Below are 112,889 nucleotides of genomic sequence, written 5' to 3'. Positions count from 1 at the left end.
TGACTTGCCAGCACGCCGGCCTTCGCGCAGATCCGCCGGCTGGTGACGGGCATGCCGGTCGTGTTTGCGTCGCGCTGTTCGTCACGCAGAACGCGTATCCGCGCGAGGCGCTGGCCGAGGCGATCATGCGCTTTGTGGAGGAGGACCTGGCCGCGACTGCGCGATAATGGCAGCCTCGCTATCAACATGAAGGGCAGAAGGGGTAATGGATCAGCATTTCACCGCGCAGCTCGAAACCGCCCAGCGCCACTTCGACGCTGGCCAGCTGGACGCGGCAGCGCAATGGCTTCAGGAAGTCATCGACGCGGACCCGCATCACGGCGATGCCCTGGAAGGGCTCGCCTACATCGCTGCACGCAAGCAAAGCCCCGCGGCCGCGGCCGGATACTTCGACCGCGCCCTGGCTGTCCTCCCGGCCCAGCCGGAGCGCTGCCATGCCGCCGGCCTGGTGCACCAGGCCGCGGGCAACCATGCGCGCGCCGTTGCCCTGCTGGAGCAGGCCATCGGGCTGGCCCCGCGCCAACTGCCGTCCCTGCACGCGGCGGCGATGTCGCTGTCCGCGCTGGGCGAGCACGGGCGTACGCTGGAACTGCTCAAGCGCGCCGCTGCCCTCAGCCCGGGTTCCTGGGAGATCCACTACAACATGGGCCGTGCCCTGGGCCTGCTGGACCAGTACGATGCCGAGATGGCAGCGTACCGGCGCGCGATCGAGCTCAAGCCAGATTGCGCCGACGCCTACACCAACCTCGGTGTCGCGCTGGGCGAGTCGCATCGCTTCGATGAAGCGCTGCGCATGTTCAAGAAGGCCATACAGATCGCCCCGAACAATCCCGGCGCGCGCGCCAACCGGGCCGGCACCAACCTGCTGCTGGGCGAGTTCGAGCACGGGTGGCGCGAATACGAGTGCCGCTGGCACATCGGGATCCAGCGGCCGCACGGCCTTGGGGAGAACCTCTGGCTCGGCGAGCCGCCGCTTGCCGGCAAGACGCTGCTGCTGCATTGCGAGCAAGGCTTTGGCGATACGCTGCAGTTCGTGCGCTACATCCCGTTGCTGGCGGACACCGGCGCGCGGATCGTGCTGCGCGTGCAGGAACCGCTGCGTGCCTTGCTGGCGGATTTCCCAGGGGTCAGTGCAGTGATCGGCCAGAACGAGGCGGTGCCGGCGTTCGACTATCACTGCCCCTTGATGAGCCTGCCGTACGCACTTTGGAGGGTGAGCACCGCCATTCCCGCAGCCACGCCGTACCTGCACGCGGATGCCGCGCGGCGCGCCAGGTGGGCAGCCTGGCTCGGCGAGGACACGCGCCGCCCGCGTGTCGGCATGGTGTGGAGCGGCAGCCCCACGCACCTCAACGACCGCAAGCGGTCGATACCCCTGCGTGACCTGGCCCCGTTGTTCGAGGCCGATGCCACGTTCGTCTCGCTGCAGAAGGACGTCAGGGCATCCGATCTCGACGCCTTGCGCGCGCTGAGCGCGATGCGCGATCCGTCGGCGCAGCTGGAAACGTTCTGGGACACCGCCGCCCTGATCGCCGAGCTCGACCTGGTGATCTGCGTCGACACGGCGATTGCGCACCTGGCCGGCGCACTGGGCAAACCGGTGTGGATCCTGGTGCCGTTCACCCCGGACTGGCGCTGGCAGCTTGCCCGCACGGACAGCCCCTGGTATCCGACCGCGCGGCTGTTCCGCCAGCCGGCCAGGGATGACTGGCGCACGGCCATCATGGCGGTGAGGACGGCGCTCCAGGACTTCACCGGCACGATCTGATTATCGGGTTCTTTGTCAAACGGAGTGAGGTAACATGGGCCATGGAACGCCGTCGCTGAACATGCGCCTTGCGCATCTGCTGGCGGACAAATCCGTCACCGGCGCCTGCCTGGCGCACGTGCGCGAGGACTCGGTCGAGGTGGCCGCCGCCGGCGTGAGGAACCAGGACACCGCCGAGCCGGTGGATGCCGGCACCGTGTTCGGCGCGGCATCGCTCACCAAGCCGATTGTCTCGTACGCCTTGCTGCAGCTTGTCGACGCCGGCGTGCTGGATCTTGACGAGCCGCTATCGCGCTCGGCCCAGCCGATCGTGCCGGACGATGCGGCCTCGGCGCGCATCACCATGCGCCACGTGCTAACGCATACGTGTGGGCTGCAGAACCTGCGCGACAAGAATCCGCTGCGGCTGCACTTTGCTCCTGGCGCGTGGTTCAGCTACTCCAGCCTGGGGTTCATTTTTCTGCAGTCTGCCGTTGAGGCAAAAACAGGGGAAACCCTGGAAGCGATCCTGCGGCGCCTGGTGTTCGAGCCACTCGGGATGCGCTCGTCGAGCCTGGAGTGGCAGGATCGGTTCCTCGCGAATGCGGCCAACCCGCATGAGGCGGCGCAGCGGCTAGACGTGCATCGCGCGCCCGCGGCGAGCGCCTCCTATTCGCTGCAAACCACGGCCGGCGACTACGGCGCTTTTGTTGCCGCCGTGCTTCGGGGCGATGGGCTCAGTGCCTCGACCTGGCAACAATGGCTGACGGCGAGCGTCATGGTGCCAAAAGGAGAAATCGTCTACCTCGATGGCGCGCCGGCCGCCACGGAGCCGGACATCGGCTGGGGGCTGGGGTGGGGCGTCGAGCCCAGCCGGGGCACGTTTTTCCAGTGGGGCAAGATGCAAGGCGTGAGGGCATTCGTGATGGGCAGCACCGAGCAGCGCGCGGGCGTCGTGCTGCTCACCAACAGCAACACAGGCTTGCGGCTGATGGAGGATGCCACCCGCGCGGCGCTGCCCGGAGAACACCCTGCGGTTCGTTGGCTAGCGCACGGGGTCAGCGAGTAGACACAGGCCGTGGCGCGGCGCAGTGGCGCCGGCGCAGGTTCTCCGTGGTCTCGCCAGTGCCGTCCGCGCGCCAGCCGGGCGGCAGCATCACGTAACGGATGGCGGTCCATGCATTGCCCGCCGACGCGATATCCCGCGCGAGGCTGACCCAGTGCTCGAACTGATTGACGAGCGGGTTGCGCGTGCGCGTCGGGGTTACCAGGCCGTAACGGCACGGTTCGTCGGCGCGTTCCTCGACGTAGGTGCCGAACAGGCGATCGAAGACGATCAGCACGCCGCCGTAGTTGGCATCCAGGTAATCGGCATTCGACGCGTGGTGCACGCGATGCGCCGACGGCGTGTTGAACACGTATTCGAGCCAGCCGAGCTTGGGCATCCACGTGTTGTGCAGCCAGAACTGATACAGCAGGTTGAACATCAGCGTGGCGAGCACGACCTCAGGGCGCACGCCAAGCCAGACGAGCGGCGCGAAGAACATCGCCGAGCCGCTCAGCTTGCTGGTCCAGCCAAGCCGATAGGCAGACGACAGCGTCAACTGGTTCGGCGAGTGATGCACCGCATGCGTGGCCCAGAAAAAACGGATGCGATGCGACGCGCGGTGATACCAGTAGTAGCAGAACTCCTGGCCGACAAACAGCAGCAGCGCCATCAGCGCGCTGTTGATCGTGACGGTAAAGAGGCGATGATCCCAGGCGAAGGCGAAGATCGGCGTTGCCAGCGAGAGCGGCAGCAGCGCGAACAGCTTGCCGCCCACCAGGTCGGCCAGCGACAGCCATGTTTCATTCCAGTCAAACGGCGCGGCGCTGTGGCGCAGCGTTCGGGTGAGCACGAACGCCTCGATCAGCGAGACGGCGACGATGAACGACGTGGCTAGCGCGACATAGAGCGCGATGTTTCCAGTGGTATGCATGATGGGCGTGGGACAGGTTGGGGTGGGGCGCGTCGTCTGCGGCAGTGACCGCCGTCGCGTCGGGTGAGGCCACTGTAGTGGGCGGCCGCCGCCAGAACCAGACGGAAACTATGTCGCCCGATGTCAGCCGATCCGTCTGCCCGGCCGGTGTAACACCGCGACATGTTTTCCATGGCGAATGTTTCGCACCCTCGTCCTATAGTTCGTCCCGTTGCCAGGCCGCAGTGCGTGACCTGACCCGAACCCGAACCTGAAGGACATCCCATGAAACGCCATCACGTTGTCACAGCGGCCGCCTCGCTGATCCTCCTCGCCAGCACCCCGGCCTTCGCTGGCTGGTCGGGCCACGGCACGGCCTACACGCCGCACGGCGTCTACAACGGCGCGCATGCCGGTTCATGCGCAGGCGCAAGCTGTTCGCACGCCGATGGCGTCGCCGGCCCCTACGGCGGGATCGCGACGAATACCGGCACGGTGACCCGTACCGCGCCGGGGCAGTTCTCCAACTCGGGCACGGCGACCGGGCCCAACGGCCGCTCGGTACAGCACGCTGGCGACACCAGTTGCGCCGGCGGCACCTGCTCGCACACGGGCAACCTCACCGGGCCAAATGGCCAGACCGCCTCCACGGCGGGCAGCGTGACGCGTGACGCGCCGGGCCAGTATTCATCGTCGGGCACGATCACCGGCTCGAACGGCAACACGGTCAGCCACGCGGCATCGACCACCTGCGCCGGCGCGACGTGCGCCCGTTCGGGGACGGTGACCGGCGCGGAAGGCGGCACCGTCACCCACGCTGGCACCGCGACGCGCGTGGCGCCGGGTGTCGTGACGACGGGCGGCGGCACCACGGTGGTACACGGCGGCACGGTGACGACCGCAGGCACGGTCACGACCGGCGGCACGGTGACCACCGTGGGCGCCACCGTGGCGGTTGGCACCGCGCCGGTGGTCGTCACCCCCGCGCCGGTGGCGTATGTGCCGCCGCCTCCGGTGGCCTATGTGCAGCCCACGCCTGTCTACCTGCCGCCCGCGCAGCCCCCGAAGGCGGTCTACGTCGCCCCGCCGGCGCCCAAGGTGGTGGTGGTTGCGCCGCCGCCCCCGCCGCGGGTTGTGTATGTCGCGCCGCGTGCCGTCTACGTGGCACGGGCGCCGCGTGCGGCGGTCATGGTGCCCGGACATTGGGTGGGCCGCGTCTGGGTGCCTGCGCACTGGGCCTGACGGCCATCAGCCCTATCGGATCGACTACCCCGGCCGGCATCGAATGTCGGCTACACCACGGAGAACACCATGAAGCAGATGATCGCGGTTTTGATTTTGTGTATTGTTTCTGCAGGCGCATCGGCGCAGAGCGTCGCGCCGCCTGCGGGCGGCAGCGCGCGGGTGGAACGTGCGATGCAGCAATTGCAGATGCGCTTCGCCAATGCCAACACGACGCGCGACGGCAAGCTGACCCGGGAACAAGCGGCGGCGGGCATGCCGATGGTCGCCAGCCATTTCGACGAGATCGACACGCAGCAGGCCGGATACGTCACGTTGGCGCAGATCGAGGGGTTCATGAGACAGAAGGCAATGGCCCGCTGATCACCGCTGATCTCAGGCGATTCGCGATCCTTGCCGGAGACGCGCCATGGAGCAGGTGAACAGGATTATCGTGCTCGATGATGAGGCCGAGCTGCGCAACATGCTGCAACGGTTCTTGACCGGGCATGGTTTCCAGGTGCGCGCGGTCGCCGATGGCAAGCGGCTTGACCGCTACCTGCAGCGCGAGCCGTACGACCTGCTCGTGCTGGACCTGATGATGGAACCGGAAGATGGCCTGGCCATTTGCCGCCGGCTGCGTGCCGAAGGGCAGACGCTGCCCATCCTGATGCTGACCGCCAAGGGCGATCCGGTCGACAGGGTGGTCGGGCTTGAGACCGGCGCCGACGACTATCTCGCCAAGCCATTCCTCCCGGACGAACTGGTGGCGCGGATCCGCGCGCTGCTGCGCCGGCAGAAGATGGCGGCTGGAGATCCGACCGTGACCTCGCAGACCTTGCGCTTCGGCGATTTCGCATTCGATGTTGGCAAGCAGACGCTGGAGCGCGGCGGTGAGCCGGTCGAAGTGCACTCCGCGCAGATGCTGCTGCTGCACGCGCTAGGGTCGTCGCCAAACCGCCCGGTGAGCCGCGAGAACCTGCTGGCGCGCGCCCGCGGCCGCGACCATGACGCCCTTGACCGCAGCATCGACGTACAGATCCTGCGGCTGCGCCAGATCGTCGAAGACGATCCGTCCAAGCCGCGCTTCATCAAGACCGTGTGGGGCGTCGGCTACATGCTGGTCGCCGGCGTCGGGCCGTGATGCGGCTCGCGCTGCCCCGCTCGCTGCTCGCGCGCAACATCGCCCTGCTGGTGGTGCTCGTGGCGCTGACCCAGGTCAGCGCGCTCACCGTGTTGCTGCATTTCGTGCAGCGCCCACACATCGAGCGTGCGGCGATCATCTTTTCCGACTACGTGAAGACGCTCGACCGCGTCTTTGCCGCCATGCCGCCCGAGCAGGGCCGCGCGGCGGCCGCACGGCTCGGGGGGCAGGCGCAGCCGCCGGAGCAAGGCGTAGAGGCGCCGCATGCCAGTGCGCTCCACTTCTTTCGCACTTACCAGCGCGACGTCTTCATGGAGGCATTGCAGCGCTATCTGCCGCCGGACATGGCGGTGCGATGGCAGACGGGCAAAGGCGGGAGGGAGGGGGAAGGGGAGCAACTCTGGATTCGCGTACACGTGGATGGCGCGCCCCAATGGATCGCCTTGCCGATGACCGAAGACGCGCAGGCGAGCGGCGTCACCACCGCGCTGGCGCTGTCGGCGGCCTTCGCGTTGCTCGCGGCGCTCACGGGTTACCTGATCCAGCTGCACATCAACCGTCCGCTGCAGGATCTGGCGCGCGCGGCACGCCACGTCAGCGCCGGTGAAGCCCCCGTGCCTCTGCCCGCCAGCGGGCCGACGGAAATCGCCCAGGTGAGCAGCGCGTTCAACCAGATGACGCAGGCATTGCAGCAGGCGGAGGCCACACGCGCGCTGATGCTGGCCGGCGTGTCGCATGATATCCGCACGCCGCTCACCAAGCTGCGTCTGGCGATGGCCATGGCAATGCCACGCGGAGCCGCCGATCAGTTCGTGGCATCGGCGGAGGGCTATCTCGATCAGATCGACACGATCCTCCAGCAGTTCATGGACTACGCGGGCAGTGGCGAACGCGAGGTGCCGCAGCCTGGCGACCTCAATGCGCTCGTTAGCCAGCTCGCCGCGGATTATGCCGGGCTCGGGCACGAGTTCGAGCTTTCGCTCGGCAGCGTGCCGGCGCTTTCGTTCCGGCCGGTGAGCCTGATGCGGCTGCTGATGAACCTGATGCACAACGCGGTCGTCTACGGACGAACCGGCTTGTTCGTGCGCACCTGGGCCGAGGGCGATATGGCCTACGCCGCCGTGTGCGACCGGGGCAGCGGCATCAGCGCGCAGGAGCTGGAGCAGCTCAAGGCGCCCTTTAGCCGCGGCAGCAACGCGCGCGGCCATTCGGGCGGCACCGGCCTGGGCCTGGCGATCGTGGAGCGCATTGCGCGCCTGCACGGCGGCTCCCTGCAGTTCCGCGCCCGCGAGGGCGGGGGGCTGGAAGCGGTGGTGGCGTTGCCGCTGCACCGGCCATCGGCCTCAGGCGAAGCCGCGCATTCCGTACGCCCGGGCCCGGCGCAAGCATGACATCGCGCGACATATTTCCTGCATGGCTCGCGCAGCCAGTTCCTCCCATACTTGCGTCTGCGGGTTGCGGCTCACACCGATTGCAGATGCGCCGCACGCAAGCAGGCGTGATCTCCGATGGTTTCTGATCCTGTGGATCGCATGATTGTCGGCGACATCTTCTCGGCAGATTTTCGGCAATCGGCGGCAATTTTTCGGCAATCGGCGCCGCGATGGTGCCGATGACAGGAACAACATGCGGAATTCATACCCACTCCTAAAGCACAACGCCACGCGTCTGGCGATGACGGCATTGGCGGCAGGATCGCTCTTGATGGCGGGCTGCGCCTGGGGCGTCACCGGCGTGACTCAGGCCAGCGCCATGCCTCAGGCACAGGTGCAGGCGGACATCATTTATGTGCAAGCCTTCGATGCCAGCCCGGATCAGGTGAAACTGGACAGCGGCATGGCGCAGAAGCTCAAGACGATGGTCACCGGCAGGTCCGCGGCCAGCGAGCAGAGCCAGGCGGCGTGCGAAGCGAGCGAGCAGGTGTCCGATGAAATCGTGCGCCAGCTGCAGTCCCAGGGACTGCGCGCGGTACGCGCGGACGGCCCCGCGCCCGCGCAAAGCAACGCGCTGATCGTCGAGGGAAGCATCCAGAAGATCGACGAGGGCAAGCGTCGGCGCCGCTTGCTGATCGGCCTTGGCGCAGGCAAGAGCGAGGTCGGCGCGTCGGTCCAGATCCTGTACAAGCCGGCGGACGGTGCGCCCATGCCGCTGCAGAGTTTCGCGGCCGAGGCCAACAGCGGCCACATGCCGGGCGTGGCTGAAACCGCCGGCGTCGGTGCCGCCGCCGGCCATCTCGCGATGTCCGCCGCGGCCGGCGCGGGCTTGCATGGCGTGTCCGAGGTCAAGCGCGACAGTATCTCCGCGGATGCCAGGCGCCTGGGCGATTCGATCGCGAAAAAGGTCGTGGCGGCGAATGCCGCAAACGGGTGGATGTCGGCGGTGCCGGTGGAGTGACGGGGCGAGAAGGGGCGAGAGGTGGTGAGAGGGCCAGTGCCTTGAACGGATTCCTACCGGATTCCTACCTCAATCCCGCCGCGCGCCAGGGCGCATGGCGCTGTAGCCTTGCCTGTTCGCGCTGTAGCAGCGGGGCATAGCTGTGCAATTCCTGCGGCGCGATGTCGTAGGCGCGGCGAAAGGCGCGCGTAAAGCTCGATGCATTGTTGAAACCGAGCCCTGAGGCAATGTCCTGCACCGCCATGTCAGGAAAGCGCACCAGTTCATCGGCCGCCGCCCGCAGCCTGCGGCTGCGGATATAAGCGGCCAGGCCACCTTCATGCATGAATAGGCGGTACACGCTGGCGCGCGACAGATGCAGCGATTGCAGCACGCTGTCAGGGCTCAGGTCGGGGTCATGCAGATTGGCCTCGACATAGCGCCGCACCTGTCCGTACACCGCCGCCCGCACCGCTGCGCGGGCGTTGCCGGAGAGCCCCGCGTGCCGGCTGAACGCGGCGGCCAGCAGTTCGATCGCGGTGCGAAATGCCCGGTCTGCTTCCTCTTTGCACAGGCCTACGATTTGTCGATTCAGTGCCACCAGATGCGAGATCAGCACCCGCATCAGCGGTGTGGTGGCCTCAACCAGGCGGCCATGCAGCGAGGCGGCATCGGGGAAGGCCATTTCCACCAAGGCGCGCGGCACGAAAAACAGCAGCATGCGGCCATGAAAACTCCGGATGGTGCACGGCTGGTCCATGTCCAGCGCGAGAATGCTTGGCACGCCGTGCCACTGCGGCGCGTTCAGCCCTGGCTTGCCGCCCAGGAATTGGGCGGGCGCGCCTTCCAGGAACACGCTGAAGGTAATGTCGCGAATGTTCTCTGTCGACACGCGCCCCAACGAGCGCTCGGCCAGATTGGGGCTGGTGCGGATGTCGAAGAAGCTCAGATCGTCGATGGAGTAGCGAGACAGCGAGGCTTCGAAGGTCTGCTCGCCTTGCGCCGTGGCAGGCCGGATATCGTAGACCGGGCTCATCCGCTCCTGCCAGGCCAGCAAGCTCTGGCGGGCGTCGCCTTGCACGCTGAAACTGCTGTGCGCGATGCCGGGCGCTAGCGCGGGCGGCTCTGGAGGCAACAACAACCGGCTTAGCGGCATGCGCGCGGGCAAGAGATTGTTCGTGCAGGGGTGCGCATGGCTGATTTCCTTCCAGATATGCCCGCCCGGTGCCGGGGGATTGTCGATTGAGCGCTAGCCCACCCCGTGCGGGCTAATATGCGGCCAAGAGCATAACTTGTCCGGGCCGCCCAGGCTAGGGGGGGCCGCCGATGGGGAAAACCCGGATGCGAGAGCTTGACCAGAACCGGCCGATGGTCTTCAATGGCGCCTTGCCTACCAATCCCGCACCCGGCCCGTATCCGCATGCACGAACTGCTCCTGCGGATAGAAGCCCACGCCGCCAGCGCGCAGCGAGAGCGCGGCGTCGCGCAGGTCGGACAGCGCAACGCCGGGCAGGCGGATATCGATGGCTTTGCCGTCCATATGCAGGCTATGGCTGGCCACGCCGCCACCGCGCGTCTTGCGCAGCCGCGCATTGGTGGCGGGGCTGCGATAGCCGGAGATGACCTGGAAGGGGGCCGCGCAGCACAGCGTTTGCCTCAGGCGGTAAAGCAGCGCGAACAGTTGCGGATCGATCACGCCGACCTGGCCCGAGTAGTGATCGCGCAGGAAGCGATTGAGCGCGGCCAGTGACTCGGGCACGAACTGATCGCCGACGGCGTAGACCAAGGCGATGCGCTCGCCGGTGTGGGTGTGCTCGAAGGACAAGCTGCGGGCATCGGGCAAGCTCGCCAGCGCGGACCGGGCCGGCAACGGCAGCAGCGTGCCAGCCAGCACAAGCCCGCCGGCGTGCCGCAGGAACAGGCGGCGAGGATCGCTGGGCGGTTTGGTCATCGAAAGCACTCCCCTTTGGTGCAATTGCCCTATCTTGCCTGCGTGCTGGCCAAGGCGGAAGCCCGCAGGCGGGCGGACCGTTGCCGCAGCGCCTCGTCAAGCACGCGGTCCAGCCCATAGATATCCGGGAAGAAGTAGACGCGAGCGTCAGCCTTGACGATGGCCGTGCCGTAGGCAAGCACCACCGGCAAGGGCTGGCGCAGCCGCAGCGTGCTGGATTCTCCCTTCTCCATGGCCTCGCGGATGCGCGCCTCGGTCCAGCCTGGCGTGTCCTGCAGCACGAAGCCAGCCAGCGCCTCCGGCGCCTCGACACGGATGCAGCCGTGGCTCAGGTCGCGCCGGTCCCGCGCGAACAGTTGCGGGGTGGGCGTGTGATGCAGGTAGATGTTCTCGTTGTTGGGGAAGACGAACTTGATGTCGCCAAGCGCATTCATCGGCCCCGGGCGTTGCCGTATGCGCAGTTGGCCGCGCTGGACGGCATCCAGGCTGGCGGCCGACAGGGTGGTGATCACCTTGCCCTCGCCACTGACGAACTCGAAGCCTTGCCGCTCGAAATAGCCGGGATCGCGGCGCAGCCGGGGCACGGTTTCCGCGCGCGCGATGGACGGCGGCACGTTCCAGTAAGGACTGAACTCGATGAAGCGCATGTCCTCCTTGAACAGCGGCGTGCGCGTATCGAGCGCCTTGCCCACGATCACCTTCATTTCCGCCTTGACCTGGATGGCGCCGCCGTGGATTTCGTAGGCGCGCAACACGAACTCCGGCACGTTGACCACGATCATGCGCGGGCCCTCCAGCAGGGGCGTCCAGCGCAGGCGCTCCAGCGTCAGTTCGATCTGCCGTATGCGGCCGGCGAGCGGCGCGTTCAGTTGCGCGAACGTGCCCGCGCCGATGGCGCCATCCGCCTCCAGCCCGTGGCGGACCTGGAACGCCTTGATGCCCTCCACCAGTTCGCCTTGGTAGCGTTCCGGGAGCGGCGTGGCGGCGGGCAGGTCACCTAGCGCGATCAGGCGCTGCGCCAGCACCGGCAGCCCGGCGTAGGCCTGCCCGGGCACCAGCTTCCTGCCGGGCAGCGGCGGCAGCGGTGCCTGCCAGGCCGGGTGGCCTGCCAGCGCGCGGTAGCGTGAAAGCGCCGCGCGCAAGCTTGCGTAGAGCGGGAACGACGGCGCCGCCTGCCGGACTGCCTCGGGCAGGTCCTGCCCGGCGATGGCTGCGCGCAGGAGGCGCGACGGATCGAACTGCCGGTCCGGCGCCGGGGCAAATTTCTCGTGGATCGTGCCGGGATCGACCCGGCCGCCGTGCAGGTCGGCAAGATAGCGCTGCATCGCCGCTGTCAGCCTCTCGTCAAGCGAGGCGGCGGCTTCGGGCGCCAACGGCGGCCCGTCCGCGGCCTGGCCCAGCGCGCGGCGCAGGCCGTCGGCATCATAATCGCGGGGTTCCAGCCCGTCGGCCGTGGCGCCGTCGAGGATGCCGGCGGCTTGCCAGGCCTGGGCATTGGGATGGCCCTGAGAAAACCAGAGCGCTGCTGGCGCTGCCTGTGCGGCCAGCGCGAGCCCATGGCAACTCAAGGCCCATGCGGCCAGCAGGCCGGCCAGGACCCGGGGCGCGGCCACGCCGTTGCGTCGGATCCGGGAAGCGCCTCGCATCAATCCGCCCGCCGCCGGCATGATTCCCGTCGTTCAGCCCGTCGTTCAGCGCATCGTTCAGCGCATCGTTCAGCGCGTCGTTCCCGGGGCGTCCTCATTCCTCGATCTCGCTGCGCACCATCAGCACCGGCTTGTTGCTCTTGTGCACCACGCCTTCGGACACGCTGCCCATGACCAGGCGCCGGAAGCCGCGGCGGCCGTGCGTGCCGATCACGATCAGGTCCGCATTCCAGCGGTCGGCTTGCTCCACGATCGTGGTGGAGATCTGCCCGGGGGAAACGGGCTTCTCGAGGATCAGCGTCGAATGCGGGATGCCGGCATCCGCCAGGCGCGTGGCGGCCGCTGCCAGCGCATCGCGTCCCGCGGCCAGGATGCCTTCCATCAGTTTGCGCGGGTCGTAGCTGCCCGCAGTGAAGAAGATATCGTTGTCGTCCGCCACGAAGAGCACCTTTACCTCGCTGCCGGTCGCCTTGGCCACCGTGATGGCCTGGCTCAGCGCAAGGTCCGAAGAGCGGCTGCCGTCCACCGCGAGCAATATTCTCTGGTACATGGTCCGTGCCTCCTGGCTGGATGTCGCCATGTTGCAATGTCGATAGGAAAGCGCGCATGGGAGCGGCCTCCATTAGCAGCTTAGAGGGCTGGGCACGGGGCGTATTGATGCACGTCAAGCGGCCTGGCGATGCGCGCAAGGCGCAGAAACGACCCGTTGCCCGGGAAAGCAGCGAATGCCATGATCTACATCAACACCGCGCTTGCCCGGGCGTACAAACTGGAAGCGTCGGCTGCAAGCTGCGGCGCCTGTCTTTTTTATCGGGAGGTACAAGATGTACAGCAAGATCCTGGTTGCCGTGGATGGCAGCGAGTCCGCCGATCGGGCGCTGGAGGAGGCTCTGCGCCTGGCCGCGGCGATGCACTCGGAACTCACCGTGGTGCATGTGATCGATAACAGCTACCTCAGGTACGAGGTCGGCTACATCGACCTGACAGACCTGCGTGCCGGCCTGCTCGAAGGCGGGCAGATCCTGCTGGACGAAGCCAAGGCCAAGGCGGCGGCAGCGCAGGTGTCATGCAAGACGCTGATGGTGGATGAAGCCCTGGCGCTGGGCGACGTGGCCAATGCGATCGAGCAGGTGGCGCAGCAGACCGGGGCGGAGTTGCTGGTGCTGGGCACGCACGGTCGGCGCGGCGTGCGGCGCCTGCTGATGGGCAGCGTCGCCGAAGCGCTGGTCCGGCAATGCCGCCAGCCGGTACTGCTGGTGCACGCGCCACAGGCTGAGCCGAGCGCCGGCGCAAAGCCGGCATCAGGCGCGCCGGTGAGGCCATGACCTCCACGTTGCCGGCTGCCGCCAGGCGGCGGCGCCTGGCATGCCGGGCGCTCGCCGCGGCTGCCGTGCTGTGCTGCACAGCAGGCTTGCCGGCGGCCGCGTGGGCGGGTTCAGCCGCCGACAAGCGCGTGCTGGATGCCGACGAGCTCGATGCACGCTGCGAAGCCGTGCTGGCGCGCCTGACTGCGCGCAACCCCGGCGCGCGGGCCCTGCTGGACAAGGCCAGCGGCGTGCTGGTCTTTCCCGATGTGCTCGCTGGCGGCGCGGTGGCGGGCGTGGAGCAGGGCGACGGCATGATGCATGGCGCAGGCGGGGACAAGGCCTACTACCGGCTGATTGGCGCCTCGCTCGGGGCGCAGGCGGGCATGGCATCCAGGGCCGTGGTGCTGGTGTTCCTGACCGGGCAGGCGCTGGAACGCTTCCGTGCCAGCCAGGGCTGGACCGTGGGCGTGGACGGGTCGGTGTCCGTCCTGAGCCTGGGCATCGGTGCCAGCGTGGATAGCAATACCGTGCGGGGCGATATTGTGGGCTTCGTGCTGACCAACGGCGGCATCATGATCAGCCTGTCGCTGGTCGGCACGCGGATAACCCGGATCGAGAGCTGAGGAGCCATCGATGGAAAAGATCCTGATCGTTTATTACTCGCGCACCGGCACGGCGCGCCAGGCCGCGGAAGAACTGGCGGCGCAATCCGGCTGGCCGCTGGCGGAAGTCGGCGACCAGGCCAGCCGCGCCGGCTTGCTGGGCGATGCGCGCTGCGTGCTGGATATCTTGTTGCAGCGGCATGTAGGCTACCGCTACGCCGGCCCGGCGCTGGACGATTGCCAGCGGCTTGTCATCGTCGCGCCCATCTGGGTCGGCCACCTGGCTGCGCCCATGCGCAGCTTCCTGCGCGACCACATGCCGCTGGCCTGCAAGACGTCGGTGATCTGCGTGATGGCCCGGCAAGGCGCTTTCAGGGCGGCAGAGGAGATCGCCCGCCTGGCCACGGAGCCGCCGTCGCCGGTACTGGCGCTGCGCCAGGCCGATGTGGCCAGCGGGGCGGCAATGCAGGCCCTGCGCGCGTTTGCCGAGCAGGTGGAAGCCGCCAACGGCCGCAGCGGCGCCGCGCAGCGGCCAGCATGGCTATCGCCCAAGGAAGCCTGAGGGGGCAAGTTTCCACGAACCGCCATCAGCCGGACAGGACGGTCTCGCCTATGCGCACCACATGGCGCCATTCATCGCTGCCCAATGGCTCCTGCGCGCGCCGCTGCCACTCCAGCACCTGGAGGTCCGCCTCTGAAGGATCGCCGCCCTGGCGCGCGCGTGTGACGATCCGTTCGCGCAGGGTGGCCAGGCCGGCATGGCAGTCGACGATGGAAAAGGCAGCGCCCCGGCGCGCGGCCAGCGACGCGAAGCGCCGCCGCTCGGCGCGCGCGAGGAAGGTCGCATCGGCAATCATGGGGAATCCGGCGCCACTGCCTAGCCGGCAGATTGCCAGCAGCCGCCGGTAGACGCGGGCAGTGCGTTGCGCCGTGTAAAGGTCGCCGTGCGCGGCCGGATCGCCATGTGCATCGGCAAACTGATCGCCCAGTTGATCGCCCAGCTGATCACCACGTTTATCGCCACGTTGATGGCCATGTGCAAGCGCAAGACGTTTGCGCTCCACATCGGCGCGCACGCGCACCATGGCCGCGGCCAGCGCGAGCTGGTGGGCAACGGTGCTTTTGCCGCTGCCCGAGAGGCCATGCATGATAGTGATCGCGCCCGGATTGCGCGTCAGCGCGGCGCTGGCCAGCGCGAGCAGATCGTTGCAGCGCATCTGCGCCGCCGCCATTTCCGCGGCGGTGCCGGTTCCCGCCGCGCTGCGCTGGTGGGCCCGCTCGAGCAGCACGCGGGCGCGCACCACGGCGCGCAGCGCCGTGTAGAACGGCAATATCGCCAGGCCGGCATAGTCGCCGCTGCACTCCAGATAGGTATTGATCAGCCAGTAGGCCAGGTCTTGCCGGCTGGCATGGAGCAGATCCATGAAAACAAAGGCGGTATCGCTGATGGTGTCGATCCAGCGTAGCCCGGCATCGAACTCCAGGCAATCGAATGGCGTGGGCTCGCCGTCGATCAAGGCGATGTTGCCAAGGTGCAGGTCGCCGTGGCACTCCCTGACATGGCCGCTTGCCAGCCGCTTGGCAAATGCCGGTTGCAGCGCCACGGCCCGCTCGCGCAGCAGCGCCGCCACGTGTGCCGCCGCGCCGGTGCCCGAGGCGAGGGCGGCAACGCCCGCCATGGCTTGTTGCGCCACCGCTGCGATCCGTGCCGGTGTGCCATGCCCCGTGCCGCCGCTGGCGACCGGCGCGGCCAGGTGGATCGCGGCAAGCCGGCGGGCCAGCGTCTCGACATGGGTGCCGGTTAGCCGGTTCGTCTGTGCCATCGCGCAGAACAGGTCTTGCTGGCGGAAGCGGCGCATCTTTACCGCGTACTCCAGCGCTTGGCCAGTACCCCCTACCCGGACCTCCCCGGGGCCGGGTCCCCCCACGATCGGCACCACGCCGAGGTAGAGCGCCGCCGCCATCCTGCGATTCAGTTCGAGTTCGGCCTGGCAATCCGCCTTGCGGGCGGCCAGCGTGCCGAAGTCGACGAAGTCCAGGCGCACGGGCTTGCGCACCTTGTAGGCAAAGGGCCCGGCAAGGAAGACTTGCGAGATGTGCGTCTCGATGAGGCTGACCTTGCCCACCGGATGCCGGTAAGCCGCGGGTCGCATCAACGCTTGCGTGAGTGCCGCCGGTTCCATGCCGCGCTCTCCCAGGTGCCTGTCTCCCCGATCGGGCAGGTCATGTACCCATGCTATGCGCGTGCCCGGAAGTTAGCTTGATGCGGATCAAGCCGAGTGGCAACCACGCGCCTATATTGAAGCGGAACGAGGATTCGGCGCGGCAGGCCACGGGCGTGACAAGCCGGTGCCCGCAAGCGCCGGCAACCGGAGGCGGCGATGAAGATGACAGTTCCCCACCAAGGTGCCACGGGCGGCTGCGTGCGCCGGCGCGGCCTTGCGGCTTGCCTGGCGGCCATGCTTTGCGCTGGCTGCGCGCCGGGACCGGAGTGGTGGCGGCCGCCCAGGCCCAAGGCCGACTCGGTCGCGCCTGCCGCCTCGATGCATGCCTGGAATGCCATGCGCCTGTCCGATCCGTTGCTGGCAATCGGTGCCGTTGCCATCGAGGCGCCGCGCCAGCCGGCGCCCAGCCAGGTCTAGAGCGCGAAACGGAAATGACCGCTGTGCAGCACGATGTGGTGAGCCGCGGTCATTTCAAACAGCTGCTGCGCCACGCATTCGATATCCTCGCGGTGCCCTTCGAAGGCTTGGATGAGGTCGTCCGGCCGGTACGAACGCGCACCGAAGTGGTCTTCCAGTGCCTCCGCCGTGATCGCGTAGCTGGCCGGGATGCCGTCGACGCTGGCAGCGCACTCGAGACAGAGATCGGCCGGGCGATACGAGGGGATGGTTTTTGCAAAGACGATCTTGATGGTCATGGCATCGACCCCCGGGAAGAGAAACAAGGAAGGTGCAAACAGGACAGCGCAAAAAGGCAGGCGCAATGAAGTGCAAGGCGGAGCACGGAAAAGGTGAGCGCCGCGGGCACGCCGCGGCAGCTTTCTGCCAGTCTAGGCACTACGTTTGCAGCCGCAAGCCGAACCGTGCGCGTTTCCTGATCAACGTCAAGCCAACGTCAACCAGGCGCGCAAGATGGCGGGCCACGCGCTCACTGCTTCCACAAGGCTGGCAGGGGCGGCTTGCGCAACGGCGCCCGCCTAGATGCGGTCCAGCGCGTCAAGATCCAGCAAGGTCACGCGTTTGCCCTTGACCTCGATGAGGCCGTCGCGCTGGAAGCGCGACAAGGTGCGGCTGACGGTCTCGAGCTTCATGCCCAGGTAGCTGCCGATTTCTTCGCGCGTCATGCGCAGCGCGAGGTCGCGCCGGGAGTAGCCGCGCGCATGCTGGCGCGCCGAGATATTGAGCAGGAATGCCGCCACGCGCTGCTCCGCGCACAAGCTGGCGAGCAGCAGCATCACGCCCGATTCGCGCACGATCTCGCTGCTTAGCATGCGGTGCACGTGCTGCTGCAGCGAGCGCATTTCGCGGCAGAGCGCTTCTAGCAGATGGAAGGGAATGACGCACACCGCGCTGTCTTCCAGGGCGATGGCGTCGCAGGCGTGGTGCTCCGTGCAGATGCCATCCAGCCCGAGCGTCTCGCCGGTGAGGAAGAAGCCGCTGACCTGCTCGCAGCCGTTCTGGTGCGCCAACACCGTCTTGAACGATCCGGAACGCAGCGCGTAGATGCTCTGAAAGGCGTCGCCGGCCCGGTAGAGCGCTTCGCCGCGCCGGACCATGCGCCAGTTGTGGATCACGGTATCGAGCCTGGAGCGATCCGCATCGTTCAGGTTGCCGCCCATGCAGATGGCGCGCATGGCGCAGCTTGAGCAATTTGCCTTATGGGACACCGTGGCCGGCGGGGTGGGTTCCAGGGGCAGGAAATCCAGCAATTGGGGGCTGTGAAAGGCCTGGGGCATCGCCGCAGGCGCTTTCGCTTGCTGTTGCAGGTACGCTGACATGGCTGATTCCTTTGTCTCTGGTCTCTGGTCTCTTATCTCTTGCCCCTGGCTGCCCGGACTGGCCCCTGCTGTCGGCCGTGTTTGCCGCCGATGCCGGGCAAAGCGCTGCGCGCACTATGCCGCGGTGTGTTCCGGTGCCGCCGCCCGAGCGGTTAGCTTCTGCGCCGCAAGGCGCAGCAGGGTGCTGCGCAACGCGTCGAATTCCATGGTCTTGTCGAAGAAGTACGACGCGCCGGCCCGCAGGCAAGCACTGCGCATTGGCGGCGCCGGGCAGTTGCTCAGGACGACCACGGTCGCCTGGCGGCGCATTCTTCGCAGGCCCTGCAGTGCGCTCAGCCCCGATCGGCCATACCTGCTCAGGCTGAGGATGACAATGTCGGGCAGCAGGATCTGCGCGGCCAGCAGTGCGGCACGCGGCTCGCGGGCCAGCGCGAGCAGTTCCACTTCCTTGATCGATCTCAGCATCCTGGCCTGCCGCGCGCCGATCAGGACGGAGTCCTCGAGTAGCAGGACGGTCAGGCGTTCAGGAAGCGTCATGGAATCCATGCAATCAAGTATGGCTTGCGCCGTGATGGGCAGAAAGCAGCGGTGGCTGAGAGTGGTGTCGGAAAAAGGCGGGTCCCTGTCAGGCAATCCTGACAAAGGCCATCGGCTATTCGGACGATGGTACCTGCTACGCCCACCTCGCTATATTGCGAACACATCACAGAGGGCGTGTGCATTTCACTCAAATCGCCTACCTTTACAAGAGAGCCTCCGGCGATCCTCGCGGGATCCACGCAGGACTTGCCACCCTTCGGGAGCACTTCGCGACCAGCCATGGCGACCAACGAGCCTCCTTCACCGAATTTGCCCTCCACGCCGAAGACATCGCTTCACGCCACGCTTGGCGAACTGGCAGCAGGCGGCGCCGTGCTCGTGCTCCTGCTGCTGCTGGCACTGTGGTTCATTACCGTGCTTGCCCCCCGGCCAGGCGGCCTGGCCGCGCCGATGCTCGGCGCCTGGGGCCTGGCGGTGGCCGTGATGCTCTCCCTGATGCTGGTGCGGCTGCGGCGGCTGCGGCGCGCGGGGGAAGACAACCTGGCGCGCATCCAGGACAGCGAGGCTCGCCTGGCAGGGATCATCCGTTCGTCGATGGAAGCGATCATCACGGTGGACGAAGCGCAGTGCATCGTGTTGTTCAATCCCACGGCGGAGCGTCTTTTTGGGTACACCGCCGCGCAGGTAACCGGCCACCCCCTGGCGGACCTGATTCCGGCGCGCTTTCGTGTGGCGCATGAGGCGCACGTGCGCCGGTTCGGCGTCACCGGGGTCACGGATCGGCAGATGGGCCAGCAGCGGGTACTGCATGCGCTACGCCAGGACGGCACGGAGTTCCCCATCGAGGCCTCCATCTCCCAGACGCAGGACGGCGCCGGCAAGCTGTTTACCGTCATCCTGCGGGACACCACGGAGCGGGTGAGGGTGGAGACGGCCTTGCGGCAGTCGCGCGAGGAGCTCCAGCAACTCTCCGACCGGGTCCAGGCGTCGCGGGAAGAGGAGCGCCGCCGTATCGCCCGCGAGTTGCACGACGACCTGGGCCAGCGCCTGAGCGCGCTGAAAATGGACCTGGCTATCCTCGCCAGCGACCTCAAGGACGCGGGAACGGCGCCTGCCTTGCTGGACCAGGCCGCCGCCATGCACCTGGTCATCGACGAAACCGTGGCTTCGGTGCGGCGCATCGCCGCCGACCTGCGCCCGGCATTGCTGGACGAGCTTGGCCTGATCCCGGCGATCGAATGGCTGGCAAAGGAGTTCTCCGCCCGCTATGGCGTCAATGTCATCACCCATGCCGCCGAGGAGGAAGACGTCGGCGAGCACGCGGCCACCGCGGTATTCCGTATCGTGCAGGAAGCGCTCAGCAATGTCGTGCAGCATGCCCAGGCCGACCGGGTCGATATCGAGCTGGTTCGCCAGGACGACCATTTTGAGCTGACCGTACGGGACAATGGCCGCGGCAATGCCGCCGCGCAGCCTCCCGGTGGCGAGCGGGTATCGCTGGGGCTGGTGGGGATCCGGGAGCGCGCACGGCTGCTTGGCGGCACCGTAGCGACAAGCCAAGCGCCTGGCGAGGGCTTCTGCCTGACCGTGCGCTTTCCGTTGGCCACGGCCATAAACACCGCCCCAACCACGAGCGAGGAGGCAAGCCCGTGATTCCTGTGATGATTGCCGACGACCACGCCGTGATGCGCGACGGGCTGCGCCACATCCTGAGCCGCGCGGGCGGCTTCGAGGTGGTGGGTGAGGCGGTGGATGGCGCCGCCGTGCTGCAGATGGCGCGCGACTGCAAGGCCCGGGTCATCCTGCTGGACCTCTCCATGCCCGGGCGCAGCGGGCTGGAGCTGATCAGGCAATTGCGCGTGGAGCAGCCCGAGCTGCGTATTCTGGTGCTGACCATGCACGCCGAGGAGCAGTACGTGGTGCGTGCGTTCCGGGCCGGGGCGGCGGGCTACCTGACCAAGGAAAGCGCGGCCACGGAGCTGGTCAGCGCCATCGGCAAGGTCGCCGCGGGCGGCACCTACGTGAGCGCCGCGATGGGCGAGAAGCTGGCCAACAGCCTGCAGGACGAGCACCGGGAGGATCCCCACCTGCGCCTGTCGGACCGCGAGATGGAAGTCTACCGCCGCCTGGTGCTAGGCGAGCCGCTGACCGGGATCGCCGCCGCCTTGTGCGTCAGCGCCAAGACCGTGAGCACCTACAAGATGCGGCTGATGGAAAAGCTGCGGTTGCCCAGCGAGGCGGCGCTGGTGCGCTATGCGATCCAGCATCGCCTGTTTGGCGAAGGCGATATCTAGCCCCTGCGCTTCCTGCGCTTCCTGCGCTTCCCGTGCTTCCTGCGCTTCCTGCGCTTCCTGCGCTTGATCTGGGACAAAGTGCGGCAGGCGCGCTGTGCCACCATGAACTGGACCGGGTCTGCCAGCAGGCATGCTCGCCAATACATGGAGCACATCATGGACTACCGGACCGTGCTGGTCGCGCTCGGAGCGGATCCCGACTGCGCATCCCGCGTCAGGATGGCTGCCGACCTGGCCGCCTCTTTTGGCGCGCATGTCACCGGCGTCAGCGCCACCGGCCTGCGCCTGGACCCGGTCCGGGGCGCGGGCGATGACGTTGCGCGGCATATGGCGGCGTCGCGCGGCAGGCTGCTGTCGCAGGCCACGCTGCAGGGCGAGATACTGAGCGGCACCATGGCGGCGCACGCGCCGGGCGTGCCGTTCTCGCATCGCGTGGTCGAGGAGGAGACCGGCTGGGTCCTGGCCCAGGAGGCCCGCGTAGCCGATCTGGCGGTGATGGCTCGGCCGGAGGCAACGCAGGAAGTGCCTTCCCTGGGCGCCGGGGCCGCCGAGTACGTGCTGCTCAACGCCGGGCGCCCGGTATTGCTGGTGCCGCAGGCGTTTCGCCGGCTGCATGGCGGGCACGTGGCGATCGCATGGGACGGGCAGCGCGAAGCGGCCCGGGCCGTGGCCGATGCCATGCCTTTGCTGCTGCGCGCCAGCCACGTCACCATCATCGGCGTCTGGGACGATCGCGGCGAACCGCGGGCAGACTCGGAGCCGGTGGCCGGCTTGCGGCATTACCTGCAGCGCCATGGCATCGTGGCCGGCGTGCGCAACGTGCAGAAGGCGGGGCCCGTCGCAGCCAGTCTGCTCGACGCGGTTGGCGCGCTGGGGGCCGACATGCTGGTGGCCGGGGGCTACGGGCACTCGCGCATGCGCGAACTGATCATGGGCGGCACCACGCGCACGTTGATGCATCACACGCCGGTGCCTCTGCTGTTGTCGCATTGACGGAGCGCGCCATGCAGCTGCAATTTCTCGGCGCCACCGACACGGTCACGGGATCCAAGTATGTGCTCGACACCGGCCGCAGCCGTGTGATGGTGGACTGCGGGCTGTTCCAGGGCTACAAGGCGCTGCGCCTGCGCAACTGGGACCGCTTGCCGGTCGATCCGTCCACACTGGACGCGGTAGTGCTCACGCATGCGCATATCGACCATAGCGGATACCTGCCGCTGCTGGTGCGCAACGGTTTTCGGGGGCGGGTGTTCTGCACCATGGGCACCGCGCAGCTGTGCCAGATCCTGCTGCCCGACAGCGCCCACCTGGCGCAGGAGGACGCGCACTACGCCAACCGCAAGGGCTACTCGCGGCATCAGCCGGCGTTGCCGCTCTACGACGGCGCGGACGCCGTGCGCGCCTTGCGCCGGCTCGACCCGTTTCACTACGACACGCGGGTGCGGGTGACGTCCGACGTGGAGGCGGAGTTTCATCGCGCCGGACATATCATCGGCTCGGCCATCGTGACGCTGCATGTGGATGGCAAGCGGATCGTGTTTTCCGGCGACCTGGGACGCCAGCAGGACATCGTGATGCGCGCCCCGGAAGTCCTTCGCGAAGCGGATCACTTGCTGGTCGAGTCCACTTACGGCGACCGCGCCCATCCCGCGCATGATCCGCTCGACACGCTGGGCGAGGTCGTCAGCCGCACCATCGGCCGCGGCGGCAGCGTGGTGATTCCCGCGTTTGCCGTCGGGCGCACCCAGGCGCTGCTGTACTGCCTCTACAAGCTGCGCGAGCAAAACCGCATTCCCCAGGTGCCGGTCTACCTCAACAGCCCAATGGCGATCGACGCCACCACGATCTTCGCCCTGCACCCGGACGAACTGCGGATCGACCGCGCGGCCTGCACGGCGGCCTGCCATATCGCCATCCTGATCCAGAGCATGCAGCAGTCCATGTGGCTCAACCGTGACCGCGCGCCCAAGATCATCCTGGCCGGCAGCGGTATGGCAACCGGCGGGCGGGTGGTGCATCACCTGGAGACCTATGGCCAGGATGCGCGCAATACGATCTTGCTCTCGGGCTTCCAGGCCGCCGGCACCCGCGGCGCGGCGCTGGCCTCGGGCATGCGTGAACTGCGCATCCATGGCAAGCAGGTTGCGATCCAGGCCTCGGTGGAGCAGATCACTTCGCTCTCGGCCCATGCCGATGCCGATGAGCTGATGACGTGGCTTGGCGGCTTCGGCAGCCCGCCCCGGCAGACCTTTGTGGTGCATGGCGAGCCGTGCGCGAGCGACGCCCTGCGCCTGCGGATCGAGCGGGAGCTGCGCTGGGCGGTCACGATGCCGGAGTATCTTCGTTCGTACGCGCTGGATTAGGCGGGCATGGCAAGCGGTGGCCGGCGGCATCCCCGCCGGCGTCTCAGCAATATCTCAGCCGGCATGAGCGGCGCGCTTGTGCGTAGCAGCACCGGTGCTGGTGGCGGTCCCGTCCAGGGTGGCCGCCGCCTGGCTGAATTTTTCGAACATAGCCTGCACTTGCGTGGGCAGCGAGGCGGTGCTCCCGGCCTGCTGCAGCGCCGCGGCCTGGCAGCGCTGCCAGGTCTCTGCGGCTTCCCGCAGTTGTTCCACCATGGCGGTCTGGTTGTGAATGGCGAGATTCATCCAGGCTTGCATCCGCTGTGCATAATGCTCGGCCTGGTTGCGCAGGAAGGTCGCCGGCAGGGTGGCGAGCGTGGCGAAGTCGCCGGCATTCGCCAGCTGCGCGCCTGCGTCGTGCAAGGTCTTGATATCCTTGCGTACCGCATCGAGCTGGAGTTCGAGAAAGCGCTGCCGGCTCTCCTGCATCAGGGTCAGCGCGCGCAGGCCCGCCTCGCAATTGGCGGTGAAGCATGCGAGGGGGACGTCGGTCTGGTCTGTCATGGTGAATCTCCTGGATGCGCGCGGTAACGCGATAGTGCGGTAATGCGCGTGGATTGCTGCTGAGCCGCTCACTGTTGTCAACGGTCAGGGCGAGACTGTCTTACCGGGCCTGTCTCACGCAAGTCGCGCGACCACGGCAAATCACGGTTTCGCCCATCAGATGATTCTAGAAGCGTGCCGCCGGCGCTTGTTGATCCGCATCAAGCTTGCGGCACATCAAGCCGGTTGCGCAAGCATGGGCCAGACTGAATGCCATGGTGCCGGTAAGCTGGACCGTTTCCGGGGGGATAGCATGGATCACACGGTCGTGGCATTTAGCGTCGCGCTCGGGATCGGTCTTGCGATCGGGCTGGAGCGGGAGCGCAGCCAGGCGGCGGAAGGTGCCGAGGCGCCGGCTGGCTTGCGCACGTTTGCCATTGCCAGCGTCGGCGGCGCGCTGGGCGCGTTCTTGCCCAACGCCGGGTTGTTGCCGGCGGTCCTGCTGGCGATCGCCGGCCTGGCCGCCCTGGGCTACCGCCACACCGCGGCCAGGGATCCCGGCATGACCACGGAGATGGCGTTGCTGTGCACGGTCTTGCTCGGCGCGCTGGCGGTCACGCATCCGGCGCTTGCCGCCGGGATTGCCACTGTCCTTGCGATCCTGCTGCACGGCAAGGCAACCCTGCACGGCCTGGTGCGCAACGCGCTGAGCCGGCAGGAGCTGAGCGATGCCTTGATGCTGGCGGTGGCGGCGCTGGTGATCTGGCCTTTGCTGCCCGACCGCTACATGGGCCCGTTCGACGCCTGGAACCCGCGCACGCTCTGGCTGGTGGCGATGCTGGTGATGCTGATGGGCGCTGCCGGGCATATCGCCACGCGGCTGTTCGGCGAGCGGGTGGGCCTGCCGGTGACCGGCCTGTTTGGTGGCTTCGTCTCCAGCGCGGCGACCATCGGCTCGATGGCGGCGATGGTGCGCAAGGCGCCCGGCCTACGCGATGCGGCCGTGGCGGCCGCGCTGCTTTCCAGCGTGGCCACGTTCGTGCAGATGCTGCTGTTGCTGGCGGCGACCAGCGCGGCAGCGCTCAGGGCATTAGCATTGCCCCTCGCGGCCGGACTGACGGCAATGGGCCTCTATGCCGGCTTCTGGCTCTGGCTGGCAGCGCGCAGGCCAGCCGCGCAGGATGGTGCGCAAGAAGGCGCACAGGACGGCGCACAACTGGCGGGCCCCTCGCTGGACTGGCGCGTAGCGGCAGGGTTCGTGCTGCTCATGGCCTTGCTCTTGCTGGCCAATGGCGCCACGCGAGCATGGTCCGGGCCCGGGATGCTGATGATGGTGGCCGTGGCCGGCGGGTTTGCCGATGCGCATGCTGCAACCGTGTCGGTTGCCGCGCAGGTGGCGGCGGGACGCATGTCGGCAGAGGCGGCGGTGTGGCCGGTGCTGGCGGCCTTTTCCGCCAATACCGCTACCAAGATCGTGCTGGCTGCCGCGGGCGGGCGTGCCTTTGCGTTGCGTGTCGGTGCGGGGCTTGTGCTGGCTGCCGCAGTGACCTGGGCCGCAGCGCTCGCGCTGGTGTCGTTGCGCTGATGCCGGCCCGGGCACGCTATGCAGCGCGTGCAGCGGGCAGATCGTCAGGCGTCCCCCAGCGCGTGATACAGCTCGTCTTCCTGCGCGAAATGCAGGCGCAGGATCGCGTTGAGCTCATAGAGCAGGCGCCGGACTTCCTGCGCGCTTTCCAGGTCGATGCCGTCCGCGGGCTGGTCCGCGGCGATGCGCTCCAGCATGCCGACCAGGTGGAAGATCTCGCGATGCCCGCCGCTGAGCGCGGCCAGCGGGTCCTGGCCGCCGAGGCGCCGCGCGAGTTCCGGATAGAGGTCGGCATCGTCGTGGATCTCGTGCGCGAGCAATTGCTCGCGCAGCGCCTGGTTGAGCGCTGCCAGTTCGGCTGCGGCGGCTTGGCCGGGGAGGCTGGCTACGCGATCCGCCATCGATCTCACCTGGTCGAGCACCTGCCCCAGTTCGCTATGCTCGGTCTTCAGTCTGGTGGCCTCGGCCGCCGTGATGTGTGCGGGCTGCCATTCAGGCCCTGGCTTGCGTGCCCGCAGCGCGTTGAGAATCGCAACGACATCGATCAGTTCTTGCAGCAGCGCGCCCGCCACTGGCGGCAGGTAGCCGAATGCGGCCGCGATCATGGCCGCCAGCGACAGCGCCATGCCCGCCACCACGCTTTGCACGGCGATGCGGCGCGTGCGCCGGGCGATCTGCATCGCCTCGGCCAGGCGGTCCAGGCGGTCGACCAGAAGTACCACGTCCGCAGCCTGCGCCGACGCGGCCGCGCCTGCCGCGCCCATTGCCACGCCGACGTCGGCGGCGGCCAGCGCGGGCGCGTCGTTGACGCCGTCGCCAACCATGATGACCGTATCGTTGCGCTGCGCCTCGCGAATTGCCGCGAGCTTTTGCGCGGGCGTCTGCTGGGCGCGCACTTGCGTCACACCCAGCATCGCGCCTGTCATCTGCGCCACGTCGTCGCGGTCGCCGGTCAGCATCACCATGCGCTGGATGCCGGCCTGCCTGAGCAGCCTGAGCGCGCGGGGCGTGTCAAGCCGGATCTGGTCCGCAAGCTGCAGCGCGCCGCGCATAGCGCCATCGACACCAAGAAAGACGGCCGCTGCGCCTTCATGGCCCATGCGCCGTACCCATGCCGTGCTCCACGGCGTGGGTGTGGTTGTGCTGGCCACATGCGCCAGGGACCCGATGGTGACCACATGCCTGCCGATCCTGCCACGCAGGCCGGCGCCGGGATCCTCGACGATCTCGCCCGGCAACGCCAGTGCCAGGCCGCGCTCGCGCGCCGTGGCGACCAGCGCGCGGGAGCTGGCATGCACGGAGGCCTGTGCCAGCGAAGCTGCCAGGCGAAGCACTTCGTCCTGCGCGTGTCCCGGCGCCGCCTCGATGGCCGAGACGCGGGCCTGGCCCGTGGTCAGGGTTCCGGTTTTGTCGAAAAACAGCACGCGGCACTGCGCCAGCCGCTCCAGCGCACCGCCGCTCTTGACCAGGATGCCCCGGCTGGCAGCGCGCGACATGCCGCAGACGATGGCCACCGGCACCGCCAGGATCAGCGGGCAGGGGGTGGCCACCACCAGCACCGCGAGTGCCCGGCGCGCATCGCCGGTCATGATCCAGGCCGCGCCGGCCACGGCCAGCGCCAGCGGCACCAGCAGCAGGGCGTAGCGGTCGGCCAGGCGCATGGACGGGCTGCGGCTTTGCTGCGCCTCCATCACAAGGCGGACAATGCCCGAGTAGGTACTTTGCGCCGCCGTGGCGCCAGCGAGCATCTCGAACGGCGCGCCGGCATTGACCACGCCGCTGCGCAGTGGCTCGCCCGGCGCGCGGCGCTGCGGCATGGCCTCGCCGGTCAGGGTGGATTCATCCAGTTCGGCAGCCTGGAGCAGCGTCCCATCGGCTGGCACCACTTCGCCCGCGCGTACCAGCAGCCGGTCGCCGGGGTGCACAAGCTCCAGCGGTACCGGGCGCCATTCGCCGCCTTCGAAGCGGCTGGCTTCGCGCGGCGCGTGGCGCAGCAGCGCGCTCATCTCGCTGGCGGCGCGCGCTTGCGCATAGCTCTCCAGTGCGCGTCCGCTGGCCAGCATCAGGGCAATCACAGCGGCGGCAAAGTGCTCGCCCAGCCACCATGCGAAGCCGATGGCCAGCAGAGCCAGGACATCCACGCCGGCCTTGCGGTGCCACGCCGCGAGCACGGTGCTGGCGGCCAGGGCAATCAGCACCGGCAGGACGCCGATCAGCCACACGGTGCGCGCGAGCGCCGCCGATTCGAACCAGTACAGCAGCGATCCGGCGCTCAGCGTGAGCGCGCAGGTCGCCAGCAGCCCGAGGTTGAGCCAGCGGTGGTGGCGAGGCTGCGCAGGCGCCATATTGCCTTCGATCCTCCATCAATCCGCTATCGATCCGCTATCGATCGGCCATCAATCGCGGCGCGAGACCGACATGGCGACAAGCACCCCGCATACGGCGGCAACCGCCGCGGCCGCGCCCAGCGCACGCCATGGGTGCGCCTGCACGTACGCTTCTCCCGCATCGGCCAGATCGCGCACCTGGCCGCGGCCTTGCGCCTGCAGCTCGCGCAGGCGCAGTTGCAGCGCCTCCAGCCGCACCTTGAACTGTTCGCGGGCCTGGCCGGCTTGCTCGCCGGTCAAGGCGGCGGCGTCGCGCAGCAATGCCTGCACATCGGCTAGCAAGACGTTGACATCGCGCTGTAGCGCGGCGCGGTGTACGGAAAATACGGATCTGACGTCGTTCATGGCGCACTCCTGGCGGGTGGAAACGATGAAGGTACGGCGGGATGAAGCTAAGCCACATACCACTATAGGTTCGGCGCCCGCCCGGCGGTTGATCGCCATCAAGCCTGGGGCGGATGAAGGGCGCAGCCCACCCCCCGGTCGTTTCCCGATACCGCTCGCATCCTCCCGCAAGCGGATACAGCGGGGGCCGGCCGCTAGTGCCCGGCCCGGGCCGCGGCCCGCTGCGGCATCAGCAGCAGGCAAAGCGCCATGAAGCCCAGCAGCGCTGCCGAAGCACTGAAGCGGCCCAGTGCCAGCCCGCCGGATTGCAGGGGTTTGTCGAGGAAGTCGCCCACCACCGCCCCGAGCGGGCGCGTCAGGATAAAGGCCGCCCAGAACAGCAGGGTGCGTGAGACCCGCGTGCGGTAGTAGGCCAGGGCTAGCAATGCCAGCAGCGAGCCGAAGATCGCCATGCCGCCCACGTAACCCATCCCGGCCGTGTCGGCGGTCCAGTCTCCCAGCGCCGTGCCAAGCGTCTGCGAGAACATGATGGTGACCCAGTAGCACAGCTCGGCGCGCGGCGAATGCACGCTGTCGACCGAGACCGTGCCAAGCCAGCGATACCACAACGCCAGCGACAGCAGCAACAGCAGCGCCAGCAACGTGGATCCCCCGGCGTAGCCGATGCCGAGCGAGCGGTCCGCGAAGTCCGCCAGGGTCGTGCCGACCGTGGTGGTGGCCACGATGGTGGCCCAGTACAGCAGCGGCTGGAAGCGCGTGGCGCGAACCTGGGCGTAGACCACCACCAGGAACACCGCCGCAAAGATCGCAGTGCTGACCAGGTAGCCCAGTCCCATCGTCATGGACAGCGCATCGCCGCCGGTCTCTCCGAGCGTGGTCGCGGCGATCTTGATCAGCCAGAATGCCAGTGTGACTTCCGGCACTTTGCTGGCCGCCGCGGTGCTGGCCTCGTAGCTGGGGCGTGCTGTCATGTTGAACTCCTTCGACGTTAGGCTTGGCGCGGCGGACTCCTGCCACCGCAAGGATTGCCAGATACTAGTTCGCGCGGGATTAAGGCAGCATTAAGGCCGTGTTGCGGCGCAACGGGCGGGGCGGAGGACGAAAGTTGACTATCAGCCGCTGGCGCGTGGTGGCGGGAGGCTTATCGCGTCAAGCCCGAACGTGACAATCCCGAATGTGACGGGTTTCGACGTCAGAAGACGCCAAGCGCAAGACCTGCCGCCAGGCCAGCGCCCAGTTCGGCACAGCGCGCCAGGTCCTCGGCGCCGATCTCCTTGTGTGCCAGAATGCGTTCGGGCGTCTGTGCATGGGTGCAGACGATCAGGCCCGGCGCCACACACTTGAGCCGCCAGCCGGTAGCGATGCGTTCGACCTGGCGCAGCGCGTTCTGCCCGTCGCTGCCGGCACAGATCATGGCCGCGTACGGGCGGCCGTTCACACGGTCAAGCGCCGCGTAGTAGCAGCGATCAAAGAAGTCTTTCATCAGCCCGGACATCGCGGCCAGGTTCTCCGGCGTCGCGAACAAATAGCCGTCGGCCGCCAGCACATCGTCCGGACCGGTCTCGGCCGCTCGCTGCAGCCTGACCGCGATGTCAGGCTGCATACGCGCCGCGTCGGCCGCCGCCTCGGCCATCTGCTTTGTTCCCCCGGTCATCGTGTGGTAGACGATCAGCAGCGTCTTCATTTGTTCCTACTCGCCATCCGCCGGTACGTTGCGAACTCTATCACGCCCCAAACACCAGCTAGCCGAGGAAAGGCCGCGGTAGTTCACGACGTGAACCTGGTAGAGAGAATCTGTGAGCGCTTGCACGAGAAGAGCGGCCCCATCGTTCTCGAAATAGGACTCTGTCGCCCACTTTGGCAGTCTACCGGCCATGCCGCCTCACCCCTATGCTCTAGCCGCGACGACACGATGGAATCCAATCATGCTCTTGAGCGGCGAGCCCATTGATGAACCTATCGTGGGTTACGGTCACCTTCGTGATGAACAGCAAGGAAGACATCGTCCAGGCCTAGGCCGACTTCAACAGTGGGCGCTTTGGTCAGATGGTTAGGTAGTTCCTGTTCTGCCGCCACAGGGCGGCAGAGCATTCAATACTTGGTGCAGACGCACCTTCACCCCAAGGAGAAGCACGATGAGCACACCTGCTAACTTCAATGGCCAGCGCCCGATGATTGACCCCAGTGATTCGGCCATGCTGCTGATCGACCATCAGAGCGGTTTGTTCCAGACTGTGGGCGATATGCCCATGCCAGAACTGCGCGCCCGTGCCGCAGCCTTGGCAAGGATGGCTACGCTTTCCAAGCTGCCGGTCATCACCACGGCCTCCGTGCCGCAAGGGCCCAATGGTCCGCTGATCCCGGAGATTCACGAGAACGCGCCGCACGCCCAGTATGTCGCCCGCAAAGGCGAAATCAATGCTTGGGACAATCCGGATTTCGTGGCGGCGGTGAAGGCCACCGGCCGCAAGACGCTGATCATCGCGGGCACCATTACGAGCGTGTGCATGGCCTTTCCCTCGATTAGCGCTGTCGCGGATGGCTACAGGGTTTTCGCCGTCGTCGATGCGTCTGGCACATACTCGAAGATGGCTCAAGAGATCACGCTTGCCCGTGTTGTACAGGCTGGGGTGGTACCGATGGACACTGCCGCGGTCGCTTCGGAACTGCAGAAGACCTGGCATAGGGATGATGCCATGCAGTGGGCCGAGATCTACACCAAGATCTTCCCGGCGTACCAGTTGCTGATCGAGAGCTACACCAAGGCCCAGAACGTGGTGAAGGACAGCGAGATGCTGGACTCGGCGCGCTGATGCTTCGCACCGCTGCTATGCGGAATACCTTCGGGCATTCACATACGGCAACTGTCAAGCGAGGGGCCATCGGCTCGATGGCTTCCCTCCGATTCCAGCCCTGAGAGCAACTTCGCGCGTGCCGGTGCGCCGCTTGATAGTAGGCTTCACGCCTGTTCCGTCCACGTCGTTCCAAATCTGGGACACTGATATGCGCTAGCGGTATCTATTCGGTCGCTTGCGCCGAACGCATAATTCGGGGTTTTCGCGCGAAGTCCAGCCAGGAGGGGCGGCGGGCCGGGGAATTGTTCGCCATGCCGATGGAATCCTCTTGATTTGTGTTCACTTCCAACGCGATCAAGGTGTCACCAACAACAAGAATTCATCTTCACAAGGCTTTTGTCATGCTTCGATCTGTCTTCTCCTTCGTCCTGATTTCCAGTGCGTTTGCCAGCGCCGCCGCGCTTGCCGCGCCCGCCAGCGAGGATGCCGCGTGGTTCGAGCCGGTTCGTCTTGGGGCAGCACTGGGTGCGGGCGGCGATGCCTCGATCGCACGCCTGGAGGCGCGATGGAACCTGAAGACCGACCTTTGGGCGACGAGCTCGCGGTCAGTCCGTGTTCGCCTGGGTCTCGAAGCTTCCGTGGGTGGTTGGAATCCACATGGCAGCAATAGCAACCTCATGGGCGATGTGGGCTTTACACCCATCTTCCGGGTTCAGGGTGCCGGCCGCTCGGGGCCCTTCGCCGAGGTTGGCGCCGGCGTGCACCTGCTGTCGCGCACGCGCATCTCGGACTCAAAAGTATTCTCGACGGCGTTCCAGTTTGGCGATCGCATTGCCGCCGGCTATCGGTTTGGCGACGCGATCGACTCGGAACTGGGGGTGCGCTTCCAGCACTACTCCAACGCCGGCATCAAGGAGCCGAACCCCGGCATCAACTTCTACATGCTTCAGTACTCGGCCCGCTTCTAAAAGGGATTCATCCGACTTTCGTGTGGGTCGATGCATCGCTGGGCTAAATCCAGCGCTGCCGTAGCTCCCCTCTCCCGCATTGCGGGAGAGGGGTTGGGGGAGAGGGCGGGCCTGCGCAAGAGCGAGGCGCATGACGTTGAGCGAGCGCCCGCCCTCTCCCCCGGCCCCTCTCCCATTTCATGGGAGAGGGGAGCAAACCAGCGTATTGCTTCCCGCCACTTACCCACGCGAAAGTCTGAAGAACCCTAAAAGGCTTGCGCCCGGGCTCAGGCGGGAGCGATGCCGTAGCGGCGGCCAATGCGCAGCAACAGCGCGTCGAGTTCCTGAAGGATCGGTCTGCGGTCGTCGGCCCGCCATACCAGTGCCGATGGCATGGCCGGCAGGTCGATCTCGACAAACGCGACCCGGCACCATGCGCACCAGCCGCTCCTGCGGCACGCACAGCAGGCGCTGGTCCCGTCCGCCGTGATCGGGGCGTGGCCATCGAGTACGAGCAATAGACCCTCCGTTAGTCTGCTTCGACCACGATCGCCTTGCGCTCGATATTCAGCTCCAGACGCTGCGTTTCGCGCTCGATTCCCAGCCTCACAGAAGTCGCCGGCTGACCTCGAATCAGATCCGTGATCTGGGTGAGCGACATCGCGGAGGTCAACCGGTCGTCGACCGTCGTGATCCGGTCGCCTGGTTTCACGCCGGCGAGTTCAGCCGGCGCGCCGGGAATCACAGCGTGCACGAGCGCACCCGTGCTATGCAGCGGCGTGGCGATGACGATACCGATGCCGACGAGCGATTGCGTCGCAGCCGGCAGTTTCAGCCACTTACCCGGCATGGCGGGATAACAGTCGGTGCACTGCAGCGAACCGTCACGCTCGCGCTGGAAGTGAAACGTCGGCTTCTCCGCCGATGCACATCCTTCGGCCCGCATCGTATCGAACAACGCCAAGCCATGTTCGTTCTGGCACGCGCCCATCGTATTGAACATCATCGGCAACGGCGGGTCGGCCAGGATGCCGAACGACACATACGCGATGTCGCCCTTCACCACGATCGCCGGCTGAGCTGGCTCGCGAAGTTGCCCTTTGCGCCACGCGGCCCATGCGGTCTTCAGATCCGGATAGGATGCGGGTACGTAGGTGCCGTTGAGCGGACCGCCCGGATTTGCCGGGCGCTGCCGCAGTCCGGGCGGCACGATGATGCTCGGAAGGTACTGCGGCGCCGCGTCCTCGCTGCGCAATTGGCCGTCTCTGAATGTCAGCATGAACAGTTTGCCGGCACGTTCGGCGAGCCCCTGTCCGGCTCCATTGAAATCCGCGACTACGTCATAGGCGGGCACCTTGACCGGCTGTCCTTTGCTGTCGACGAATCTCGTCAGATTGTCTTTGCGCACTTGGATCAAGCCGATGGTGTTCAGCGTTTCGGTTCGGACGCTCTGGTAGATGAAGGGCAGCACGAGCTTGCCCGTGTTCGCGTCAAGCACGCCGTATTGCGAGCCGAGCCGGGCCTTGGCCAGGCCCGGGAACTCGATGTCCAGACGGTCGTAGCCGGTGTCGTTGAGCGGCTTGCCGTTCTTGTAGAGGTAGTACTTGCCGTCGCGCTTGGTCACTTGCGAGGCGACTGCGGCCGTCGTGGCGTCGGCCGATTCGCTTGCTGCCAACGCGGGTGACGCGATCAGCATCTGGGATAACAGTGCAAGGACTGCGGCCAAGATCGGCTTGCTGCCGCGCCGTGCGGCCTTGCGCGACGTGTGCACGGTACGGTGAGGCGTGGCACCGCTGATTATTGTCGATTGCATTGGTTCGTCCTTTCTTATGGCTGATGATCGTCGCGACCGAAGATGGCCTGACGCCAGCCGCGCGGCTGCAAGCTGGTTCGCCCAGCACCTGGGCAAGCCGGCGCAAGGGCGATGATCCTCAGGCAGATAGCAGGCCGACGGGAGCATCGCACGGCAAGGTGCGTTCAAGGTGCGTCAAGGTGCGTTCAAGGCGCGTTCAAGGCGCGTTCAAGGCGCCGCAAGCAGGCTAAGCACGGCCAGGCTCATGGCGGTGACACCGGTCTTGATCGACGGCTCGGGCACCGGGGCGAAGTAGGGCGAGTGATTGAACACCAGGGGCTTGCCGCCGCGCTTGCTTGCGGCCGAGACGGCTTCTGGGTCAAGCACACCCACAAGGAAGAACATCGAAGGCACGCCCTCGCCGCCGTATTCCGCGAAATCCTCACTGGTCGTGAGCGGCAGCGTGCGGGCCACCTTGTCCTTGCCCAGGCCCGCCTGCAGCGCGGCCTCGACGCGTGCGACCACCGTCTCGCTGTTCACCACGCCGAGGCCATTGTCGATAATCGTGATCTCCGGTTCAGGGGCAGCGGCCGCGCTTGCCGATGCCCGCGCAACGCGCCGCACCCCGTCGACGAGCAATTCCCGGACCCCGGAATCGTAAGCGCGGATGGTGCCGCGCAAGACCGCGCTGTCGGGAATTATGTTGCCCGAGCTTCCTGCCTGGAGCGCGCCGACGGTAATCACGCCGAATGCCATCGGATCCTTTTCCCGGCTCGTCACGGCCTGCACATCCGTGACGAATCGCGCGGCAATGATGACCGGGTCCAGCGCCTTGTTGGGTGCGGAGCCGTGTCCGCCACGGCCTTTGAAGAGGATCTCGAACGAGCTGGCGGCAGACGTCATCGGGCCCACGCTGTAACTGATCGTGCCGTAAGGCCGGGGATCCGTGTGCAAGGCAAGCGCCGTGTCAGGCTTGGGAAAGCGCTTGAACAGCCCGTCGGCCAGCATGGCCCTGGCGCCGGCGCCGATCTCTTCAGCCGGCTGCGCCACGAACATCAGGGTGCCGCGCCACTGGCCCTTCATGGCGACCAGGGCACGCGCGGCGCCTACCCAGGTCGCCATGTGCAAGTCGTGGCCGCAACTATGCGCAACAAAGCTCTCGCGCCCGTTCCACGTGGTGACTGCCTTGCTGGCATAGGGCAGAGAGGTTTTCTCCTCCATGGGGAGGCCATCCATGTCGGTGCGCACCATGATGGTCGGGCCCGGGCCGTTGCGGTACAGGGCCACCACGCCGGTCTTTCCCACGTTCTCGGTCACCTCGAAGCCGAGCGCGCGCATCTCCCCGGCGAGCCGCGATGCGGTGCGGGTCTCGGCGAATGCGAGCTCGGGGTGCGCGTGCAGATCCTTGTACAAGGCGTCCAGCTCGGGATACATGGTTGCCACCAGGCCGTTCAACTGGGTGGTTCGTCCGGCGCCAGGCTCGCTGGGCTGCGCCAATGTTCCGGCACCGGCATTGACTGCGGCAAGCAGCATGGCGGCCGCCGCCGCACGGCGAGCCAACGTGCGTCTTTGTTGCACTTTCTTCTGGGCTTTTTCTTGCACCTGGGATTCTCCTTTCTTCCTGATGTCAGAGCCGGGGATACGAAACCTCACGAAGCCTCACGAAACCACGCGTTGGCATCCTGGCTCGATATGGGCTTGGGTACGGGGCTGTGGTCACTGTGGTCACTGTGGTCACCAGCTGTACCGGTAGCCCATGCTGACCGTCCACGGGTTGTCCAGCCTGGCGCCGCTTGCGTACCCGTAGTCGGCGTACAGGCGGTGGTTCGTGCCCAGTGACGCGGCAACGCCCACGCCCAGCTCGGCAAGGCCGCCGGACAGGTCGGTCCGGGTAGCCACGCCGTTGGTGCGTACCGTGCTCTTGCCGTCAAGCTCCTGCGACAGGCTCAGCTTGACGTAGGGCTGCACGGTGCCGCCATTGGCCAATGCAATGCGGCGGCCGAGCAGGGAGCCAACGCGCAAACGCATCGAATTGCCGCTGTCGGCATCGACCTGCAGACCGTTGCTGGCGCGGTAGCTGGCGCCGCTGGCGCGGAGCATCGACAGCGCCACCTGCGGCTCGACGAACCAGCCGAGACCGAACCGCACCTGGCGGCCGGCTTCCACCGACACGCCGATGGCGTTCTGGTGGGAATCGGCCTTCACCGACCGGCCGTCGGTCGCCACCACCGCGAAGTTCTGCTGGATCTTGTTAGCCTTGAACACGCCGTCCACGTACCAGCCGGCATCGGCCAGCCAGGTGGCATAGCCGCCGAAGTGGTAGCTATCGGCGCCGCCCGTGCCTTCGTCACGAAAACGGCGGTCGGTCGAGCTATATCCGGTCATGCCGCCGACGTACCAACGCCCGCCTTCGACCGGCAGGGACTTGTCGACGCCGACCTGCAGGCCGCCCACGGTCTGCTCGAACGAGCGGCCGCCGCGGTTGTCGAGCTTCTGGCGCTCGCCGAAACCCCGCATCCAGACGCCACCTTCGTTCTTGCCCTGGCGCAACTCACCCATGCGCCTGGCCAGCGTGCCATTTTCGGCGTACCAGATCGCGTGCGCGGTGCCGGCGCTGGACGTATTGATGGCGGCGTTGGCGGCCGTGGACAGGTCTTCGGGGCCAGGCGGCGCAATCTCGGACTGCCCTGGCGGCGCCACCGCTTCCGGCGACAGCTCGCCGCTGTTGACGAGGCTCCAGTCGGTGGCGCGCCCGCCGACCGTATCGCTGCTTTTCAGCGCGTAGCGATAGGTGCCGGCATCTACCAATTGATCGCGGTTGGCGAGCGTGAACGACCCCGGGCCGCCTTCGGTCTGAATGATCCTCAGGGACCCGCCGCCGGCCGTCGGCTCGGCGCCGCTGTTGGCGACCAGCACGCGGTGATCGCCAGAGACGGTGCCGCCGACGCGCAGCAGGTCGCCCTGGCCGGCGCCCAGGTCGGTGCGCATTTCGAACAGGCCGCCGCCGCTGAGGTTGCCGGTCACGTCCAGCACCTTGAACGCGCTGCCCGGGGTGGCAAATGACACCGTGCCCGCATTGTCCAGGCGCGCCACCGCCGAGTTGCCGCGCACGCGCCAGGTGCTGCTGCCGTCGATGCTCAGCGTGTCCACCATCCGCCCGGCGTTGTTGCGCAGGGCGCCGGTCAGCACGGAGTGGTCGCGCAGGCTCACGCTGGCCGACCCGCTGTCGAGCACCACGTCGCCCTCCAGGTGGCTGCGCTGCGCGTTGAGCTGCACATCGCGTGCGGCAACTACATCGCCGTCTGGCGAGGAGGGGCGCCGTTCGTCCAGGTACAGCAAGGCGCCATCGCCGCTGCTGGATTTGCCGATGATCGTGGTGTCGACCAGGTTCGCGGTGAGGCCGCTGCCTTCGACCGTGATGCCATTGCCGTTCGCGGCCTCGATATGGCTGTTGCGGATCGATATCGTGTTGTCGACGCCGGGCGTGTTCGAGTAGGCCACGATGCCATTGGCGCCTGTGCCGCTGGTGCGTATGTCGACGCCGTCCAGGCTGGCCTGCGCGCCTTGGTTGCCCATCATCAGCCCGTGGGAACCGTCACCAACGGTGCGCACGATGGTACCTGTCGCATCCAGGCGCGCGGCGTTGGCGAGCAGGCCGTAGGCGGTGTGGCCGTGGGTGGTGACCGAGCCGCCTTCGAGCACGACGCCGGCCCCGGGCAGGCGCGAGACCACGCCAATGGCAGCGTTGCCGAAGGTCTCGACAGCGACGCCGCGCGCGGTGGTCGTCGCGGTGCTGCTGCCATCGAGTGCGGACACGTAGATACCGTGCCCGCTTTCGCCGCGCGTCGTGATCGAGCCGCCGTCCAGGGTGACAGCGCCCGCCCGGTTGTCCACGCCCACGCCTTTTTCCCCGCTCATCCTGATGGTGACGTCCTTGGCCACCACAACGCTCTCGCTCGGAACCCGGATGCCGGCGACGTTCGAACCATTGCTGCTGATCTGCACGCGTTCCAGCCTGGCATGGACGCCATCAGCGTTTGCATCGATGCCAGAACCCGTCTCGGCATGCACCACCACATCGCGCAAATCGGCTGTGGAAGGGGTGAATTCCGCTCCGCCGGCCCTGGTGAGATACACGCCATCGCGATACGCGTCGATGGTGCCATTGGAGAACGAGACGCTGCCGCCAGACGCGTGAATGCCAGTGCCGCGGACCGAGACGATGTCGGTGTTGGTGGCGGTCACGGTACCGCGGTCGACACTGATGCCTTTGCCGCCCCAATGCGTGGTGGCAGTGGCATTGAGCTTTGCCTGATCCAGGACGACGCTGGCACCATCCGCCGCGTGGACTGCCGAGGCGCCATCGCCAAGGACGGTGATTTGCGTTTTGTGGGCGGTAATCACGGCGTCCGTACCCTCGGCATTCAGGCCATGGGCTTCGTCACCCTGGGTGGAAACCGAGCCGCCTGTCATCTCGATGCGCCCGCCGTCGATGGCGCGCGCGCCGTGGGAATATCGCCCCTCGGTCTTTAACCGCGTGTCGTTCAGGGTCGCCGTGCTGCCCGCATCGCGCACGACCAAGGCATTGGCATCGAAGCTGCCCAGCGCGGTGAGGTTGCTGTCGGACAGTGCCAGGGTGCCGCCGGCGCTGACGCTGACGCCCTGCGCGCTGAAGTACGTGCCTGCGATGCCGGACTGGATGCTCACGCCGTTGCCCGAGAGGGCGTTGTTGGCGCCGCTGATATTGACCGCCGTGCCGGAGCCCGCATGCGTGACCGTGTCACCGGGGACGAGCACCCGGGTTTCTCCATCGGGTGTGGAAAGATCGATGCCGGGGTAAGCCGTCGCCGCCGTGGCCAGTTGAATGCCCGGGAACAGCAGTGTCAGGATGGCGACGGAAATTCGAGTGGGTTGCAGTTTCATGGAGGAGTGTCCGGCTTGCTCCACCCCCAATACCAAATGCACCAGACCTGAATCGGCTAATGAAAATAATGAAGCGCGTATGGAAGCGTTGAAGGGGAGCGTTGAGAGAGCTTGATTCGCCGGTCCATTCTAGAGACGCGTTCACCAGATTTGAATCAGACAAGTACGAAAAGCAGGGTGCTCAACGCCACGGCGCGGTCTCAGGCACGGCGCATTGCTCGACCGCAAGCGAAATCGACAGCGAAATCGCAGCGGGCGCCTGCAAAAGCCGATGTCGGGATGCTGGCCGGGAGCGACACGCGTTTCGCCTGGCGCGCGGCCAGTCTCCGTGCCACGGCGAGCGGGGCAGAGCCGATGAAATCGGCGCAAGTGGAAGGCCGCAGCCTTACTCGTCGATCAGCCGGGAGTGCTCATGCAACGTGATATGCGAGTCGGGCGGCAGATAGGCCACGGCGCTCGGGCGTGAGCTGGCGTCGTACGCCGGCACAGCCAGCCTGTAGCCGGCGCTGTAGCCCGCGCTGTAGCTCGCGTTATTGTCCGCGTTACTGTCCGCGCTATCGCCCGCGTCATGGGCTGCCGGCGCCCTGGCGCTGCGCGCGGCCATTTGCCTGGCAGGAACCGGCTCGGCATACGAATGCCTGCGGGCTACGGTGTGCTCGACCGCAGCGGCGATGGGGCTGGTGGCGGCGCGGGTGGCTGTGCCGTTGCTTGCGCTGATGGCTGTGCTGTTGGCTTTGCTGGTGGTTGCGTCTTCAGCCAGCAAAGGGGCGGGCAGAGGCGCCGCGGGCGCGGGCGAGTCAACCGCCGCAGCCACGGCTTCCGGCTGCTCGGCCACAGCGGCTTGCAGCCCGGCATCTGCTGCTGGCGATCGCGCAGGCGAGGACTCGGGCATGGACACAGGCTTGAATGCGGGCAAGGGTGCAGGCAAGGGCGCGGGAGCGGGGCCCGTCAACGACGCCGCCAACAGCCACGCCGCCGCCGCGGCCGTGCCGCAGCCCACCGTGCCGGCAGCCAGCCCGCGCAGCCGCGCGCGGCGCAACGCCCGCGCCTGGGTGGGGGCCGTGGCCGCAAGATGCACTTTGACGGCCTCGGCACGGTATGCAGCAAGCGTATCGCGTATATCGAAGCGCGTGCCCCATGGTGGCGGCACATCGAGTTGGGAAGGAATAACGGAATCAGACAAGGCTCACCTCTGCAGCGCAAAAGCGACGCAACACCGCCGGTCGATCCGGGCGAAGCTGGTCAAAGGGCAATATTAGCATCGCCGATATGCGCCGAAAATCGGACAAGTCTGATTCTGCGCAACGCCACGCCCGGCTCTCGAATTCCGCGCGCTGTACCTCGAAGCGCGCGTGGACTTAGGATGTGGCAATGCTGGCGGGCTTCATCATTTCGGACTTATCCGATTGCTCGCGCCACGAAAATCAGACTTATCCGATTTCCAGCGCCACGAAACCTCGTTAGACTTTTGTTTGTCGGCATACCCCTATGTGCCGATGATCGACCTTTGCAGAGTGGGTACCCCCCTCCAACCCGCAATCGCGCCCCAGGCTGTTATCCCCGTGGCAGCCTGGGTTTTTTTACTGGCGCGAAGAAGGGCGGCTATGTCAGCTCCGGATTGCAGCATGGGAGAGCTGAAGCGGCAAGGGTGACCGCATCGTTCAAGGATCGATCCGACAGCTGAGTTCGGCCATGAACCACCAGCCGGCGACCTCGCCCAGCGCCCCTTGAGCGTGAGCTCCGTTGTCAATAACGGTTCTTCAAGCGTAGCAATCGATCCCGGAGACGTCCGCTCTCGCTTAACACCGGGACATACCGCGATCAGTCTGGGGGACCGATCTCCTCGAACCAATCCATCGCCCGTTCTCTGGCTTCCCCGGAGGAAGTGGAAAGTATCGCGAGCAGGTCGCGATGTGCTTCGTTTACCTTTTTGTCCTGGGACAAAAGGCCATCGAAGTACGATGCGATCAAGACATAGTCCAGATCAAGTTGATGGTTGAGCTCCTTCCCTGCCGCGGCGACGTTCCCCCCATTTCTTATCGTGATCAGGCAGTGCCTTGCCAGCAGATAATTGTATCGGAGGTACATCGGCTTCCGGGCGATGAAGCGGAGTGCGTCAATTTCCTCCATGCCGTGATCTTTCTTAAGCATCTTCAAGAAGAAGATCTCAGACATCACCTGAACGAAGGCGAGAAAGCGTGGCCAACTCAGATTTGGACTTCGGATGGAAGCGATGAGCTTAGGCCTCAGGCCTTGATGCAATACTTCCAGAAGTTGCTCGGTGCGGAGTCTGGCATTGGCTGCATCCAGATCTTTGCCCAGGAGAGACGCTCTTGCGTCGCTGAATCTCTTTTGAATGCTATCGTTGGTTTTATCGTTCTCGTCTTTTGCGAGATCCGTTATCAGATTGCCAACTAAACTCGTGAACTCGGAAGATAGGATTCCATCCGGGGTGGAAGGGCAACGCGAGTTCAACTCCGTATGGGATATCTCACCCACGCTGAAAGAAACCGCCACCTGATCGATGTGCGGGGAGAACACCTGCAATGCCAGTTTCATGGTCAACCGACAGTCCTCGTGCTTGCACATCTCAACCAGGGCGACATCTGGAATGACAAACCTGGACTCGGCTTCCGCTCGGATTTTCGCGGCAAAGTCAGGGCATTGCAGGACGTTCATGTCCACGACATAGGTTCTCATAGAAATTCTCTCTGATCGGCGTCAACGCACGCCTGCCGCAGCGGGCGCTCCTCACGCTGGTCATGATGGACTGCGGATTCAAGATGGCGGCGAAAGGCGGGCGCCGGGACGGCGCCCGCCTCTCCTTCTCTCATCCGCGCCGCGTTATGCGACGGATGTCTTCAGCAGGTCAGTACCAGCGCGTATTCCAGCTGATGGGCGTCGCTTGCCACCAGGGGTTGGCTGCGGGCACCTGCACGGTCCAGGTCTGCTGCACGGGCCAGGCCTGCTGTACGGGCCAGACCTGCTGTACAGGCCAGACCTGCTGCGCCTGCCAGACTTGCTGCCCGGGCCAGACCTGCGCGGGCTTGGCTTGCTGCACGGGCTTGGCCGGCTCAACGGGCTTGGCTTGCTCAACCGGCTTGGTCGGCTCAACGGGCTTGGCTTGCTCAACCGGCTTGGTCGGCTCAACGGGCTTGGCCTGCTCCACCGGCTTGGTCGGCGCCACGGGCTTCGCCTGCTCCACGGGCTTGGACGGCTCTACGGGCTTGACCTGCGCCACCAGCGGGGCCTGCTCAATGGTCCCGGAGTTGGAGTAGATCATCGACTGCACCTTCACCTTGCCCTCTTTGGCGGACAAGCGGTTCACGTTGGTGAACGTGAGGCTGGAGAAGTCGAGGTTGCCGTGCTCGCTGGACAGCGTGCCTTCGTTCCTGGCGGTCGTTGTATTGACCGAAAGATTCTGGCTCGCGGTGATCTTGCCGGAGTTCGTGAACGTCGTCGCCTTCACCTTGGTGGTGCCAGTCGCGCTGGCGAGCGTACCGTTGTTACTGGTGGCTACCGCATCCACGTTGAGGTTGCCGGCGTTGGAACGGATCACGCCATCGTTAGTCAGGGTGGCGGCCTTGACCGAAAGGTCCCGCTCCGATTCCATCGTGCCGTCAGCGCCATTGGTCATGGTGGAAGTATCGGCCGTCAGCGTGCCGCTGGCCTTGATGGTCTTCGTGTTGCGCAGCGTGGCCGTGTTCAGCTTGATGTCACCGTCCGACGTGATGGTCCCATCATTGATCAGCACCGCCGACTTGAACGAGACGCCGGATTTACCGCTGATCGCGCCGGCATTGTCCACGCTGTTCGAACGGATATCGGTGGCGCCCGCCGCCAGCAGTTGCGCGCCGGCCCGTACGCTGATCTTGTCCTCGGTGGCCTTCCCGGCGACGACGAAGCCAGGGGCGACTTCGGCGCTGGCGGTTTCGCCGCCAGCCTTGTCGTCGCTGGCCTTCCCACCGCCCTGATCCGCCGTGGTGATGACCAGGCCGGTCTTCTCGATCTTCAGGTCGCCGGTGAGCGCCTGCACCTTGCCTGCGATGTTCACGCCGGCGCCACCCTCGGTGCTGCGCAGCGAAATGGCGTTCGCGTACATGCCGCCGAGCGCGGCCACGTCGATCGCGTGCACCGGCACGTGATCGGTCCCCTTGGTTTGCTCGGCATCGATACGGTCGCCGTCATAGGCGATATCGTTGCGGCCCGCCACGGCGCGGATCAGGTCTTTGGCACGGACCGCCGCGTCGATCTTCATGGAACGCGACAGCAGGTCGACCTTGTCCACCGTGCTGGCATCGAACCCCCTGCCGGTGATGGCGATGTCGCCGCCGGCCACCGTGAAGCCGGACACGGAGCCGCCGCTGGTGAGCGTCGGCGTGCCCGTGGTCAGCGTGACGCGCGAAGCGTTCAGCACGCTGCCGCCATCGACGGAGATGCCGTTCGGGTTGGCGACGATCAGCGCGGCGCGCTGCCCGGCGATTTCCGTCGTGCCGTTGAGCATGGTGCGGGAATTGCCGACCACCTCGTTCAGGATGACGCCGGCGGCGCCATTGGCGAGCGCGGCATTGCCCGCGACATTGCCGCCGATCTGCGTGGCGGCGCCGTTGGCGCTGTTGTTGAGCACCAAGCCATTGGCGCCCACGTTGTAGTTCTGGAACTGGTTGTGCGATACACCGGCGGCGTTCGGCGCGTTGATCTGCACGAGCGGCACGCCATTGGCGGTCGCGCCGATAGCAGGGCCGCCAGGCGCCGCGCTGATCTGCGCGGATGCCATGGAGGCGTGAAGCGCTGGGACGGCCAGCAACAGGGCGCTCAGCAAGGTGCTGCAGCGGGGCGGGCGGGCAATCATGGATGTCTTTTTCATCATTTGGACCATGGTAAGTAAAGTGAGAGACGGCAGGCCGCCGGCATACGGAGATTTGTGCCGATTCGGGGGCGGGCATGCTGGGTCAGGGTGTTGGAGATTCAGTAATGGCTGTGGTTGGCTTCCTCCTTCAGGTTGTGGATCAAGGCAATTTCCGTTCATCCGGCATTGGTGTGGGTGCTGCATGCGGGCTGGAGTTGCCGGAAGAAAAACGATGGTTTGCTCCCCTCTCCCATGAAGTGGGAGGGGCCGGGGGAGAGGGCGGGCGCTCGCTCGAAGTGAAACGCCTCGCTCTTGCGCAGGCCCGCCCTCTCCCCCAACCCCTCTCCCGCACGGCGGGAGAGGGGAGCTACGGCGGCGCGGGATTCAGCCCAGCGGTGAATCGCCTCACACGACACACGACACGCGACTAACAACACACGACACCCGAACCCCGACGAACCCAATGTCAAAGCTTCATGGATAGCTGCACGGCCACCGTTACCCGCGCGGCCTCGAACCCGGCCGGCTTGGCCACCGGCATGCCGACCGACACGTCGTAGCTAACCTTGCCGTACTCGCCCCGCACCCCGAGCGCCGCGCCAACCAGCGTTCGCCCGGCGAGTTCGCGTGTCACGCTGCCACCCACGGCGCCCGCGTCGGCCGCCACATAGGCTTCCTGTCCGGTGTTCCCGATCGCCACCGCGACTTCATTGCGCAGCACCCATCCGCTTTGTCCCACCAAGGTGCGCGAGCCATCGAAGCCGCGCACGCTGTACCGGCTGCCGATCGAAAGCATCTCGGTTGCTGGAATCGCATTCGGCGCCGCCTGCGCATTCATGCTGGCGCGATAGCCAAAGCGTTGCCTGCCGACGGAGAAGGGCGCGTCGACGCTCGCGTTGGCGCTGAGGATGCTGTAGCGGCCGTTCCATTGCGTTCTGCCGCTCACATAGCCGCTGTTGGCCGACCACGCGGGAATGCTCCCGCGCACGCCGAGCCCGCCGGTGAACGTCATGCGGCGCGTGCGTTGATAGTGGGCGTAGCTGAGGGTGTAGCCGGTGATGTCGCGCGTCTGCACGCCGATCGGCCAATCGCTGAGCCGGACGTCGTCCGAGCGCCGCGACAGCTTGGCGCGCACCGTGCCCTTCATGGTGCCGGTACGGTAAGCCACGTGGCTGGCACCCACCTCGAACGTGCGCGTGCGGCCCGTGTAGGGCAGGTTGCCGGCGGTGGTGGCGATCGTCTGCAGGAAGTCATACTGGTTCGCACCCAGCCAGAAGGAGCCATAGCCATACGGCACCGTCCATTGCAGGCCCATCGCGCGCGATCCGACGCTACGGTTGCCGAAGTGCGCGTCGTTGTTGTAGGTGGCGATGAGCTGGTCGTACAGTCCCAGGGGGGAATCCACCACCAGGACGCCGCCAAGCTGGTTCTTGCCGGTCGCGTCGATGCCCGAGTTGTCGGCGGTGACGATGGCCCGCCAGCGGCGCACCTCGGGCGCATGGTGAATGGCGAGATCGGTCTGGCCAAACTCCTTGCCTGGCTCCAGCACCATCCGTACCGATGCGTCGCCGGCCACGGTGCGGATGTTTTCCAGTGTCTGGTCGAGATCGCGCAGATTGAGCACGTCGCCTTCGGCCATCGGCATCGCCATCTGGCGGCGGCCCGGCGCGTCGCCGGTCTCGGTGATGCTGCCGATGCGCCCTGGCACAAGCTCGATCTCCAGCTTGCCGGCGCGCAAGTCTTGCTGGCCGATCAGCACTTGCGTGGTGACGTAGCCGCGCTCGATGAGCAGGTAGCGCAGATGGTCGCGCAGGCGGGTGATGCCCTCGGACCCGATGCACACGTCCTGCACCTGCACGGCACGCACCAGCCATGCGAACGCCTCGGCGTTCTTCCACTCAAGGCGCGAGATAGCGAAGCACGGCGACTCGGCGGGAAAGACGAGTGTCGCGTGCGGGGACGCTTCGCTGCCCGACAGCACCGGCGCCGCGGGCGAGGCGCGCGTCAGCGCCTCATCGACCTGCTGCGCTTGGCGGCGTGTCGTTTCGGTGGTCTCGGCGGCCGCATGCGGTGTCAGTGACTGTGCGGTGGCCGCGGGGGCCCGAAGCAGGAGCAGCGCCACTGCGCCGCCGATAATACGGATGGATTTCATGTTGCCCATGCTGCGCGCGTTGCCTGGAACACAGGCGCAGGTTTGTTGCAAAAACGCTAGCCCGCCAATGCCTGCGCCGCTTGATGGGCCAGGGTGGCAGTCGCTGTGTGTTGCGTTTGGTGTCTTGTGTCGCGCGTGCGTGTCGTGCATCGCGCGTCGCTGCTGTCGCTAGCGAAGTCACAAGATTCTGAGTGTGATTTTGAGTGTCTTGGGCAGGGAAGACAATCGGACAAGTTTGAAAATGCGGCGGAATTTGCTAGAAAACCTGGCGCGGCAGTACGGACGGACTCGATCACGCCTTCAAATAGCGGCATGCCCGTCGCCGCGACGGCATGCGGCATGCTGCGCGGGCAGTGCGCGCTTACTGGTAATCCACCAGCACGGACATCATGCCGGAAATCGTGCCGGGCGTGACCGTTGCTTCGGTTTGAATGTAGCGCGCGTTCATCGGGATCGTGTACGAGCCGCCGGTCGAGCTGTTATAGGCGCTGAGCGCGAACCGTTGATTGAAGGTCGCGGGCGTGCCGTTCGTGCCAGTGATCTGGATCGCCACGCCCTTCGCCGTCGATCCGCCGGCGACCGGCAGCGCGCCGGCGAGGGCGGGCAGCGGGCCTCCAATCGGGGTGAGCATGTAACCTACGCGCGCGAAGCCGGGCGGGCAGTTGTTGAAGCGAAGGTCGAACCCCTTCGTGCCCGACTGGTCGCCGGTCGATCCCACGCCCTTGAACTTGTACAAGACCATGGAGGGCAGCGCGACGCTTTGATCCGGCGTCGCGCAGGTGCCGTTGACCAGCCTGACGGTGGCCGCCAGCCTGATTGCGAGACCATCGCTCGTCGGAGTGCAGTTGGTGCTGCTGCGCAAGCACACATAGTAATAGGCCGGGTCGAGGCTCATGCCCGCGAGGCTGCCGGCCGACAACGGGCGGCTGTCGCGCAGCAGTTGCACTTCGAGTGGCGAATTGACGATGAGGAAGTTGCTACCGCTGCTGGAGAATGCGGTGACGGGCTGGCCGTTGACCAGCAGGCGAGTCGAGATGCCCGATACGTTGGTCGTGACTAGCGGTCCGGATGCAGTGGCAGACCCGCCATCCGGAAAAAGGGTCACCCTGGAAACCTCGCACGACGATGCTGCGCGGCAGAGTTGACTCAACGGAATCGTATAGCGACTGATGACGGTGCCTGTTGGCAAGCTGTTCGGCAGGTTAAGCGTGGATCCGAACGCAGTGATATTGGTGAGCGCGAGTGCTTTCGGCGAAATCGATGCGACAACGACAAGAGCGATTGCCGGGATCAGTCGCGCAGCGAGACCGCGTAGGATTTGATGGAACTGTTGCATAGTAGAAATTTTCCTTGCCCCTTCCGTAAACGAGGGAAACCGTTGTTGCCCCATTTTTCGGATCATGCATGGCGTTGTCGGGACGCGCGGGCTTGATCGCGGATGCTATCGGGATTGCAGGCCATTTAAAATCGGACGAGTACTAAAACGCGAGCCGCCGGCGTGAGTACGCTTCGTCCTTAGCGTGTCGAGGGCGAGATGCTCCCGATCGATGACCCGCCGCGCCTGTCAGCCGGGCCCATGCGCGATCAACCGTCAGCGAGGCAGCGGGCCAGTGTGATTGAGCTGGCGATAGGCAAATTGCAGGCTCCAGGGCGCGTAGACGTAGTGCAGCGCTCGCCCCACGGCGGTGCCGGCGGCTTGCGGGCGGCCTCCATCGCGCACCCTGTCGCCCGACGCGTTGCCCAACTCCAGTGTGACCAGGACCAATAGCGCCGCCTTGATGTCGGAGTAGCGGTCGCGTGGCAAGAGCCTGGCCACGATCTTCCGGGCCATGTCCTGCTGCTGCGGCGGCAGGCTTGCCAGGGACGCGGTCGCCAGCGCGCAGTATCCGCTGCCCTTCGAGGCAAGCTGCCATAACTGCCATGAGTTCGAAGAGCGCATCTGAAAGTCCTTAAGTCGTTGCGAAGTCGTTGCGAACCGGAAATCGAAAATCGGGAGGGCGCGGCAGCGTGCCCGCCTGCCGCGCGGTTACTGGTAGCTCATCGTGAACGTGGCGTAGCCTTTTGCCTCGCCGGGTGTCACGGTAGAGGCGGTCTGGATGTAGCGCGCCTTGAACGGGATCGTCACCGGCACATTGCCGAACTGCCCGATGAACCACTGGTTCGGATTGTTGCTCTGTGAGGAATCGGGGCCATAACTGACCAGGCTGTTATCGGTGCCGCGCAGTACCTGAATGCCGACGCCCGTTGCCTTGGAGTCACGCGACAGGGACAGCAGGTTGCTTCGGTTCGACCAGTTGGTGCCGTCCGTCATCGTGAAATACATCCGCGTGGACGTTCCCTGATTCCCCCCTGAGCACTGCAGCCGAATCTCGAACGGCTGCGCGTCGGTGGTCGTGCCGACGCCCTTGAACGCGCGGATCGGAATCTGGCCGAGCGGCACCGAGATGGACGGCGTCATCACCCTGCATGCGGGGACCTGCGGCCTGATGGGGAGCGAACCGTTGATGAAGACACGCCGGACGACGAAGCCGTGATCGACCGCGGTAGTCGTGCCGATTTCGCCCGACAGTGACCCGCCCGCCGTGATCGGGCCGGTCTTGACCAGTTCCACCTTGAAATCCCCGCCTCCCACGTAGTAGCCCGCCTCCTTTGCAACATTGGTCTGTTGCGGCCACCATCCGGTCCATCCTCCGTCAATGCGCACACCGATCCCGGAAATGCCGGTGGCATAAGTATTAAAGGCCCCTGGAGCCCCTTTTCCCTCGTATTTGACCGTGCCAATCAGGGATGTGCAGGTAAGGTCGCCACTGGGCCCGGTTGCCGTCCCCTTTTCGGAAAAAAGAACCGTCCCGTCTGGAACCGTGGGGTCAAACGAGGAGGGCGACCAGGCGGGGAGCCTGACCTCGAGATACTCGACGGGTCCGACCCCCCTGGCGATGATCGAGCAGCTCGCCAGTGCCTCCGAGACAGGAAGGGCAAACGCTGCGGTGCAGCCAACTCCAAGTATTGCCCGGCGAAACCGCACGGCGCTTTTCTGAACAAGTCGACGCTTTCGTGGCATCTTGATTCTCTTTATGACGTTTTGCTAACGGCCAGCCGGGAGGGCGGCCGGGCATGGCATGAAGTGCGAGGCAATCGGCTGGCGCTACTGGTACGAGAACGTAATCGTGCTGCGCGCGCTGACCGAACCAGGCTTGATGACCGGAAGGGTCTTCACATACTTGGCAACCATGGGAATGGTGAAGGTGCTGCCCGAAGCCGACGCGTTGCCGACCAGCCATTGGTTGGTGTTTCCCTTCTTCGACGAATCCGGACCGAACAACAGCGGCGTCGTCTTGCCCGACCGAAACATCTGAATGCCCACGCCGGATGCGGTGGAATTGCCGGCCAACGTCAGCGTATTGCTGGTATTGGTGGGATCCGAGGCATCGGTGACCGTCGCGTACAACCCCAGGTCGGCGTCGCATTTCACCGCGATGGAGAAAGAGGCGGAAGCATCCGATACCGCGCCGACCGTTTTCAGGCTATGCACCAGCAAGGTGGGCATCGTGACAGCATTGTTCGCGCCGGAGGTCACGGTGCACGCCCGTGCCGTCACCGCAATATTCAGAGGCCCCAGCCGTGAGTACATTGGAACGTCGAATTCGATCTCTTTCCCTCGGTACGTCGGCCGCAATTGCGCTATCAGTTGCGTAGGAACGCTGTAGGTGCCGGTGACAAGCGACCCGGTCGCAACCAGGTACACGTGGTGGCCGGGATCCGTAGCCCCTGCTGGAAGGAGTACCGTAGGTCCCGGGCCTATGGCCCTTACGTCAGACTTCTCCCCCCAAACGCTTCGGTAACCCGCCATTGCGTAGCCGATGCCGGGAATTCCCGTTTCATAAACAGGAAAGGTGAGCCCTTCGGCTCGGAACGTAACGCCGGGGACCAAAGTTCCCAAGGGATACGACGTTAGCGTATCGACGGCACAACCGTCGAACCAGCCATTCCGTGCGGATCCTGATGCACTTTTCGGCAGCAGACTGCCGGGGACGACAGCATCTCGTGAAGTACTGATGGAACTTGGATAGGAGGGATTGCTCGGCGCGAAAGAGGGGACACTCGCGCAGTCGGCGGCGTGCGCGGAATTTGGCAGAAATGTCGCACCTAGCGTCAGCGTGCCAAGGCATGCCATCAAATACCGACGCAAGATCGGTGTATTGATATGTTTATTGACATAACTGGTAAGAGATTTCATTGTTGTTCCAACCTGATATGTTTTTTCTTTTCAAGATTTCGTATTTAATTTTTTCGCGCTGGCGCTACTGGTACGAGAACGTAATCGTGCTGAGCGCACTCACGGTACCCGGCTTGATCGTCTCTTCCGTCTTGATATAGCGCGCTTCGAAGGGCACCTTGATGACACTAGCGGATGTCCCGGATTTACCGACCAGCCACTGATTGGTATTGCCTTTGACCGATGAATCCGGCCCAAAATTCAATGGACTGGTCGTGCCTTGCTTCATGATTTGAATGCCCACGCCAGATGCCGTCGAATTCTTTGCCAGGCTAAGGACATTGCCGGTATTCGCGGGATTGGTCGCATCCGTCAACGTTGCATAGACACTGAGGTTCGCATCGCATTGGAGTCCCAACGAAAACGGCGTCGATTTGGCGGCAGAGACATCGCCTACCGCTTTCAGGCTATACGTCACCAACTGCGGCATAACGACCGTGTTGGTCACGCCGGACGTGATCTTGCATGTTCTTGCCGTAACGGCAATGCTCAATGCGGCCAGACTTATCGGCCTCCGATTCGTCACGACAACTCCACGCTGCATGGCGGCGACAGTCAGGATTCTTTGAACCGGGACACTATAGGTTCCCGTTTCGATAGCCCCCGTTACGACCAGAGTCACCCTCTCGTTGTAACCCCAACCGGTAGAGCCTTTGGGCCCGGCCGGAAGCACCGTTGGCCCAGCCCCAATAGGGTAACGAGGTTCGTTGATATTCCCCCCTTCCACGGCATAACCTATGCCGGGAATTCCGGTTTCAAATACAGCAGCGGGGCCCCTGCCGCCCTTAAACGTCACACCCGGAACCACTTTCCCGAGCGGCGTTATGACGATTTCATCGATCCAGCAGTCTCTGTCGTCAACACCGTTAGAGCCCCATCCGACAGCCGATGACGGAAACGGAATTCCGGGGGCTACCGAATCTCTAACAGTGCTGAGCGAGGTCGGAAGTTGTGCCAATGCCTGATCAGAACCCATTGAATCCATCGAACAAGCAGCAAACGCTGATTCAGACAGAAACATGACGCCCAGGATTAGAGCGCGCGAAGTCATTTTAAATAGCATAAGAAATCCCTTTACCAGATGCGTGGCGGATCCACCAAAGTCCCCAATACCATCCGAACATCGGAATGCGCCATCGGGTGCATGTTTCCATCTCACCGTGCGGGCCGCCTGTGCGGCCAAAAAAACCATCGCATCTCTTTCAAAATCTGATTCGCACTACTGGTACGAAAACGTAATCGTGCTGCGCGCGCTGACCGAGCCAGGCTTGATGACCGGAAGGGTCTTCACATATTTGGCAACGATGGGAACGTTGAGGGTGCCGCCCGACGCCGACGTGCTGCCGACATACCATTGGTTGGTGTTTCCCTTCGCCGATGAATCCGGGCCGAGCCCCAGCGCTGTCGTTTCGCCCGGCCGGAACATTTGAATGCCCACGCCGGTCGCGGTGGAATTGCCGGATAACGTCAGTGTATTGCTGGTATTGGTCGGATTCGACGCGTCCGTGAGTGTTGCGTGCAGCCCCACATTGGGATCGCAATTCACCGTGATGGAGAGGGATGCCGATGCATTCGACACCGCGCCGACCGAATTCAGGCTGTTTAATACCAGGGTGGGCAACGCGACAGCATTGGTCGCTCCGGATGTCACCTTGCATCCACGCGTCGTCACGTTGAGCGTTCCTGCACCCGTAAAATATCCGTTCCGAGTAACACTGGTGCCATTTCCGAAGCTCGCCGTCATTCCTGACACCGCCGTTTTTGAAATGGTGTACCTTCCCGTGGCAAGGCGTCCTGTCGCAACCAAGCTGACCCGATGGTGAACAGCCTGCCAACTCGAAGATCCGGAAAATATCACCGTTTTCCCGGGCTTAGCCGGGTTCCATGGTCCGTTAGGCGCTAAACTCCAGCCCAAGGCATAGCCAATTCCAGGCACCTCTGTTTCATAGACGGGATAAGTCTGACCGCCATCCGTATAAGTCACCCCGCTAACCACTTTCCCATACGGCTCGAGCGTTATGCTTTTGATATACTTCTCATCGCATTCAGGACCATATCTTAAATCGAGAACCCATACTGAATTAGGCGTCGTCGATGGAAAGAGATTACCTGGCAGGATATTGTCCGCCGAATCACTAAGGCTGGCTGGTAAATTTACAGAAAGCCCTTCATAGACGTTTCGAACACAGCCGTGCGCGGAGTTTGGCAGAAATGTCGCAGCTAGCGTCGGGGTGCCAAGGCATGCCATCAAATACCGACGCAGGATCGGTGTATTGATATGAATATTGATATGTTTGTTGATATAGCTGGTAAGATTTTTCATCGCTGTTCCAACATGATATGTTGTTTGTATTTCGCAATTTGTTTTTCAATTGCTAATTTAATTTTTTCGCGCTGCATCAAATGCAGATGCGGCCCAGCGAGGCCAATTCCACCAACTCATCAGGGTCGATATCGTATGTCTTTGAAGATTGATGGATCCCTATGATCTCGCTGCGCGCGTAGCCCCCCACATCGCGCAGCGTCCTGCTCGTCCGAACCGCCTTCTTAGCGATTCGGCCGGTTCACCGCATAGGACGGCTTTTCTGCTCCGTCCGCGCAAGCCGCATCGATGCGCTGCAGCGGCTGCAGCCCCTTCTCCTTCTTCCGCTCCGGCAGCTTGTAGGGGACGTGGCACACCGCCGATTTGTCCTTGCCCCATTTGACGGTCAGCTCGCCCTGCGACTCCAGGCCGCGCGCGAAGATCTTGCCCATCTGGCCGACCGAGCCGACCTCTTTGCCTTGCTCGTTGAGCACGGTTGCGCCAAACGGCAGCGGCGAGCCGTCCGGCCGCCGGGACCGGATCAGGGCGGAGCGCCCGGACTCCGTGGCAAATTTCAGCAGCGGGACGGATCCCGCCAGCGGCGCCACGCGCTGGCTGGTCTCCTTGAGCTCGACATCGGTCGACAAGCCCTTCGGATCCAGCTCGATCATGTTCATATTGAACGGCGTGAGGTACGGCACGATGGCGTAGCCCCGGCTGTCCACCCGCACGCCCGACGCATTGGTCACGCGCGCACCGGCTGCTTCCGGCGCTTCGACGATCGCGAACGTCTCCGACAGCGGCTGCGACAGCGTGATCCCGCCGCTATGCGCGACCATGGCGCCGCGCGCCGACACGGAGGCCTGCTGGTAATCCGCGCCGCCGCTGACACTGGCGCTGAGCTCGGCGACGGGCGCGCGATACATCACATTGGCGCCGCCATTGGTCGTCGAGCTGCCGTCGCCGGACGCGTGATTGGCGTTCAGGCCGTAGGAGAAATTGTTGTCCAGGCCGGCCGAACCGGAGAGCGACGATTGCAGCTGGGTTTTCCCGTTGCTGTCGTGCACCATGTTGCCCGACAGCGTCACGGGGGTCTTGCGGCCCAGCGGAATCGTCACGCCGACGTAGTACTGCGTGCTCATGCCGCCGTTCGGGCTGCGCTGGCGTGTCGCCGAAACGCTGTAGGAAATATTCTTGTAGGCATTGCTGTAGCCCACCGAATAATTCACGTCCGAACCGCTGCGGTTCCAGTACGTTGCCGTGGAGGCGGTCGCGCTGAGGTTGCCGCCGCGCTCGCCCAGGCGCTGGTTGAGCGTCAGCGATGCACGATTGCGCTGCCGCCATACCGTGTCGATCGAGTTGCCGCGTTCGGCCTGCTCGCGTGCGAGCATGGCGTCATTGAGGCCGAAGTACCCGGCTGTCGAATAGCGGTAAGCCGCAATCGAAACGTTGGTGCCGGTCTGCACCACGTTCTTCGCATAGCTCACCCGCACACTGGAGCCGTCGAACCGCTTCACGCCCGGGATCAAGGTGCGTGCCTGCGTGATGTCGGCGCCCATGGCGCCGAACGAGGTGTTCAGCACGCCGCCGCCCATCACGGACACGTAGCCTTCGGCCACGGTGATGCCGCCATAGCCGGTCAGCAGGTTGGTGAAGCCGCGCTGCCAGGTGGCCTGGGTGAAGAGGGGATTCTTCGAGCTCTGCTGGTTGCGCACCGTTCCCGCCACCACGCTGTAGCGGTTGGTGCCGGGGCGCAGCGACAGCGGCACGGCCGCATACGGCACGGAGAACGAATGCACGATGCCGTCCGCTTCCGTGACGGAAACGTTCAGGTCGCCGCCGTACCCGGTCGGGTAGAGATCGTCGATTTCGAACGCGCCCGGCGCGACCGTGGTTTCGTAGAGCTTGACGCCGTTCTGCGAAATCGTGACCTTTGCATTGCTCTTGGCCACGCCACGCACCACCGGCGCGTAGCCGCGCAACGAATCCGGCAGCATCCGGTCATCCGTGTAGACGCGCACCCCGCGGAACTGGGTGGAATCGAACAGCTCGCCCGAAGTATAGGATTCGCCGATGACGAGCTGCGACGACAGCGACGGCAGGCTCCGCTGCACATAGGTTGCAACGTTCTGGTACTTTTGCCGCCCTTTGTCATCCCAGTTGTACGACCCGTCGTGACGGAAATGCCAGGCCCCCAGGTTGAAACCCGTGTTCAGGCCGAGATATCCCTGTGTCTGGGTGCTGCTGCCCTGGTTCTTGGTGCTGTAGACGTTGAGGTTGTAGCCGAGCATCCCGACGGGGACGCCCTGATCCCATTGATCCGGGCTCACGTACCCGCGCGGGTTACGCACGAGCGAAACCTGCGGAATGCTGAGCGTGAGCCGTTGTTCGCTGAAATCGAAACTGCTGCTCGCGTCCGCAATGGCTTGCCCGAGACGAACGCAGGCACCGGGCTCGGCGAGCGAGACCTTCACATGGTGAGGCAGCTTGGCGAGATTGACACCGGCCTGCTTCAGCAGCGCTTCGCTGAAGCAGGGCTGGGCATCCGCCGTGCCGGGCACGGCCTTGAACGGCACGCTGGCGCGCCCGGCCCAGTTCTGCTCGACATAAAGGTCGACGCTGTACGTGCCAGGCTGGACCACGTTGGCGCGCTGGAACTTCGACAGGTCAACGGTGCCGGCACTGTTGTTGAGAAAGCCGCCCTCGAACTCGACCTGCGCGACATGCAGCGGCTCCGGCGCCTCCGGTGTTCCGCCGTCCGCGTGCGCATTGGTCTGCCAGCCGGCCAGGCTGGTCAGCAGCAATGCGCATATTGGCCGCAGCTGCGGCATGTGACCAATATCGGAATTCGGACGCTGAATCGGCGGCATACAAAACACTCCGGGAGTGAGACTTCAGGCGATCATGGATCGGACCACGACATCGAATCCAGGGTCCGATCTTGCCGCCCGACATGCGTACGTGGCGCACGGGCGCGCAACGCTGACTTTGATGAGAGATTTCTGTGCCCCCAGCAGTGGGGCGGGTGATGACGTGCCGACCGGCCAGGCTACTGCCGCAGGTCGGTGACGACGGGCATCTGGGTATTCTTGCTGCCGCCCCAATCGTCGATGCTGTTGAACTCGACTGTCGCTGGCGCGGTGGGCATCGATTCCAGCCCCTTGACCGGGAAGGTCTGCGACGCGCCGGGCAGCACATGGCCCATGCCGGCATCGAGTGTCGTCCCACCCATCTTCAACTGGACGCTGCCAAGGCTGACGACATAAGGGGTCGGGTTGACGGTTTTCAGGACATACTGGTGCTCGCCTGCGCCCCTGGTGAGCTGCCATTTGAGCTGGGCGGGGGCTTCCTCGGCTCTGCCGGGCAGGCCGGTCGGCCGGTACATCAGTTTGATCCGTGTGCGAAAGGCGACCTGGAGCAGGTTGCGCTCATCCTCGGCGCTCGGCTTCGGGGGAACGTCCAGCACGTTGAGCCAGAACAGCGTTTCCTTGTCAGTCGCCATCGGCTCGTTGGTATGGATCACACGCAGGGTCTGGCCTTTGCCCGGCTCAACCCGGAACATGGTCGGCATGAGCGTGAACGGCACGTCGATCTTGTCCGGCGTTTCATTTTCATTGCCGTTGCCCTTGTCGATCCAGGCCTGAACCAGCGAAGGGAGCTTGCCATCGTTCGTGAGCTTGATGGTCATCTCGCGCTCTTCGGCGGGAAAGACCAGGCGGGTTCCTGACACCACGACCGTGGCATTGGCCGTTGTCGCAATCGATGCGGAAACAATCGATGCCGACGCGATCGCCATCGCGCTCAACAACTTCGGAATGCTGTGTCTCATCTTGACTGTCCTTTGAGTTATACCTCCTGTCGCAAGCCGCCGACCCGTTCAGGCCGGGCGGCTTGCAAAGCTGGTACGATCAATCCCCGGAAATCAGGGATCCGTCTTCGCGCTTAGGGATACATCAGGGTGTATTGCACGAACGAGTTCGCGGTACCCGCCGTTGCCACGCCAGTTGCCGTGTATTCGGCGGCGTAGGTCATCTTCGCGGCACCGCTGGTGGCATCGATGTCCACGATCTGCGAGTTCTGGTCGGCGCTGGCTGCACCCACCTTGATCGGCTTGAACTGATCGTTCAGCAGGCTGATTTCCACGTTGCCCGCGGCGTCGGCGCCTTGCAGCTTCAGACGGCCGGTGTCGGCGTTGACGCTCGTGCCGGGTTCGAAGGTAACCGAGACCTTGGTCGGTGCATCCTTGGCGACGCTGCAGCCCGTCAGCGCGAGGACGAACGGCGTACGGCCCGCAGTGGCGCCAGCCTTGGACAGCGCGCTGGTGCTCGCGCGCGGCAGCGCCACGGTCAGGTCGTTGGTGCCGGCGTTGATCTTGCAGGTGGAGGCGATCACGTTGCCGGTGAAGTTGATCGTGCCGTCGGCGGCTTGCGCCGAACCGGCTGCGGTCATCAGGCCAGCCGTTGCCAGGGTGATTGCCAGAATTTTCGTTTTCATTTTCAAGTTTCCTCTCGGAGGTTGTTAAAAGTAAGTTGCAAAGGTTGCTTGAAATGCGTGGCCACTCAGCAATATCGCGAGCGAACGGCTTTGCATTCATGCAAGGGTCGAGGCTGCACACTCGTTCATGAGTGATTACCTCGGTACTGAGTGGCTCACAGCCGGTACTGTGGGCGACCCGGTATCAGGGAAGCCAGCCAGAAGATGGCGGGGTGCCGCTGCGAATGCAGTTCATCAATGCTGGCTATGACTAATGTCATTGCCATACTTGATGAGATCAACATTGCTCTTTATGCCGAGCTTTCGCATGGCGCTCATCTTTTGGCAGCTGATTGTCTGCTTGCCCTTCTTGAGAAGGACTGCGATTTCACCGACGGTCAAGCCCGATATATAGAGGCGCATTACCTCGGTTTCTCGGGCCGAGAGCGGTTGTGACCGATCGATGCTGGACTGCAAGCAAGCTAGCGCCAGGCGGACCCGTGGAGAAATATATTCCCCGCCTGAAGCGCTGACATGAATGGCAGTGATTACCTCGGTTGCATCATCATGCCGACCCACGATGGCGGAGACGCCAAGGGCCAGAACAGACTTGATGATGGCGGGCTGCTTGTATCTGGTCAGTACAACAATTTTCACGTTTGGGTGAAGCCGGCGGAGGCGGGATAAATAAGACAGCCCATCGCCGGATTCTCCACCACGAATGGAGTAGTTGGTTACAACAACATCACAACTGATGTCGGACAAAGTGCTGAAGAGTTCAGCTGACGATTCACATGACGCCAGGACATTTATCGTCGGAATTGAATTTAGTGCGCATTTCAAGCCATCCAGTATCAATGGAGTGTCGTCGGCTATCACCACGTTTATATTTAATCTACGCATATTAACCATGGCCCCTTTGTTTGCTGATTGTCTGGTTATCCCCTATAGCGATGGTGGCGTGTGGAGTTGCAATATGTGTATCTTCTACGATTCTTCGTCCCAGATACATAGGACATGTACGAAATTTTCAGGGCTTAATAGGACAAGTCCTAATTTTTACAATTGTTGACACTTTTCATCCCCAGGGTCACAGGCGGGAATTCCATCAAATTTTCATCTGCGGCCCGGCATCTCCGGCGACATCAGGGCGCGCTGTGGCGCGGGTTTCGGGGTGGCAGCCAGTGTTGCGGACGCTACATAACAGCGCGCAGGTGGCCGTCTTGCCGGGCTTGTGTTTGGCCGTGCCCAACGGGCTGGTGCTTGAGCGAGGCGCCAGGATGGCTGGCAGGGCGCCCGCGGCGAGGCGTTCAGGGCGGTTCATGAGGCAAGGCCTTGTTGTGGCCGATGCGAGCCGGGAGGCGGTCAGCAAGGGCGGGAGGGCGGGGAGCGCGGTTGCCTATATGGCGGCAGCCAGGAAAACGGCAGCGCTAAAGGAGAGGGCGCGCCACGGATCGCCACGAATCACAACGAATCACCACGATCCGTTTCCAGGCAAAGGTCAAAACGACGACAGGTGACCGTAATTGACGGTCGACGGCAGCGCCATGCGCCGGATCAGCTTGCGGAGAAGAAGCGTGGGACGGCGTCTTGCTGGATGGCGGGCGATATCAGGAAGCCTTGCGCCCTGTGGCAGCCAAGCTCCTGGAGAAGCCGCCGTTGGGCTTCGGTCTCCACGCCTTCTGCCACCACGGTCAGGCCCATCTTGCGCCCAAGCTGCACCACGCTTGAAAGGGCGGCACGGAAGGCGTCGATCATGATGGCGTCCTTGACCATGGACCGGTCCAGCTTCAGCTCCGTGAAGGGCGTCGCCACCAGCCTGTAGAACGAGCTGAAACCGCTGCTGAAATCATCCTGGGCCAGGCCAAAGCCGTGCATGCGCAAGCGGCATGCGCCAGCGTAGTAGTTGCTTTCCTGCGTTTCCATGGAGTCTTCGGTCAACTCGAAGCAGATGCGCCGTGGATCGCCCTTGGCCGCTTTGACCTGCGCATGCAACCGATCGGGAAGATCCGGGTCATCCAGCAGCCTGGTCGTGAGGTTCACGGAGACGGCAATATCGTGGCCGCAGGCCTTCCAGTCTTGCTGGGCGGCGAGCGTCTGTGCCAGCATGGCCTGCAGCAAACGGTCCTCAAGCCCCTCGCGCTCGATGGCGGGCAGGAAGGCGCCGGGCAGCAGGAGCCCGAATTCCGGGTGTTCCCAACGCACCAGCGCCTCCGCGGCATGGCCCAGGTCATCGACCAGCGCGTACTTCGGCTGGAACCAGGCTTGCATTTCGCCGTTTTCCATGGCGGCGATCAGGGCGTCGCGGTGAAAATCCGGGGTGTTGCCGGGGCGGGCGGGACGGACACGCTTCACGCTCTCGCCATACGCGCCAAGCGCCGCATGCACGCCTTGCTGGGTGAGCGGCTTCGGCAACGTTGCCATCACCGCGATGCCCCGCGACTCAGCGACCTTGCGGGCGCCCACCAGTATCGGCCGCGGCGCGGTGCTGGTGATGACCAGCGCCGGTGCGAACGCGGACGTAGGCAGGCTCTGGATGATCTGGATGCCGTCAACGCCGGCCACATTGAGGCCGGTGACAACCAGGTCGAAAGGGCATTCGCCCAGGCGCTGCAAGGCTTTGGCTCCATCGGTGTAGCCTTCCACATGATGGTCGCCCTGACAGGCGAACATCTGCATGGTGGTGGAGAGATGCAGCGGAGTCTCTTCCACGACCAGGATGCGATGACGGCTCGCATTGCCCGGAACCGCGGGCTTATCGTGGGTGCGCGCGCCGCAGCCATGCAATGGCGTGCCATGGAGTTGGGCTTGATGCAGTGCGAGGGTGCTGAGAGATCCTTTCATACCGACAGGATAAAAGGATGGCAGGCATTACTAAATAGGACGAGTCTGATTCTGCAGGTCAGAGTGAAAGAAATCGACGCGTCAGCCATGCCCGGCTGGCAATTGAGGGGGCATCGGCACGGATCGTATACCATGGATATGGTCTACTTCGCACTTATAGGCGGAAAAGTGATCGAAGAGCATCATTTCGGCCGGGGTTGAAACCCCTGGCGCCGTGTGTACCAAGAACGGTACGTGGCGACGTTGCGCTGTTTGCCATTCGTACCATGGGGTCTTGTGCAATTTTCTACAAGCGTGGGCTTGATGGATGACTTTCATTTGCGTGTCATGGTGGCGGACGATCACCCAGTCACGTTGCTTGGGATTGCCCATTCGCTGCAGGGGGCCGGCGGCATTGAGGTAACCGGCACAGCCTCGAATTCCACGGAGCTGGTCGATGCGCTCGGCAAGCAGCCGTGCGACGTGCTGGTGCTCGACTATGTCATGCCGGACGGTAAGTACGGCGACGGACAAGCACTCATCTCGATGATCTTGCGGCGGTACCCCGAGGTGCGCATCGTGACCATCACCATGGTGGACGATCCCGCGGTGCTGCGCGCCATCCAGACGCTTGGCGTGACCTGCATACTGAGCAAGTCCGATGCCATGGCGCATATCGTCACCGCCGTGCATGCCGCCTATACCGGTGGGCAATACGTGTCGCCCACCGTGGCGTCCTTGCTCGAAGACCAGGAGGACCCGGGCGCCACGCGCAAGCTGAGTGCCCGGGAGGCGGAAATCGTGAGATTGTTCCGGGCGGGCTACAAGGTGGGCGAGATTGCTGCCCAGCTGCATCGTAGCAAGCAGACCATCAGCGCGCAAAAGGTTGCGGCAATGAAAAAGCTCGGGGTCACGCGCGATGCGGACCTGATCCGCTACAGCGGCAACGAGACGCAGCCGGAGCCGGAAGACGGCCAACAGGAAGCGTGACGCCGGGCTGAGCGCCTGATAGATCCAACAGAAGCAGAATGATGTCAACGTCGCCGTGAAACTGAAGCCCCTTGTCAGGCACCGCATTTCCCGCGGCCGCCGCGACTTCAATCCAGAGTTGATGAAGCGGTATCAGCTCACCCTGCTGTACGGCGGTGGTGCCGCACTATCGGCTTTCATCCTGCTGTGCTCGGTGCTGGCCGTGTGGATGGCGGCCAGTGACTACAATGCGGCCGCGCGCGCGGGCTTTCTGACGCAGCAATCCAGGCTCCTGGTCAGCATGACGGGGGCCAGCGCGGTCCTGAAGCGGGGCACGGGCTATGCGGAAGGCGTGTGGGACCGCCATGCGCTGCCGTCGCCAGCCTTGCGTGAACAGTACCTTTCCAATCATGGCCAGTTGCGGATCATTCAGGATTCGGGCCGCCGGGTCTATGCCGTGACCACCGAGGTCAGCGACGCCCGGCCCGCTGCGAGCTTCTTGCCGCTTCTGGCAATGGTGGAGAAGCAGCTCAAATCCAGTGTCGTGCTGACGCGCACGCCCGAGCTTTCCGCCAACACCTATTTCCTTTCAGTACAGGGGGATTTCCTGGCCACGCTGCTCCGGTCGGGAAGCGGCTACGCGGTACCGGTGTCCCGCCTGCCCGATGCGCTCCGATTGTTCAAGGAGGCTTGGCCAGACGTCGTCAGCCTCACGCAGGCCGCGCAGGAGCATCCCGAAGCCACGCCGGCGGACGTGATCTGGATGGCGCCGCAATTCGATCCGCTATCGGGTGAACTGGTGGTCCGCTTCGCACAGTTCCTGTTCGACAGCGATAGGAGGCCGCTCGCCGTCGTCGTTGCCAACAGGCGTCCAGGCCGGTTCCTGAATGGCCTGCAGAATCCGGTCGATGGGGGCGAGTTCGCCATTCTCGACGGGCACGGCAAGGTGCTGTTGACGCCTGACGCCGAGCGCAGCGACTTCATCAACCATGTGGCTGCCACGCATACCGCCGCGGCGCGGCCGGGCGTGCAACAGGCCTTCAGGGACGGCGTTTTCAAGATCAGTGAGCGCCTGCCAGGGACGGACTGGACCCTCGTTTATGCTTACACGCCTTACACCATCCTGGCCGGCCTGAAGTATCGCCTGCTGACGATCAGCGCCCTTGCCTTGGTGGGATGGTTGGCGTTGTGGGTCCGCATTGTCATCTACCGCCGCAAGATCCTCATTCCGGGCTACCAGCGCGCAGTGCGCCTGAAGGAGAGCCAGAAGCTCAACCGCGCGCTGATCCATACCGCACCGGTGGGCCTTAGCCTGCTTGCGCAGGCCGATGGCCGTGTGATCGTGGGCAACAACGTGATGGCGCGGTATGCCGAGCAGATTGGCGCGCCGCCGCTGAGCCAGCGCATGTGGGAGCTCTATCGGCGCGCGTCGGAGGCGCGTCCGGGCCGTCCGAACAGGAACCGGCCGTTGATCGGCCAGGAGCTGACCCTTGGGACGGACACGCAAGCCTTGACGCATCTGCTGGTGAACTTCACCCATGTCAAGTATCGCGGGGAGGCGGCGCTGCTTTGCGCGTTGCACGACATCAGCGCGCAGAAGAAGACGGAGCAAAAGCTCAGGGAGGCGCGCCAGGCTGCGGACCAGGCCAACAAGGCCAAGTCCACGTTCCTTGCCATCATGAGCCACGAGATCCGTACGCCGCTGAATGCGATGATCGGCTGCCTGGAGCTGATGGGGCGCGCGCCATTGTCTGCCGGCCAGCGGCGAAGGCTGGAGATCGTCGAGTCGTCGTCCGCTTCGCTGCTTCGTATCATCAACGACGTGCTGGACGTGTCCAAGGTGGAAGCGGGGCAGCTGACGTTCGAATCCATTCCTTTGCGTTGCGACCAGCTGCTGCAGAATGTGCGCGACACGTTCGCGCCGCTTGCGGAGGCCAAGGGCCTGGCGCTGGCTTGTGAAATCTCGCCCGGTGCCGCCGGCTACTTTCTTGGCGATCCGACCCGGATCCGGCAGGTGATTGCCAACCTGGTCAGCAACGCGATCAAGTTCACGGAATCCGGCCAAGTGGTAGTCCGCGCCGCCTTTGTGCAGGACAACGAGACATCTGTCGTGCAGTTCGAGATTGCGGATACCGGTATCGGGATAGATCCAGCCGTCGTGCCAACCCTGTTCGCGCTCTACACGCAGGCTGACAGTTCCATCCATCGACGTTACGGAGGCACCGGCCTCGGGCTGCCGCTGTGCCAGCGCATCGTGGAGGCAGCGCAAGGCCATATTTCAGTCAGCTCCACGCCGGGGCAGGGCAGCACCTTCACGGTCAGGTGGCCATTGCAACGCACGGAGGCGCCTCCCCAAGTCGCACAGGCCGGGAGAGCGGCGACAGCCAAGGCATCGGACGCCGCCAGCGCGGTGGAGTCCGGTGATGGCGAGCGGCCCATCCAGGTGCTTGTCGCGGAAGACCACCCGGCAACCCGTGCCATGCTGGCCGACCAGCTCGAGCAACTCGGCTTTGACGCGACGATTGTCGAGGATGGCGCGAAGGCATTGGAGGCGCTTGCGCAAAGGCAATACGACATCGTGCTGACGGACATCGGTATGCCGGTGATGGATGGCTATGCCTTGGCATCGGCCATCCGGCAGCAATATCCAGGCTTGCCCGTCGTAGCGATGAGCGCGCATAGCACACCGGAACAGGCGCAGCGCAGTCTGGAATCGTCCATTTCCACGGTGCTGGTCAAGCCCTTGCCGCTCGCGGTGCTGGGGCGCGTTCTGCGCTCGCATGCTGGCCGAAGCGCGCCAAAGGAATCCGATAGCGGCAAGACATTGCCCGAGTTGCCGGAATTGCCGGAATTGCCGATTACCCCGCAGATCTGTGAGGCGATGCACTCCGCCACGCGGCAGACCATGGCGGCCATGACAGATGCCTTGCGGGCGGGCAACGCCGACGCCGTACTCAATGCACTGCACTCGCTGAGCGGAGGCTTCGCACTGGTGGGAAATGCGACCCTGGCGGAACTATGCAACGGCCTGCAGCAGTTGGTCAGGAGCGAGGGGCTCGAGAGCTTCCAGGGGCTATGGCCGGCGTTCCAGCAGGAAATCGAGGATGCGCTGGGGGAGTTGAAGGCCTGACGGCGGTCATCGCGGCGGCTTGCGAATGCGGCCGCGGCAAATCGGCTCGCCACGAGCCGCGGCAGAATCCCCCTTGCGGGGATGCAGGCTAGCGCTCGGAATACAAACTCGATCATGCGTGGCTATTGCGCTACCATAGGCAGCTTTTTCATGTTCTGCAAAGAGCTGGCGGCCTAGTCGACAGACGTTTGCCGGGTCATGTTCCCCGCTCTTTCAGCGACCCACTTAAGGATACCTTTCATGTCGCTTCGCCTGTTTCTCCGACGCGCGCTGCTCTGCGCCGTCACGCTTGTTCCTGCCGCGCCGGCTCTCGCATACTTCGACTCGTTCATCCATGGCACCGTGATCGGGAGCATGAGCCAGAAGGAAGCGGCCGCACTATACAAGACGGTCAGCAAGACGCTGGACGATGGCGCCGACGGTGCGGTGGTGCCATGGACCTACCCGGCGTCGGGAAAACGCAAGCCAATCGAGGGAAATCTGACGCCGATGAACGGCAAGACCGATAAAGGCCAGTCCTGCCGCCAACTGAAGCTTCAGTTGAAACGCGCGGACCAGGAAGACAACTGGACCGGCTGGTTCTGCAAGCAGGGCGACGGGCGCTGGCGCTCGCGCAAGCTCAGCGACGGTTGAGCACCTGTCTGGCTCGGCATCCGCAATGGCGCCGTCTGGCATTTCATTGGCGGTTCGGCTGCGATTGATATCGTGGCAAATATGATGCTGGAGAAATCCGATGGATTTCGAAAGGCTTGGTGGGGAGTTGGTGCAATCCTGCTCCTTTGGGCAGCTTTCCTCTTACTGGGCCAGGCCATCAAGAGCATGGATATCGCCGTCGCCTATGCAATGTGGGGCGCCATCGGCATCCTGGGAACCGCAGTTTGCGGCCGGCTACTTTTCGGGCACCGCTTGAAGCCGCTCGGATGGATAGGGATCGCCTTTGTGATCGTGGCCGTAGTCGTTCTCTCATTGGTCGAATAGCGGCTGCGCAAATAGCGCGAGTGCGACAGCTCCAGCACATAGCGCACCGGGCGGTCCAGGGCACGCAGTCCGGTGGGCGCCCGCCAGCGGGCATGCAAATTACCTTGTGACGAGATGAATTCTCTCGCTTGCACTATCCATGGGCGTGGCGCAGGCACCAAAGCGGCGGGAAAGCAACGGGAAAAGTGGGGCAATCTCCGCAAGATGTTCTAGAACAACGAGAACGTCAACAACCGGCGCAAGACCGACGGGTTGCACTGGCCCGCCGACTCCGATGCCGAAAAAAGCCCGCTGGGGCCGGATGCGCTGGTGATGGGCCCCGATACGCCCGCCGCCGAAGCATTCCATGGCTACCACTACCGCATCGTTACGCCTGGCAAAGGCAGCGAGGCAAAATACGTGTTCCTGGCGTGCCCGGTGGCGTATGGCAAGACCGGCACGCAGACCTTCGCGCTCGACAGCAGCGGCACCTTGTACCAGCGCGATCTTGGCGCCGGCACAACCTTACGGGCCAAGGCCATGAGCGTGTTCGCGCCGGACGCAGGCTGGGAGAAGGTGGAGTAGGGCTGAAGCGGGCTCTCCTTGACCCGCTCCCTCGTGTCGGGCGAGCGCTTAAGCCGGACCGCGCCGGACCACGCCGGACCGCGCCGGACCGCGCCGGACCACAACCTGGCCCTGAACCCAGCACCGGATCCGCTTCTTCTTGCACGCGCTGCCGATCCTTGGCGCCAACGCCGGACAGGCACACTGGCCCTTGCCAGAAGAAGTGCCGATCAAGACATGCTGCGCTAAACGCGCTGCCTCGATTTTCGCGCTCAAAGTGCTCGCCGGCTGCGGCGAAACCAAATAACTTCCTTCCGCATAGCTTGTCACGTGGCGATCTAGGCACCGCATCGCGATGTGAAGTACAGCTTTCCATATCTCACGCCTAGACTGCAACTGTGTTCTATTTCGACGCACGCATGTGTGCTTCTTATGAATACAGCTTCGCCCCTACTATTCCTTCCAACAAAATCACGCGTGGCCAGTTCCAGTCCCCAAGGCTCGCTGACGCGCATTCATTGGAGCTACCGTCGTGAGAGACGAAGCAGGGAAGATAAGCGAAGTCCGCCCCCACCTTGTCGCTGGGTCGCACCCCGGACGAATCGACATCATGGCGCTGCCCGGCATCAGCGCCATCAGATTTGACACATGCTGTTCGGCCGCGCAGTTGCAATCGGACGATCAAGATTTCCGCCACCGCGATGCGCTTGGCGGTGACCCGGTTGGAAGGAGCGTCCATTGAAGCTCTACGAGAAGTTCGCCGATGATATCGAGCGGCTGATCCAGCAGGGTGTCTACCGCCATGGCGAACGATTGCCTTCCGTACGGCAGGCTAGCCAGCAGCACCGGATCAGTATCACCACGGTACTTCATGCTTACCTGCTGCTGGAAAGCCGCGGCCTGCTGGTGAGCCGGCCGCAGTCCGGTTACTTCGTCGACCTGCAGCGCGGAAGCGACGAGCGGCAAATGCAAGAATTGCGAGCCTCGAAGCCGATCGCCATGTCTGCCTCGGTGGACGTCAGCCGGCTGGTGCTTTCGACGTTGCGCTCGATCGGCGCCGGCGATGCCGTACCGCTCGGCTCACCGTACCCGGATCCCGTTATGTTCCCGTTCGAGAAGCTGAACCGGTATGCCTATATGTCGGGCCGCGAAAAGACGCTCTGGAACGTGACGAACGCGCTTCCGCCCGGCAATCCGCGCCTGGTCCGGCAGATCGCGCGCCGCTACCTTGAGAACGGCATGCCGGTCGACCCGAACGAGATCATCGTCACCGTCGGCGCGACCGAGGCGATCAATATCTGCCTTCAGGCAGTGGCAAAGCCAGGGGACGTGATTGCCGTCGAGTCGCCAACGTTCTACGCCATGCTGCACGCGATCGAGCGCATGGGCATGAAGGCGATCGAGGTGTCGACGCATCCCGAATACGGCATCGATATTGCTGCTCTGGCAGGGATCGTGAAGTCGCAGCCGATCGCAGCCTGCATGGTCATGCCCAACTTCCAGAATCCGCTTGGCTTCCAGATGCCGGATGAGCGCAAGCGGGAACTCGTCGAGTTACTGACGAGAGCGGACATTCCGGTCATCGAGAATGCCGTGTACAACGAGCTGTACTTCGGCGACACGCATCCCAGCACGTTGAAGACCTATGACCGCAAGGGCATCGTTTTGCATTGCTCGTCGTTTTCGAAGAGCCTGACGGCAGCCTATCGCATTGGCTGGGCGCTGCCAGGCCGCTACCGCGATCAGGTCGAGAAGCTCAAGTTCCTGAATACCCTGGCAACGCCGACGATTCCGCAGCTTGCCATCGCGGAGTATCTCGAGCGTGACGGCTTCGAGCATCATCTGCGGAGGATTCGCAAGGCCTACGCGCAGCAGGCCAACCTGATGCGCGCCATGGTTTCCCGCTTCTTTCCGGAGGGAACGCGCATGTCCAGCCCGGCCGGCGGCTACGTGCTCTGGATCGAGCTACCCGCGAAGGTCGACGCCATGCAGCTCTATCAGCTAGCGCTAGACCGCGGCATCACGATCGGGCCAGGGTATATGTTCTCGAACTCCGGCAGCTACCGGAATTTTATCCGCCTCAACTACAGCAGCCCGTGGTCGAGTCGGATCGAGGAAGCGGTGATCGAGGTCGGCAAGCTCGTCGCGATGTGTGCCCGCTGACGGAAGGCGGGTGGGGCGATACCGGGGTGGCCCTGCGTCCAGGGCCCTGCCGTCAGGCATCGGTCTGGCATCGATCAGCCGCCCGTGACAGGCGGAAAGAACGCGATCTCGCTGTCCTCGCGCACCACGAAGGCGCCATCGACCAGTTCCAGGTTGACAGCGGCCCGTACCGGCCGGTGGGTCTGCAACGCTTGCGCCGAGCGTGCGTCTCGCGATGCGAGCGTTTCCCTGATGCCCTCTACGGTGATCCCGGGCGCATGGATATCGACGATCTCTTGCGTGACGCCAAGATGTTCACGAATGCTGGCGAAGTACCTGATGGTGAGTTTCATGTGCGCTGTCCTGTTTTCGGTTTCTGGCTGGATGGGCGGGGGGTCAGCCCCAGCGGTTCACAGCCAGCTCGTCTCGTGCCTTGGATTCGACCCATTCCGCTGTGCCGTCGCGTCGGATCTCTTTTTTCCAGAAGGGCGCGTAGGTCTTGAGGAAATCCATCAGGAACTCGCATGCATCGAACGCTGCCTCACGATGCTGAGATGCGACGATGACAAGGACCACCGGATTGCCGAGCGCGATACGACCGATCCGATGCACGATCTTCACGGCATCCAGTCGCCACCGCGCGTTTGCCTCCTCGATGATGCTCCATAGTGCCCGTTCGGTCATCCCTGGATAGTGTTCGATCTCAAGCGCCGCAACATCGTCGGCGTCACCGAACTGGCGCACGACCCCCAGGAAATTCACAACCGCACCCACATTGGGATTGCGCATGATGGGATCGATCTGCGCTGCGAAGTCGATCGGCTGGTGCTGCACGCGCACCTCGAAGCCGGCGGCGATGGCACGCTGCGCAAAGTCCGCGCTCTCCGTGCTCTGCGCGACGTCTTCGGCGCGAGCCTCACTGCCCGTGCCGGGCGCGTCGTCGGCTGTCATCTTTGGATGGAACGTTGATGTCATTGTTGTTCTCCAGGTATCGGCTTGCTTCGTACCCACTGGTGAAGATTCAACCCCCGACGAGCGACATGCGGACAGTCGGGTAACGCTGACTCTGCCCGTTGCTGCGGGCCGTTGCGCGCAGCTCGGAATAGCGGTCGGCGCGGCCGGTCCACTGGTGACGGATCGCCTGCGCCAGCTGTGCCTCCGACGCGCTCTCCGACAGCCAGGGTTTGAGGCTGGTCCCTTGACTGGCGAACAGGCAGGTATAGAGCTGGCCGTCAGCCGAAACGCGCGCACGTGAGCACGATCCGCAGAACGGCTGCGATACGCTTGCGATGAAACCCACCTCGCCGCCGCCGTCCGTGTGACGGTAGCGGAGCGCGGTGCTCGATCCCGGCCCCGGTTCGACGGGGGTCAGGGGAAACTCGGCTTCGACCCTATCCCGGGTCTGCCGAGCCGTGAGCACCGCGGCATCGGACCAGAAGTCGGCCCCGCCGACGTCCATATATTCGATGAATCGCACCACCACGCCAGTGCCTTTGAACAGGCGCACGAGTGGGAGGATCTGGCTTTCGTTTACGCCCCGCTGCACCACCGCGTTGACCTTGACCGGCGCAAGCCCGGCGGCGGACGCGGCCTCGATGCCGTCCAGGACGCGCGACACAGGCACGTCGGCGTCGCTCATACGCCGAAATACGGCGTCTTCTACCGCGTCGAGACTGACGGTCACGCGGCTCAGGCCGGCGTCCTTGAGCGCGCGGGCCTTGGCGGCGAGCAGCGTGCCGTTTGTCGTTATCGCGATTTCCAACGGCTTGCCAGACACGGTCGTCAGCTTCGCAAGCTGCTCCACCAGTGCTTCCAGGCCGCGCCGCAGCAGTGGCTCGCCCCCGGTAATGCGGATCTTCTCGACACCGAGCGACGTGAATGCTTTTGCGATCTTGACCATCTGCGTGAACGACAGACGGTCGGCCGATGGCATGAATGCGTAGTCGGCAGGGAAGACCTCCCGTGGCATGCAGTACGTACAGCGAAAGTTGCACTGGTCGATGACCGAGAGGCGCAGATCGCGCAGCGGGCGACCGAGCCGGTCAAGCACATTGGCATCGGCATCGACGTCAGCCGATATGCGGGTGTCGGCAAAGAGGGAGGCAACGTTCTGCTTGATGGCGCTCACGATCTATCCGGTGGCATGCGAGGCGAGACTGTGGAAGGGCCGGTCTCCGGCATCTGTCTTAAGGCTTCGGGCCGGAGGGCGAGCGCGGCCGGTCTGCCAATGCGGCTGGCCTGGACTCAGCATAAGCCGGACCCGGGCGGGGTCGCGCATACAGTTCGCCGAGGATCCGAAGAGTACAGTTACGCATCGCAAAGCTCGAGAATGGCCTGCGGGAAGCGTATCGGCGCATGGCCCTTCATCGCATCCCGTGCTGTCTGCTCGGCGCCATGGCATCGATTGCCGCGTCGCAGGCCGCAGGCGTGTACTCCACGAAGCCGTCGCCACGGCAGAAGCAGAGCAGCCGGATCCCCGCCTGGCGCGCGATGTCGATCGCGAGGGTCGTGGGAGCCGAGATTGTCGCGATCATCGGGATATGGAGGCGCGCGGCCTTGCGCACAAGCTCGTAGCTGGCGCGGCTGGAAAGCAGAACGAAGCCGGCGCGCGTGTCTGCCTTGCTTCGTGCAAGCTGGCCAATCAGCTTGTCGAGTGCGTTGTGCCTGCCGACGTCCTCGAAGACCTCGAGCACGGCACCGTCCCTGGTGCACCAAGCCGCGGCATGGACGCCCCCCGTCTTGCGCATGAGCATCTGGTGCTCGGGCAACTCGCGAGTGGCGCGCCAGACGGCTTCGGTGCCGATGTCAGCCGCCGAGCCCGCGTGAAGAATGCGCGCCGGCTCCAGGTCCAGCAGCGCGATGCTCTCGATTCCGCAGACGCCGCACCCCGAACGCCCGGCGAGTGATCGCCGCCTTCCTTTCAGGATGGCGAACGCCTCCTGGGAAATTGTCAGCCTCACTTCCGCGCTGCCGGCATGGAAGAGCACTTCCATATCGAATACGTCGGAGGCGCGCTCGACAATCCCTTCGCTGAGCGAGAAGCCCAGCGCGAATACTTCCAGATGGATGGGCGTGGCCATCATCACGGCGTGCGAGATGCCGTTGAACACCAGCGCAACGGGCAGTTCTTCCGCAACGTGATCCGAGATCGGAAACTCGTCGCCGTGCCTGTGGCGTATCACCGTGCATTCGACGCTACCGGTTCGATCCATGACGGACGGGCATTGCAACATTGGGGACCCCTTGAAGGCATTAATTCAGCAGTTCAGAACATTCGTGAGTACGGCATGCCGCATGCCGTGGGCAGTCCGCGTCAAGCCTGACAGTTGGATTTATATGCGCCGCCGCGCCAAATCGCTAGAGCACAGATCCGATGGCCGCTGCTGTTGCTGCAAGCTGTATGCGAACGCCACGACTTCGGTCAGGCAGAACACAGTTTGCATGCTATCGCGATGCGCACCCGGTTTTCGGGCACAGCTCAATACGAATCGACGGAACACAGTTCTCGTGCAGCGACATTCGTTTGCATGCCCTCTCAAAACTGCACTATCGTCGTATCCAGATTTGATGCCCTCGCGCTCCGGTGTGTCTCCGGTTAGCCGGTTCGGCGTGCCCCCCTCCGGCCTCGCGCGATCCGGAAGGGCCATCTTCGATTTGAATCGCGCGGTCCTGGCTGATGCCGTGGACCCTTCCTTCCAGGTGCAAGTGAGAATCATGGAAATCTTCGATGCCTTACATCTTGCCAGGCTGCAGTTTGCCTTCACCGTTTCATTCCATATCGTCTTTCCAGCGATCAGCATCGGCATGGCGAGTTTCCTCGCCGTGCTGGAATGGCGCTGGCTGGCGACGGGGGATAGCAGCTACAAGGATATGTTCCTGTTCTGGTCGAAGGTATTCGCGGTCAGCTTCGGCATGGGCGTGGTTTCCGGCGTTGTAATGGCCTACGAGTTCGGCACGAACTGGAGCGGGTTCTCGCAGGTTGCGGGCAACATCACGGGACCGCTGCTGACGTATGAGGTACTGACGGCCTTCTTCCTCGAGGCAGGCTTTCTCGGCGTGATGTTGTTCGGTTGGCAGCGGGTGAGTGCTCGCGCGCACTTCTTCGCGACACTGATGGTTGCCTTGGGTACGCTCATTTCCACATTCTGGATCCTGGCGTCAAACAGCTTCATGCATACCCCGCAAGGATTCGCCATGGAGAACGGCCGCATTGTCCCGGTCGACTGGCTGAAGGTGGTGTTCAACCCGTCCTTTCCCTATCGCCTCGCGCACATGACAATCGCGGCGTTCATCGTGGCGGGATTCATGGTCGCCGCGTGCGGCGCCTGGCATTTGTTGCAGGGGCGGCGCGATGTGCCGGTCAAGCGCAGCTTCTCGATGGCGTTGTGGATCCTGCTGCTGGTAACACCGGTCCAGATCGTCGTGGGTGACGCGCATGGCCTCAACACGCGCGAGTATCAGCCGGCCAAGATCGCAGCGATCGAAGGTCTTTGGGAAACGGAGAAGGGCGGCACGGCGCTCAATCTGTTCGGTCTTCCCGACATGGAGTCGGAAGAGACACACTACGCGCTGAAGGTCCCTCATCTCGGCAGCCTGATCCTGACGCACAGCTGGGATGGCGAGATTCGCGGCCTGAAGGCATTTCCGCGGCAGGACCGGCCATACTCGCCGATCCTGTTCTGGACGTTCCGGATCATGGCGGGACTCGGCATGCTGATGCTGTTGACCGCGCTGCTCGGCCTGCTGCTGAGAAAGCGTGGCCGCCTCTATGAAATGCGCTGGTATCAGTGGCTCGTGCTGTGCATGGGGCCATCCGGGCTGATCGCGCTGCTGGCGGGCTGGATCACGACCGAGGTCGGCCGCCAGCCCTGGACCGTATATGGCGTGCTGCGCACGGAAGATTCCGTCTCTCCGATCAGCGCCCAGCTTGCCGGGGTTTCCTTGCTGATTTTCGTCATCGTTTACTTCCTGGTCTTCGGGATGGGCGTCTATTACATGATGAAGCTGATGACGCGCGGACCGGTGCTGAACTCGCATGCCGCCGCCTTGCTCAAGCACCCAGGATTGCGTAGTCGCGCACTGGCCGCACCCTCGGATGCGCTGGAAGGAGAATGAATCCATGTCAATCGATCTGCCCGTGATATGGGCCGCCATCATCGGCCTCGGCGTTTTTATCTATGTGATGCTGGATGGATTCGATCTTGGCATCGGCCTCCTGTTTCCATTCTTCGAAGCCAAGGGAGACCGGCAAGTGATGCTCAATACCGTCGCGCCGGTCTGGGACGGGAACGAGACCTTCCTGGTGCTCGGGGGGGCCGGGCTGTATGGCGCCTTCCCGGTCGTCTACGCAACGCTGCTGCCGGCAAACTACCTGCCGCTGATCCTGATGGTCGTCGGCCTGATCTTCCGGGGCGCGGCGTTCGAGCTGCGGGCGAAGGCAAAGCGGACGCAGCATCTGTGGGATCTCGCCTTTATTGGCGGCTCCGCGCTGGCGTCCTTCTGCCAGGGAATCGTGCTGGGTTCGCTCCTGCAGGGGATCAGGATCGTCGACGGCCGTTTTGCCGGAGGACCGTTCGACTGGCTCTCGCCATTCAGTGTGTTCTGCGGCATCGGCGTTCTCCTTACCTACGCCGCGCTGGGCTGCGGATGGCTGATCCTGAAGACGGACGGTGAACTGCAGCGCAAGATGCGGCTGCTGATGCGGCCTCTGGTGTGCGTGCTGCTGGGTGCCATCGCGATCGTCAGCCTTTGGACGGTACTGGGATTGCCGGCGGTGGCCCATCGCTGGTTCGGCAGCGGCAACCTTGGCTGGTTCCTGCCAGTGCCTGTCCTGGTGCTGGCCTGTGCATGGGGCATCTTCCGCGCAGTCCGGCTGCGGCACGAAGCGACCCCCTTTCTCCTGACGCTTGCGCTGTGCTTTCTCGGCTATAGCGGCTTGATCATCAGCATCTGGCCGAACATTCTTCCGCCGTCGCTGACGATCTGGGAAGCGTCTTCCAGCCCGTCCAGCCAGCTCTTCGCGCTGGTTGGCACCGTCATTGTGCTACCGGTCATCCTGGTCTACAACGCACTCCAATACCGGGTATTCCGGGGCAAGGTGCGCGAGGGCGATGCCGGCTATCACTGACCCATGCCAGATACCGGTCGCGCCGGCGTTCCGGTCCTTTGCCGGACTGCGTGGCCGCACCGCAGTTCGCTCCCGCTAGCCCTGGAGCATCCCCCACCCGCAGCAATGCCGGAGAAGAAGACGCCATGATTGTGAGGCCGAGACAAAACTGGTTCCTGATGCTGTTCGTCTGGAACGGTTCGGTATTGCAAACCATCATTCCCCAACTTGTTTTCATGGGGGCTGTCAGCAGCCTGGCCGTGTTTACCCATGGGAAGGTGTTTGGCGAGAAGATCCCCCTCAATACGGCGCCATTCACGCTGTTCGGCCTGGCGTTGGCCATCTTTCTCGCGTTCCGGAACAACGCGAGCTACGACCGTTTCAACGAGGCTCGCCACTTGTGGGGCAACCTGCTGATCGCATCGCGCTCGCTCACTTCGCAGATGCTCTGCTATCTGCCAGAACATCTGGAGGCGGCGGATCGCACCCGACTCGCCAATACGCTGATCGCGTTCATCTATGCGCTTAAGCATCGGTTGCGCGCGACCGACCCGACAGAGGACCTGCGCCGCTTCCTCGCCCCTGAGCAAATGGCGGCGTTGCATGGGAGGTCCTACACGCCGACGGCCTTGCTGAATGACCTTCGCCGCGGCCTCGCCCGTTGCCAGGGACAAGCCGCTGGAGCCGACACCACGCGCTGGATACTCGACACCCAGATCAACGAGTTGGGTAAGGCGCTTGGGGGATGCGAGCGGCTCGTCTCCACGCCGATTCCGTTTGCCTATAACGTGCTGCTGCATCGCACGGTCTACGCCTACTGCGTGCTGCTTCCGTTTGGCCTGGTCGACTCGACGGAGTTCTTCACGCCATTGCTATGCGTCTTCATCTCCTACACGCTGATTGCCCTGGAGGCGATCGCAAGTGAAGTCGCCGAGCCATTCGGACTAGCACCGAACGCGCTGGCGCTCGATGCCATGACGCGCAATATCGAGCGGTCGATTCTCGAGCTTTGCGATCGCGAGCTACCGGCGGAAACGGTAGCGGTCCGGCCTTATCAATTCACATAGCCGATCTTCCCGATTGGCAAGAGTCAACAGGTGCCGAGCATGCCAACGAGGTCAACCCGGTCAATCGGCTTGCGATGCCGCTTTGAGCGAACCAATCTTCAGGGAACCGTCCTGGCGCTGCGCCTCCGACGACAAAGGGGAGCCATGACCACCGCTATCCGCTTGATTGGCATTCGGGCGACGCTCGGCAAGGTCTTCCAGCAGCGTGGCCGATGGAATGAAGAACAGGCCGCCGGTGACTGCCCTGCTGAAGTCCAGCAGCCTGTCATAGTTTCCAGGCGGCCGCCCGACGAACATGTTCTCAAGCATCTGCTCCAGCGGCTTGGGCGAGCGGGCATACCCGATGAAGAACGTGCCAAACTCGCCTTTGCCTGGCTGTCCAAAAGGCATGTTGTCGCGCAGGATCTTCACCTCCTCCCCGTCTTCCTCAAGCGTGGTGAGCGAACTATGCGACGACGACGGCTTGACCGCTGCATCGAGCTCGATGTCCGACAGCTTCGTGCGGCCGATGATTCGCTCTTGCGCCTCGACGGAGAGGTTATTCCATCCAGCCATGTCATGCAGGTACTTTTGCACCATCACGTAGCTGCCCCCGGCGAACGAGGGGTCCTCATCACCAATGATCGTGAAGCGGATGGACTCGGCGCCCGTCGGGTTCTCGGTGCCATCGACAAAGCCGACCATGCTGCGCATGTCGAAGTAGCGAAAGCCATGTACTTCGTCAACCACCGACACGGCCGCGCCAAGCCGGCTCATCAACTGTGTTGCGAGCTCGAAGCACAGGTCCATCTGGTCGGCGCGAATGTGCAGGAGCAGGTCGCCCGGCGTCGCCATGGCGCGGCGATCGCCGGCACCGAATTCGCGAAAGGCGTGCAAGCTGGCGGGACGGGGTTCTCCGAACAGTCTGTCCCAGGCCTCCGAACCAAATCCGCAGACGCACGAGAGGTTGCCACCGGGGACTCGCTTTCCCACGGCACGAACGAGGGCGCCGATATCCGCGCACAATTCACGCACGGTATCCGCGCTGTTCTCGCCCGCGGACAGGACCGCGACGATGAAGATCGCGCTACGGGTGATCGGACTACATACGGCTTGCTGCTCGGGGATGATGTTTGCCATGTTGACGAGTGTCTTCCAGGACGAGTTTCAAGAATGGTGGAATGATAAATGACTGTTATGACTGTTCGCGATAGCCGGACCGCTGTCTATCCTATCATTCAAAGGTGCCTATGCTGGGTGGATGGCCCACTTGTCTCGCGGGAAGGTTAAGTTCGCCGAACGCAAGCGTTGCTGGTCACTCCGGAGGATCAAAGAGATGAACAACTTGCTCAATCGGGCTTCAAGGTGGCGCAGCCGCTGGAGCCAGTTATTTTGGCTAGTCGGGCTCTGGGCCGCCGGCGTGCTTTCAGTCGCTTTGGTCGCGGCACTCATCCGGCTCGCGATGGGGGCCATTGGATTCAGGTCTCATTGAATACAAGGATGGACCCTGTGTTCATCGATCGGCGGTGTCTGTTGACGCGTGCGGCCTGGCCAAGGCAGGCCCTTGCGTTTTAGTGGGGAGCCCGAACATGCAGGAATTTGACTTTTACATCCATCTGAAGAAGCCGACGCTGGGACTCTACGTGCTGAAGGGGGCAGGCCTGCCCGACCTCCAGGATGCAAGTCAGTGGCAGCTCGAGGGGCATGTCTGGCAGAGCGAGCTGCCGCCCGGACTCCTGAAGGAACTGCAAGCCAACGGCCACGCGTTTCAAGAGCTCGGCGGGTGAGCATGCTCGCGGTCCTGCCAAGTGGCGGAGGTAGCTACTGCCGTGAGATGGTCGACAGGCATACGCGCCGCAGGCCAGGCCATCTACCGCTCCGAACGTCCAAGCACGACGGCTGCCTCGGCGGTCAGCATGAGAAAGGTAAACGTTTCCTGAAAATACAATCGAACGGTGGCGTCGGTATGGTCAAGGTAGCCGATGGATACGTCCTGACCGATGTGCAGTTCGAAATCGCCGCCCCGCTCGGTGAGCACCATGCCGCCGTCCATCGCTGGCGCCCAGATGATGTCGCCGTCCACAAGCTGGCGAATGTCGCGTAGAACAGGATATCCGTTGTCAGTGGCCCCGCTCACGGCCGTGAATGGCTTGTCGCCCAGAAGTAGCCTGTAGGGCCCATCGACACCAGCACGGCGCAACTGGTCTACGGCCTGCGCCACCGCGGCCGGATATCCGCCGATATCGGGTGGAAGGTCCAGCGCGGCATGGCCGGCACCCTGAGAGATCCCCTGGATCCCGGCCGCCGCATAGCCTTCGAAGACAATGTGATCCTCGGCCTGTGCGAGTTTGCGCGCCGCATCTTTCAGTGGCTGCAGGTCGGGATTGTTCGACCCACGTTCGACGCCATCCATCTCCTGGCGCGACAGCGCAAACGGGACCCGTAGTTCCACCAGCGCCCGCACATCGCGTTGGACCGCTTCGATGCCGTCGCCCGGCGGTGCGATTTCCCGCAGTTGGCCAGTGCCAACCGCTGAGAATTCGAGACCCTTCGGTCCAATCAGATCGACAACACGCCGAGCGGCGAAGTAGCGTTTGAGGGTGCGAGATGCTTCCTGCTCAATCTGCTCCCAAGCACCTTCGGAGATTGGCGCCAACTGCCGATGGAGATTGTTCATTTGAAGGCTTCCTTTGACTGGCCGCTACGCATCGTATCGTCATGCCGTCTTCGTTGCATGTCTGGTGTTCGATTCTTTCAACCGCGACCTCCTGGGTGCCGGTCGAGCGCGTCGTTGCGTCGTTGCTCGAGCATTCTCAATGAACGTCACGGACCGGGCAAGAGCACAGCAAGGCTTCTGCCGCATCGTATTGTGCAAGCCGATCCCACTGTGCTCTAAACGGTGCTCGCTGCCACGCCCGGAATCAGGAACAGCGCCGCCGCACCATTCAATTTCATCCGATTTCCCTCACCGAACAGACGGAAAAGAGGGAGAGCACAGTCGACGCGCACCGATCGTTATCAACTGTATCTTTGCGCCGGCTTGGCGATCAGCTATGTTAGCCACAGGCTGATCTCACTGCGACGAAGTCGGAAACTTGCCAAGACAGGGGCAGAAGAATCAGTCAACAGCTGGATGATTCCAGTGGCCTCTCGGCCTCGCAACGCCAGAACAGCCCGGCTGCCATGCCGCATCCGATTCGAACAGTCTGAACGCTTCGACCAACAAGGATCCTCACGCCATGCCAGACCTCTGCGATATCTGTAATGCACGCCCCGCGGTTGCCCGTGTCACCGTGATGGAGAACGGCGAGCGCAGGACGCTCTCAATCTGTGACTATCACTACCGGCAGATGTTGCGGCACCAGAACATGCTGAACCCGTTCGACTCCCTGTTGAGCGGAGCAAGCGGGCTGTCCCATCTGTTTGGGGGCATGGGCGGCGAGCCTGGCGATGCGGGCTCGTTCTCCGCCGAGGTGCCGCGCGAATCCGTCGATGCCACGGACGCCTTCAGCGAGCAGACACTAGAACTGTTGCAGCGCGCGGCAGAAAAGGCGCACGAGTTGCACCGCGCCGAGCTCGACACGGAGCATCTCCTGTACGTGCTTGCCGACAACGACATTGCTGGCGCACTGCTCAAGGAGCTCAAAATATCGGCGCAGGACATCAAGACCTACATCGACGAGCACGCGCGCACTGGGGAAGCGGCCCCCGACGCGCCGCTCGACCGGATGACGATCTCGCCGCGTTTGAAGAAGGCCTTTCAGTTTGCCTTCCAGGCGTCGCATGAGCTGGGCCACTCGTACGTCGGGCCCGAGCATCTGCTGATCGGCCTTGCCGCGGTACCCGAGAGCATCGCGGGAGCCCTGCTCAAGAAGTATGGCGTGACACCGGAAGGCTTGCGCCAGAAGGTCGTCAAGGTGGTGGGCAAGGGCGCGGAGGATGGCCGCATCGAAGGCGGCACAGGCACGCCTAACCTGGACAAGTTCGGCCGCGATCTCACCGCCATGGCGCGTCAGGGCAAGCTCGATCCGGTGCTGGGCCGCGCGCAGGAAATCGAGAGCACGATCGAGGTGCTGGCCCGGCGCAAGAAGAACAATCCCGTGCTGATCGGCGAGCCGGGCGTCGGCAAGACAGCCATCGTGGAAGGACTCGCGCAGCGGATCGTCAACGGCGACGTGCCGGAGGTGCTGCGCGACAAGCGGCTCGTCGAAGTGAATATCAACGCGATGGTTGCGGGAGCGAAGTACCGCGGCGAATTCGAGGAGCGCGCGCAAAAGCTGATCGAGGAGGTCACCGCGAAGCAGGACTCGTTGATCCTGTTCGTGGACGAGTTGCACACGATCGTCGGGGCCGGTCAGGGCGGGGGCGAGGGCGGCCTCGACATCGCCAATGTGCTCAAGCCTGCGCTGGCGCGCGGCGAGCTCAGCCTGATCGGCGCAACGACACTGAATGAATACCAGAAGTACATCGAGAAGGACGCGGCACTCGAGCGGCGCTTTCAGCCGGTCCTCGTGCCGGAGCCGAGCGTCGAGCAGACCATCGTGATCCTGCGCGGCTTGCGTGACAAGCTGGAGGCACATCACCAGGTGACCTTCTCCGACGATGCTTTTGTCGCGGCGGCCGAGTTCGCGGATCGCTACATCACGTCGCGCTTCCTGCCCGACAAGGCGATCGACCTGATCGACCAGGCCGCGGCACGGGTGCGGATCGGTGCGACATCCCGTCCGGCCGCGATCCAGGAACTGGAAGCGGAAGCCGCGCAGCTCAAGCGCGAGCAGGACTATGCGTCGTCGCGCAAGCGCTTCGACGAGGCGAAGCGCTTCGAGGAGCGCATCGGCGAGAAGCAGAAGCAGCTCGACGAGGCGATGGAGGCGTGGCAGCGAAAGACAGGCTCGGAGACGCTCGAGGTGACGGTGGCAACAGTGGCCGAGGTGGTGTCTCGCCTCACTGGCATTCCGGTCGCGGAGCTCACGCAGGCAGAGCGGCAGAAGCTCCTTGCCATGGAGGCGAAGCTGCGCGAGCGGGTGGTTGGCCAGGAAGATGCGGTGGTCGCGGTGAGCGATGCGGTACGTCTGTCGCGCGCGGGCCTCGGCCAGACGCACAGGCCGATCGCGACCTTGCTGTTCCTGGGACCCACCGGCGTGGGCAAGACGGAGCTGGCGAAGGCTCTGGCCGAAACCGTATTTGGCGACGAGCAGGCGATCATCCGCATCGACATGTCCGAGTATATGGAGCGCCACGCGGTAGCGCGCCTGATCGGTGCGCCACCGGGCTACGTGGGCTACGAAGAGGGCGGCCAGCTGACCGAGCGCGTGCGGCGGCGTCCTTACAGCGTGATCCTGCTTGACGAGATCGAGAAAGCGCACCCCGACGTCTACAACGTGCTGCTGCAGGTGTTTGACGACGGGCGGCTCACCGACGGCAAAGGCCGCGTGGTCGACTTCAGCAACACGATCCTGATCGCTACCAGCAACCTCGGGGCCTCCATCATCATGGAGAACCTGGCGCGGCCCGAGGCCGCGCGCAAACCTGACAAGGCAGTCCGCGAGGCGCTGATGGACGTGCTGAAGGGGCACTTCCGTCCAGAGTTCCTGAACCGGATCGACGAGATCATCGTGTTCAACGCACTGGCCAAGGAGAATATCCGCGCGATCGTGCACATCCAGCTCGATCGCATCGTGCGTACCGCGGCAGCACAGGACATCACGCTCAGCTTTGGCGAGGCGCTCGTCGACCATCTGGTCGACGTCGGCTACCAGCCCGAGTTCGGCGCACGCGAACTGAAGCGCCAGATTCGCCAGATCATCGAAACGCGTCTCGCGAAGGAGATTCTCGGTGACGCGCTGAAGTCGGGCGACAGCGCCATGATCGACTACGACAACGACAGCGGCGACATACGGTTCGACAAGCTCCCGGCCGAGCCCAAGGCAAAGGACATCCCGCCTTCCGATGGAACCACGTCGAAGGACGCGGATCCGGATCGTCGTGCCGGATCAAGGCCGAAGAAGTCGGCCGCATAGTCGTAGACAGCGAGGCGCGTCAAATCGGCTCGATTGCGTAGCGCCACAGTTTTCATCCATGGAGTTGATCAAATGACCAATCGACGCGAAGTGCCCGGCATCAGGGAATACGACGGCCCTGCTGGCGGCTGGGGAGCGCTGCGAGCGACGGCCCAGGCCATCCGGCTGCAGATGGAAACCATCAAGGCCCCGATCACGCTGCTTCGGACCAATCAGCCCGACGGCTTTGATTGCCCGGGTTGCGCCTGGCCCGACAAGGAGCATCGCTCCAACTTCCAGTTCTGCGAGAACGGCGCGAAGGCCGTCACGTGGGAGGCGACAACCAAGCGCGTGCGCCCGGAGTTTTTTGCAAACAACACCGTGTCATCGCTGCTGCAGCGGTCGGATTTCGAGCTGGAGGACATGGGCCGGCTGACGCATCCGCTCGTGTACGACCGCGCCACGGATACATTCCGGGCTGTCGAGTGGGAGGAGGCGTTCGGCCGGATCGGGCAGATCCTGCGCAGCTTGCCGCCGGACCAGGTGGAGTTCTATACGTCCGGCAGGGCGTCGAACGAGGCCGCCTACCTGTACCAGCTCTTTGTGCGGGAGTACGGCACGAACAATTTCCCTGACTGCTCGAACATGTGTCACGAGCCGACCAGTGTCGGGCTGCCGCAATCGATCGGTATCGGCAAAGGCACGGTATCGCTTGACGACTTCGACAAGTGCGATCTCATCATCGCGATCGGCCACAACCCGGGCACGAATCATCCGCGGATGATGGGCACGCTGCACGAGGCATCACGGCGCAACGTGCCGATCATTGTCTTCAATCCGCTGCGCGAACGTGCCCTGGAGCGCTTCGCCGATCCGCAGAACTGGCTTGAGATGGCCACCTACGGCTCGACCCGGATTGCCTCGACCTATTTCCAGGTCAATGCCGGCGGCGACGCGGCCGCGCTCAAGGGCATCATGAAGTCGCTGATGGCGATGGAGGCGGAACAGGGCAACGTGCTTGACCGTGAATTCATCGCCGCGCACACGACCGGCTTCGACGCCTTCGCTGCGGATCTGGAGGCCACGACATGGGAGGACATCGAAAAGGCGAGCGGACTATTGCAAGCCGATCTCGAACAGGTGGCCATTGCCTATGCGAAGTCGAACGCCGTGATTGTCACGTACGGCATGGGCGTCACCCAGCATAACAAGGGCACGGCCAATGTCCGCCTGATCGCCGACCTGCTGCTGTTGCGGGGTAACTTCGGCAAGCCTGGCGCTGGCATATGCCCGCTGCGCGGGCACTCCAACGTCCAGGGAAACCGCACGGTCGGCATCACGGAGAAGCCGTCGGAGGACTTCCTCAAGCGGCTCGAAGGCGTCTTCGGTTTCCAGCTTCCCCGCGAACACGGCCACGACGCCGTTAATGCCATGGAAGCGATGATCCATGGATCATCGAAGGCCCTGATCTGTCTGGGCGGGAATTTCGCCGTGGCACTTCCGGATCCCGAGCAATCCTTTCCGGCGATGGCAAAGCTCGACTTGAGCGTGCACGTCGGCACCAAGCTCAATCGCACGCACCTCCTGGTGGCGAAGGAAACCTACATCTTCCCGTGCCTTGGCCGTACCGAGCTCGATGTGCAGCAGAGCGGGCCGCAATCGATCACGGTGGAAGACTCGATGTCCATGGTCCACGCATCCGCCGGCAAGCTTGCTCCCGCATCCGAGCAGTTGCGCTCGGAGCCGGCCATCGTTGCCGGCATCGCGCACGCCACCTTGCCGGACAGCAAGGTGCCATGGCTGGAGCTGATTGCCGACTACGACAAGATTCGTGACCTGATCGACAGGACCATCCCGGGGTTCGAAGCCTTCAATGAACGCATCCGCACGCCGGGCGGATTCCGCCTTCCATTGCCGCCGACCGAGCGCAAGTGGCTTACGCCCTCGGGAAAGGCCGAGTTCTCCGTGTACGGCGGCGTGCACGAGGATGCCGTGGTTCTCGGGGGTGAGAACGTGCTGCGCCTGATCACGATCCGTAGCCATGACCAGTACAACACCACGATCTACGCTCTGGATGATCGCTATCGTGGTGTGTTCGGGCGCCGCGACGTCCTGTTCATGAACGAGGCTGACCTGACGTCGCATGGGCTGGAACACGGAGACCTGGTCGACATCGAAACCATCGTCTCGGACAGGCCGCTGCGGCTCAAGAACATCACGGCGATCGCCTACAGCATCGCGCGGGGATCGGTGGCTGCTTACTATCCGGAGGCGAACGTACTGGTGCCGCTCGATTACATCGACAAGGAGAGCGGCACGCCGTCATACAAATCCATTCCCGTTCGCGTGACACGTGCGGCTGGCAATTGAAATTGACGATGGATGCGCCGGGCATAGCCTGGCGCCGATGCTATTCCTCGCCCGCCTTGTATTGCTGCTCGAGGCGGTCGAACAGCACCTTGTTCACCAGTCGCTGGCGTTCGCTGAACGATGCGACCAGCGACGGATCCTCGTCCAGCCGCCCGCTGTCGCGCAGCACGGTCAGCGCCTGCTGCATGCCGTGGACCGCGCCTTGTAGCGCCGCGTTCGCGTACAGCACGATGCCATAGCCCAGTTTGCCGAGTTCGTCGCGCGGCAGGGTCGGCGTTTTGCCGCCGATCACGACATTGATCAGTTGGGGTGTATCGAACAGCGCGGGCAGGCGCTGGATATCGGCGAGCGACTCGGTCGCCTCGATAAAGAGAACATCCGCGCCGGCCTCGACGAAACGATGGCCGCGCTCGATCGCGGCTTCGATGCCGTGCCCGGCGCAGGCGTCGGTGCGGCCCACGATCAGCAGGTTGCTGTCTTCCCGCGCATCGACGGCCGCGTGAAGCTTGCCAATCATCTCGCTGGTCGAAATCACCGCCTTTCCGGCAAAGTGGCCGCATTTCTTTGGCAGCACCTGATCCTCGATCTGGATGGCGTCGGCACCTGCGCGCTCAAGCGTGCGCACCGCGTGGCGGACGTTCAGCGCATTGCCGAAGCCCGTGTCCGCGTCCACGATCAGCGGCAGGTCAACGGCATCGCGCACGCGGGCCGTATGCTCGGCGATATCCTGCAGCCCGATAAAGGCCAGATCGGGCAGCCCGAACGACATATTGGTCACGCCTGCACCCGTCAGGTAGAGCGCCTCGAAGCCGGCGTCCTCGATGATGCGGGCACTTAGCGCGTTGAACGCGCCGGGCACCAGCAGGCCCCTGCGCTCGTCGACCTTGCGGCGCAATGCCGCGCGGCGGATGGCTGAATGAGATGACATGGCACTTACCTCTGGACTCTGAATAATGGAGACACCCTTTCAGCACAATCCATGCCAAAGGCTGGCTTTTTCATATCTCCCGACAAATCAATAACTTACGCGCGCGCTCCAGCGAATGATTCGTGCGAGAATGTTCCTTTGTTTTTTTGAAACGTTTCGCGAAACGTTTCGTGGAACATCTCACACCAGCTGGAGGAAACCTCTCGTGCCGACGCTCTCTCCATTCACTTCCGTTTCGCGGCACGACGCGCATCGGCCCGGCATCGCCCTGGTCAGCATCAGCCGCCTGCAAGCGTTGTGCGAAACCGTGGCGCCGCGCTACAGCGACCGGGCGAAGATACTTGCGGTACGAGAAGGGTATGGCGCCGCGGTCGCCGCGCTGCAGGCATACGTCGACGCGGGCACCGTGGATGTCGTGCTTGCGGCGGGCTCGAACGGGGCCTATCTGCGCGATCACCTGAGCGTGCCCGTGGTGATGGTCAAGGTAAACGGCTTTGACGTGCTCAGCGCGATCGCGCAAGCCGCTTCGGCCTGGCCGGGAGAGCGGGTCGGGCTCGTCCTGCATGAGACGGTTTCGCATGAGCTTGACGATCTGCGGGCCTGGTTGAAGGTGGATCTGCTCCAACGCGCCTATCGCTCGATCGACGAGGTACGGACCGCGGTCGCATCGCTTGCCGCGCAGGGTTGCACTGTCATCATCGGACCCGGCATGGCGTGCGACTTCGCACAGCAGGCCGGCCTCGAAAGCGTGTTCCTGTACTCCCTTGGGGCGGTCGAGGAAGCCTTCGAGCGCTCTATCGAGCTGGCAAGGGTCAGCCGGCACAAGGAGTCGAAGCGCGTGCGCTTGAACACCATCGTGGCGCACCTGCGCGATGGCGTGGCAGCGTTCGACGACGCCGGGCAGCTCGAAGCCGTCAATCCCGCCATGGTCGGCCTGCTCGGGCTGGCTGGCGACAAGGATATCCCGCGTCAACTGACGGCTGCGGTGGGGCCCTTCCTGCGCGAATCCATCAGCACCGAAGGCCCGCTGGAAGAACGGATCGCGCGCATCGGCGGGCGGGCGCTGATCGTGACCTGCCTGCCCATCGTCGAGCATGGCCTGCGTACCGGCTCGGTGGTGACGGTGCAGGACGCGCAGGCCGCGCAGCGCATCGACCGGTCATTGCGGACCACCCAGCGCCCGACGCAACTGGTCGCACGGCACAGCCTGGACGACCTGAGCGGCAGCTCCGCCGTGCTGGACAGGGTGCGGCGCCTCGCCCGTGCCGGCGCGGCGCATGACGCGACCATACTGCTGACGGGCGAGAGCGGGACAGGCAAGGAGTTGGTCGCGCAGGGCATTCACAACGCGAGCGGCCGCCGCGGCAACCCCTTCGTCGCCTTCAATTGCGCGGCCTTGCCGGAAGGCCTGATAGAGAGTGAACTGTTCGGGCATGAAGAGGGTGCGTTCACGGGCGCGCGGCGCGGAGGCAGGCCTGGATTGTTCGAGACCGCCCACACCGGGACGATTTTCCTCGATGAGATCGGGGAGATGCCGGCGGCCCTGCAAAGCCGGCTGTTGCGCGTATTGCAGGAACGCGAGGTCATGAAGCTAGGCTCTGGGCGCGCCACGCCGATCGATGTGCGCGTCATCGCGGCGACGCACCGGGACCTGCACGCCCTGGTGGCAAAGGGCCTGTTTCGCGCAGACCTTTACTTCCGGCTGAACCTGCTGCAGATCGCGCTTCCGGCGTTGCGCGAGCGGCGCAGCGATATACCGGAACTGGCGTGCCACCTGGTCAAGCGGAGCATCGCGCAATATGGCTTGCCGGACGAAGTCATGGCGCGTGCGCTGGAACTGCTGGCCCCCCTGTTCCACGGCTACGCATGGCCGGGCAACGTGCGCGAACTGGAAAATCTGCTGACCCGCGCGGCGATCTACCTTGGCGATCCCCAGGCCGGATCCATGCAGGAGATTCGCGCTGTCTTTCCCGAATTCGAGCGAATGCGCCCGGAGCCGCCGGCGCTTGGCAGCGATGCACAGCGGCCTGCGCTGACCCGCGCCGACGTACTGCTTGCGCTCGAACAAGCCGGCGGCAACCGCGCCGAAGCCAGCAGGCAACTGGGGATCGGGCGCACCACGCTGTGGCGGATGCTGAAAACGGGAGGGTAGGCGGATTCCGCGCCGGACGCGCATGCATCAAGCTCAATGCCGGGCTGACTCCGGATCGCCCGGCCATTCTCCGCCGAGCGCCCGATACAGCTGCACGGCGGCCAGCGCCTGCGCCGTTTGCGTCTGGATCAGTTCGTCCGCCCGCTGCAGCGCGCCGACGCGCGCGTCCAGCACATCCTGCAGCGTGCGCTGTCCGCCTTCGTAGAGGCGCGTGGCGTTCTGGCTGTTGCGCTGCGCGGTGGCGACCACGTCGGCTAGCCGGGCGCCGCGCTGGTCCAGGCTGCTGCGCTGGCTGTAGGCGTTATCCACTTCCTCCAGCGTGCGCAGTACCGTCTGGTTGTATTCGGCCTGCGCGGCCTGCAGGCGGGCGTCGCCAGCATCGATGCCGGCCTGGACGCGGCCCGCGGTGAAGATCGGCAACTGCACGCCAACGCCCACCAGCCCGCCGGTGCCGCTCAGCGCCGGCAGCCCGTCCACGTGCAGGCGCCCGTCCTGGCCGAGGAAAGTCAGGTAAAACCGGGGAAACCGTTCCGCCTTGGCGCTGCCGAGCCTGGCAGCCTGCGCGCGTACCAGCGCGGCCATGGCGCGCACATCCGGGCGCCGCTCGATCACGTCCGACGGCACCTGCCCGGCGGGCGGCGACGGCACGAAGAACGCGGGCGGCGGCGAAAGCGCCGCCGCGGCCTGCGGCACCTGGCCGGCGAGCACCGCAAGGCGGCGTTCCCGCATCGAGATCTGGCTCGTCAGCACCGGGCGCTGCGCCTGCAACGCGCCAAGCTGTTCGTTCACGCGGTCGACATCGTAGGACAGCGCCTGTCCGGCCGCATAGCGCGCGCGGGTATAGCTCAGCAACTGAGCGACGATCTCCGTGCTCCGGTCCAGTTGCTGCAGGCGGCGCTGCAGGCCGCGCGCCGCCAGGTAGTTCTCGGCCACGTCGGCGGCGATCACCAGGCGCGTGCCGCGCAGGCGCTCTTGCGCGCTGAGGGCAACGGCCGCTGCGGCTTGCGCGTCGCTGCGGCGGGCGCCGAAGACGTCGACCTCCCAGGCCACGGTCAGTCCGGCAAGATGGCCGTCCAGGCCGGGCGAGGTATCCGGCAGGCCCGGGGGGCTGCGCAAGTCGGCCACGCCGCGCGCCGCGCGCGCCTGCGCCGACAGCGTCGGGTAGAGCGCCGATTCCGCAACCTGCCCGATCGCGCGTGCCTCCGCCACGCGCGCCTGGGCCACGCGCAGATCGAGATTGGCCGCCAGCGCCTCGGTCACGCGCTGCGTCAGTTGCGGGTCGTTCCAGTTCTGCCACCACTGCGCCAGGTCCTGCGCCGCGGCCGGCGTGCCCTCGGCGGGGGCTTCGCTGAACGCGGCCGGCGCCGCGATACTGTCGGGCACGGCGACGTCGACCGTGGTGCAGCCGGCCAGGCCGGCCGCGGCGATGCTTGCGATGCCTGCAATGAGGCCGGCGAGGATGCCGCGTCGTGGATAGGTACTCAAGGCGGAAATCCGTTGGGTGGGCGGGCTGGAGGAAAGGCGGGCGTGGTAAGCGTGGTAAGCGTGGTAAGCGTGGTAAGTGTGGTCAGGCATGGCGGTCTATCCTTGCTGCGCCAGCATGGAGCGGAACCGTGTCAGCGCCAGGGCCAGGAAGATCCCGCCCGCGGCTGTGACGCCGAGCAACTGCGGCCACACCACATCCACGCCCGCGCCGCGGAACAGGATGGCCTGCGTGAGCGTGACGAACTGGGTGGTCGGCAGGAACTGCACCGCGTGCTGCATGGCCTGCGGCATGCTCTGCACCGGCGTGGCGGCGCCGGACAGCAGGTAGGCAACGGCATAGGTCGGCACCGCCAGCAAACCAAACTGCGGCATCGCCGGCGCGATGGTCGCCAGCCACATGCCGAGCGCCGTCACCGAGAACAGGTAGAGCGCGGTGCTCAGCGCAAAGAGCCCCATCGAACCGGTCAGCGGCACATCCAGCCACAGATGCACCACCAGCCACAGCGACAGCAGGGACGCCAGGAAGATCACCGCGCCATTGGCCAGGATCTTCGCCACCGCGATCTCGCTGGCGCGCACCGGCATCACCAGCAAGTGCTCGATGGTGCCGTGCTCGCGCTCGCGGATCACCGCCGCGCCTACCAGGATGATGGCCAGCACCGTGATATTCACCACGATCTGCATGGTCGACGTGAACCAGTGCGACTCCGTATTGGGATTGAACAGCACCGTGCTCTGCGCACGCACGGGCAGCTGCGCCTCGATGCCCCGCGCGTGCAGGAACTCAAGCGCCTCACGCGTGAAGATCTGCTGCAGGTAGCTGGCCCCCAGGCCCGCCTGGGTCATCGCGGTGGCATCGACCAGCACCTGCACCGCCGGCGTTCTTCCCGCCAGCACGTCGGCTTCGAAGCGCGGCGGGATCTCGATGGCGAAGATGTAGCGCCCCCGGTCCAGCTCCGCATCGACGGCGTGCCGGTCCACATCCACCGGCGTCTTGAAATACGGCGGCCGGATCGCATCGCGCAGGCGGCGCGAGAGCTCGGAGTGGTCGGCATCCACGATGGCCACCGATGCATTCGACACCTCGGCCTTGATGCCCTTGGCGACCGAATGCACGGCCAGCGTAAAGGCAAAGACGATCAGTGCCATCAGCGTCACATCGCTGAACAGGCTGCGCAACTCCTTGCCGCACAGCCTGGCCACGTTCTTGCACCATTGATTCATCGCGGCATCTCCCGGCTACGCTTCCTGCTTGCGCAGAAGCAGACGCGCGCCCGCCAGGTACAGCAGCGCGAAACCCAGCAAGGCCAGGTACATGGTGCCGAAGCTGCCCACGCCAAGCCCCTTGGTAAAACTGCCAAGGCTGACCAGCTGGAACCACGACGACGGAAAACCCAGGCCGATCCAGTAGCTGCTGCCCGTCAGCGTCGACACCGGATACAGCAGGCCGGAGAAGTTGACCGACGGAATCAGGCACAGGATCGCGGTGCCGAAGATGGCCGCCACCTGCGAACGCACGAAGGTCGACATCAGCAGCCCGAGCGCGGTGGCCGCCAGCACGAACAGCACGGCGCCGATCGACAAGGCGAGGAAGGATCCCTTGAGCGGCACCTGCAGCAGCACGATGGCCAGCGCCACCAGGGTCAGGTAGCTGATCATCGCCAGCCCCACGTAGGGCAGTTGCTTGCCGATCAGGTACTCGCCCACGCTGGCCGGGGAGGCGTAGAGGTTGGTGATCGACCCCATCTCCTTCTCCCGCACCACGCCGAGCGCGGTCAGCATGGTCGGGATCAGGATCAGCGCCAGCATGATGATGCCCGGCGTGATGGCGTAGATGCTGCGGAACTCCTGGTTGTAGATAAAGCGGGTCTCGATCGACACCGGCAGCGCGGCCGGGCGCTCCGGCTGCGCGCGCATCTGCGCATTGGCGTAGGCCAGCAGCACGCCACTCACATAGGCGCGCGTGGTGGCGCCCGGGAACGGGCTGGACCCGTCGACGCGGAATGCGAGCTCCGGCTGGCGCCCGGCCAGCAGGTCGCGCTCGAAGCCGGGCGGCAGCTCGACGATCAGCATATCGGCCGCGGCGCGCAGGCGCCGGTCCGCGTCCGCCTCGCTGTGCACGCCATCGGTCTGCACAAAGTAGCGCGAGCCGGAGAACTGCTCCACCAGCTCGCGGCTGGCACGGCTCTGGTCGCGGTCCAGCACGGCGAAGCGCACGTTCTCCACATCGAAGGACACGCTCCACGCCGCGGCGCACAGCAGCACGATCGGGCCAAGGATGGCGAATGCCAGCCGGAGCCGGTCGCGCGCCAGCTCCATGGCCTCGCGCCTGGCGAACGCCCAGGTCCGCGCCAGCCGCGAGCCGCCGGCATGCGCGGCTGGCCTGCCGACCGGCGCGGGGGGCGGGGCGGGTTGCGCGGGCGCAGCCGCCGCAGCCGAAGCAGCGGCGACCGCGGCGGCTGCGCCGTTCTCCGGGGTTTCCGCCTGCTCCAGGTAGCTGACGAACGCATCCTCCAGCGTCCGCGCGCCGCAGCTTTCCCGCAGCGCGTCCGGGCTGCCCACCGCCAGCACGCGGCCGCGGTGCATGAAGGAGATGCGGTCGCAGCGCGCCGCCTCGTTCATGAAGTGCGTGGAAACGAAGATCGTGACGCGCTGCTGGCGCGACAGCTGGACCAGATGGCGCCAGAACATGTCGCGCGCGCCGGGGTCCACGCCGGAGGTGGGCTCGTCGAGGATCAGCACTTCCGGATGGTGCAGGCAGGCCGCAGCCAGCTGCAGGCGCTGGCGGATGCCGAGCGACAGGGCGGCGGGCCGCGCATCGGCATGCTGGTCCAGCTCGAAATCGAGCAGGGCCTGCCCGACCGCCTTTTGCGCGCGCTCGCCCTCCATCCGGTAGAGCCTGGCATGCAGGTCCAGGTTCTGCCGTACCGTCAGTTCCTCGTACAGCGAGAACGCCTGCGACATATAGCCCACCCGCATGCGGGTACGCATATCGCCGGCGTCGATGGTCTGGCCGAGCAGGCGCGCGGTGCCGCTGGTGGCATCCAGCAGCCCGGTCAGCATCTTCATGGTGGTGGTCTTGCCGCAGCCATTGGAGCCGAGAAAGCCGAAGATCTCGCTGCGCTCGATGCGAAAGCTCACATTGTCCACGGCGGTAAAGGCACCGAAGCGCCGCGTCAGCCCCTCGGCCTCGATGGCGGGTTCGTCGCCATCCGGCGGGCGGGGCGGGATCACCAGTCCCGTGGCATCGCCGCGCCGGGCCGCCGGCAGCAGCGAGATATAGGCCTGCTCCAGGTCGCCGGTGCCCGCGCGCGCCAGCACATCGGCGGTACGGTCGCACACCAGCACCTTGCCTGCATCCATGGCCACCAGATGCTCGAAGCGCTGCGCCTCCTCGATATACGCGGTGGCAACGATCACCGTCATATTGCTGTGCTCGGCGCGCAGGTCCTCCACCAGGGTCCAGAACTGCCGCCGCGACAGCGGGTCCACCCCCGTGGTGGGCTCGTCGAGAATCAGCAGGTCCGGGTTGTGGACCAGTGCGCAGCACAGGCCCAGCTTCTGCTTCATGCCGCCCGAGAGCTTGCCCGCCGGACGGTCCGGGAAAGGCGCCAGGCCGGTGGCCGCGAGCAGGCGCTCGATGCGCTGGCGCCGCTGCGTGCCGCCCAGGCCGAACAGCCGGGCAAAGAAGTCCACGTTCTCGTAGACCGACAGCGTCGGGTACAGGTTGCGTCCCAGCCCCTGCGGCATGAACGCCACGCGCGGCAACAGCGCCTCGCGCGCTTGCCGGTCACGCAAGTCCGCGCCCAGCACGGTGGCATGGCCCTGTTGGATACGCTTGACGCCTGCAATCACGCCGAGCAGCGTCGATTTACCGACGCCATCGGGGCCGATCAGGCCGATGGTGGCATTGCCGGGCAGCGTGAGCGACACATTGTCCAGGGCCACGCTGGCGCCGTAGCGGTGCGACAAGCCATCGATCCGGATGGCCGCGGCACCGTCGGGGTGCGGACTCGGCATGGCGTCAGGCCGGCTGCGGGGGCAGCGTCAGCGCGGCGGGCCAGGGCTGCCTGGCATCCAGGCGCACAAAGCCATCGCCCGTCATGCCGGCCTTCAGTTTGGCCGCGTAGCGCTGGGCAACCTCGGGCGCCAGCTGCAGCTTGACGCGATACATCAGCTTGGCCCGCTCGGCATCGGTCTCGACATACTTGGGGGTGAACTGCGCCTCGCTGGCCACAAAGCTGACGCGGGCCGGGATCGGTTCGTCCTTCATTGCGTCCAGCACGATGCGCGCCTCGTCGCCGATAGCCAGCTTGCCGGCAGCACCCGCGGGCAGGAACACCGTGAAATACATATCGGCCAGGTTCAGCAGCGACGCCACGCGGCCGCCCGCCGGCAGCACCGTGCCGACCTCGATCACGCGATACTCCACACGCCCGGCCACCGGGGCACGGATGGTTGCCTCATCCTGCAGGATCTTCAGGCGGGCAATCTGGGCATCGGCCTCCGCGATCGCCGCGTTAGCCTCGCCAAGCGCGGCGCGCGCGCCGGTCACGCCCGCGCTCTCGCCATCCAGGCCAAGCTGCCGGCGATCGCGCTCGACGGCAGAAATCTGGCGGTCCTGGTAGAGCTTGACCGCCTCGGTCAACTCCAGCCGCGCCAACCGCTGGCGGCTCGCGCGCCCCTCGATCTCCGCCTGCGCGCGCGACGCCGCCTGCACGGCACGCTCGCGGGCTGCGGTGGCAAGGCTGAGTTGAGTCAATAATTCGGCGTCATCCTGCCGGGCCACCACGGCGCCCGCAGCCAGGGCATCGCCCTCGCGAACCGGCAGATCGATGACGCGGCCCGGATACTTCACCGCCACGTCCAGGCGGCCGATCTCCATGCGCCCATTGCTGTGGGCCACATCCGCCGGCCACGGGTCGCGCTGGCTGCCAAGCCACCACACGGCGGCTCCAATGGCGCCAGCAACGAACAATACCGCTATACCCCAGCCTGGTTTGAGTTTCATCGGCTACCTGTGCACCTGTGCGCTGAATGATGGAATGCCGCCGGGCGCGCCAGGGGGTTCAGGGTGTCGGGCAAAGGGGGGAAGGGGAGACGACAAAGACAGACCTTGATCCGCGGGGCGACGGCGTAGGGTCCAATGCTATCCGGCGGGGTGGGGCGTGGACTTGATCTAGCGCAAGTTGGTGCCGAAGGGGGCACTTTTTGGAGGGGGAGTTCTAATTAGGCGATTAAGCGATGCGCAGTACCGCCGCGCCGGCCAGGCGGCCCGCGCGCAGGTCGGCCAGCGCGGCATTGGCCTGCTCCAGCGGATAGACCGTGGTGGTGGTGCGCAGCGGCGTGGCCTGGGCGATCCGCATCAGTTCCAGCCCGTCGTCGCGCGTGAGGTTGGCCACCGACACGATCGACCGCTCCTCCCAGAGCAGGCGATAGGGGAAGGCCGGAATATCGCTCATGTGGATGCCACCGCAAACCACGGTGCCGCCCTTGGCGACGGCTTGCAGCGCCATCGGCACCAGCGCACCCACCGGCGCGTAGATCAGCGCGGCATCGAGCGGCTGCGGTGCGGGCTGGTCGCTTGGACCGGCCCAGCACGCCCCGGTGTCACGCGCGAACTGGCAGGCGGCGGTGTCGCCGGGGCGCGTGAAGGCAAAGATCTCGCGCTGCTGGGCGACGGCGATCTGCGTCACCAGGTGGGCCGCGGCGCCAAATCCGTAAATGCCGATAGACCGGACCTTGCGGGCGTCCCCCGCCATGCGCAGCGTGCGGTAGCCAATCAGGCCCGCACACAGCAAGGGCGCCGCATGCTCGTCGTCGTAGTGCTCCGGGATGGGGAAGCAAAAGCGGCTGTCGGCCACTACGTACTCGGCGTAGCCGCCGTCGCGCGTATAGCCGGTGAACTGCGGCGTATCGCACAGGTTTTCGCGACGCGCCGCGCAATAGCCGCAGTGCCCGCAGGTCTGCCCGAGCCACGGCACGCCGACCCGGTCGCCCGGGGCAAGGCCCGTCACGCCTGCGCCACAGGACTCGACCCTGCCAACGATTTCGTGTCCGGGAATGAGGGCGGCTTTCGGGTGCGCGAGTTCGCCGTCGACAATGTGCAGGTCGGTGCGGCAGACGCCGCAGGTGCTCACCGCGATACGCACTTCGCCTGGGCCGGGGTCTGGCACGGGGACGCGCGCCAGGCGCAAGGCCGGCCCGGTGCCGTCGAAAATCATGGCGCGCATCGTCTCGTGCATGGTGACGTCCTCGGCGGTGCCCAGCATTTAGCCTAGGTCACGCTGACGGTTGCCGCTTGATCCGTATCCATGGCGTACGCGAGGCGCCAGCCCCTGTGCAGAAGGTATCGGCTTGACCTGAGTCAATAGCCACGTCCAAACGCTTCCTAGACTGGATTCAGGCTCCCAAACCCAAACCTAAACCGCACAGGAATGTTATGGAATACGCCAGCATCATGGTCCACCTGGACACCAGCCCACGCGCGCTGGACCGGCTTGAAATCGCTGCCCGGCTCGCCGTGGCACGCCATGCCCGGCTGATCGGGCTGTTTGCCGGCTTTATGCCGGATGTCGCCTGGTTTTACCTGATGGAGGGTGCCGCGACCTATATCAACGAGGACCGCCAGCGGCGCAGTGAGGCGCGCGAGGCGGTGCACCGGCGCTTCCTGGCGGCAACGCAGGACCTGGGGATCGAAACCGAGTGGCGGGCAGTGGATGGCGATCCGTTGATGATGGCGCTGCGCGAAGTGCGCGAGGCCGACCTTGTGGTTGCCGGGCAATACGATCCGGCCGACCCAGACAGCTTTGTCGCGACCCAGTTCCTGGAAACCCTCATCCTCGACGGTGGCAGGCCGGTTCTTGTCATTCCATTCGCAGGCCAGTTCGCTGTCCCCGGCGCACGTGTCATGGTGGCTTGGAACGGCGGACGCGAGGCCACGCGCGCCTTGCACGACGCCATGCCCTTGATCTGCGGCGGGCAGGCCAAGGTGCTTTGCGCGCAAGGTACCGGCGCGCGGCCCGATGCGAGCCTGCCGGGCCATGCCATGGCCGCGTTGGCAAGCCATGGCGTCCAGGCAGAGTTTGAACACTGCCAGGAAGGATCGGACATCGCCATCGGGGAAACCTTGCTCTCGCGCGCGGCGGATTTTGGCGCCGATCTGGTGGTGATGGGCGCCTACGGGCGCGGCCGCCTGCGCGAGTTGGTACTGGGTGGCGTCACCAGGGCTTTGCTGGACACCATGACGGTGCCCGTCCTGATGTCACACTAGTCACATCAACTGCCGGCATGGCGCGGGCGCGATATCCGCGCCCGCGCGCACCATGGCTGCGGCCGGCTCCGCGCATGGCCGGAAGTGAGATTGACGCAGATCATGCTAACCGGCAACCACCCACCTATATTGAAGCTTGAAGCGGAACGAGGGTTCAGCGCGCCACGCCGCAGGCACTTCGTGCCGGCGGCCCATCACTTGATCTGGCGCAAGCGGCCTGCCCGATGTCATCGCATCATGGATGTGGATCCACCTTGCCGCGCCCGGGAGTCGACGATGTCCGATTTAACGAAAGAGCAGCTCTCCAGCCTCGTCGCCTTGCTGGACAGCAGAGAGCAGAGAATCCGCGGCCAGATGGACGCCGCAGCCGTTTCCCGTACTGTGTCCGCCGAGCGCGAAGCGAGCGACGACGCGGATCTCGCTGAGCATGGCACCGAGGAGCGCATGGACGATGCCGTGGCGGAACACTACCGCATGGAACTGGCCGACATAGCGGTGGCGCGCAAGCGGATCGCCAGGCTTAGCTACGGCGTGTGCGTGGACTGCGGCGAGCCCATTCCTTATCCACGCCTGCAAGCGTATCCCACGGCCAAACGCTGCACCCCGTGCCAGCGCAAGCACGAGCACATGTTCGGGGCGCCGAGCGGTATGCGATGAGCATGGGCGGGCGTTCCCGCGGGCGGGCTCGCCAGGTGAGTCCGCAATACTGCAGGCAGGCCGCGTGGGCGCTGCCCGATTCGATTTCAGGAGCCAGACATGAAAGTCCGTGAGCGTTCGAGCCAGGTCAGGCCGGCCCGTTGGGACCGGCTTCCCCAGGATCCCATCCACGATGCCTACAAGCAGCCGGAGCAGGCGCCCGCCATCGCTTCCTGTCCCGCTTGCCACGCGGTCTTCCTGAAAGGATGTTGGCAATGGCGGGCCGTGCCGCCCGGCGCCAAGGCGCTGATGTGCCCGGCCTGCCACCGCATCGCCGACCATGTGCCCGCGGCGCAGTTGACGCTGGATGGGGCGTTCCAGCGGGAGCACCGGGATGAGATTCTCGGGCTGGTGCGGCACCGCGAAGCCCTGATGAGAGAGAGTCATCCGATGGAGCGCGTCATGGCGACGCAGACTCAGGAGGATCGCATCACCATCACGACCACGGGCTTTCACCTGGCACGCGATATCGGCTCTGCCGTGCATCATGCGTATCGTGGCAAGCTGGAAATCGACTATCCCGACGCCGACGAGACCCTCTATGTTCATTGGCACCGCGCTTGAGGACCGTCATGGCGCGCATTGGGGGCCGTCCAGTCTGACAGACACCTCGCCTTACGGCGTCGATGGAAGTCGCTAGCCGGCTAGCCAGCTAGCTGGTCCCTCACCGGCAAAAGGTGATGTCATGACTTTCCAGGACAGGAACGAGGCCGCCGAGCGGCTAGCCGAAGCGCTCTCCGGGTACGGCGACGCCCATCCCCTTGTGCTGGCCATTCCACGGGGTGGCGTGCCGATGGGCAAGATACTCGCCGACCGGCTCGGCGGCGAACTGGACGTGGTCCTGGTCAGGAAGCTAGGGGCGCCATTCGACCGCGAGATGGCGGTCGGCGCGGTCGATGAAAGCGGCTGGGTCTACGTGACGCCCTACGCGGCACGAGTTGGCGCCGACTCCAGCTATCTCAACCAGGAGCGCAACGAACAGCTTGCATTGCTGCGCCGCCGCCGCAAGCAATACACGCCGGGGCGCGCCGCGCGTGCGCTGGACGGGCGCACGGTGATCGTGGTGGACGATGGGCTTGCCACGGGCGCCACCATGATTGCCGCATTGCATGCCGTGCGGCAGCAGCATCCTGCCCGGCTGGTATGCGCTGTGCCCGTGGCCGCGCCGGCTTCGCTCGCCGAGGTGCGGCGTTACGCGGACGAGGTGGTCTGCCTGCGATCGCCGGCCAATTTTTCCGCTGTCGGTGAGCATTATCGGGAGTTTCCGCAGGTTGAGGATGAGGAAGTGGTGGCTTGCCTGGAGGGCGATCCGGGGCAGCACGGGGTGGGGCGTTTGGCGGGACGGTAGTAGGGGTGGGCGTTCTGGAGGCGGTGCTTTTGGTCTTTTCCGGCTGCTGCCAGCCTCTGGCAGCCTGGCCAGTTAGGGAAAGGCGGGCGGCTAGCGCAATGTCATGGCCCATTGCCTGAGTTCGACCCCGTCAGCAAGAGGCGGAGTTCCACGCCGTCGCTGGCAGGCTGGCCAGTGCGCAGAACGTGGATACCGCTGCTTTCGGCGAGCCTGAGCATCGCCCTGTTGGTTGCCAGCGTGGTCCCGACCAGCTCCCGCGTGCCGCGTGCGCGGCAGTAGGCCACCATCTTGCCCAGCAGCAGGCTGCCGATGCCCTGGCGCTTGCAATCGGAGCGCACCGCCACGGCGAACTCAGCGCACAGGTTGTCGGGGTCGGCTACGGCCCGCACTTCGCCCAGGATGGCCGGCTGCTCGCCGGTTGCCGCGCCGACGGCGACGAATGCCATCTCACGGGCGTAATCGATCTGGGTCATGCGTGCGAGCTGGCTGTGCGGCGGCTGGCGGATCATGCAGAAGAAGCGCATGCGGATGTCATCCGGGGTCATGGCGGCAAAGAAGGCCTGGTAGGCGGGCTCGTCTTCGGGATGCACCGGGCGCAATAGCAACGGTGCGCCGTGCCACGCCACGGTCTCCTCCAGTTCCTTGGGATAGGGCCGGATGGCAAGGCGGGCAGCGCCTGGCTGCGTAGCCGCCGCCACGCCGATGCGCGTGTCCAGGGCCAGCACGCCCGCGCCGTCGGCCAGCAGCGGATTGATATCGAGTTCGGTGATTTCCGGCAGGTCGCATAGCAGTTGCGACAGCTGGATCAGGACCTGGTACAGAGCGTCATGGCGAATCGGCGGCTGGTCCCGATAGCCCGCAAGCAGCTTCGCAACGCGTGTGCGGCCGACAAGATCCCTTGCCAGGTTGACATTCAGCGGCGGCAGGGCGATGGCACGGTCGGCGATGCACTCGGCGGCGGTACCCCCGTGTCCAAACAGCACCACAGGGCCAAACACCGGATCGGTGGTCGCGCCCAGGATCAATTCGAAAGCACCCGGCCGGCTGATCATGCGCTGGACCGTGAAGCCATCCAGGCGCGCCCCGGGCCGTTCGCTGCGAATGCGGGCTTCCATGTGCTCCAGGGCCTGCCGCACCTGGCCGGCAGACTGCAGGTCCAGCGCCACGCCACCGACGTCGGACTTGTGCGTAATGTCCCGCGACAGAATCTTGGCGACAACCGGAAAGCCGACGCCTTCGGCAGCGGCGACGGCGGCATCGATGTCGGCAGCGGTCCGGGTTTCCACCACAGGGATGCCATAGGCGGTCAGGACCGTGCGGGCTTCGGGCTCAGTCAGCATCGAACGGCCGGTGGTGAGCGCGTCGCGGATGCACTGTCGCGCACGTTCGCTGTCGGGCTCGGCGCCGGCCGGAACCGATGGCGGCGTCTCCATCAGCAGTTCCTGGTTGTGGCGGTAGGCCACGGTCTGCAGGAAGCCGCGCACGGCCTGTTCCGGCGTGTCGTAGGTGGGAAGGCCCGCATGCCGGCAGATCTGGCGGGCGCGGGTCACCGAGTCGCCGCCGAGCCAGCTTGTGAAGACGGGGCGCGATACCGTCGACGGTGTGGCCGGCGCAGTTGGCGTGATGGCGCTGGTGAGGGCAATGGCGATGTCGCTGCTTGGCACGATCGCCGTGGGCGCGTGGATCATCAGGATCGCATCGCTGCCGGGGTCCGCCGCAAGTCGCTTCAAGGTGTCGACGTAACGTTCGACGGGAGCGTCCCCAACGATGTCGACGGGGTTCCCGTGCGACCAGGTGGGTGGCAAGGCCGCGTCCAGCAGCTTCAGCGTGGCGTCTCCCAGGGTGGCCAGATGGCCGCCGCCAAGAATCAAGGCATCGGTGGCCATCACGCCAGCGCCGCCGCCGTTGGTCATGATCGCCAGTCGATCGCCGGCGAGCGCTCGCGCGCGAGCGAGCGTTTCCACTGCGTCGAACATGTCTTCGGTGGTGCCCACGCGCAACATGCCGGCCCGGCGGATCGCCGCGTCGTAGATATCGTCGGCGCCTGCCAGGGCACCGGTATGCGAGGTTGCCGCTTTCGCGCCTTCTGGCACCCGGCCGGCCTTGATGATCAGCACTGGCTTGTTGCGGGCAGCCGCGCGCGCGGCGGACATGAACTTGCGCCCGGACCTGACCGCTTCCACATAGAGCAGGATCGCCTGGGTGCCCGGGTCGCTGCCGAGATAGTCGAGCACGTCCGCCACGTCGACGTCGGCGCTGTCCCCGAGCGAGACGAAGTGAGAAAAGCCGATTTGGCGCGATCTTGCCCAGTCCAGCACCGCCGTGGTCAGGGCGCCGGACTGCGAGACGAAGGCCAGCTTGCCGGGCAGGGGGGGCGCGTGCGCAAAGCTGGCGTTCAACCCCAGGCCTGGCACGAGCAGCCCCACGCAGTTGGGACCAAGGATGCGCAGCAGATATGGCCTGGCGGCGCCAAGCATTGCATCCTGCTGGGTTTGCCCGTCCGCGCCATCCGCTCGCGCCATGCCCGCGGTAAGGACCACGGCGGCCAGGGTGCCACGTTTGCCCAGTTCGGCAATCAGGCCCGGCACCGTATCGGGCGGCGTGCAGATCACTGCCAGTTCGGGCGCATCGGGCAGCGCGGCGACGCAGCGATAGCAAGGCCGACCTTCCAGCGCACGGTACTTTGGGTTCACCGCATACACCGGGCCGGCGAAGCCGCTGGCACGGAGGTTGGCAAACACGGTGGCCCCTACGCTGTGCGGTCGTGCGGACGCGCCGATCACCGCGACCGAGCGCGGATGAAACAGATGTTCCAGGTTACGAATACTCATCGTGCTCGGGGTCGTCGGGGTGGGAGGGGGCGCCAGTTCCGTATCCGGCTGCGAGGCGGGCTGCAAGGCGGGCTGCGCGTCAGGCCGGATGCGCCATCGCGTGGACGCCAATATGCCAGCATTGTTCAGCTTGGGGGCATCGGTCTTGATGCAGGACAAGGATGCTGCCGATCGGGCAGCAGAGGTATCAATGGACCGGGATTTCCAAAGCCTCTACTACTTGGCACCTGGCGCTGCGGGCCAGCCCCCGGCCCCCCCACGATCTCTCTCTGCCGGGCAACACCGCGCTTGATCTGGGACAAGATGCGGCAGGCGCGCTGTGCCACCATGAAGTGGCGGTCCGCTCCTCATGCGGGCCCTTCACTCCAAGGAGGCGACAATGAGCAATCTCAGGATTCACGATCCGCTGTCGATCGAACCGGTTGGGGACATGCTGCAAGGCATGTTGCGCGCGTTTCGCGGCAACTATGAAGGAGGATTCGCGTTCAAGGTCGATGTGACCGAGTCTGACAAGGCCTACAACGTGGTCGCCGAGATTCCCGGCGCCAGGAAGGAAGATATCGAGGTGTCCGTCGATCGCGGCACGGTGATGATCTCGGCCAAGGTGGAAAAGTCTTCCGAGCAGAAGGAAGGCGAACGTGTGATCCGGCGTGAGCGCTACAGTGGCTCGATGCAACGCGCCTTTACCCTGGACAGTTCCGTGGACGAAAGCAAGGTGGATGCCAGCTACGAGAACGGTGTCCTTCGGGTGGTACTGCCCAAGAAAGAAGCCTCGCCGCAACAGCGTGTGACGATCCGCTGACATGGTGTTTTCCGGGGCCGCCCACGGGCGTTAATACAGCCAACGCAGCCGATGCAGCCGATGCACAGAGCACATCATGGACCACCGGACCGTGCTGGTCGCGCTCGGCGTGGATCCCGACTGCGCATCCACGGCACTTCGTGGCGCATGTCGAGCCGGCTGCGAGCGCCCCCCGCGGCAATGGATCGAGCGAGAGTTGCTGCGGGATCCTGAGGCTGACCGGTGAACGGGGCGTCGACGCGGCCACATTGAGGCACCGGGCATGCAAGGGACCTTTGAGGCCGCGTTGCGTGTGCTCAAGCCGGGAGGCACGCTTATTCCTAGCCCTCCAGCACGTAGCTCCCGGGGGCGTCGGCGAGCGCGCCGTGCGCCGCGTCGCGCGCGGGGACCCGTCCAGTGGAGTGCGACGCCAGCCAGCCCTGCCAGCAGGGCCACCAGGATCCCTTATGCCGTTGCGCAGTCGAGAGGTAGCGTTCGGGGCTGCCATAGGTTGCCTGCGCCGCGCGCGTTTCCACCCGGTATCGGCGGCCGGGATGCGAAGGGTCGGCCACGATGCCGGCATTGTGGCCGCCCGAGGTCAGCAGGAACGTCAACGGCGCCGACGTCAGCAAATGCAGCTTGTAGACCGAGCGCCAGGGCGAGACATGGTCATGCTCCGTGCCGACCGCGAAGATCGGCATGCCGATGTCCGACAGGGCGACGGGGCGGCCATCCACGCAATAGCGTCCTTCCGCCAGGTCGTTGTTGAGGAACAGCTTGTGCAGGCACTCCGAATGCATGCGAAAGGGCAGGCGGGTGACGTCCCGGTTCCACGACACCAGGTCGTTCGGGCGCAGCCGCTTGCCGAGCAGGTACTCGCTCATCATGCGGGACCAGACCAGGTCGCGCGAATGCAGCATCTGGAAAGCGGCTGCCATCTGGGGACCGTCCAGGTAACCTTGCTGGCGCATCATCGCGTCCAGCGTGGACAAGGCGCTGCTGTCGATGAACAGGCCGAGTTCTCCTGGCTCGGTGAAGTCCGTTTCGCTGGCGAACAAGGTCAGGCTTTGCAGGGGCAAGCCACTGTCGTCGCGGCTAAGCGCCGCTGCGCAGATCGACAGCAGCGTGCCGCCCAGGCAATAGCCGGCGGCGTGGATGCGCGTATCGGGGTAGCGCTCCTGCACCGCGTGCAAGGCGGCCCGCACGCCGAGGCGCAGGTAATCGTCAAGCCCGAGGTCGCGCGCATCGGCACCCGGGTTCTTCCACGAGATCATGAAGACCGTGTGGCCTTGCTCGACCAGGAAGCGCACCATCGAGTCACGCGGCTGCAAGTCCAGGATGTAGTACTTCATGATCCAGGAGGGCACGATCAGCACTGGCTCCCGCCATACCTCGGCGCTGGCTGGCGCGTACTGGATCAGCTCGATCAGGGCATTGCGGAACACCACCTTGCCGGGCGTAACGGCGACATCCCGTCCTACCTTGAAGGTGGGCGGGCGACGCAGCTTCGGGTCGCGCGACAGGTCCGCCACCACGTCCTGCATATCGTGCAGCCAGTGCTGGGCCCCGTTGAGGAAATTGCCGCCGGCGCTGGCAGCCGTGGCCTGCAGCACCACGGGATTCAGCCACCAGGCATTGCCGGGCGAGCAGGTATCGAGCATCTGCCGCGCGCAGAACGACACGATCCGCTCATGGTGCGGGGATACGCCACGCAGCCCATGCGTCAGCGACGCCCATAGCGCCTCGTTGTTGTGAAAGGCATCGCGCCAGAAGCGGAAAGGCCACTGCGACCAGGCGGGGTCGGCGAAACGCAGGTCGGACGGCGGCGCCGTCGCGCCGGGCGCTGGTTGCGCAGTGGCCGGACCAGGCCACATGCCGCCCGTCGCGGCAATCATTGCGCTTATCCACTCTCCCAGGGACGTGTCGACCTTGCCAGGGGAGACGGCCAGGTGCAATGCCCAGTCCAGTCCGGCCAGCCAGAACGAGGCAAGCGACATGCCTTGCGTCGCGCAGGCCAGCGTAGAGCGCACTTGCTCGTCGAGCTGGTCCGGTACAGCCTCGATGGGAGCGCAGCCGCATTCCGCCTCGGGTGCAGCGGCAGGTTCACGGGTTGGCATCGGTGCGTTCATTGCATGTGCTGCCCGCCATGGATGGCGATATAGGCGCCGGTGACAAGTGCTGCGTCATCGGAGCACAGGAAGGTAACCGGCGCCGCGACCACTGCCGGGCGCCCCAAGCCTGCCGACAGGGGCCACCGGCGCAGGCCGGCAGGATCAGTCGGGGTTTCCGCCTGAGGCCGGGCAGGTCTTGACGCCGAGCAGGCTGTAGAGGGGACAGATGCGGACGAGCCCTGTCAGGACCGGGATCACGCCGATCCATCCCCACACGCCGATCGTGCCGGTGACGGCAAGGCCGATCAGGGCCAGGCCGACAACGATCCTGAGCGTGCGGTCAACCGCACCGATATTGGTTTGCACAGCGTCCTCCTTTCGATAGCCCGTTAAATGCAGGTGCGGCGTTGCCGGGTTCGTTTCGCGATCCGGCGGCTGCACGAGCCCAATATAGCCGGATGGCTGCCGGTGGCCTTGATCTATGGCAACTTTGACGCGTACTAGTACTAGTGCTGGATTGCACGCAACTCCGGTGTCACCGGCCGCGCCACAGGCGAGATTGATCTGCGTCAAAGGCCACCAGGCGCCCGACACTAGACTGAGTACACGGCACCAGCATGCCTTGATGCCCCTGCGCAGCACACGGCCAAGAAAGCAAGAACATGGTGCCCGGTATCCTCAAACTCGCCTACAAGCAGCTGGTCAACGACCGGGCCAAATTCACCGGCTTGCTGGTCGGGATCACATTCAAGACCGGGCTCGGCACCAATATCCTGCTGATGACCGTGATCAGCTTTATCGTCGGGCTGTCGATCTCCGGGCAGACGTTCTACACCTTTATCCTCGAGAACCTGGAGAAGTTCGGCGCACTCAAGGCCATCGGCGCCAAGGGGCACGAACTGGTGGCGATGATCGTGTTCCAGGCGGCTTTCACCGCGTACGGCCTGGGCATTGGGCTGTGCGCCATCCTGATCAGCCTGGCGCGGCTGCGTATCCCCGACTACGCCGCCATGATCACGTTCTATAACCTGGGCCTCGCGCTGGTGATGGTGATCGTGATCGCTGCGGTGTCCGGTTATATCGGAGTGCGCAAGGTGCTGCGCATCGAACCCTTCGATATCTTCCGGGGGTAAGCATGCCGCGCGTTGCCATTGCCGCAAAGGCGCTGGACAAATGGTTTGGCGAAGGCGAGGCCCGGACCAATGCGCTCAGGCAGGTCACCTTCGAGGCGTACTTCGGCGAGATCCTGTTTATCGTAGGCCCATCCGGCAGTGGCAAGACCACGCTGCTGAGCGTGATCTCCGGCATCCTGCGCCCGGACGGTGGCGAGGTGGTGATCGACGGCACCAGTATCTGGCAGATGGACAACGATGCGCTGGCGGCTTTCCGCCTCGCCAGGATCGGCTTCGTGTTCCAGGACTTCCACCTGTTTGGGCGCCTGACCACGCTGGAAAACGTGGCGATCCCGCTGATTCTCAAAGGCCGCGACTGGAACGATGCGCTGAACGAAGCCAAGCGCTACCTGGAGATCGTCGGGCTTGCCAACCGCGCCCAGTTGCCGCCGATCAAGCTCAGCGGCGGCGAGCAGCAGCGCGTCGCCATCGCCCGTGCCATTGTCAGCCAGCCCGACATCCTGATTCTCGACGAGCCCACGGCCTCGCTGGACGGCGACACCGGCCACGCCATCATGGAGTTCGTCAAGGTGCATATCCTCAACGACAAGCGCTGCATCGTGATCGTCACCCACGATGCCCGCATCTTCGACATGGCCACCCGCATCCTCGATATGGAAGATGGCAAGCTCAAGGGCATCGAGCGGGGAGAGCACAGATCCAGTCCACCACCGAGCTGGCGGCCCTGGTGCGCAAGCAGGTGGAGATCACGCGCGCGCAGGTGCAGGCCGGCACGACAGCACACGCCAGCGAACTGAGCCTGGCGGTGCAGCTTGCCGCGCTGGAGGCGACGCTGCCGCCGTTGCGGCAAAAGCTGGAGCAGGCCGATCATCTGGAGGCGACCCTGTCTGGCCATTACCCTGCCGAGGGCGAACCGGTTGCCGTGACGCTGGAGACCCTGCGCTTGCCGGCGGACATTCCCCGGCTGCTGCCGGCGGAACTGGTCCGGCGCCGTCCCGATGTGCTGCTGGCCGAAGCGCAGCTCCACGTCGCCAGCGCCGAGGTGGGCGTGGCCACCGCCGCCATGTTTCCCGCCATTACCCTGAGTGCTGGCTATGGCCGCGAGAGCTTGCAGACCGGGACGCTGTTTGGCGGCGGCAGCGCAGTCTGGAGCCTGGGGGCGGGCCTCACAGCGCCGCTGTTCCATGGCGGCGAACTGTACTACCGGCAGCAAGCCGCCCTGGCGCAGATGGACGCGGCGCAGGCCGGCTACCGTCAGGTGGTGCTGGCTGCGTTTGGACAGGTGGCAGACGCATTGCGTGCCCTGGACCACGATGGTGAGCTGGTCGAGGCCACGCGGCATGCGCGGGATCTCGCCCATGAGGCCTTGCAGGAGGTCCAGGCCAACTTCCAGGCCGGCACCGCCGGCTACTTGCAGGTACTGGTGGCGGATGCACAGTTTCACCAGGCCGATATCGGCTACCTGCAAGCCAGGACCCAGCGGCTGCAGGACACCGTGGCCTTGTTCCTGGCGCTGGGCGGGGGCTGGGACGCCAGCACCTAGTGTCCAGGCAGGGCAGGCGCTCAGGACTACCGTTTCGTGATGGCGCCATTCAGCCAATGTCATCCTCCGACAGCGCCTCGTAGCCAGCCACCACATCGAACAGTTCCTCGTCGATCGCGCTTTGCCGCTCGCTGTGAAACCGGCCGCGAAGGCTGGCGAGCAGTTCGTCGATGTTCTTGTCGGCCCGCTCCATCGCAGCCAGGCGGCTGGCGTTCTCGCTCGCCAGCGATTCGGCGCAGGCGCTGAACAGCGAGATAAAAAGGTGCTCGCGGATCAGCGCGCGCATCGTGGCAGTGCCGCCCCCGATCACTTCCGGCGGATTCGGCGTTGGCCAGCGCTGTGCCAGCAACCCGGCCAGCCATTGCGCGTCAAGCGGCAACAGGCGCTGCTCCACGGGCTGGAAGAGGGCGCCCGGCCTTGGCTGATTGTAGAAGACGTAGATCCGAGGCTGCGCGGCCTGGCTCGGGTGTGTTTCCGTATCGAGCTGCAGCCGGTCGACCAGCGGGGCAATGGCCTCGACCGAGCCGGGCACCGCATAGGTGCCGGCCACGCTCACGCCGGCGCTGGCCAGGCGAGCCCGCACCCGCTCGCCGACGGCCCAGACCTCTCGCTTTCCGGGCATGGCCAGGAGCGTTTTGAGCGCATGGTCGACGATCACCTCGTTGAACTGGCCCACCAGCCCCTGGTCGGAGCCGAACACGATGGCGCCGACCGCTCCCGTTGAGGCAGGCTTGCTTTGCCCCGGCGTTAGACCGGCGGGCGCCAGCGTGCGCAGGCATGCCCAAAGACCAAGGCTCACCGCGCGGCGGTAGTCGCCCAGCGCCAGCACGGACTGTTCGTACTGGCTGATGCTGGAGGCGGCCAGCGCGCGCATGGTGCGAACAACGGCTTGCAGATCCGTGGCGCTGCCGATCTGGTGCCGCAGCGTGGCGGCCGAGTCGCTCATTGCCTCCACCCCTCTGCCGGAGAGCGTGCCTGCGCTTCGAGCCCGGCCTCGCTATTGGTACCGGTATCGGCACCGGCCTGGAACTGCGCAAGGGCGGCGCGGACGAGCGCGGTCACTGCCTGGCCATCCGCCTCGTCCGGCTTGCCCGCGGCCTCGAAGCGGGCGGTTATCGCCGGTGGGATGCTCGCCGCCGCGGCGCGCACTGCTAGCTGCGCGTCCTGCATCCGGTCCAGCGGCACGGCATCGAACAGCCGCGCGGTCAGCGCGCTCAGGATGGCGATCTGCGCAGGCACCGGGACCGGGTCCGATTCGGGCTGCATCAGGCAGGCGCGAATGCGCTGGCCGTGCGCGATGGACTGGCGGCTGTCATCATCGAGCCTGGCGCCGAAACGAGAAAACGTCTCGAGTTCCTCGAACTGCGCGTAGGCGAGCTTGAGATCGCCGGCCACCGCGCGAAAGCTGCCCCGCTGCGCCTTGCCGCCCACGCGCGACACCGACTTGCCGACATCCACCGCGGGCAGCACGCCAAGCGCGAACAGCGTAGGCGACAGATAGACCTGGCCGTCGGTGATCGAGATCAGGTTGGTCGGGATGTAAGCCGACATGTCTTGCGCCTCGGTCTCGATGATCGGCAGCGCGGTAATGGAGCCACCACCGCGCTCGGCGGCGAGGTGCGTGGCCCGCTCCAGCAGCCGCGAATGGATATAAAAGATGTCCCCCGGGAAAGCCTCGCGGCCGGGCGGGCGGCGCAGCAGCAGCGAAAGCTCGCGGTAGGCGCGGGCGTGCTGGGTGAGGTCGTCGTAGACGATCAGCACGTCCCGCCCGGCCTCCATGAAGTGCTCGGCGATGCTGGTGGCGGCATACGGTGCGATATAGGCCAGCCCCGGTGGCTGGTTGCCTTCGGTGACGACCACGACGGTATAGTCCATCGCCCCCTTGGCGCGCAGGGTCGCCACCGCCTTGGCAACGGCCGAGGCGCGCTGGCCGATGGCGCAATACACGCACACGACGTCCTGGCCGCGCTGGTTCAGGATGGTATCGATGGCGATGGCGGTCTTGCCGGTCTGGCGGTCCCCCAGGATCAGCTCGCGCTGGCCTCGCCCGATGGGAATCAGCGCATCGATGACTTTCACGCCGGTCTGCAGCGGCACCGTGACCGCCGCGCGCTCCATGATGGGCGCGGCCGGGCGCTCGATCGGCAACCGCGCGCTGGCCGCGAGCGGCCCGAGGCCATCGAGCGGGCGGCCGAGCGGATCGATCACGCGCCCGAGCAGCATCTTGCCCACGGCCACGTCCATCACGCGGCCCGTGCGCTCGACCTGGTCGCCGGCCCGCAGCCTCCAGTAGTCGTCGAGCAGCACCACGCCGACCTCGTCTTCATCGACATTGAATGCAATGCCGTACACGTCGCCGGGAAAGCGCACCAGCTCGTCATAGCCGATGCCAGGCAGGCCGCGGACTTGCGCGACGCCCGTGGCCACGCTGACGATCGTACCCACCTCCTGCGCCGCTAGTGCCGGCACGAAGCGGCTGCGCGCCTCGCCCATGGCGGCGAACGCCCGTTCGATGGCGGTTTGCGGCGGGGTAAGCGCGACGGTCATGGCTGGCTGGCCTCGGGCTTTGGCACTGGCTTCGGCGCGGGCTGCGGCACGGATTCCGGCTCGGGCCCGGCATGCATCACCGCGTTCTCCGGGCTCAGCAGCTCGCTCACGGCATGCTCCAGCGAGCCGAGATAGCCATCGATGCTCCACGCCAGCTTCTGGCCGCCGACGATGAGTTCGATGCCGCTCACCAGTTCCGGAGCCGTGTCGAACTGCAAGGGGATGGCAGTGCCCAGGATGTCATCCACCGCCGCCTGGATGGCGGCGCGCTGTGCGGCAGGCAGCGCGAACGCACCGCGCACCACCGCGTGCGCCGCCGGCTGCCCGAACGCGGCCGCAAGACTGGCTCTCGCCGGCTCGTCGAGCGCACGCAGACGGCGGATGAAGACGTCGGCCACGCGTTCTTCCAGGCTCGCCGAGGCCAGGTCCGCGAGCGCCCGGCGCGCGATGGCAAACACCTCGCGCCGCGCCAGGTCGCCAAGCGCCTGCGTCAGTTGCCCGGCTTCGCTGCGCAGCGCGTCCTGCCGTTTTGCGGCAAGCGCGTCCGCAGCCTGGCGCGCTGCTTCCAGCCACTGCCGGCGCTGCGTCTCGGCATCGCCAGCCGCCTGTGCCAGCAGCGCAGCGCGCTCGCGCTCGAACGCATCGGTCTTCTGCTGGAACGCCTCGCCTTGCTTGCGCGCCTCGGCCTCCCTGGCGCAGGCGTCGGCGATCTGCCTGGCGATCCTGCCTTCGCGGGCGTCGATGGCGTCAAGCACTGGCTGGTAAAGAAAGCGCTTCAGCAGCCAGACGAGGATGACGAAGTTGAGCGCCTGCGCGCCCACGGTGAACCAGTCGATCAGCATGGCTTACCTGGCCACCGCGCGGGCGATGGCGGCGTTCCAGAAGGGGTTGGCAAAGATCAGGATCATCGAGACGACGAAGCAGTAGATCGCCGTCGACTCGATCATCGCCAGGCCGACGAAGAGCGTGCGCGTGATCGTGGCCGATGCATCGGGCTGCTGCGCCAGCGACGTCAGCGCCGTCGCTACCGCCCGGCCTTCCGCGAGCGCGGGCCCCATGCAGCCGAAGCCGGTGCAAAGGCCGGCCATGGCGATCGATGCCACCGCGATGATTGTCAGGCTGTCCATGGGATGGTTCCTTGGTCGGGTTCAGGGTGTCTTTTCGATCGGCAGGCCTGGCTCCGCCTTGCCGTCATGCGTGGCCGCCGCGAGATAGACCGCGGCCAGGATGCTGAAGATATAAGCCTGCACCATGCCGGTAAGCAGGCCGAGCGCGGTCATCACGATGGGAAACAGGAACGGCGTGATCGTCACCAGGATGGCGATGATCATGGCTCCGCTCATCATGTTGCCGAACAGGCGAACAGCCAGCGCCAGCGTGCGCGACAGTTCGCTGATGATGTTGAACGGCAGCATCATCAAGGTCGGCTCGAGGTAGGACTTCAGGTAGCCGCGCAGCCCCTGGTCGCGGATGCCGTACAGCGGCACCGCCACGAACACGCACAACGCCAGCGCCAGCGTGGTCGACAGCGATCCGGTGGGCGGCTCGTAGCCGGGAACGATGGTAAACAGGCTGGCCGCGGCGACGAACAGGAACAGGGTGCCCAGGAAACCGAGATACTTGTGCGGCTGGCGCAGGCCGACTTCCGCGATTTGCTGCGCGATCCCGGTCACGATGATTTCAAGCAGGTTCTGCCAGCGCGAGCGGCGGTGGCCCAACGAGAGCCGGCGCGTGACCAGCCAGGAGCCCAGGGTCAGCACCCCCATCAGCACCCAGGTGAAAAGGATCGTGCCGTTGAGCTTGACGAAGCCGTGCTGCCAGAAGATCCACTGGTCAGGGCTGAGGCGCATGGCCCGTCTCCCGAGGCGCCGGGGCGCGGCGGTGGTCCGCCCATCGCGCCGTCATCCATGTCACCGCCACGCGCGCCACCGCGAAACCAGCCAGGCAGGCAGCCATCCGCTCCCATTGCCCCGCGCCGACGGCGTAGAAGCCGAGCAGCGTGACGCCCATGCGCAGCAGCAGGCTGCCCAGCAGCCATAGGGCCGACTGACCGGATGAAAGCGTCCGGCGGACCGTCCACCACAGGCCGCCGAAAAAAAAGCCACCAAGTGCACCACCCGCGAGGGCCGCAAGCAGCAATGCCGCCACGTCATGTATCCGCATCGTCTTTCTCCTCCTGGTCCTGGCCTTGGTCTCGCCGCATGGCGCGGTCCTCCTTGGCGACCCAGTGCCACGCATTGAAGCAGCCGAGCACCAGGCCGGCCACCAGCAGCGCCAGCGTCCATGCGTGCCGGCCGGGATAGTGCTTGTCCAGCCAGATGCCCAGCGCCGCGCCGAGCAGCGTCGGCACTACCACCGACCAGCCGACCAACCCCATCATGCCCAGCCCGAACCAAACCCCCGGCACGCCCTGGCGCCGCGCCCTGAGCTTGCGCTGCGCCTTGGCGCCCACTTTGCCTGCCAGCGTGGGCGCGGGCTTGGGCGGCCCGCCGGGCGGTGGGTCGGTCATGGCGACGGCTTGTGAAGCTTGGCGAAGCGCGCAAGAAAGCCCGTCTCCAGCTTGGCCATGACCGTGCGCAGGCTGCGCGCCTGCTCGTCCTGGGCCAGGAACTCGCGCTCCACGGTGTCGCGCAGCGTGGCCAGGTCGGCGCCCGCCATGGCGCGGCGCACCGACACGCGCACATCGAGGCCGGTCTTGACCAGCACACCGTCATCGACCGCGATAAACACTTCGCCATCGGCCAGCGTTTCGAAGGTCAGGATGCCGGGTGCGAGCGCCGCGACGCAATCGAGGCGATGCGGCAGCATGCCGAACGCCCCCCCGGCGGTCTCCGCCACGATGCGCAACACATCGCGCTTGCGCAGGAAGACCCGGAAGGGCAGCAGTATCTCAAGCAGCATGCGATCTGGCGGCATGGCTCTCCTTTGCTGGTTCTGGCGCCGCGGGCGCGGGCTTGCCCCTCGCTTCGGCGATCGGCCCGATCATGTAGAGCGCGCTTTCGGGGTAGTCCTTGAACTCATCGCGCAGGATGCGCTCGCACCCATCGAGCGAATCCGCCAGGCTGACTGTCCTGCCTTTGATGCCGGTGAACTGCTCCGTGGTGAAGAACGGCTGGGTCAGGAATCGCTCCAGGCGGCGGGCGCGGGCGACGACGCCGCGGTCGGCGGGGGAGAGCTGTTCCAGCCCCAGCATGGCGATGATGTCCTTGAGTTCCGCATACTGCGCCAGCGTGCGCCGGATATCCTGCGCCAGGCGATAGTGGCGCGCGCCGACGATGCCGGGCGTGGCCATCCTGGAATTCGATTGCAGCGGGTCGACGGCAGGGTAGAGGCCCTCGCTCGCGCGCTTGCGCGACAGCACGATGGACGCCGACAGGTGCGAGAAGGTATGCACCGCCGCCGGGTCGGTGAAATCGTCCGCAGGCACATAGACCGCCTGGATCGAGGTGATGGCGCCGGTGTCGGTGTTGGCAATGCGCTCCTCCAGCCCGGACAGTTCGGTGCCCATGGTCGGCTGGTAGCCCAGCCGCGACGGCATCTGCCCCATCAGGCCAGACACCTCCGATCCGGCCTGGATAAAGCGGAAGATATTGTCGATCAGCAGCAGGACGTCGCGGTGCTCATCGTCCCTGAAGTACTCGGCCATCGTCAGCGCTGCATGGCCAACCCGGAAGCGCGCTCCCGGAGGCTCGTTCATCTGGCCGAAGACCATGACCATGTCCTGCAGGACGCCGGCCTCGCGCATGTCGTGGTAAAGCTCCTCGCCCTCGCGGCAGCGCTCGCCGATGCCGCAGAAGATGCTCACGCCCCGGTGATGCCCGACCATGTTGTGGATCAGCTCGGTGAGCAACACCGTCTTGCCCACGCCCGCGCCGCCAAACAGGCCTGCCTTGCCCCCGGTTTCGAGCGGCAACAGCACGTCGATCGCCTTGATGCCGGTCTCGAACACCATCGACTGCGTGGAGCGCTGGGACAGGGGTGGCGGCACCCGGTGCACCGAACGCCACTGGACATGCTGCGGCGCCGGCAACCGGTCGATGGGCTGGCCGAACACATCGAACATGCGCGACAGGATGCTGGCGCCCACCGGCGCCTGCAACGGTCCACCGGTGTCCTGCACCGCCATGCCTCGCGCCAGCCCCTGGGTGGACGTCAGCGCAATGCAGCGCACATGCCGCGCATCGCGCTGCGCCAGGACTTCGATGGCGATCCGGCCATCCATGCCGGTACGCAGCAAGGTGCGAATCGGCGGCAGTCCTGCCTCGAAGCGCACGTCGACGACGCTGCCGCGCACCGCGGCAACCACGCCCCGGCGCGCGCTCACCGGCAGCCCCCATGTGCGGGCGGAACCGGTCCATGCGGGCACCTGGCCTCTAACCGTGCCCGCATGGCTGTCCGGCGATGCGCCACTGCCGCCGTCCTTGCTCCGGTCATGTGATCATCCTCAAGCCGCCCGTGACTTGCTGCCGTTTTCACCATGCCGCCTACACCAGGCGCCGCGCGTGCAGCAATGCCCAATGATGCGCTTGCCCAGCCGGGAAAAGTTGATACAGATCAACTTAGCGCATGCGTGGCACCGAAGCAAGACGTTGCGCAGCCGGTGCGATCGGATCGCTGATTTGCGGCGCGTGGAGCGGCAGCGACTGCAACGCTTCAAGGGCCCTGTCGACCGCCCTTGCGTGACCGGCGTCGGACAAACTCCGCCAGTTGGCGGCGGATATCGCCGATCACGGGCCCCCGGTCAACCGCGCGGGAATCGAAGGGCCCCAGTTGAGCATGGGCAATGCCTGCTTGAACGACGTGCAGTCCGGCGCGATTTCAAAACTCGCCCTGGACAAGTCGGCTCCTTGACCCGGGTGGGCAGTTCATGACTCCAGCGGGCAAGCCGTGCCTGCCGCTAGCGCTCTAGCCGCAGGAAGGCTTCACGACTGGCGATGGCTCGCCACTACCCCATGCGCCGTGCCCCCGCACAGGAGCGGGCGGGGCAGCGCCCGCCCGAACGGGCTCAGCCGGGCGCTGGTGGCGGGGCTGAGCACGAGCGGCGTGCCGGCCTTTCCCGTCCCGCCGATAGTGGTAAATGAGGTGGGATGGGATTGAGAACGATATAGCAGAGGATCGGCGCCTGGCCGGCGCCGCAACGGACGGGTAGCGCGCCGAGCGGGGCCTAGGCGCGCAACATCGGCCGCGCGCCAAACCATCAGACCGTGCTCAACGACGGCCTGAATCACCTTGAGCCGGTCCAGTTCACGCAGACTCATGGTGATCAACCCTCGATCCTTCACGGCGCGCTCCCGTCCAACCCAGGCGCTACCAGTATAGGTCTATCCAGAGGACATTCTGATGTGGCTGGAAGCGGACATTCTGATTTGGCCTTTACAACCTAATGTCTAGGCGGTTTTTAAATGTCGGCGGGCTGGCTATTTAGAAATGTCAGTGCGGTCGTGCTTTTTGTGGTTTACCC

At 65.1% G+C, this 112,889-nt stretch carries 98 protein-coding genes and 3 pseudogenes (1 of these 101 running past the window's edge); 41 read left to right on the top strand and 60 right to left on the bottom strand.

Annotation, left to right across the window (positions count from 1 at the left end; all coding sequences use genetic code 11):
- The 3 genes in view from AC1Q7Q_RS32140 to AC1Q7Q_RS32130 are tightly spaced (at most 38 nt apart) and all read left to right on the top strand, a layout consistent with a single transcriptional unit that may run on beyond the window.
- Positions 1 to 167: the 3' portion of a hypothetical protein gene (locus tag AC1Q7Q_RS32140; RefSeq protein WP_492387259.1), read on the top strand. The gene continues 16 nt to the left of window position 1, outside the view; 167 of the gene's 183 nt are visible here — the last part of the coding sequence; the start codon falls outside the window, past its left edge; the stop codon is at positions 165 to 167.
- A gap of 38 nt (positions 168 to 205) precedes the next feature.
- Positions 206 to 1,768, top strand: a complete 1,563-nt coding sequence (locus AC1Q7Q_RS32135; protein WP_492374929.1) for a tetratricopeptide repeat protein — start codon at positions 206 to 208, stop codon at positions 1,766 to 1,768.
- A 34-nt stretch (positions 1,769 to 1,802) separates the two neighbouring features.
- Entirely contained in the window at positions 1,803 to 2,816 is a 1,014-nt protein-coding gene (locus AC1Q7Q_RS32130) for a serine hydrolase domain-containing protein (protein ID WP_492374930.1), read from the top strand.
- Here the strand turns inward: AC1Q7Q_RS32130 and AC1Q7Q_RS32125 are convergent.
- Positions 2,806 to 3,726, bottom strand: coding sequence for a sterol desaturase family protein (locus tag AC1Q7Q_RS32125; RefSeq protein WP_492374931.1), 921 nt, complete (start codon positions 3,724 to 3,726; stop codon positions 2,806 to 2,808). The two genes, AC1Q7Q_RS32130 and AC1Q7Q_RS32125, sit on opposite strands and share 11 nt — an antisense overlap.
- A 264-nt stretch (positions 3,727 to 3,990) precedes the next feature.
- On the opposite strand from AC1Q7Q_RS32125, the gene AC1Q7Q_RS32120 reads away from it, so the two are divergent.
- From AC1Q7Q_RS32120 to AC1Q7Q_RS32100, 5 genes are all read left to right on the top strand, one after another.
- Positions 3,991 to 4,947 (top strand): hypothetical protein, encoded by a 957-nt coding sequence (locus AC1Q7Q_RS32120; RefSeq protein WP_492374932.1) that lies wholly within the window; start codon positions 3,991 to 3,993, stop codon positions 4,945 to 4,947.
- 69 nt (positions 4,948 to 5,016) lie between these two features.
- A complete protein-coding gene (locus AC1Q7Q_RS32115) occupies positions 5,017 to 5,310 on the top strand; it encodes an EF-hand domain-containing protein (RefSeq protein ID WP_492374933.1) in 294 nt (97 codons plus the stop codon).
- Positions 5,311 to 5,356: 46 nt separating this feature from the next.
- The gene (locus tag AC1Q7Q_RS32110; protein ID WP_150985838.1) at positions 5,357 to 6,070 is read left to right on the top strand and encodes a response regulator; all 714 of its coding nucleotides are present in this window, start codon (positions 5,357 to 5,359) and stop codon (positions 6,068 to 6,070) included.
- A complete protein-coding gene (locus tag AC1Q7Q_RS32105) occupies positions 6,070 to 7,461 on the top strand; it encodes an ATP-binding protein (protein ID WP_492374965.1) in 1,392 nt (463 codons plus the stop codon). Before AC1Q7Q_RS32110 ends, AC1Q7Q_RS32105 begins: the two co-directional genes overlap by 1 nt.
- Positions 7,462 to 7,696: 235 nt before the next feature.
- Positions 7,697 to 8,464 carry a DUF4410 domain-containing protein gene (locus tag AC1Q7Q_RS32100; RefSeq protein WP_492374934.1) on the top strand — a complete coding sequence of 256 codons (768 nt, stop codon included), beginning with the start codon at positions 7,697 to 7,699 and terminating at the stop codon, positions 8,462 to 8,464.
- A 64-nt stretch (positions 8,465 to 8,528) separates the two neighbouring features.
- On the opposite strand, the gene AC1Q7Q_RS32095 is transcribed toward AC1Q7Q_RS32100, so the two are convergent.
- From AC1Q7Q_RS32095 to AC1Q7Q_RS32080, 4 genes are all read right to left on the bottom strand, one after another.
- On the bottom strand, positions 8,529 to 9,524 hold the full coding sequence (locus tag AC1Q7Q_RS32095; protein WP_492374935.1) for an AraC family transcriptional regulator: 996 nt from the start codon (positions 9,522 to 9,524) through the stop codon (positions 8,529 to 8,531).
- A 309-nt stretch (positions 9,525 to 9,833) separates the two neighbouring features.
- Positions 9,834 to 10,394: a peptidoglycan L,D-endopeptidase MepK gene (gene mepK, locus AC1Q7Q_RS32090; protein WP_492374936.1), complete on the bottom strand. Its 561-nt coding sequence runs from the start codon at positions 10,392 to 10,394 to the stop codon at positions 9,834 to 9,836.
- Between the two features lie 29 nt (positions 10,395 to 10,423).
- Positions 10,424 to 12,040 carry a L,D-transpeptidase family protein gene (locus AC1Q7Q_RS32085; RefSeq protein ID WP_492374937.1) on the bottom strand — a complete coding sequence of 539 codons (1,617 nt, stop codon included), beginning with the start codon at positions 12,038 to 12,040 and terminating at the stop codon, positions 10,424 to 10,426.
- A 94-nt stretch (positions 12,041 to 12,134) separates the two neighbouring features.
- A complete protein-coding gene (locus AC1Q7Q_RS32080; protein ID WP_492374938.1) occupies positions 12,135 to 12,590 on the bottom strand; it encodes a universal stress protein in 456 nt (151 codons plus the stop codon).
- A 274-nt stretch (positions 12,591 to 12,864) separates the two neighbouring features.
- Between AC1Q7Q_RS32080 and AC1Q7Q_RS32075 the strand changes: the two genes are divergently transcribed.
- From AC1Q7Q_RS32075 to AC1Q7Q_RS32065, 3 genes are read left to right on the top strand one after another with little or no spacing between them, the layout of a single operon-like run.
- A complete protein-coding gene (locus AC1Q7Q_RS32075) occupies positions 12,865 to 13,365 on the top strand; it encodes a universal stress protein (RefSeq protein ID WP_492374939.1) in 501 nt (166 codons plus the stop codon).
- Complete coding sequence (locus AC1Q7Q_RS32070; RefSeq protein ID WP_492374940.1) at positions 13,362 to 13,970, top strand: lipid-binding SYLF domain-containing protein; 609 nt, start codon at positions 13,362 to 13,364, stop codon at positions 13,968 to 13,970. Before AC1Q7Q_RS32075 ends, AC1Q7Q_RS32070 begins: the two co-directional genes overlap by 4 nt.
- 10 nt (positions 13,971 to 13,980) lie before the next feature.
- Positions 13,981 to 14,511, top strand: coding sequence for a flavodoxin family protein (locus AC1Q7Q_RS32065; protein ID WP_492374941.1), 531 nt, complete (start codon positions 13,981 to 13,983; stop codon positions 14,509 to 14,511).
- 25 nt (positions 14,512 to 14,536) lie between these two features.
- Here AC1Q7Q_RS32065 and AC1Q7Q_RS32060 read toward each other — a convergent pair whose 3' ends face one another.
- Entirely contained in the window at positions 14,537 to 16,132 is a 1,596-nt protein-coding gene (locus tag AC1Q7Q_RS32060) for a bifunctional aminoglycoside phosphotransferase/ATP-binding protein (protein ID WP_492374942.1), read from the bottom strand.
- 204 nt (positions 16,133 to 16,336) lie between these two features.
- Here AC1Q7Q_RS32060 and AC1Q7Q_RS32055 point away from each other — a divergent pair, with 204 nt between their 5' ends.
- Positions 16,337 to 16,591: a hypothetical protein gene (locus AC1Q7Q_RS32055; protein ID WP_492374943.1), complete on the top strand. Its 255-nt coding sequence runs from the start codon at positions 16,337 to 16,339 to the stop codon at positions 16,589 to 16,591.
- Here AC1Q7Q_RS32055 and AC1Q7Q_RS32050 read toward each other — a convergent pair.
- From AC1Q7Q_RS32050 to AC1Q7Q_RS32040, 3 genes are all read right to left on the bottom strand, one after another.
- A complete protein-coding gene (locus AC1Q7Q_RS32050; RefSeq protein ID WP_174425406.1) occupies positions 16,588 to 16,869 on the bottom strand; it encodes a DUF1488 family protein in 282 nt (93 codons plus the stop codon). The two genes, AC1Q7Q_RS32055 and AC1Q7Q_RS32050, sit on opposite strands and share 4 nt — an antisense overlap.
- Before the next feature lie 279 nt (positions 16,870 to 17,148).
- The gene (locus AC1Q7Q_RS32045; protein ID WP_492374944.1) at positions 17,149 to 17,949 is read right to left on the bottom strand and encodes a helix-turn-helix domain-containing protein; all 801 of its coding nucleotides are present in this window, start codon (positions 17,947 to 17,949) and stop codon (positions 17,149 to 17,151) included.
- A 114-nt stretch (positions 17,950 to 18,063) separates the two neighbouring features.
- Positions 18,064 to 18,486, bottom strand: a complete 423-nt coding sequence (locus tag AC1Q7Q_RS32040) for a response regulator (RefSeq protein ID WP_492374945.1) — start codon at positions 18,484 to 18,486, stop codon at positions 18,064 to 18,066.
- A gap of 282 nt (positions 18,487 to 18,768) precedes the next feature.
- On the opposite strand from AC1Q7Q_RS32040, the gene AC1Q7Q_RS32035 reads away from it, so the two are divergent.
- From AC1Q7Q_RS32035 to AC1Q7Q_RS32020, 4 genes are all read left to right on the top strand, one after another.
- On the top strand, positions 18,769 to 20,142 hold the full coding sequence (locus tag AC1Q7Q_RS32035; RefSeq protein WP_492374946.1) for a PAS domain-containing sensor histidine kinase: 1,374 nt from the start codon (positions 18,769 to 18,771) through the stop codon (positions 20,140 to 20,142).
- Positions 20,139 to 20,783, top strand: a complete 645-nt coding sequence (locus tag AC1Q7Q_RS32030) for a response regulator (protein ID WP_492374947.1) — start codon at positions 20,139 to 20,141, stop codon at positions 20,781 to 20,783. The genes AC1Q7Q_RS32035 and AC1Q7Q_RS32030 overlap by 4 nt, the downstream gene beginning before the upstream one ends.
- A gap of 156 nt (positions 20,784 to 20,939) precedes the next feature.
- Positions 20,940 to 21,776, top strand: coding sequence for a universal stress protein (locus AC1Q7Q_RS32025; RefSeq protein WP_492374948.1), 837 nt, complete (start codon positions 20,940 to 20,942; stop codon positions 21,774 to 21,776).
- A gap of 11 nt (positions 21,777 to 21,787) precedes the next feature.
- Positions 21,788 to 23,146, top strand: a complete 1,359-nt coding sequence (locus AC1Q7Q_RS32020) for an MBL fold metallo-hydrolase RNA specificity domain-containing protein (protein WP_492374949.1) — start codon at positions 21,788 to 21,790, stop codon at positions 23,144 to 23,146.
- Positions 23,147 to 23,200: 54 nt separating this feature from the next.
- Here AC1Q7Q_RS32020 and AC1Q7Q_RS32015 read toward each other — a convergent pair whose 3' ends face one another.
- Entirely contained in the window at positions 23,201 to 23,689 is a 489-nt protein-coding gene (locus AC1Q7Q_RS32015) for a phasin family protein (RefSeq protein ID WP_492374950.1), read from the bottom strand.
- A gap of 292 nt (positions 23,690 to 23,981) precedes the next feature.
- Between AC1Q7Q_RS32015 and AC1Q7Q_RS32010 the strand changes: the two genes are divergently transcribed.
- Positions 23,982 to 25,253: an MgtC/SapB family protein gene (locus tag AC1Q7Q_RS32010; protein WP_492374951.1), complete on the top strand. Its 1,272-nt coding sequence runs from the start codon at positions 23,982 to 23,984 to the stop codon at positions 25,251 to 25,253.
- Between the two features lie 44 nt (positions 25,254 to 25,297).
- Here AC1Q7Q_RS32010 and AC1Q7Q_RS32005 read toward each other — a convergent pair whose 3' ends face one another.
- From AC1Q7Q_RS32005 to AC1Q7Q_RS31990, 4 genes are all read right to left on the bottom strand, one after another.
- Positions 25,298 to 27,598 carry a heavy metal translocating P-type ATPase gene (locus AC1Q7Q_RS32005; protein ID WP_492374952.1) on the bottom strand — a complete coding sequence of 767 codons (2,301 nt, stop codon included), beginning with the start codon at positions 27,596 to 27,598 and terminating at the stop codon, positions 25,298 to 25,300.
- Between the two features lie 51 nt (positions 27,599 to 27,649).
- On the bottom strand, positions 27,650 to 27,985 hold the full coding sequence (locus AC1Q7Q_RS32000) for an ElaB/YgaM/YqjD family protein (protein ID WP_492374953.1): 336 nt from the start codon (positions 27,983 to 27,985) through the stop codon (positions 27,650 to 27,652).
- 194 nt (positions 27,986 to 28,179) lie between these two features.
- Positions 28,180 to 28,956: a COG4705 family protein gene (locus tag AC1Q7Q_RS31995; RefSeq protein WP_492374954.1), complete on the bottom strand. Its 777-nt coding sequence runs from the start codon at positions 28,954 to 28,956 to the stop codon at positions 28,180 to 28,182.
- Between the two features lie 221 nt (positions 28,957 to 29,177).
- Positions 29,178 to 29,669 (bottom strand): flavodoxin family protein, encoded by a 492-nt coding sequence (locus tag AC1Q7Q_RS31990; protein WP_492374955.1) that lies wholly within the window; start codon positions 29,667 to 29,669, stop codon positions 29,178 to 29,180.
- Between the two features lie 451 nt (positions 29,670 to 30,120).
- Between AC1Q7Q_RS31990 and AC1Q7Q_RS31985 the strand changes: the two genes are divergently transcribed.
- Both AC1Q7Q_RS31985 and AC1Q7Q_RS31980 read left to right on the top strand, forming a co-directional pair.
- Positions 30,121 to 30,798: an isochorismatase family protein gene (locus AC1Q7Q_RS31985; protein WP_492374956.1), complete on the top strand. Its 678-nt coding sequence runs from the start codon at positions 30,121 to 30,123 to the stop codon at positions 30,796 to 30,798.
- Positions 30,799 to 31,115: 317 nt separating this feature from the next.
- Positions 31,116 to 31,748: an acyloxyacyl hydrolase gene (locus AC1Q7Q_RS31980; RefSeq protein ID WP_492374957.1), complete on the top strand. Its 633-nt coding sequence runs from the start codon at positions 31,116 to 31,118 to the stop codon at positions 31,746 to 31,748.
- A gap of 266 nt (positions 31,749 to 32,014) precedes the next feature.
- Here AC1Q7Q_RS31980 and AC1Q7Q_RS31975 read toward each other — a convergent pair whose 3' ends face one another.
- The 19 genes from AC1Q7Q_RS31975 to AC1Q7Q_RS31885 all read right to left on the bottom strand — a co-directional run bounded on the left by AC1Q7Q_RS31975 (position 32,015) and on the right by AC1Q7Q_RS31885 (position 59,206).
- Positions 32,015 to 32,245, bottom strand: a complete 231-nt coding sequence (locus AC1Q7Q_RS31975; protein WP_492374958.1) for a hypothetical protein — start codon at positions 32,243 to 32,245, stop codon at positions 32,015 to 32,017.
- An 11-nt stretch (positions 32,246 to 32,256) separates the two neighbouring features.
- On the bottom strand, positions 32,257 to 33,540 hold the full coding sequence (locus AC1Q7Q_RS31970) for a PDZ domain-containing protein (RefSeq protein WP_492374959.1): 1,284 nt from the start codon (positions 33,538 to 33,540) through the stop codon (positions 32,257 to 32,259).
- Between the two features lie 207 nt (positions 33,541 to 33,747).
- Entirely contained in the window at positions 33,748 to 35,052 is a 1,305-nt protein-coding gene (locus AC1Q7Q_RS31965; protein ID WP_492374960.1) for an amidohydrolase, read from the bottom strand.
- 201 nt (positions 35,053 to 35,253) lie between these two features.
- Positions 35,254 to 38,442, bottom strand: a complete 3,189-nt coding sequence (locus AC1Q7Q_RS31960) for an autotransporter outer membrane beta-barrel domain-containing protein (protein ID WP_492374961.1) — start codon at positions 38,440 to 38,442, stop codon at positions 35,254 to 35,256.
- A 385-nt stretch (positions 38,443 to 38,827) separates the two neighbouring features.
- Entirely contained in the window at positions 38,828 to 39,625 is a 798-nt protein-coding gene (locus AC1Q7Q_RS31955; protein WP_492374962.1) for a hypothetical protein, read from the bottom strand.
- Between the two features lie 638 nt (positions 39,626 to 40,263).
- Positions 40,264 to 41,127, bottom strand: a complete 864-nt coding sequence (locus AC1Q7Q_RS31950) for a hypothetical protein (RefSeq protein WP_492387258.1) — start codon at positions 41,125 to 41,127, stop codon at positions 40,264 to 40,266.
- Positions 41,128 to 41,311: 184 nt separating this feature from the next.
- A complete protein-coding gene (locus AC1Q7Q_RS31945) occupies positions 41,312 to 43,294 on the bottom strand; it encodes a two-partner secretion domain-containing protein (protein ID WP_492387257.1) in 1,983 nt (660 codons plus the stop codon).
- A gap of 463 nt (positions 43,295 to 43,757) precedes the next feature.
- Positions 43,758 to 45,443, bottom strand: a complete 1,686-nt coding sequence (locus tag AC1Q7Q_RS31940; RefSeq protein ID WP_492376514.1) for a ShlB/FhaC/HecB family hemolysin secretion/activation protein — start codon at positions 45,441 to 45,443, stop codon at positions 43,758 to 43,760.
- A 361-nt stretch (positions 45,444 to 45,804) separates the two neighbouring features.
- Complete coding sequence (locus AC1Q7Q_RS31935) at positions 45,805 to 46,779, bottom strand: fimbrial protein (RefSeq protein ID WP_492376515.1); 975 nt, start codon at positions 46,777 to 46,779, stop codon at positions 45,805 to 45,807.
- 255 nt (positions 46,780 to 47,034) lie between these two features.
- Positions 47,035 to 47,382, bottom strand: a complete 348-nt coding sequence (locus tag AC1Q7Q_RS31930) for a hypothetical protein (protein WP_492376516.1) — start codon at positions 47,380 to 47,382, stop codon at positions 47,035 to 47,037.
- 87 nt (positions 47,383 to 47,469) lie between these two features.
- Positions 47,470 to 48,504, bottom strand: coding sequence for a fimbrial protein (locus tag AC1Q7Q_RS31925; protein WP_492376517.1), 1,035 nt, complete (start codon positions 48,502 to 48,504; stop codon positions 47,470 to 47,472).
- A gap of 84 nt (positions 48,505 to 48,588) precedes the next feature.
- Complete coding sequence (locus AC1Q7Q_RS31920; protein WP_492376518.1) at positions 48,589 to 49,680, bottom strand: fimbrial protein; 1,092 nt, start codon at positions 49,678 to 49,680, stop codon at positions 48,589 to 48,591.
- A gap of 64 nt (positions 49,681 to 49,744) precedes the next feature.
- Positions 49,745 to 50,911, bottom strand: coding sequence for a fimbrial protein (locus tag AC1Q7Q_RS31915; RefSeq protein ID WP_492376519.1), 1,167 nt, complete (start codon positions 50,909 to 50,911; stop codon positions 49,745 to 49,747).
- Between the two features lie 27 nt (positions 50,912 to 50,938).
- Positions 50,939 to 52,042, bottom strand: coding sequence for a fimbrial protein (locus AC1Q7Q_RS31910; RefSeq protein WP_492376520.1), 1,104 nt, complete (start codon positions 52,040 to 52,042; stop codon positions 50,939 to 50,941).
- Positions 52,043 to 52,266: 224 nt separating this feature from the next.
- On the bottom strand, positions 52,267 to 54,891 hold the full coding sequence (locus AC1Q7Q_RS31905; RefSeq protein ID WP_492376521.1) for a fimbria/pilus outer membrane usher protein: 2,625 nt from the start codon (positions 54,889 to 54,891) through the stop codon (positions 52,267 to 52,269).
- A 179-nt stretch (positions 54,892 to 55,070) separates the two neighbouring features.
- The gene (locus AC1Q7Q_RS31900; RefSeq protein WP_492376522.1) at positions 55,071 to 55,817 is read right to left on the bottom strand and encodes a fimbrial biogenesis chaperone; all 747 of its coding nucleotides are present in this window, start codon (positions 55,815 to 55,817) and stop codon (positions 55,071 to 55,073) included.
- Between the two features lie 146 nt (positions 55,818 to 55,963).
- Positions 55,964 to 56,515 (bottom strand): fimbrial protein, encoded by a 552-nt coding sequence (locus AC1Q7Q_RS31895; RefSeq protein WP_492376523.1) that lies wholly within the window; start codon positions 56,513 to 56,515, stop codon positions 55,964 to 55,966.
- A gap of 234 nt (positions 56,516 to 56,749) precedes the next feature.
- A complete protein-coding gene (locus tag AC1Q7Q_RS31890; protein WP_492376524.1) occupies positions 56,750 to 57,406 on the bottom strand; it encodes a response regulator in 657 nt (218 codons plus the stop codon).
- A gap of 645 nt (positions 57,407 to 58,051) precedes the next feature.
- The gene (locus AC1Q7Q_RS31885) at positions 58,052 to 59,206 is read right to left on the bottom strand and encodes an EAL domain-containing response regulator (RefSeq protein WP_492375079.1); all 1,155 of its coding nucleotides are present in this window, start codon (positions 59,204 to 59,206) and stop codon (positions 58,052 to 58,054) included.
- Positions 59,207 to 59,641: 435 nt separating this feature from the next.
- On the opposite strand from AC1Q7Q_RS31885, the gene AC1Q7Q_RS31880 reads away from it, so the two are divergent.
- Positions 59,642 to 60,307: a response regulator gene (locus AC1Q7Q_RS31880; RefSeq protein ID WP_492375078.1), complete on the top strand. Its 666-nt coding sequence runs from the start codon at positions 59,642 to 59,644 to the stop codon at positions 60,305 to 60,307.
- Positions 60,308 to 60,736: 429 nt separating this feature from the next.
- Here the strand turns inward: AC1Q7Q_RS31880 and AC1Q7Q_RS31875 are convergent, their stop codons facing one another.
- A complete protein-coding gene (locus AC1Q7Q_RS31875) occupies positions 60,737 to 60,862 on the bottom strand; it encodes a hypothetical protein (RefSeq protein ID WP_492375077.1) in 126 nt (41 codons plus the stop codon).
- Positions 60,863 to 61,070: 208 nt separating this feature from the next.
- Positions 61,071 to 61,277, bottom strand: a complete 207-nt coding sequence (locus AC1Q7Q_RS31870; protein ID WP_492375076.1) for a hypothetical protein — start codon at positions 61,275 to 61,277, stop codon at positions 61,071 to 61,073.
- Between the two features lie 366 nt (positions 61,278 to 61,643).
- Here AC1Q7Q_RS31870 and AC1Q7Q_RS31865 point away from each other — a divergent pair, with 366 nt between their 5' ends.
- The 4 genes and pseudogenes from AC1Q7Q_RS31865 to AC1Q7Q_RS31850 all read left to right on the top strand — a co-directional run.
- Positions 61,644 to 63,416 (top strand): hybrid sensor histidine kinase/response regulator, encoded by a 1,773-nt coding sequence (locus tag AC1Q7Q_RS31865; RefSeq protein WP_492375084.1) that lies wholly within the window; start codon positions 61,644 to 61,646, stop codon positions 63,414 to 63,416.
- 240 nt (positions 63,417 to 63,656) lie between these two features.
- Complete coding sequence (locus tag AC1Q7Q_RS31860) at positions 63,657 to 64,049, top strand: RT0821/Lpp0805 family surface protein (protein ID WP_150985900.1); 393 nt, start codon at positions 63,657 to 63,659, stop codon at positions 64,047 to 64,049.
- A gap of 18 nt (positions 64,050 to 64,067) precedes the next feature.
- Entirely contained in the window at positions 64,068 to 64,394 is a 327-nt protein-coding gene (locus AC1Q7Q_RS31855) for an SMR family transporter (RefSeq protein WP_492375083.1), read from the top strand.
- A gap of 240 nt (positions 64,395 to 64,634) precedes the next feature.
- A pseudogene (locus AC1Q7Q_RS31850) lies at positions 64,635 to 64,958 on the top strand (DUF2950 family protein); the annotation flags it as partial.
- A 409-nt stretch (positions 64,959 to 65,367) separates the two neighbouring features.
- On the opposite strand, the gene AC1Q7Q_RS31845 reads toward AC1Q7Q_RS31850, so the two are convergent.
- Positions 65,368 to 65,676, bottom strand: coding sequence for a hypothetical protein (locus tag AC1Q7Q_RS31845; protein ID WP_492375075.1), 309 nt, complete (start codon positions 65,674 to 65,676; stop codon positions 65,368 to 65,370).
- Here AC1Q7Q_RS31845 and AC1Q7Q_RS31840 point away from each other — a divergent pair.
- Entirely contained in the window at positions 65,676 to 67,100 is a 1,425-nt protein-coding gene (locus AC1Q7Q_RS31840; RefSeq protein WP_492375074.1) for an aminotransferase-like domain-containing protein, read from the top strand. The two genes, AC1Q7Q_RS31845 and AC1Q7Q_RS31840, sit on opposite strands and share 1 nt — an antisense overlap.
- Positions 67,101 to 67,174: 74 nt before the next feature.
- Here AC1Q7Q_RS31840 and AC1Q7Q_RS31835 read toward each other — a convergent pair whose 3' ends face one another.
- From AC1Q7Q_RS31835 to fdhD, 4 genes are all read right to left on the bottom strand, one after another.
- On the bottom strand, positions 67,175 to 67,432 hold the full coding sequence (locus tag AC1Q7Q_RS31835) for a MoaD/ThiS family protein (protein ID WP_416048496.1): 258 nt from the start codon (positions 67,430 to 67,432) through the stop codon (positions 67,175 to 67,177).
- 43 nt (positions 67,433 to 67,475) lie between these two features.
- The gene (locus tag AC1Q7Q_RS31830; RefSeq protein ID WP_492375073.1) at positions 67,476 to 68,054 is read right to left on the bottom strand and encodes a molybdenum cofactor biosynthesis protein MoaE; all 579 of its coding nucleotides are present in this window, start codon (positions 68,052 to 68,054) and stop codon (positions 67,476 to 67,478) included.
- Between the two features lie 46 nt (positions 68,055 to 68,100).
- A complete protein-coding gene (gene moaA, locus AC1Q7Q_RS31825) occupies positions 68,101 to 69,159 on the bottom strand; it encodes a GTP 3',8-cyclase MoaA (RefSeq protein WP_492375082.1) in 1,059 nt (352 codons plus the stop codon).
- A gap of 283 nt (positions 69,160 to 69,442) precedes the next feature.
- The gene (gene fdhD / locus AC1Q7Q_RS31820) at positions 69,443 to 70,312 is read right to left on the bottom strand and encodes a formate dehydrogenase accessory sulfurtransferase FdhD (protein WP_492375072.1); all 870 of its coding nucleotides are present in this window, start codon (positions 70,310 to 70,312) and stop codon (positions 69,443 to 69,445) included.
- 481 nt (positions 70,313 to 70,793) lie between these two features.
- On the opposite strand from fdhD, the gene AC1Q7Q_RS31815 reads away from it, so the two are divergent.
- From AC1Q7Q_RS31815 to AC1Q7Q_RS31805, 3 genes are all read left to right on the top strand, one after another.
- Positions 70,794 to 72,194: a cytochrome ubiquinol oxidase subunit I gene (locus tag AC1Q7Q_RS31815; protein WP_492375071.1), complete on the top strand. Its 1,401-nt coding sequence runs from the start codon at positions 70,794 to 70,796 to the stop codon at positions 72,192 to 72,194.
- Positions 72,195 to 72,198: 4 nt separating this feature from the next.
- Positions 72,199 to 73,206 carry a cytochrome d ubiquinol oxidase subunit II gene (gene cydB, locus AC1Q7Q_RS31810; RefSeq protein WP_492375081.1) on the top strand — a complete coding sequence of 336 codons (1,008 nt, stop codon included), beginning with the start codon at positions 72,199 to 72,201 and terminating at the stop codon, positions 73,204 to 73,206.
- A gap of 125 nt (positions 73,207 to 73,331) precedes the next feature.
- Complete coding sequence (locus AC1Q7Q_RS31805; protein WP_492375070.1) at positions 73,332 to 74,252, top strand: bestrophin family protein; 921 nt, start codon at positions 73,332 to 73,334, stop codon at positions 74,250 to 74,252.
- Positions 74,253 to 74,312: 60 nt separating this feature from the next.
- On the opposite strand, the gene AC1Q7Q_RS31800 is transcribed toward AC1Q7Q_RS31805, so the two are convergent.
- Positions 74,313 to 75,371, bottom strand: coding sequence for a Dyp-type peroxidase (locus AC1Q7Q_RS31800; protein WP_492375069.1), 1,059 nt, complete (start codon positions 75,369 to 75,371; stop codon positions 74,313 to 74,315).
- 121 nt (positions 75,372 to 75,492) lie between these two features.
- Here AC1Q7Q_RS31800 and AC1Q7Q_RS31795 point away from each other — a divergent pair, with 121 nt between their 5' ends.
- Together AC1Q7Q_RS31795 and AC1Q7Q_RS31790 are read left to right on the top strand one after the other, a co-directional pair.
- On the top strand, positions 75,493 to 75,723 hold the full coding sequence (locus tag AC1Q7Q_RS31795) for a DUF2474 domain-containing protein (protein WP_492375068.1): 231 nt from the start codon (positions 75,493 to 75,495) through the stop codon (positions 75,721 to 75,723).
- Positions 75,724 to 75,820: 97 nt separating this feature from the next.
- Positions 75,821 to 76,018, top strand: coding sequence for a hypothetical protein (locus AC1Q7Q_RS31790; RefSeq protein ID WP_492375067.1), 198 nt, complete (start codon positions 75,821 to 75,823; stop codon positions 76,016 to 76,018).
- Positions 76,019 to 76,101: 83 nt separating this feature from the next.
- On the opposite strand, the gene AC1Q7Q_RS31785 is transcribed toward AC1Q7Q_RS31790, so the two are convergent.
- The gene (locus tag AC1Q7Q_RS31785; protein ID WP_492375066.1) at positions 76,102 to 76,908 is read right to left on the bottom strand and encodes a family 1 encapsulin nanocompartment shell protein; all 807 of its coding nucleotides are present in this window, start codon (positions 76,906 to 76,908) and stop codon (positions 76,102 to 76,104) included.
- Positions 76,909 to 77,470: 562 nt separating this feature from the next.
- Here AC1Q7Q_RS31785 and AC1Q7Q_RS31780 point away from each other — a divergent pair.
- A complete protein-coding gene (locus tag AC1Q7Q_RS31780; RefSeq protein ID WP_492375065.1) occupies positions 77,471 to 80,251 on the top strand; it encodes an ATP-dependent Clp protease ATP-binding subunit in 2,781 nt (926 codons plus the stop codon).
- A gap of 72 nt (positions 80,252 to 80,323) precedes the next feature.
- Complete coding sequence (locus AC1Q7Q_RS31775; protein WP_492375064.1) at positions 80,324 to 82,600, top strand: FdhF/YdeP family oxidoreductase; 2,277 nt, start codon at positions 80,324 to 80,326, stop codon at positions 82,598 to 82,600.
- Positions 82,601 to 82,640: 40 nt separating this feature from the next.
- Here the strand turns inward: AC1Q7Q_RS31775 and AC1Q7Q_RS31770 are convergent, their stop codons facing one another.
- Positions 82,641 to 83,528, bottom strand: coding sequence for an isocitrate lyase/PEP mutase family protein (locus tag AC1Q7Q_RS31770; RefSeq protein WP_492375063.1), 888 nt, complete (start codon positions 83,526 to 83,528; stop codon positions 82,641 to 82,643).
- A gap of 205 nt (positions 83,529 to 83,733) precedes the next feature.
- Here AC1Q7Q_RS31770 and prpR point away from each other — a divergent pair, with 205 nt between their 5' ends.
- Positions 83,734 to 85,680 carry a propionate catabolism operon regulatory protein PrpR gene (gene prpR, locus AC1Q7Q_RS31765; RefSeq protein WP_492375062.1) on the top strand — a complete coding sequence of 649 codons (1,947 nt, stop codon included), beginning with the start codon at positions 83,734 to 83,736 and terminating at the stop codon, positions 85,678 to 85,680.
- Positions 85,681 to 85,713: 33 nt separating this feature from the next.
- Here prpR and AC1Q7Q_RS31760 read toward each other — a convergent pair whose 3' ends face one another.
- From AC1Q7Q_RS31760 to AC1Q7Q_RS31740, 5 genes are all read right to left on the bottom strand, one after another.
- Positions 85,714 to 87,255 (bottom strand): efflux transporter outer membrane subunit, encoded by a 1,542-nt coding sequence (locus AC1Q7Q_RS31760; protein WP_492375061.1) that lies wholly within the window; start codon positions 87,253 to 87,255, stop codon positions 85,714 to 85,716.
- 6 nt (positions 87,256 to 87,261) lie between these two features.
- Positions 87,262 to 88,389, bottom strand: coding sequence for an ABC transporter permease (locus AC1Q7Q_RS31755; RefSeq protein WP_416048508.1), 1,128 nt, complete (start codon positions 88,387 to 88,389; stop codon positions 87,262 to 87,264).
- 15 nt (positions 88,390 to 88,404) lie between these two features.
- On the bottom strand, positions 88,405 to 91,185 hold the full coding sequence (gene rbbA, locus AC1Q7Q_RS31750; protein WP_492375060.1) for a ribosome-associated ATPase/putative transporter RbbA: 2,781 nt from the start codon (positions 91,183 to 91,185) through the stop codon (positions 88,405 to 88,407).
- 4 nt (positions 91,186 to 91,189) lie between these two features.
- Positions 91,190 to 92,176 (bottom strand): HlyD family secretion protein, encoded by a 987-nt coding sequence (locus tag AC1Q7Q_RS31745; RefSeq protein ID WP_492375059.1) that lies wholly within the window; start codon positions 92,174 to 92,176, stop codon positions 91,190 to 91,192.
- Between the two features lie 226 nt (positions 92,177 to 92,402).
- Positions 92,403 to 93,410, bottom strand: coding sequence for a zinc-dependent alcohol dehydrogenase family protein (locus AC1Q7Q_RS31740; protein WP_492375080.1), 1,008 nt, complete (start codon positions 93,408 to 93,410; stop codon positions 92,403 to 92,405).
- Between the two features lie 197 nt (positions 93,411 to 93,607).
- Between AC1Q7Q_RS31740 and AC1Q7Q_RS31735 the strand changes: the two genes are divergently transcribed.
- The 4 genes from AC1Q7Q_RS31735 (at position 93,608) to AC1Q7Q_RS31720 (ending at position 96,482) form a co-directional block, all read left to right on the top strand.
- Positions 93,608 to 94,438: a universal stress protein gene (locus tag AC1Q7Q_RS31735; RefSeq protein WP_492375058.1), complete on the top strand. Its 831-nt coding sequence runs from the start codon at positions 93,608 to 93,610 to the stop codon at positions 94,436 to 94,438.
- A gap of 276 nt (positions 94,439 to 94,714) precedes the next feature.
- On the top strand, positions 94,715 to 95,095 hold the full coding sequence (locus AC1Q7Q_RS31730) for a TraR/DksA family transcriptional regulator (RefSeq protein WP_492375057.1): 381 nt from the start codon (positions 94,715 to 94,717) through the stop codon (positions 95,093 to 95,095).
- 99 nt (positions 95,096 to 95,194) lie between these two features.
- A complete protein-coding gene (locus AC1Q7Q_RS31725) occupies positions 95,195 to 95,698 on the top strand; it encodes a BCAM0308 family protein (protein ID WP_492375056.1) in 504 nt (167 codons plus the stop codon).
- 121 nt (positions 95,699 to 95,819) lie between these two features.
- Positions 95,820 to 96,482, top strand: coding sequence for a phosphoribosyltransferase (locus tag AC1Q7Q_RS31720; RefSeq protein ID WP_492375055.1), 663 nt, complete (start codon positions 95,820 to 95,822; stop codon positions 96,480 to 96,482).
- Positions 96,483 to 96,583: 101 nt separating this feature from the next.
- Here AC1Q7Q_RS31720 and AC1Q7Q_RS31715 read toward each other — a convergent pair whose 3' ends face one another.
- Complete coding sequence (locus tag AC1Q7Q_RS31715) at positions 96,584 to 99,313, bottom strand: bifunctional acetate--CoA ligase family protein/GNAT family N-acetyltransferase (protein ID WP_492375054.1); 2,730 nt, start codon at positions 99,311 to 99,313, stop codon at positions 96,584 to 96,586.
- 379 nt (positions 99,314 to 99,692) lie between these two features.
- Between AC1Q7Q_RS31715 and AC1Q7Q_RS31710 the strand changes: the two genes are divergently transcribed.
- Positions 99,693 to 100,115, top strand: coding sequence for an Hsp20/alpha crystallin family protein (locus AC1Q7Q_RS31710; protein WP_043346129.1), 423 nt, complete (start codon positions 99,693 to 99,695; stop codon positions 100,113 to 100,115).
- Positions 100,116 to 100,435: 320 nt separating this feature from the next.
- Here AC1Q7Q_RS31710 and AC1Q7Q_RS31705 read toward each other — a convergent pair whose 3' ends face one another.
- A complete protein-coding gene (locus AC1Q7Q_RS31705; RefSeq protein ID WP_492376566.1) occupies positions 100,436 to 102,211 on the bottom strand; it encodes a PHA/PHB synthase family protein in 1,776 nt (591 codons plus the stop codon).
- A 156-nt stretch (positions 102,212 to 102,367) separates the two neighbouring features.
- Positions 102,368 to 102,571 carry a YgaP family membrane protein gene (locus AC1Q7Q_RS31700; RefSeq protein WP_492376567.1) on the bottom strand — a complete coding sequence of 68 codons (204 nt, stop codon included), beginning with the start codon at positions 102,569 to 102,571 and terminating at the stop codon, positions 102,368 to 102,370.
- A 380-nt stretch (positions 102,572 to 102,951) separates the two neighbouring features.
- Between AC1Q7Q_RS31700 and AC1Q7Q_RS31695 the strand changes: the two are divergent.
- The 3 genes and pseudogenes from AC1Q7Q_RS31695 to AC1Q7Q_RS31685 all read left to right on the top strand — a co-directional run.
- Positions 102,952 to 103,338, top strand: a pseudogene (locus AC1Q7Q_RS31695) (FtsX-like permease family protein); the annotation flags it as partial.
- 2 nt (positions 103,339 to 103,340) lie between these two features.
- Positions 103,341 to 104,027 (top strand): annotated as a pseudogene (locus AC1Q7Q_RS31690) (ABC transporter ATP-binding protein); the annotation flags it as partial.
- Between the two features lie 38 nt (positions 104,028 to 104,065).
- Positions 104,066 to 104,881 (top strand): efflux transporter outer membrane subunit, encoded by an 816-nt coding sequence (locus AC1Q7Q_RS31685; protein ID WP_492376568.1) that lies wholly within the window; start codon positions 104,066 to 104,068, stop codon positions 104,879 to 104,881.
- 49 nt (positions 104,882 to 104,930) lie between these two features.
- Here the strand turns inward: AC1Q7Q_RS31685 and AC1Q7Q_RS31680 are convergent, their stop codons facing one another.
- From AC1Q7Q_RS31680 to atpD, 9 genes are read right to left on the bottom strand one after another with little or no spacing between them, the layout of a single operon-like run.
- Entirely contained in the window at positions 104,931 to 105,827 is an 897-nt protein-coding gene (locus AC1Q7Q_RS31680; protein ID WP_492376569.1) for a F0F1 ATP synthase subunit gamma, read from the bottom strand.
- The gene (locus tag AC1Q7Q_RS31675; protein ID WP_492376570.1) at positions 105,824 to 107,428 is read right to left on the bottom strand and encodes an alternate F1F0 ATPase, F1 subunit alpha; all 1,605 of its coding nucleotides are present in this window, start codon (positions 107,426 to 107,428) and stop codon (positions 105,824 to 105,826) included. Before AC1Q7Q_RS31675 ends, AC1Q7Q_RS31680 begins: the two co-directional genes overlap by 4 nt.
- Positions 107,425 to 108,270, bottom strand: a complete 846-nt coding sequence (locus AC1Q7Q_RS31670; protein ID WP_492376571.1) for a F0F1 ATP synthase subunit B family protein — start codon at positions 108,268 to 108,270, stop codon at positions 107,425 to 107,427. Before AC1Q7Q_RS31670 ends, AC1Q7Q_RS31675 begins: the two co-directional genes overlap by 4 nt.
- 3 nt (positions 108,271 to 108,273) lie before the next feature.
- Complete coding sequence (locus tag AC1Q7Q_RS31665; RefSeq protein WP_150990106.1) at positions 108,274 to 108,555, bottom strand: F0F1 ATP synthase subunit C; 282 nt, start codon at positions 108,553 to 108,555, stop codon at positions 108,274 to 108,276.
- Positions 108,556 to 108,576: 21 nt separating this feature from the next.
- A complete protein-coding gene (locus tag AC1Q7Q_RS31660) occupies positions 108,577 to 109,278 on the bottom strand; it encodes a F0F1 ATP synthase subunit A (RefSeq protein WP_492376572.1) in 702 nt (233 codons plus the stop codon).
- The gene (locus AC1Q7Q_RS31655; RefSeq protein ID WP_492376573.1) at positions 109,262 to 109,591 is read right to left on the bottom strand and encodes an N-ATPase subunit AtpR; all 330 of its coding nucleotides are present in this window, start codon (positions 109,589 to 109,591) and stop codon (positions 109,262 to 109,264) included. Before AC1Q7Q_RS31655 ends, AC1Q7Q_RS31660 begins: the two co-directional genes overlap by 17 nt.
- Complete coding sequence (locus tag AC1Q7Q_RS31650; protein ID WP_492376574.1) at positions 109,578 to 109,937, bottom strand: AtpZ/AtpI family protein; 360 nt, start codon at positions 109,935 to 109,937, stop codon at positions 109,578 to 109,580. The genes AC1Q7Q_RS31655 and AC1Q7Q_RS31650 overlap by 14 nt, the downstream gene beginning before the upstream one ends.
- Positions 109,934 to 110,344: a F0F1 ATP synthase subunit epsilon gene (locus AC1Q7Q_RS31645; protein ID WP_492376575.1), complete on the bottom strand. Its 411-nt coding sequence runs from the start codon at positions 110,342 to 110,344 to the stop codon at positions 109,934 to 109,936. The genes AC1Q7Q_RS31650 and AC1Q7Q_RS31645 overlap by 4 nt, the downstream gene beginning before the upstream one ends.
- Positions 110,319 to 111,794, bottom strand: coding sequence for a F0F1 ATP synthase subunit beta (gene atpD / locus AC1Q7Q_RS31640; RefSeq protein ID WP_492376576.1), 1,476 nt, complete (start codon positions 111,792 to 111,794; stop codon positions 110,319 to 110,321). Before atpD ends, AC1Q7Q_RS31645 begins: the two co-directional genes overlap by 26 nt.
- Positions 111,795 to 112,889 lie beyond the last annotated feature (1,095 nt).

The organism is Cupriavidus sp. GW823-FHT07A04, from assembly GCF_058794615.1.
The sequence above is the reverse complement of the archived record's forward strand: the minus strand, read 5'-3'. Positions and strand labels throughout refer to the sequence as shown.

Excerpts from the sequence above, each read along its gene's own strand:
- AC1Q7Q_RS31705 (WP_492376566.1), bottom strand. The coding sequence starts at position 102,211 with ATGCCAACCCGTGAACCTGCCGCTGCACCCGAGGCGGAATGCGGCTGC.
- AC1Q7Q_RS31835 (WP_416048496.1), bottom strand. The coding sequence starts at position 67,432 with ATGAAACTCACCATCAGGTACTTCGCCAGCATTCGTGAACATCTTGGC.
- AC1Q7Q_RS31930 (WP_492376516.1), bottom strand. The coding sequence starts at position 47,382 with ATGCGCTCTTCGAACTCATGGCAGTTATGGCAGCTTGCCTCGAAGGGC.
- AC1Q7Q_RS32000 (WP_492374953.1), bottom strand. The coding sequence starts at position 27,985 with ATGAACGACGTCAGATCCGTATTTTCCGTACACCGCGCCGCGCTACAG.
- AC1Q7Q_RS32020 (WP_492374949.1), top strand. The coding sequence starts at position 21,788 with ATGCAGCTGCAATTTCTCGGCGCCACCGACACGGTCACGGGATCCAAG.
- rbbA (WP_492375060.1), bottom strand. The coding sequence starts at position 91,185 with ATGCCGAGTCCGCACCCCGACGGTGCCGCGGCCATCCGGATCGATGGC.
- AC1Q7Q_RS31770 (WP_492375063.1), bottom strand. The coding sequence starts at position 83,528 with ATGTCATCTCATTCAGCCATCCGCCGCGCGGCATTGCGCCGCAAGGTC.
- AC1Q7Q_RS32055 (WP_492374943.1), top strand. The coding sequence starts at position 16,337 with ATGACAGTTCCCCACCAAGGTGCCACGGGCGGCTGCGTGCGCCGGCGC.
- AC1Q7Q_RS31680 (WP_492376569.1), bottom strand. The coding sequence starts at position 105,827 with ATGAGCGACTCGGCCGCCACGCTGCGGCACCAGATCGGCAGCGCCACG.
- AC1Q7Q_RS31970 (WP_492374959.1), bottom strand. The coding sequence starts at position 33,540 with ATGCAATCGACAATAATCAGCGGTGCCACGCCTCACCGTACCGTGCAC.
- mepK (WP_492374936.1), bottom strand. The coding sequence starts at position 10,394 with ATGACCAAACCGCCCAGCGATCCTCGCCGCCTGTTCCTGCGGCACGCC.
- AC1Q7Q_RS31960 (WP_492374961.1), bottom strand. The coding sequence starts at position 38,442 with ATGAAACTGCAACCCACTCGAATTTCCGTCGCCATCCTGACACTGCTG.
- AC1Q7Q_RS31880 (WP_492375078.1), top strand. The coding sequence starts at position 59,642 with ATGGATGACTTTCATTTGCGTGTCATGGTGGCGGACGATCACCCAGTC.
- cydB (WP_492375081.1), top strand. The coding sequence starts at position 72,199 with ATGTCAATCGATCTGCCCGTGATATGGGCCGCCATCATCGGCCTCGGC.
- AC1Q7Q_RS31710 (WP_043346129.1), top strand. The coding sequence starts at position 99,693 with ATGAGCAATCTCAGGATTCACGATCCGCTGTCGATCGAACCGGTTGGG.
- AC1Q7Q_RS31990 (WP_492374955.1), bottom strand. The coding sequence starts at position 29,669 with ATGAAGACGCTGCTGATCGTCTACCACACGATGACCGGGGGAACAAAG.
- AC1Q7Q_RS32100 (WP_492374934.1), top strand. The coding sequence starts at position 7,697 with ATGCGGAATTCATACCCACTCCTAAAGCACAACGCCACGCGTCTGGCG.
- AC1Q7Q_RS31650 (WP_492376574.1), bottom strand. The coding sequence starts at position 109,937 with ATGACCGACCCACCGCCCGGCGGGCCGCCCAAGCCCGCGCCCACGCTG.
- AC1Q7Q_RS31895 (WP_492376523.1), bottom strand. The coding sequence starts at position 56,515 with ATGAAAACGAAAATTCTGGCAATCACCCTGGCAACGGCTGGCCTGATG.
- AC1Q7Q_RS32130 (WP_492374930.1), top strand. The coding sequence starts at position 1,803 with ATGGGCCATGGAACGCCGTCGCTGAACATGCGCCTTGCGCATCTGCTG.
- AC1Q7Q_RS32070 (WP_492374940.1), top strand. The coding sequence starts at position 13,362 with ATGACCTCCACGTTGCCGGCTGCCGCCAGGCGGCGGCGCCTGGCATGC.
- AC1Q7Q_RS31815 (WP_492375071.1), top strand. The coding sequence starts at position 70,794 with ATGGAAATCTTCGATGCCTTACATCTTGCCAGGCTGCAGTTTGCCTTC.
- AC1Q7Q_RS32015 (WP_492374950.1), bottom strand. The coding sequence starts at position 23,689 with ATGACAGACCAGACCGACGTCCCCCTCGCATGCTTCACCGCCAATTGC.
- AC1Q7Q_RS31785 (WP_492375066.1), bottom strand. The coding sequence starts at position 76,908 with ATGAACAATCTCCATCGGCAGTTGGCGCCAATCTCCGAAGGTGCTTGG.
- AC1Q7Q_RS32075 (WP_492374939.1), top strand. The coding sequence starts at position 12,865 with ATGTACAGCAAGATCCTGGTTGCCGTGGATGGCAGCGAGTCCGCCGAT.
- AC1Q7Q_RS31755 (WP_416048508.1), bottom strand. The coding sequence starts at position 88,389 with ATGAATCAATGGTGCAAGAACGTGGCCAGGCTGTGCGGCAAGGAGTTG.
- AC1Q7Q_RS31905 (WP_492376521.1), bottom strand. The coding sequence starts at position 54,891 with ATGCCGCCGATTCAGCGTCCGAATTCCGATATTGGTCACATGCCGCAG.
- AC1Q7Q_RS32005 (WP_492374952.1), bottom strand. The coding sequence starts at position 27,598 with ATGGCGCCTGCGCAGCCTCGCCACCACCGCTGGCTCAACCTCGGGCTG.
- AC1Q7Q_RS31995 (WP_492374954.1), bottom strand. The coding sequence starts at position 28,956 with ATGACAGCACGCCCCAGCTACGAGGCCAGCACCGCGGCGGCCAGCAAA.
- AC1Q7Q_RS31900 (WP_492376522.1), bottom strand. The coding sequence starts at position 55,817 with ATGGCGATCGCGTCGGCATCGATTGTTTCCGCATCGATTGCGACAACG.
- AC1Q7Q_RS31760 (WP_492375061.1), bottom strand. The coding sequence starts at position 87,255 with ATGCCTGACCACACTTACCACGCTTACCACGCTTACCACGCTTACCAC.
- AC1Q7Q_RS32080 (WP_492374938.1), bottom strand. The coding sequence starts at position 12,590 with ATGTACCAGAGAATATTGCTCGCGGTGGACGGCAGCCGCTCTTCGGAC.
- AC1Q7Q_RS31910 (WP_492376520.1), bottom strand. The coding sequence starts at position 52,042 with ATGAAAAATCTTACCAGCTATATCAACAAACATATCAATATTCATATC.
- AC1Q7Q_RS31830 (WP_492375073.1), bottom strand. The coding sequence starts at position 68,054 with ATGACATCAACGTTCCATCCAAAGATGACAGCCGACGACGCGCCCGGC.
- AC1Q7Q_RS32010 (WP_492374951.1), top strand. The coding sequence starts at position 23,982 with ATGGATCACACGGTCGTGGCATTTAGCGTCGCGCTCGGGATCGGTCTT.
- AC1Q7Q_RS31665 (WP_150990106.1), bottom strand. The coding sequence starts at position 108,555 with ATGGACAGCCTGACAATCATCGCGGTGGCATCGATCGCCATGGCCGGC.
- AC1Q7Q_RS32065 (WP_492374941.1), top strand. The coding sequence starts at position 13,981 with ATGGAAAAGATCCTGATCGTTTATTACTCGCGCACCGGCACGGCGCGC.
- AC1Q7Q_RS31725 (WP_492375056.1), top strand. The coding sequence starts at position 95,195 with ATGAAAGTCCGTGAGCGTTCGAGCCAGGTCAGGCCGGCCCGTTGGGAC.
- AC1Q7Q_RS31965 (WP_492374960.1), bottom strand. The coding sequence starts at position 35,052 with ATGCTGCTTGCCGCAGTCAATGCCGGTGCCGGAACATTGGCGCAGCCC.
- AC1Q7Q_RS31660 (WP_492376572.1), bottom strand. The coding sequence starts at position 109,278 with ATGCGCCTCAGCCCTGACCAGTGGATCTTCTGGCAGCACGGCTTCGTC.
- AC1Q7Q_RS31920 (WP_492376518.1), bottom strand. The coding sequence starts at position 49,680 with ATGAAATCTCTTACCAGTTATGTCAATAAACATATCAATACACCGATC.
- AC1Q7Q_RS31735 (WP_492375058.1), top strand. The coding sequence starts at position 93,608 with ATGGAATACGCCAGCATCATGGTCCACCTGGACACCAGCCCACGCGCG.
- AC1Q7Q_RS31865 (WP_492375084.1), top strand. The coding sequence starts at position 61,644 with ATGGCGCGGTATGCCGAGCAGATTGGCGCGCCGCCGCTGAGCCAGCGC.
- AC1Q7Q_RS31655 (WP_492376573.1), bottom strand. The coding sequence starts at position 109,591 with ATGCGGATACATGACGTGGCGGCATTGCTGCTTGCGGCCCTCGCGGGT.
- AC1Q7Q_RS32110 (WP_150985838.1), top strand. The coding sequence starts at position 5,357 with ATGGAGCAGGTGAACAGGATTATCGTGCTCGATGATGAGGCCGAGCTG.
- AC1Q7Q_RS32085 (WP_492374937.1), bottom strand. The coding sequence starts at position 12,040 with ATGCGAGGCGCTTCCCGGATCCGACGCAACGGCGTGGCCGCGCCCCGG.
- AC1Q7Q_RS32120 (WP_492374932.1), top strand. The coding sequence starts at position 3,991 with ATGAAACGCCATCACGTTGTCACAGCGGCCGCCTCGCTGATCCTCCTC.
- AC1Q7Q_RS32040 (WP_492374945.1), bottom strand. The coding sequence starts at position 18,486 with ATGACGCTTCCTGAACGCCTGACCGTCCTGCTACTCGAGGACTCCGTC.
- AC1Q7Q_RS32060 (WP_492374942.1), bottom strand. The coding sequence starts at position 16,132 with ATGGAACCGGCGGCACTCACGCAAGCGTTGATGCGACCCGCGGCTTAC.
- AC1Q7Q_RS31890 (WP_492376524.1), bottom strand. The coding sequence starts at position 57,406 with ATGGTTAATATGCGTAGATTAAATATAAACGTGGTGATAGCCGACGAC.
- AC1Q7Q_RS31720 (WP_492375055.1), top strand. The coding sequence starts at position 95,820 with ATGACTTTCCAGGACAGGAACGAGGCCGCCGAGCGGCTAGCCGAAGCG.
- AC1Q7Q_RS31790 (WP_492375067.1), top strand. The coding sequence starts at position 75,821 with ATGCAGGAATTTGACTTTTACATCCATCTGAAGAAGCCGACGCTGGGA.
- AC1Q7Q_RS31935 (WP_492376515.1), bottom strand. The coding sequence starts at position 46,779 with ATGCAACAGTTCCATCAAATCCTACGCGGTCTCGCTGCGCGACTGATC.
- AC1Q7Q_RS32035 (WP_492374946.1), top strand. The coding sequence starts at position 18,769 with ATGGCGACCAACGAGCCTCCTTCACCGAATTTGCCCTCCACGCCGAAG.
- AC1Q7Q_RS32125 (WP_492374931.1), bottom strand. The coding sequence starts at position 3,726 with ATGCATACCACTGGAAACATCGCGCTCTATGTCGCGCTAGCCACGTCG.
- AC1Q7Q_RS31740 (WP_492375080.1), bottom strand. The coding sequence starts at position 93,410 with ATGCACGAGACGATGCGCGCCATGATTTTCGACGGCACCGGGCCGGCC.
- AC1Q7Q_RS31870 (WP_492375076.1), bottom strand. The coding sequence starts at position 61,277 with ATGGTTGATGAAGTCGCTGCGCTCGGCGTCAGGCGTCAACAGCACCTT.
- AC1Q7Q_RS32045 (WP_492374944.1), bottom strand. The coding sequence starts at position 17,949 with ATGTCAGCGTACCTGCAACAGCAAGCGAAAGCGCCTGCGGCGATGCCC.
- AC1Q7Q_RS31800 (WP_492375069.1), bottom strand. The coding sequence starts at position 75,371 with ATGGCAAACATCATCCCCGAGCAGCAAGCCGTATGTAGTCCGATCACC.
- AC1Q7Q_RS31845 (WP_492375075.1), bottom strand. The coding sequence starts at position 65,676 with ATGGACGCTCCTTCCAACCGGGTCACCGCCAAGCGCATCGCGGTGGCG.
- AC1Q7Q_RS32025 (WP_492374948.1), top strand. The coding sequence starts at position 20,940 with ATGGACTACCGGACCGTGCTGGTCGCGCTCGGAGCGGATCCCGACTGC.
- AC1Q7Q_RS31985 (WP_492374956.1), top strand. The coding sequence starts at position 30,121 with ATGAGCACACCTGCTAACTTCAATGGCCAGCGCCCGATGATTGACCCC.
- fdhD (WP_492375072.1), bottom strand. The coding sequence starts at position 70,312 with ATGTTGCAATGCCCGTCCGTCATGGATCGAACCGGTAGCGTCGAATGC.
- AC1Q7Q_RS32135 (WP_492374929.1), top strand. The coding sequence starts at position 206 with ATGGATCAGCATTTCACCGCGCAGCTCGAAACCGCCCAGCGCCACTTC.
- AC1Q7Q_RS31795 (WP_492375068.1), top strand. The coding sequence starts at position 75,493 with ATGGCCCACTTGTCTCGCGGGAAGGTTAAGTTCGCCGAACGCAAGCGT.
- AC1Q7Q_RS31780 (WP_492375065.1), top strand. The coding sequence starts at position 77,471 with ATGCCAGACCTCTGCGATATCTGTAATGCACGCCCCGCGGTTGCCCGT.
- AC1Q7Q_RS31940 (WP_492376514.1), bottom strand. The coding sequence starts at position 45,443 with ATGAAATCCATCCGTATTATCGGCGGCGCAGTGGCGCTGCTCCTGCTT.
- AC1Q7Q_RS31670 (WP_492376571.1), bottom strand. The coding sequence starts at position 108,270 with ATGCTGATCGACTGGTTCACCGTGGGCGCGCAGGCGCTCAACTTCGTC.
- AC1Q7Q_RS31730 (WP_492375057.1), top strand. The coding sequence starts at position 94,715 with ATGTCCGATTTAACGAAAGAGCAGCTCTCCAGCCTCGTCGCCTTGCTG.
- AC1Q7Q_RS32050 (WP_174425406.1), bottom strand. The coding sequence starts at position 16,869 with ATGACCATCAAGATCGTCTTTGCAAAAACCATCCCCTCGTATCGCCCG.
- AC1Q7Q_RS31745 (WP_492375059.1), bottom strand. The coding sequence starts at position 92,176 with ATGAAACTCAAACCAGGCTGGGGTATAGCGGTATTGTTCGTTGCTGGC.
- AC1Q7Q_RS31645 (WP_492376575.1), bottom strand. The coding sequence starts at position 110,344 with ATGCCGCCAGATCGCATGCTGCTTGAGATACTGCTGCCCTTCCGGGTC.
- AC1Q7Q_RS31805 (WP_492375070.1), top strand. The coding sequence starts at position 73,332 with ATGATTGTGAGGCCGAGACAAAACTGGTTCCTGATGCTGTTCGTCTGG.
- AC1Q7Q_RS31915 (WP_492376519.1), bottom strand. The coding sequence starts at position 50,911 with ATGGTTTTTTTGGCCGCACAGGCGGCCCGCACGGTGAGATGGAAACAT.
- AC1Q7Q_RS32115 (WP_492374933.1), top strand. The coding sequence starts at position 5,017 with ATGAAGCAGATGATCGCGGTTTTGATTTTGTGTATTGTTTCTGCAGGC.
- AC1Q7Q_RS31715 (WP_492375054.1), bottom strand. The coding sequence starts at position 99,313 with ATGAGTATTCGTAACCTGGAACATCTGTTTCATCCGCGCTCGGTCGCG.
- AC1Q7Q_RS32105 (WP_492374965.1), top strand. The coding sequence starts at position 6,070 with ATGCGGCTCGCGCTGCCCCGCTCGCTGCTCGCGCGCAACATCGCCCTG.
- AC1Q7Q_RS31925 (WP_492376517.1), bottom strand. The coding sequence starts at position 48,504 with ATGCCACGAAAGCGTCGACTTGTTCAGAAAAGCGCCGTGCGGTTTCGC.
- AC1Q7Q_RS31675 (WP_492376570.1), bottom strand. The coding sequence starts at position 107,428 with ATGACCGTCGCGCTTACCCCGCCGCAAACCGCCATCGAACGGGCGTTC.
- AC1Q7Q_RS31860 (WP_150985900.1), top strand. The coding sequence starts at position 63,657 with ATGTCGCTTCGCCTGTTTCTCCGACGCGCGCTGCTCTGCGCCGTCACG.
- AC1Q7Q_RS31945 (WP_492387257.1), bottom strand. The coding sequence starts at position 43,294 with ATGATTGCCCGCCCGCCCCGCTGCAGCACCTTGCTGAGCGCCCTGTTG.
- AC1Q7Q_RS31775 (WP_492375064.1), top strand. The coding sequence starts at position 80,324 with ATGACCAATCGACGCGAAGTGCCCGGCATCAGGGAATACGACGGCCCT.